Raw genomic sequence first — 113,301 nt, 5'->3', positions numbered from 1 at the left:
ATAAAGTCAGATCTCAATCGCTTGCTGCGTGAAGACGGTTTCTCAAACATCAGTGACGCTGTTGGAAAAGACTGTTAAGTCAGCAAATATCACGCCTTTAGCGCTCGTGATGCCTTAATATCTCAATCAGGCGGCTATCGGCGGCGCGGACCAAACCCATCACCCTCGTGCGGTGGTGGCGGTCGCCGCCCGTCTGCACCGCGACCTCTGCGATGCGGCGGCTTAAACAAATCATCAGCGAGGGCACGGCGTGTTTCAGGGTCAAGCGTTGCCATAAAATCAAATAACTTACGCTGAAGCTTAGCACGACTTTCCGTTACAAGCGTTTCATGTTCGGCAATGAGGTCTTGTAACTTTTTCTGGTTTATTTCTTCTGCACGAAATACAGCGCGTATTTCTTCCTCATTTTGACGCAAACGCCTCATACTGCGTCCTATTTCACGGCGTTCGCCGTCAAGGAGGTCACGCATCGCTGTGCGCTCGTCATCACTGAGGTATCGCCCAAGTGCGCGCGCATTTAGCCCTTCAGCATGCGGCGGGCGTCCATTTTGCTTCCCTCCAATGAGGTTTTTGCCGAGCGACAGGCCCACCATGAATATATTGACCGCAATAGACAGAGCTAGCGCAATGGCAACCCATTTCGTCTGCTTACTCATTACACTCCACCTCCTACTAAGGCGACATGATAAAATATAATCAAAAAGCTAACCATCGATTGAAAACTCCGTACTGCTTACCTCAAAGAGACCAGCGCTGATGTCGTAATCATTAAACGTGTCGGGACCTTGCCCGGCACCAACAAGTACGCCGATGCCCATAAGCAGTGCCACGGCCAGTCCCTGTGTAGCAAGCCCGGCCGGAGACCATAAACGAGCAGGATCGAATGCATCATCAATAAAGGACTCGATCTTTTGCAAAAAAGTCTGTGCCTCAACGCGTACAGGTGAAAGGTCTTGCGGATATTGATCAGGAATTGCCTGCAGACGTGCCAAAAAATTAGTGGCATCTGTTTGTAGTATCATTTCACTTTCCCCTTCGTCAGGCCGCAAGGCGGTTAACATACGATCAAAAGCCGCAATATTCTGTCCCTTTGGTGTGTTCAGGAACACAAGTGCACGCGCGCGGTCTGCAGCGGGCCATAATGCAATATCAACACCGTGCACTGCGGCGCATGCATCATAATCTGCTTCAGTCATAGGCGTATGTTGCTTACTCATCCCTGTCTCCTATCCAAACACCGAAAGCAGGTTATCTTTTTCCGCTTTCAGCATATCTCTCATTTTGGCACGCGCTCTCACCAACAGGCTTTCAAATGCTTTCACATTTAGCGCCATGATATCAGCAGCATCATTGTTTGAGTAACCATCAAGGTAACTCAGTGTTAGTGCTGTTTTCTGTCGATCCGACAAATTTTCCATAGCAGCCGCAAGCCTTGCCATATGTTCACTTTGTTCAACCGTGCGGTCTGCTTGCGGCCGCGTATCTGCCGCCTCATAACCTTCAGGCAACGACACTGGCTTTTTCTGGCGCTTTACATCAAGAGCACGGTTCACCACAACGCGGTGAAACCATGTGGTAAACTTTGCGCGTCCCGCGTCGTATGCGTCTGCCTTCACCCAAAGCTTAACAAAAGCGTCCTGGACAACTTCTTCAGATTGCGTAACATCCCCCAGCACCCGATTTGCAATACTACGAAACCGCAGCGCATGCCGTGTGACTAAAATAGAAAACGCCTGACGATCGCCAGACTGTACACGCACAACCAGCGCTTCATCGGCAATGCCGCCTTCTGTCTCCGGCGATGTTTGCGTCTGTGTTTGTGCCACGTGACACACCTTATCTTTGTGCCTCTATTCAGCCACAAGTGATGGGCAATTATCTGTTTTACGAGTCAACTAACAGACGCCCTTCGGTTTATTCTAATATAAAGCAAACTATTTGCTCTAAAATTATAGTTCAGTTGGCTTACTATCTGCGGTATCACATCTTGGTAACAGAAATAGACTATGTCGCAGAACAGACAATTAGTTAAACCGATTAGGAATAGTACGGTATGAAAATCGCAGTTATTGGTACAGGCTATGTAGGTCTTGTTTCAGGAACATGTTTTTCTGAGTTTGGCCATCAGGTTGTATGCGTCGACAAAGATGCAGCTAAGATTGAAGCATTAAAAAACGGAATTATTCCTATTTATGAGCCAGGCCTTGAACAAATGGTGGCGCGCAACCACGCAGGCGGCCAACTAGATTTCACGACCGATCTTAAAACAGCGGTTGATGGTGCCGAAGCGGTCTTTATCGCTGTTGGCACACCTAGTCGTCGTGGCGATGGTCACGCAGACCTACAATATGTTTATGCCGCAGTTGATGAACTAGCCAACTACATCAAATCTTTCACAGTGGTCGTCACCAAATCTACTGTGCCAGTTGGTACTGGTGCAGAGATAAAAAAACGCTTGACGGCAAAGCTGGACAATAGCTTGTTCAGCGTTGCGTCCAATCCAGAATTTTTGCGTGAAGGTGCGGCCATTGAAGACTTTATGCGACCGGACCGCGTAGTTGTTGGTGTCGAAAACGAAGAGGCAAAGGCCGTGATGCATGAGCTTTACCGGCCACTATATATCAATGAAACACCAATTTTATTCACCAAACGTGAAACAGCAGAAGTTATCAAATATGCTGCCAATGCTTTCCTCGCTACCAAAATCAGCTTCATCAATGAAATGGCCGACCTTTGTGAGGTAGTAGGTGCTGACGTACAGGAAGTATCAAAAGGCATCGGCCTCGATAAACGCATTGGCTCCAAGTTCCTGCATGCCGGGCCCGGTTTTGGCGGCAGCTGTTTTCCCAAAGACACACGGGCGCTCGTTCATTCCGCCGACAGTCATGGTGTTGAGTTACAAATCGTGCGCTCGGTCGTTGATGTGAATGAACGCCGCAAACCTGCCATGGCCGACAAAGTGGTAAAAGCATGTGGTGGTAATGTTAGCGGCAAACGCATTGCGGTGCTGGGCCTCACATTTAAGCCAAACACTGACGACATGCGCGAAAGCCCTTCACTTGACATTATTCCCGCGCTGCAAAAAGCAGGGGCAGATATTCATGCCTATGATCCAAAAGGCATGGCAGAAGCAAAGCACATGCTAGAGTGCGTATCATTTCACGAGGAAGTATATGCTCCTATGGAGGAGGCCGACGCTTTAGTTATTGTGACAGAATGGAACCAGTTTCGTGCCCTTGATATGGCGAAGGTTAAGTCACTCCTTAAAACACCCACAATTGTTGACTTGCGCAACATATACGCCAAAGCGAATCTGGGCAGCAACGGCTTTACTTACGTTGGAATTGGACTTTGCACATAAGCGGGGGCGCTGGCAAAGCATCCATTCATCAGCCTAATCGCCAAATATGGGCGATTGCAGGGCCGGCTATCATTGCCAACTCTTCAACACCTATAGTCGGGCTGGTTGACACATGGGCAATTGGCCACTTGCCTGGCGCGGTTCACTTAGCTGCGGTTGGAGTGGGAGCAACTGTTTTTTCGTATGTTTTTTGGGCTTTTGGCTTTCTACGTATGGGAACAACCGGGTTGGTTGCGCAAGCAAATGGCCGTAAAGACATAGACAGCATTATTCGCATAGTGGCGCGGTCGCTTGTTTTTGGCAGTTTCGTGGCGGTATGCCTTATTGCGCTTCAGGCTTTATTGTTCCGCGCAAGTATCGCAGCCCTTGCGCCACCTGACACAACCGTCACATTATATGCAACTTACTTTGATATTCGCATATGGTCCGCTCCGGCAATCTTGATCATATACGGTATTACCGGATACCTGATCGGCGTTGCGCGCGCAAAAGCAGCCCTTGTTTTACAACTTATTCTCAACACGGCGAACGTCGGGCTTAACTTACTGTTTGTGCTCGGCCTTAATATGGGTGTTGAAGGCATCGCCCTTGGGTCTTTGCTGGCTGAATGGCTTGCCGCTATCTCTGGCCTGACAATCATTGCCCGTCATTTCGGCGCTCGACGACTTGCCACAGAGTTTTGTACATCTGCATTTTGGCGACTACGAGGATTTTTTGAGCTCGCCCAAACCAATGGCTATATTTTTGTGCGCACATTATTATTGATGACCGCCTTATCACTTGTTACGCGCGAAGCAGGCTTAATCAGCGAACAGGCACTAGCCGCCAGCCACGTCCTGAACATTTTTATGCTTTTGATAAGTTTGGGCCTCGACGGTTTTGCATATGCCGTTGAAGCATTAGCGGGCGCCGCTTACGGCAAGGGTGCAAAGCGAGAGTTTGCTTTCTGGGTTAGCGCAACCAGCAAATGGGCCCTGTTTGCCGCACTTTTATACACCATCATATTCTATGTTATGGGCGACACCATTATAGCATTATTGACTAACAACGCAGATGTCCGCGCCGCAGCAGAAAGCGCATTAATCGCTATTATCTGGCTACCTTTCGCATCTGTGTGGTGCTATCAGCTGGACGGCATCTTCATTGGTGCCACAGCAACGCGCGCCATGATGATGACCATGGCAATATCTTTCATTGTCTTCATAAGCATAGCAGGTGTCCTTTCAGTCAACTGGGGACTGAAAGGTTTGTGGACTGCTGTGGTTATCTTTAGTGCTTGCCGCGGAATAACACAGATCATTTATTATCCTTACATTCTGCGCAAACTAAACCCCAAGGCTTAAAGAATTTCAAGAACGCTTTCCGGCGGACGACCCAGAGCCGCCTTCTCGCCGTTGATAACAACGGGGCGCTCAATCAACTTCGGCGTATTAGCCATTGCTTCGATTAGGGCATGGCCTGACTTTTCTGCCAAACCTTGCTCTTTGTATTCAGCCTCACCTTTGCGCATTAATGCACGGGGGTCATCAAGACCTAGCATCATCAGCGCCGCTTTAATCTCATCAGCCGTTGGTGCGTTTTCCTGGTAAAGGCGGATATCCGGCGACAATCCTTTTTCTTCTATAAGTGCCAGTGTTTGACGTGATTTACTGCAACGTGGGTTGTGCCAAATAACTAAAGACATCGGAGACCTCTTGATGTTTACGATACGACAAATGGAGCGGGTGAAGGGAATTGAACCCTCGACACCGAGCTTGGGAAGCTCGTGCTCTACCACTGAGCTACACCCGCATTTGTCTTTGTTTTACAGGCGATACACGGTTCTGGCAAAAGGATAATTTAAATGCTCATCAATTGCTACATGGCCATGCTTTAGCTATTAAAACTCGGGCTTACATAAGCGATGATTGCTCTAATAAATCACAACCTAAACACAAGGCAGGGGTTGACGCGGCTTCCCTCTATGGTCAACGTGGCGCAGATAAAGTCAGGCGCGGTGTTTTGCGCCCTAAGTTGGAGACGTAACCATGAAAGACCGCACAGGCAAAGACCGCAACATAACCAGCAATTGGGCAAAGCAAACCCAAATGGTGCGCGCAGGCTCTATGCGATCCAACTTTGACGAAATGTCGGAAGCACTGTTTTTAACATCTGGGTTTGCATACGAAACCGCTGAAGAGGCAGAAGCCCGCTTTGATGGCAGGGCCGAAGGGTTTACTTATTCTCGCCAAACAAACCCAACCGTTGCCATGTTTGAAGAGCGTATGGCGCTGCTGGAAGGAGCGGAAGTTGGCCGCGCCACAGCAACCGGTATGGCCGCGATGACGGCTTCGCTGCTTTCATGCTTGCGCGCGGGTGATCATGTTGTGGGTGCGCGGGCATTATTTGGGTCATGCCGCTGGTTGATGGATGAGCTACTTCCTCGCTATGGGATAGAAACCACAGTTATTGATGGCCGTAGCCTCGATGCATGGCGATCAGCCGTAAGGCCAAATACAAAAGTATTTTTTTTAGAGACACCGGCAAACCCGACACTGGAAATAGTTGATTTACGTGCTGTCGCAGACATTGCGCATGAAAACGACGCCAAACTTGTTGTGGACAATGTTTTTGCAACTCCCGTTTTGCAGCGCCCGCTCGAGTTAGGGGCAGATGTTGTTTGCTATTCAACAACCAAGCATATCGACGGGCAAGGGCGATGCTTAGGTGGTATTGTTCTGTGCGATAAAAAATTTGATGAAGATTATCTTTATCCATTCTACCGCCATACGGGATGTGCGATGTCCCCCTTCAATGCATGGGTGATGCTAAAAGGCATGGAAACACTGGGTTTGCGCGTTCATGCCATGTGTGATGGTGCAGAGATTGTTGCTGCTGCAATGGCAAAGCGAGTGAAAGATGTGCGCCACCCTGAGCTTGCTACGTTTAAACAGCGAGACCTTGCCATGTCGCAAATGGACCGCGGCGGTACAATGGTTGTTTGTGAGCTGTCTGGTGGACGGGAACAAGCCTTTGCGTTCCTGAACGCACTCGAACTTATTGATATATCAAACAATTTAGGGGACTCGCGTTCAATTGCGACACACCCCTGGAGCACAACACACAAGGCACTTGCTGAAGAAAAACGTCTGGAGCTTGGCATTACACCTGGCTTGCTGCGCATTTCCATTGGCCTGGAAGACCCTGCGGATCTTGTAGACGATATATCAAACGCCCTTGATATTGCGGGGTTATAAAGTGGAAGACCTGTTATCAGATGTCATGACCTTTGAGGCTGTAACCGATGGCATTCGTGTTGCCGTTCAATCCTACTTTTTAGATGACCAGTCTGAACCGTCAGAAAACCAATATGTGTGGGCTTATCGGATCAAAATTATGAACGAAAGCGAAAAGTCTGTTCAGCTAATGGCGCGGCAATGGGTGATTATTAATGGTGAAGGGTTAACGAAAGAGGTAAGCGGTGAAGGTGTTATTGGTGAACAGCCTATTATTCTTCCCGGACAACATTACGTATATACAAGTGGTACACCTCTCACTACAGCTACTGGCTTTATGCGCGGCCAATATGAGATGCAAGATGAAAACGGCGATCATTTTTTTATTGAGATACCAAACTTCTCACTAGATAGTCCATACTATGCGCTAAACGTCAACTGACGCTTTTAAACATGAGGCACATGGATGCTTGATCTGCGCCCCGTACTGTTTGCTCTTGGTTCGCTTGTTTGCATGTTGGCAGGCGGCATGGCTGTACCTGTCTTGTTTGATGTATTAGCCGGCAATCATGATTGGGAAATCTTTGTTTTATCAGGGTTTCTGACCATAACTGTTGGCGGCATGTTTATGCTGGCCAACCGCGGAACCGGTGATGCCCTTAATCTGAGGCAAGCCTTTCTGTTAACATTCCTTGCATGGGCTGTGTTGCCTGCATTTGCAGCATTACCGCTTGCGTTTTCTGAACTTAGCCTCAGCTATACAGATGCTTACTTTGAAGCCATGAGCGGCCTCACCACAACAGGGTCCACTGTCATTTCAGGTCTGGATAATGCACCACCCGGCATTCTTATCTGGCGCGCGCTATTGCAATGGTTTGGCGGCATTGGAATTGTTGTAATGGCTGTCGCCGTTCTGCCTATGTTGCAAGTTGGTGGTATGCAGGTTTTTAAAGCTGAAAGTTTTGATACTGTTGAGAAAATATTGCCACGTGCTGGCCAAATTTCTGCTGTTATTAGCGGGGCTTACGTCTCATTAACCGCCATATGCATGCTAGCCTACCTTCTGGCAGGTATGGGGGCATTTGATGCCCTTGCGCATGCAATGACAACCATTGCAACAGGCGGGTTTTCAACATCTGATGCATCAATTGGTAAATTCGACAGCTTTTCAATCGATATGCTCGCGACATTCTTTATGATCGTTGGATCCATACCCTTTATCCTTTATTTACAAGTATTACGGGGCCGGCCCATGGCTTTGTGGCGCGATGAACAAGTACGCGGCTTCTTAAAACTAATATTTTTCTTATGCTTCTCTGTTGTTAGCTGGCTTATTATCTGGAAGGGTTTTTCGCTCTACGAGGCAGTACGATATGGCCTTTTTAATATCATCTCCATATTAACCGGCACAGGTTATGCCACCACCGACTACAGTCAGTGGGGTAGCTTTTCAGCAACACTGTTCTTTATGGTCATGTTTATTGGCGGGTGTGCAGGGTCTACAAGCTGCGGGATCAAGATATTCCGCTTTCAGGTTCTGCTTAAGTCGATGAAAAGTTGGATCGACCATATCCTTCAACCAAACGGTGTTTTTGTTGCCCGGTATAATGGTCGGCCTATTCCTCTGGATGTGCGCAACTCCGTTATGAGTTTTATGACTTTATTTTTGGCAACCTTTCTCGTGCTGACCCTTGCCATCTCAAGCACAGGCACAGACTGGATCACGGCGCTGTCCAGTGCAGGAACAGCGCTTGCCAATGTCGGGCCCGGCCTCGGTGAAGACGTTGGACCAGCCGGTTCCTTTGGGGGGCTTACGGACACCGCCAAATGGCTAATGTCAGTTGGTATGCTGGTCGGACGCCTCGAGCTGTTTTCTGTCTTGGTGCTTTTGTCACCACGGTTTTGGCGTGCCTGAATATTATCTTCTTTGCGTCTGTTATGCTGACGTTCATGTTGCGGTGTGTAAAAAGCCAAAATGAAATTATGGATCGTTATTTTTCTTTATGCTGCTTCTTCACATGTAAACGCATCTGAAGACTCCGCTGCACATGCATTGAATATTGGTGATTTTGAGCGCGCGCGCGCATTGGGCCGCGCCGCAGAAACCGCACATGGCTTCACAGTTGCTTGTCGTGCCGGCATGTTAATTGGCGGATATCAGGAAAGTGGCAGTGCGGCTGTCCGCAGTCTACATGATGCCATAAGTGATTGCCGGCATGCCGTTACCCTTGATCCACAAAATATAGATGCCCGCATTACGCTTGCCATTGGCGTTGGCTTCGAAGGCAAACGTTTCAAAAAACCAAGCTTGGCTAAAAAGTCCCGCAAATTATTGGAACAAATATACAAGGACTTTCCGAATCAGCCTGCCGCACACGCAGCAATAGGAGGGTGGCACTCTGAAGTATCTGCCGCGGGTTTTCTCGCGCGTGTATATCTGGGTGCTAGCCGATCAAAGGCAAAACAATATTTTGCAGAAGCTGTTATGATGGGAGAAACAGGTCTGCCCTTTATGTTGGAATACCTGAAGCTACTAGCTCGCGGCGGCACCAAAGACCGCCAGCAAGGGGCTGCTCTGGTCGAGCAACATATGCGGAAACCCGCAATAACTGCTATTAACCGCCTAATTCAGGATAAAACAAAGCCTATCATTAAGGCGTTAAAATCAAAGGATAAAAAGGCCATAAAAAAAGCAATTGCCGCAGCAACTGCTTTCAATGGAATTGAAGCTTGGCGCGATATAGCCCCGCTTAACCTGGATTCTATTGAGCCCTGAGCCGCGGTAGTATCACCATTTTAAGCAACAGATTTTTGACGCGCAGCAATACCGCGCTCAATCGCAGCTGCCGTTAATCTATCCACATTCAGGAAGTGTCTAATCATCTCAAGAAGACGCAACTCTTCCTGCGTCAAATTACCATCGGATGCCGCCACTTCACAGGCCAGCGCATAAACAAGGTCATGATGCGTGTCAGGAACGGCTTCATCAACAAGACCCAGCACAGCGTCCAAGCCCTCTTCACTTTGCAAAAGTGCAATACATGTATCTGTATCCGTACGCAAACGCTCCACGTTATAGTTACGGAACGCTGGCAAGTATCCGACGATACCTGTCATCCGAGTCAACTCGCTATCTGACATTTCATCATCAGATGCAGAAACCGTCACCATCGTATAAACAAGCGCCGTTTCAGGGCTAATTGTTGACATAAGTTTTCTCCTTTTCAGGCACGCTAATTGGTCAAGGTGACAACCTCAAGTGAAATACTGCCGCACCTTAAAACAAAATGAAGCGCTTTCGTTTTGATGGCTTTTCAATAGTTTGAAAGTATGCGGCTTCAGCGCGAGTTTTAATCAAACCAAATCGCAACCACATATCAGCAATATCGCTCATGTTGTTGCTCAAGCCAACTTCATAAATGCGACGATGCACACCTGTACAGCAGATGTTTGTGTCTCCAAGAGCATCGATCAGCATCCTGACGCGTTCATTTGACTCTGCGGCTTGCCCAAAAAGAGCAACTGTGTAGCGCTCACATTCGTCATATGTCGTTTCAATCAATCCTTGCCGCGACAACATGTATGCATAGTAAAAATAAAACTCATTCCATTCTGTATTTTCAATAAAGACATCAAAAAATGATTTTTCCTCGCGCTCTTCAACATTTGTCAACAAACCTTTTGTTATCGCCGTTGCCATCATAAACGGTGTGGTTGTTGGGTGTGCTTCTTCTATCTTGTCGCCGTGCTCAACACCAAAGTAATGGCAGGTCGCAATACAATGTTTACGAAACAATTCATTTATCGGGACAGAGTGCACGCGTAGCTTCCCTGACGGCGTTATAAATGTGGCTTTATCTATTGGTCGAATAAAGTGGTTCTTGCTATCCAAAATCAGAAATTGAGGCGTACTGACAATATTCACTGCCAAAAGCTTTAATGCCTGTTGACTTCGCCAGCCCGTTTTACGGATGCGCTTTCCGGCTAATTTTTTATAATCAACAACCTTGACCTGTTCTTTAAAGCAGCCAAGTTCGGGTAGCACTTCATATTTTATGTAACGCTTGAAAACACCGAAAGACTGGTCATTACATACATAGAAGATACGATTGAATGTACCGGGCTTGGCATAAAGCCTTATAGAGCGAGCCTGTAGCTTCAGAGCGCGCAGTTCTCCCGTGAAACCAACAACAACCAAATCAATCATGGGGCTTGTTATATCCGTTTCACTTATTTGCAAAAAAGGCCCCCACTTGATCAACTGCATCAGCAAGGCCAATGCGCTGCACGTCAACACCTTCCGGAAAAGCATCGAGCAAGCGCGTAGGCGTTTGACCATCCAGCATTACAAATATACCCCGATCATCAGCTCGGCGCACCAGGCGGCCAAAAGCCTGTGCAAGCTTAAGGCGCGTTAGCATCTCATCATAAACACGCCCGCCAAACGCAGCACGGCGCGCGCGGTGCAACAATGTTGGCCGCGGCCAGGGAACACGGTCAAACACAATCATGCGCAAACTATCACCAGGCACATCAACACCGTCACGCACGGCATCTGTACCAAGAAGGCACGCGTTTGCCTCGTCACGGAAGATATCAACAAGCGTTGCGGTATCAACGGGGTCAACATGCTGCGCATATAGCGGCATGCTCTCCGCCTCCAGATGCGCCGCTATATGATGATATGTCGCCCGCAGGCGGCTAATTGCCGTAAAAAGACCAAGCGCCCCACCATCCGATGCCATAAATAAAGCGCGGTACGCTGCGGCTACCTGCTGTTGGTCAGCCTTGTTTACATCGCCGACTATAAGCACCTTTGTGTGCGCGGGATAATCAAACGGCGATGAAACACTGAGACGGCGCGCAGGCACCGTCAAATGCTGTGCTCCTGTTCGCATATCCGCACTTTGCCAGTTATCAGCATCACCTGATTTATCCCGCAATGTTGCAGACGTAATGATCGCACCGTGTGTGTTTGCAAGAACGATATCCGCAAATGGCTTGGTGGGGTCAATAAAGTGGCGGCAATAGGCGACACCTCTCTCGCGGGCGTCAAAACGTTCTAGCTCAAGCCAATCAACAAATGTTTCTGGTGCGGGGCCACCAAATGCTTCAGCCATTCCAGCCCACACACCAACCGTGTCAGCGCGCAGCTTTAGTGATCGCGCCGATGCCTCAAGCCTGCCGCGAGAAGTGCTATCAAGCGTATCAGCTTCTTCATCCAGCTTGCGTGCCAAGGCCAGCGCTAGCGCCTTCATTGGTTTAGCAAGGGCAAAAAATGCCTCGGATAGTGCATGTGCTGCATCTGGCAAACCGTCAATTGGGTCATTAACGCTTGCCTCTAAGCCATGCGGTCCAGACGCATCGGAACGCGCCAGAACCTGCGCGCGCACTAACATTAAAAAGGTTTCAAACCGTGTCATGGCCGCGGCACCCGTTACACGGCCAAGCCAATTATCAGCCGGTAAAATACGTGCCGCTTCCAAAACATCTTCGAGAAGCCGGCGTGCGTCAGCATCGTCTGCAACCAGCTCATCAAGCCGTGACTTCAAGCCGCGTGCACGTGTGCTACCACCACTTTCCTTGCCTCTGATCCAGCGCCTCAGTTCAGCCCCTTCAAGCCCGGAAAGCCTTATCGAGAAAGCACTATCTGCTGCTTCGAAAACATGATGGCCCTCATCAAACACCAAGCGCCTTGGCAAGTCAGGGTCATCCCCGCGCGTTGCTGCCTGCGTAACAACAAGTGCATGATTAGCCACCACAAGGTCTGCATGCTTGGCCTTGCGCGCCGTTTTCTCAATAAAACATTTCCGGAAATGGGCGCACGCCGAATAAAGACACTCGCCGCGACGATCCGTTAGGCCTGCAATACGACCAGCGCCAAAATGCGCACCAAGCCAGCTAGGAAAATCGCCACCAATCATATCACCATCACGAGTAAACCGTGCCCAGCGCACAACAAGACCAATAAGCACACGATCTCTGTCTACCCCACCGCCAGCGGGCATGCCGCTTGCCGCTTTGTTCATGCCGGCCCGCATCATAACCGCGCGCAATGTCTCTTCAATATTGAGCAAACATGCATAATTTTCGCGGCCTTTACGAATAACCGCGCGTTTGGCTTTAATTTTGGGGTCCGGATATAGTTTGCTTAATTCCTGATCCAGCTGCCGCTGTAAGTTTTTTGTGTAAGTTGATAGCCATACAGGCCCGTCATTCTTCTCGGCCCACAGGCTCGCAGGCGCAATATAACCCAATGTTTTTCCCGTACCTGTACCAGCTTCCAGCAATTGAAGGTTAGGCGCATCAACCATCTCGCGCGGGCGAAACGCGTGCGTTGCTGCTGCTGCGTAGCGTCTTTGGCCAGCCCGCTCTTCTGCACCTTCGCCGAGTAAAGCCTTAAGTCGTTGCTCGCTATCATCCGGATCAATAGCTTCATCTCCGGGCGGCGGCGGCGGCGCACCGTCTTCCCAATCTGTAAGTGCAGACCAAACAGATAAACCATCTTCACGGCTGTGGTCTGCATATGTTTCGGTTGCAGCCATTACAAGTGGACCCCAAGGCCAGCCCGCCCGCGCCATCATCGTTGCCACTTTTGCGGCACCTGCCCGGTAGCGATAGGTTTGGGCCGCTGGATCACCAAGCAAGCGTTCGCCAATTTCCTGCAAGGCAAGGCAGTCATCTTCAGGGTTGCCTACCGCGCAGCCAAGCGTCAATACATCTTTCAGGCCGCGCACCGTTGGCAGGCAGTAACGTGCAGGCCTGATAAATGCAAAAAGCTCAAGAAGGTCATACGCCAGCAAAAAACCAAGACCTAATCGCCGCGCAGAAAGCACACGATTCACAAGCAGGTGCGGTACCTGACTTAGTGCTTCGGCACCTTCATCCAGCGACAAATTTTCAAAGGCACCATCCGGTGTTAAAACCGTAACACCGCGCACACCAACGACAGCCACAGGCACCGCATCAAGGCGCGCGGCCACTTTTTCAGCCGCTATAATCATGTCTTCGGTGCGCATATCTTCCATAGTGCGGAGCATAACGAGACTGCTCTAAAAAGACAGATAGAAAAACTGCGTTTCTCAAGTTTGTCGCACAGTGTTTCTGTTTTGCGATCACGCGTGTTTTCCTTGACGGAAGCCCGCGGCTTGCATAGTGTCCGCCGCCTCGAACACCCTTTAAACCTTTATGATATGGTGACACCGATGACAGGAAACGTTGATCTAGCACTTGCATCCAAAGCATGGCCTTTTCAAGAAGCCGAAAAGCTGGTCAAACGTTTTAAGAAAAACGGCGTACCGGAAAAAGGCTATGTTCTATTTGAAACGGGTTACGGCCCTTCTGGGTTGCCGCATCTTGGCACATTCGGTGAGGTTGCTCGCACAACCATGGTAATGCGGGCTTTTCAGGAAATTTCAGATCTGCCAACCAAGCTTATCTGTTTTTCAGATGATATGGACGGCCTGCGCAAAGTACCAACAAATGTACCCAATCAGGACCTTTTAACTGGCGCGCTTGGTAAACCATTAACGCAAGTACCAGACCCGTTTGGAACGCACGATAGTTTCGGCGCGCATAACAATGCACGCCTGCAGGCGTTCTTGGACCAATATGGGTTTGATTATGAGTTTTATTCTTCGACCGAATGCTACAAAGCAGGCATGTTTGATGCGACACTGATTAAAATTTGTCAGCGTTACGAGAAAATCATCAATGTGATCTTGCCAACCCTCGGTGAAGAGCGCCGCCAGACATATAGCCCGTTTTTGCCGCTTTGCCCTGAAACGGATGAAGTTCTGCAGGTACCGATTACGATTGAGGATGCAGACAAAGGCATCATCTCGTTTGAAAGCGCATCCGGCACACGCCACACTGTTTCAGTTACTGGTGGCAATGTGAAATGTCAGTGGAAAGTAGACTGGGCCATGCGCTGGGATGCGCTGGACGTTGATTATGAGATGGCCGGTAAAGATCTGGATGAAAGCGTTAAGCTCTCCTCAATCATCCGCCGCATTCTGGGCGGACAGCCGCCGGAAGCCTTAAGCTATGAAATGTTTTTGGACCAACAAGGCCAAAAAATATCCAAGTCAAAAGGCAATGGTATTTCGATTGAAGAGTGGCTCGCCTATGCAAGCCCGGAAAGTCTTTCATTGTATATGTTCCAAAGCCCCCGCAAGGCAAAACGCCTGTATTTTGATGTGATTCCAAAGGCGGTTGACGAGTATTATACTTTCGTCACCAAATTCCACGATCAAGAGCTTGCGGATCAGTACAAAAATCCAGCATGGCATATCCACGGCGGCACTGTACCTGCAGCGAGCATACCGGTTTCGTTCGCCCTGCTGCTGAATTTGGTTTCTGTAGCAAACACGGAAGACAAAGAAACCCTGTGGGGCTTTGTTGCCCGCTATGTTGACGGCGCAAGCGCAGAAACATACCCAGACCTTGATCGTCTGATGGGATACGCAATTCGTTATTATGCGGATTTCGTAAAACCGACCAAGTCTTTCCGGGTACCGTCGGCGCAGGAGCTAACGGCTTTTGAAAGCCTGAAAACACGCCTGAAGGCACTGGATGCAAACGAGACAGATGCCGAGTTGATTATGACCGAGGTTTATTCTGCCGGTAAAGATGCTGAATTTGAAAACCTTCGTGATTGGTTTAGGGCTTGCTACGAAGTGTTGCTAGGTCAAAGCCAAGGTCCGCGTATGGGCGGTTTCATTGCGTTATATGGCATCAATGAAACCTTGGCACTAATTGATGAAGCCCTTGCAGGTAAACTCGTAATCTAACCTGATCTAATCAGGTATATACAGCGTAAACGGCGGTTTTTTGTAACCAGATCACTCAAAAACAAGTGATAATCTGGCCGCAAATTGCCGCCGTAATGGGTTCTATCAATCAATCACGAGGATAGAACAATGAATTCAATTACACGTAATATCGGTATCGCCCTTACAGCAGCCACTTTCATATTTTCGACGCCGACACTGGCAGATCATCACGGCAACAAAGCTGATATCGTTGATACCGCGGTAAACGCTGGCAGCTTTAATACACTTGTGGCAGCTGTGAAAGCTGCAGGGCTGGTAAGCGTCCTTAAAGGAGATGGGCCCTTTACCGTGTTCGCCCCGACAGATGCAGCATTTGCAAAACTGCCAGCTGGTACCGTGGAAACACTGCTTAAGCCTGAAAACAAGGCGAAGCTTACGGCTGTGCTGACGTATCACGTTGTGCTAGGCAAAGTAATGTCAGCAGATTTAGCTGGTAAAAAGCTGGAAGCTGCAACCGTACAGGGTCAGAAAATATCAATTGATGCAACTGGCGGTGGCGTAACAGTTGATGGTGCAAATGTTGTCTCGGCCGATATTAAAACAAGCAACGGCGTAATCCATGTGATCGACAACGTTATACTACCAAAAGAGTAAAAACGCTTCCCAGATCAGCAAAACATTAGACCAGTCCCTTTTATGGGCTGGTCTTTATGTGTGTTTATGGCTTGAAAATATCTTCAATCTGTAGGCCAAAAACCTTCGCAATATCAAACGCTAGCGGCAAACTTGGGTCATATTTTTCACGTTCAATCGCATTAACGGTTTGACGTGAAACATCCAACCTGTCGCCAAGCTGTTGTTGGCTCCAACCGCGCTCTGCCCTCAGGGCTTTAAGGTGGTTATTCATGCGTAGCGCCTAGCGATTATAAATTGTGCCAACCCTTGAACAGCAATGAGCAGTGGCATAATCCATATTGTTTGCAGCACAGGAAAACCAACCCCTTCGAGAAAACCATATGAAAATGTACCAAGCCCAACAACAAACAGTGCAACGACCGTTGCTTCAAATGCAATTTGTTTCTGCAATTCGTCCCACGTTCGGCTGAAGATAATAATAGCGCGCGCAAAATACAGGATTGGCAGCATCGGAAGGAATGCCAAAGCAACAGGCAACCACCCATCTGCATCATATGCATAAAGGTAGGTGTTAACGGCAAACAGTATCAATCCATATAACGAGAATGAGACAATAGTATCACGCATATATCGTTTTGCACTCAGCTTCATAACAGCTCCTTTATCAATTCCGTTTGTCAAGCTTCCTTTACATATTGCTTTGTTGCCCATGTGTCAAGTAAGCTTTACATTTTAACTTGCTGGCCAGTTATGGTATCAATTAATGCTGTTAAGTATCTATCAATAGGTATATTTTTAACTGTTGTTATTCAGTTGCTTACACTTCTTGCTGCCTTTTTTGTATTAAATGAACCGCGGTTCCACCAAGGAAACCAAAAACTGTGTGCACAGCAACAGCAAACGGCAGTGTTGCAATTGGTTGCCCGAGTGTTGCAAGTGTCATCGCCGTGTTGGCGCCCAAAACCGCCCCAAGCAATGTACCGCGCAACATCATGCTTTGAGGCTTTGCGAGCAAGCCCATTAAAATCGCAAAGATAATCCACCGCACCGCATATTCAGCAGCAAAGCCAGGCAAAAATCCGCCGGTGTTCATATAAACAAAGCCAGTATGAGCCAGAATTGGTATTAGAGCAGCACCGATATATTGATTGATCGTCAAAATACCCTCCTCCATCAAGCGGCAAAATCACCGCTGGAGGAGAATAAGTCTAACAATCAACAAAACATATTGTGCTGCGGTAGGCTGGTTGGAAACCGAGATATTATGCTTCGGTATCAACCGCTTTTTTTTCACCTTTTGCCACACCAACCATTGCTGGTCGCAACAAGCGGTCCTTAATCACATAACCCGGCGCAACAACTTGCATGACAGTACCAGGGGCCTGTTCTTCAGTTGGTACCTCAAACATGGCCTGATGGAATTTATGGTCAAATTTCTCACCAACTTCAGGCTCAACCTTTTTAATGCCATAGCGCTCCATAGTATTCAGAAGCTCACGACCTGTCATCTCTACGCCTTCAACGAAGGTTTTTGTATCATCAGCTACGTCTTCAGGAATAGAATCGAGGGCGCGCTGCAAGTTATCACTAACTGTCAGCATATCGCGCGCAAAGCCTGTAACCGCATACGCACTGGCATCCTGACGATCACGATCAGCGCGACGACGCACATTCTCCGTTTCAGCACGTGCACGTAAAATCTGGTCTTTTAGTGCTGCAATTTCAGATTGCTGGTTAGTTATTACTTCTTCTGGCGATGGTTCATCATCAGACACATTTTCTGCGCCTTCCTGATCGTCAACATTTTCACCAAACCGGTTTTCGTCTTCAGGGTTCAAATCTTCTAGGTTTTGTTTGTTTTCTTCGTCGCTCATTTCGCGCTCGTCCCTTATCAACTCTATAAAATACGGCTTACCACTTGCGCGGTATAATCCACCATTGGCACAATACGGGCATAATTAATCCGTGTAGGGCCAATTACACCGATTACGCCAACTATTTTGTTTGCACCGTTCATATAGGGAGAAACGACGAGAGATGAACCCGACAATGAAAATAAATTATTCTCTGCCCCGATGAACAAACGCACACCGCGCCCGTCTTTGGCGAGTTCCATCAATTTGATCAAGTCTTTTTTGCGTTCCAACTCATCAAATAGTTGCTTCAATCGTTCCAGATCTTCCGTTGCCTGCACATTTTCCAGTAAATTGCTGTGACCTGAGACAATCAAGGTACCCGCCGCATTATCCCCGCCGCCCCAAACAGCAAGCCCGCTCTCGACAACCTTGGAAGAAAGCGCATCCAGTTCACTCTCGCGGAGTTTTAATTCTTGCTGAACGTTACTCATCGCTTCTTCAAGTGGCCGACCCGCGAGGCGCGTGTTAAGGAAGTTTGTTGCCTGCACCAACGCAGAAGGCGGAAGCCCTGCTGGTACTTCAATCAAGCGATTTTCAACGCTGCCGTCCTCGGCAACCATCACAACCAGCGCCCGCGCATCTGACACGGGCACAAACTCGATATGGCGCACAGCCATTTCCTGCCGTGGCACCATCACAAGCGATGCACAGCGAGAAAGCCCGGACAGCGCGCGCGTTGCGTCAGACAGCACATCTTCCATCTGTCTACCCGACGTTAGGCACTTGCCTTTTATTGCCTCGCGCTCGGCTTGTGTCAGATTGCCAACTTCCATCATGCCGTCAACAAACAGACGCAGCCCAAGGTCCGTTGGCACACGCCCAGCAGATGTATGAGGCGCTAGCAACAAGCCAGCCTCCTCAAGATCAGCCATAACATTGCGCACAGTTGCAGGTGATACACCGATGCTGTCAGCGCGGCTTATTGTGCGCGAACCAACAGGATCACCTGTATCCAGGTATGTCTGGACGATTTGGCGGAAGATATCCCGCGATCGTTCGCTTAGACCAAGAACCGACATATGCACGCTTATCCCTATAATACGCAGACATCTATGTAATGCTTACGGCAGATTAATAAAGAGGTAGCCGTATGGTCAATCTGATAAACATAGAGATGCATGCACCATACCTGTTTGACCTGAACGACAGCCCAGAGTAGAAGGTTCTGCAGATTAAGTAAGCTAAGATTATTCAGCATACAAAAAGACGCCTCTATATAGGCGAACGATAAAGGACAAAGATATGCGACCCAGTGGACGCGCCAACGATGAAATGCGTACAATTGAAATGATCCCGGGCTTTGCCAAACACGCTGAAGGCAGCTGCTTGGTTAAGTTTGGTGATACCCACGTACTAGTGACGGCAACATATGAAGAACGGACACCGCCCTGGCTTCGTGACACTGGAAAAGGCTGGATCACCGCTGAATATGGTATGCTGCCGCGCTCCACCCATGGCCGTATGAACCGTGAAGCCGCAAAAGGCAAGCAATCTGGCCGCACACAGGAAATTCAACGCCTTATCGGCCGCGCCATGCGTGCAGTAGTTGATCTGGAATTAATGGGTGAAAAGCAAATACGCCTCGACTGTGATGTTATTCAAGCTGACGGCGGTACGCGCACAGCCTCAATTTCCGGTGCCTATGTAGCATTGCAACAATGTTTCAATTGGCTCATAGAGCGCGGTGACTTGGCTGTATCCCCGATGACAGACAGCGTTGCGGCTATTTCCTGCGGCATCTATAATGGTACGCCCGTTTTAGATCTTGACTACCCGGAAGACAGTAACGCAGCAACAGACGCTAATTTTGTCATCACAGGCAATGGCGGCATAGTTGAAATTCAATCCACAGCAGAAGAAGAGCCCTTCTCGGAAGAGGAGTTTCTCAGATTGCTCCGCTTGGCACGCATAGGCTGTGATGACATTAAAAAAGCGCAAGAAGCGGCGCTTGCCTGAAACTAGCGCCGGTAAGGTATCATAAACATGGCACGTCACTTTAACGGCGATAAGTTGATCATTGCGAGCCACAACAAGGGCAAGGTTCGTGAAATTGGTGAATTGTTAGCGCCCTTTGGCGTGCAAACTATTTCTGCGGGCGACCTTGATTTGCCAGAACCAGTTGAAGACGGTGATAGCTTTATTGCAAATGCAGAGATTAAAGCGCTTGCAGCAGCTACTGCTGCGGGTATTCCGGCATTATCTGATGATAGCGGCCTTGAGGTTGCGGCCCTTGACGGCGCGCCGGGCATATATAGTGCGCGCTGGGCCGGGCCAACCAAAGACTTCAATGTTGCAATGAAGGCAATAAATGAAAAAATTGCGGACCTCGCCGACAAAACAGCAAACTTTACCTGCGCTCTGACGCTCGCCTGGCCTGACGGCCACATGGAGAGTTTCGAAGGTAAGGTTTTTGGTGAAATAACCTGGCCTATGCGCGGTGAAAAAGGGTTTGGATATGATCCTGTTTTTATACCAAACGGGTATACAAAAACATTTGCTGAAATGGACCCCGCAGACAAGCACACAATGAGCCACCGCGCTGACGCCTTTAAGCAGTTGATCAATGCCTGCTTCAACAGCTGATTTGCTCAAAAAACCACCGCAACTATCAGGCTCAGACCTGCAGACAAAAGCCGCTATTTACGTTCACTGGCCATTTTGTGAGCGTAAATGCCCTTACTGTGACTTTAATAGCCACGTACGTGAACAGGTTGATCAAAAGGCATGGCGCACAGCCATGTTGATGGAAATTGATACCTTTGCCGCCAAATTTCCAAACCTAAGAGCAAAATCAATTTTCTTTGGTGGCGGTACACCCAGCTTGATGCCGCCCGAAACCACTGCCGCCATCATCGAACAGATAAAAAAACACTGGCATCCTGATTATAATATTGAGGTTACCTTAGAGGCAAACCCCTCCAGCATTGAAGCAGCAAGATTTAGAGATTACGCACAAGCTGGTGTTAACCGTGTTTCCGTTGGTGTTCAAAGCCTTAAGGATAGTTCTTTAAAGTTTCTTGGTAGATTACATTCCGCGAGTGAGGCGTTAGCTGCGCTTGATATTGCGCGGGACAACTTTGACCGCGTTAGCTTCGACATGATATACGCACTGCCTGATCAATCACTTGAAGAATGGCAAACAGAACTACAACAAGCGCTCAGCTTTTCCCCGTCTCACCTATCGCTTTATCAACTAACTATTGAAGAAGGTACGGCGTTTTACCACCAATACAAACGCGGTAAGTTTACACTACCTGATGAAGAATTAGCTGCGGCTATGTTCGACATAACACAGGATATAACAAAGGCTGCTGGCCTGCCTGCATACGAGATATCAAACCATGCTAAATGCGGCGAGGAAAGTCAGCACAACCTCGCTTACTGGCAAGGCGATCCATATGTTGGCATTGGACCCGGTGCACATGGCCGTTTGCCCAGCGCCGCAGGTAGTGGCGCAGTCGCTCACATGCAAACCAAACGCCCAGAAGACTGGTTAAATACTGTAAAAGCAAACGGTGTCGGCATTGAAACACTTGACCAAGTTGATGCCGACGAGCGCGCGGTTGAAACAATCATGATGAGCCTACGCCTAAAGGCAGGCATTGATACGCAAAGCTTTGCAGCTAAATTCAACAAACCACTCACAACATATATAGACCATGAAGCGCTTACAGAGCTTATCAATTCAGGTCATATGGAAGAAACAAAAGACCACTTGCGCACCACAGCAAAAGGTCGGCCTCTTCTTAATTTCTTGCTACAAAAGCTTGTTGCGTGAAGAGTTATATTCAATTCAATAAATAGCCAAACGCTGGAAAGCTTTTTGGCGCAGGATCAACCACAATGAATCCACTGCGGTTCACCTCAAGGACAGCAAGCGCTCGCTCAATAGTCCCATTGGGTAAAAAACGAAACAAACCGTCAACACCCGAAAAGCCCTCATTGATGGTGAGACGCTCTGCAGAAAAAATCGCACGGTTAAGCGACAGCGTGTCCTTTTTTTCATCATCACCACCCAAGCCCGCTAACGACGATTGTGCAGGATCCTGATCCAGCTGCTGTGTGGGTGTGCGCACAAGCTGCGCAACCAAACTCATGGCATCATAAGCTAGCGTCGCAATACGCGGTGCAGCAGTGCTATACGTCTGCTCATATCTGGCGAGGAATGCATCAGATTTCTCTGGCTCAGGTGCTGCAAACCATGCGCCTTGCATTGGCGGCTCCCCAAGCAAGCCAACATCATTCCACAACCCTGTCCCTATGAATTTAACCCTGTTTGGGTCCACCTCATAAAATGGCAACAAAGGTGCCAACGACCGCATAGTCGCACCACCTTCAGGCACCAGAACAGCGTCAAAATCAACCCCTTCCATGACTTCTGCGGCTTCAATTTTTTCAGCAATTTCATTCATCATAGAATCGCGAAGGCCGCGTAAAAACTGGGCTTCCCGTCGTGCGTCACGGCGGCGTTCATCGTAACGCGCCAAGCGCTTAACCGGTTCATCAAGCGCTTCAATAATACCTGGTGGATAGTTTTCAATTGCTGCTAAATTTACACCCGCATCAACAACAGCATCACCAAAGGCTGATTGCACACGCTGGCCGTATAAACCTTCCGGGATAAGCGCGGCAAAATTTCCTAACCCCTCAGCGACCGCATAATCCACAACACGCTTTACTTCTGTTTGTGGTAAAAAGCCCATAATAAAACGCCCGGGCGCAGCGGCGGTTATATCATTTGAAAACCCAATCATTGTTACATTCGCTGCCTGAAGTATGGGGCCAGCAGCAATAACACTGTCAGCAAGTAGCGGACCTAAAACAATCGAAGCCCCAACATCAACTGCGTCTTGTGCTCTTTCTGCCGCAACCAGGGCATCCGCTTGTGTATCCAGCGGGATAAGCTTTAAGCGAGGATCATAAGCGTCAAACAGAGCCATCGTAACCGCACGCAGCAATGCCTCGCCAGCTCCAGCTTCAGGGCCCGATAGCGGTAACATAACCCCAACAATAATTTGGGTATCAATATCTTGCGTTACTTGTTCGCCAGTTCCATCAGCAGGCTGCGTCTGTTCAGGAGAAATATTTTCGCCCGGCACATCAGGAACCGTTTGATTGACCTCAGGAACAGCCGCTCTTGTAGTTGGTGCTTGCTGGGGTGAACCACCACAACCAACTAAAACAACGGCAAAAGCAAAACAAAGCAACGTTTTAATGCTGTGGCTTATTTGGCTATAGTCTTTGATAAAGATGCTTGCGAACATGGAACCCTTGGTGTTTGCTGAAAGCCTGCAATATTAAACGTGCACATCACAATGCACATTATGATTTTAAAGTGCTTGTGTAAATTATCCTGTCTATAATGCAATGGGCTGGTTTTCATTAAGTTTAGGCAAAGATAATGGCAAAAATCCGATCATCAGCTAGTTCAATGAAAACAAAACCCACCACAGAGACACCACACAACGACAAAGAAGCCTCCCTTTCTGCCGGGCTATACGTTGTAGCGACCCCTATTGGTAATCTCGGTGATATTACATCCCGCGCGCTTGATACGCTGCGGCGTGTTGACATTGTTGCCTGCGAAGACACTAGAGTTACAGCAAAACTCATGAATGCTTTTTTGATAAAAAAACCACTAATTCCATACCACGAACACAATGGTCAAACGCAGCGCCCAAAGCTTATAAGCAAGATTAAAGATGGTAAAAGCATTGCTCTCGTTTCTGATGCGGGCACACCGCTTATATCAGACCCAGGGTATAAACTTGTCGCTGATGTAGCTGCCTCAGGCCTAAAAGTAACCACCCTTCCAGGGCCATCAGCAGTGGTTTCCGCACTCACGCTGGCAGGGCTACCTACTGATAGGTTTATCTTTATGGGTTTTTCACCCAACAAGACCAACGCACGCAGAAACTGGTTCGAAGCCGAGAAAGATAATTCGGCAACTCTCGTGTATTATGAGAGCGCACGGCGGCTACTCAATAGCCTTAAAGATGCCCGTTATGCACTAAAGGAGCGCAGTGTTGTTGTATGCCGCGAAATCAGTAAAAAGTTTGAAGAAGTAGTTCGTGGTAATCTGGACGAACTGGTAGATTATTATGAAACCAACGGAGAGCCTAAGGGCGAAGTTGTTGTCGTAATAGCACCGCCAAGCAAACAAAACAGCCAGAAGCAAAACACAAACATCGAAACAGATAAACTGCTATCAACAGCCCTAAAGTATATGTCCGTTAAAACAGCTGCTGCCTTTGTTGCAGAAGTAAGCGGAGAAAAGAAGAATCCATTATACAAAAAAGCCCTTGAGCTTTCTGCGGAAACATCTCGCTAAAACAATGGCATCAAGGACCAAACATAAAGATGCTGAAAAACGCGGCAGAAAGGCAGAGATGCTCGCCGCCATGCTGTTGCGAGCAAAAGGTTACAAAATTCGTGAGCAACGCTTTCGCTCAACAGCAGGTGAAATCGACATCATTGCCCAGAAAGGCAATTATATTGTTTTTGTTGAAGTAAAGGCTCGCAAAACAACTGAGCTTGCCCTCGAAAGTATTACAAGCAAGCAACAACAGCGAATTGAAAACGCAGCGTGTTTGTGGCTACAGCAACAAACATCACAAAATTTTGCGGTTCGCTTTGATGTAATAACGGTTGCACCCGGACAATTGCCGTCCCATATGTTGGATGCATGGCGACCTGGGTGGTAAACTCGTCAGATCCAATGTAATCAACAAGCCAGAAGATAATACAGGATAAACAATATGATAGACCGCAGCCTTCAAGTCGCCTTTCAAATGGACCCACTTGAAGATGTTAATATAGACGGCGACAGCACATTCGTTTTGATGCTCGAAGCTCAAGCGCGCGGGCATGTTTTATGGCATTATCTAGCTGAAGACCTTTCATACAAAGATGGTACAGTGTTTACGTCTGCACGAAAGGTGTCCGTAAAGCGCGAACGCGGGAACCACTTTGCATACCTTGGCGCGCCAGAGACGATTGATCTGGCCGATCTGGATGTTGTCTGGATGCGGCAGGACCCACCGTTTGATATGTCCTATATTACCGCCACACACCTGCTGGAGCTGGTTCATCCTCAAACACTGGTTGTCAACAACCCGGCCGAGGTACGCAATGCGCCAGAAAAGCTATTTGTTACACACTTCGAAGGGCTCATGCCGCCCACACTGATTACACGGCGCGAAGACGAAGTGGACAGCTTCAGGGAAGAACACGGGGAAATCATCGTAAAACCATTATACGGCAATGGCGGCGCCGGAGTGTTTCACCTTAGGGCTGATGATTCCAACCTAGGAAGCTTAATGGAAATGTTTCTTGAAAGCTCGAGAGAGCCTGTGATGGTGCAAAAGTTTTTACCGGAGGTAAGAAACGGTGATAAGCGCATTATTCTGATTGATGGTGAGGCCGTTGGTGCCATCAACCGTGTACCCGCAGCTGGTCAAGTGCGCTCAAACCTTGTTGCAGGCGGCAAGGCTGTTCAGTCACAACTAACAGAACGGGAAAAAGAAATTTGTGCTGCAATTGGCCCTGACTTGAAAAAACGGGGCTTAACCTTTGTTGGCATTGATGTAATTGGCGATTGGCTTACTGAAATTAACGTAACATCACCTACAGGCCTTCAGGCCGTAAATGAATATGATAACGTTAATCTTCAAGCACAGATATGGGACGCAATTGAAGCAAAGCTTTAAATGCTAACCAAGCCCCTTAGCCTAAAACCCGCACACACCCAGTTTTGAGCATAAGGCATCAAGTTCCTCGAGGTCGGCATACGCTATTGTAACTTTGCCGCCCTCATCCTGATGATCAATACTAACCTTCATTGAAAGTGCTGCGGTCAGGTCTTTTTCAAGAGCAATGGTGTCAGCGTCTTTTCCTCCACCAAAACGTCCCCCTGGTTGTGGTTGACGTTTTGTTTTTTCACCGCCTTTATCGCCTTTAGCTGCTGCCTCTGTTTGGCGAACGCTTAAACCGTCAGCAACAATTTTAGCCGCGAGACCAACCGGGTCTTCCGCGGTTACCAAAGCGCGTGCATGGCCCATTGATATCTTGCCCATATCAACAAGGTCGCGGACTTTTTGCGGCAAATTAAGAAGACGCAGTAAGTTCGTGATATGACTGCGGCTTTTCCCCACTATTTTGGAAACAGCGTCTTGAGTATGACCAAACTCATCTATTAAACGCTGATAAGCCGTGGCTTCTTCTATTGCCGACAAATCCTGACGTTGAATGTTTTCAACGATGGCAACCTCAAGCGCCTCGGTGTCAGAAAGCTCAAGAACCATAACCGGCACTTCATGAATGCCTGCCTTTTGTGATGCACGCCAACGCCGCTCACCAGCAACGATTTGATATCTGTCAGTACCAACTTCGCGCACAAGAATGGGCTGTAAAAGCCCTTTTTCCTTTATTGAGGAAGCAAGCTCATCAATTGATGCTTCATCAAAATGGTATCGAGGCTGATCGCCGTTGCGCTCAAGGAACTCTATAGGTAGCCGTCGGCGGCGTGAGACACCATCAACACCAACAGCTGCCGCACCTGTATCGATAGGTGTATCAATAACGGGACGATCATCGCCCAATAGTGCAGAAAGTCCGCGCCCTAAACCTGTCCTTGTCGTTTTCGACATGTATCACCTGTAACTAATTGCTTTAATTATATATTTTATGCAGCGTGCTGAGCCGCATCACGCACCAATACTTCACGGGCCAAATCAATGTATGCTCGACTACCGGTACAGCGGTGATCATACAGTAGCGCTGGTTTACCAAAACTTGGCGCTTCCGAAATCCGTACATTACGCGGAATAACCGTATTAAACACCTTCTCGCCGAGATAAGCCCGCACATCAGATGCTACCTGTTCAGACAGGTTATTACGCTTGTCAAACATGGTAAGCACAACACCATTAATGGTAAGTGTTGGGTTAAGGCTAGTGCGCACCTGCTCAACGGTTTTTAGCAACAAACTCAAACCTTCAAGTGCAAAAAATTCACATTGCAAAGGAACCATGATCGAATCGGCCGCCACTAGCGCATTGATTGTCAGCAAGGAGAGTGAGGGCGGACAATCAATAAGGATATAATCATAACTTTCCCGGGATTGTGCCTTTTCCAATGCATATTTAAGTCTAAAGTTACGCTGGGGCAACTCTGCCAGCTCTAGGTCTGCACCGGATAGATCAACATTTGATGGTATTAACGCCAAACCAGGAACTTCTGTTTCAATTGTTGCATCACCCACCTGCGCTGCACCTAGAACAACATCATAAGACGTAATGTCACGACGAGACCGGTCTATTCCTAAACCAGTGCTCGCATTACCTTGTGGGTCAAGGTCTAAAACAAGCACCTTTTTACCAACGGCTGCAATTGCTGTGGCAAGGTTAATTGCGGTTGTTGTTTTACCAACCCCGCCTTTCTGATTGGCAACTGCAATTATTTGTGCACCGGTGGCGTGCTGCATACTCAAACCCTTAAACCTAAACAAAAACAGGTAATTATTTCTTTTCTATCTCATAAAGCCTTAAAATTGTACCCGATGAGCTGGACAAGCTTTCAAATCGTTCACTTTTCATCTTCCATGAAGCTTCAGCTTGGGTCAATTCATCTTCAACGCCTTCACCTTTTAAGAGCCACATTTCCGTAGAATTCTGTCGAAACGGGTGCGACCAATCCAACAATTGCTCAACTTTAGCACAAGCGCGCGACACAACAACATCATAGTCCGGCGCATCAAAAGCTTCGATTCGCACATTATGCACAAAAGCATCTGCTGCAGTTGTGCGCACAATTTGATTCATAAAGACACACTTACGGCCATTCGATTCTACCATATGGGCCGTACCCAACCCCATAATTGATAGGACTAATCCAGGAAAACCAGCCCCCGAACCAATATCAATCATTCGGATGGGCCTGTCTCCTAGCCGCTTTCGCATATGTGAAAACATTTGGGCTGAATCCAGAAAGTGCCTACGCCATCGGTCCTCAAGTGTTGAGTTTGCAACAAGGTTTTTAGCCTTTTGCCATTTTACCAACGCATCTGCATATTGAGTGAGCTTCTGCAATGTTTCACGTGAAACATTGGTGTCCTCAACAAAATCTTCCGGTCCATACATATTACACAACTCGCAAAAACGTCATTGAGCCTAAAACAAGTAAAACGGTCATTAGGCAGCGCTTTTACGTTTTTTTACATAACCCAGCAAGACAGTGAGAGCAGCAGGCGTTACACCAGCGATACGTGCAGCGGCGCCCAGTGTGGCTGGTCGTGCCGTCTTAAACTTCTCACGCATTTCGTTAGACAAGCCCTGAATCTGTTCAAAATCAAGACCACTGGGTATTTCCAATGCTTCATCTTTCCTGAATGCCGCGATATCTTGATCTTGTCGATCAAGATAACTGCGATACATGCCGTCAATCTCTACCTGCCGGGCGATAGGTGGCGATATATCAGCGAGCTCTTCAGGCCACACACCCTTGAGCGCATCGAAGCTGATATCAGTAAAACCAAGAAGAGTGACCGCAGAACGGCGCACACCATCCATGTTTATTTTAAAGCCAAATTTTGCAGCCTCATTCGGTGTTAAGGATAATTGTTCTAATACACCGCGCGCATGATCAAGGGTCTGTTTCTTTTTTCTATATCTCTGCAATCTCTCACCAGCGACAAGACCAACAGCAGCGCCCTTCTCGGTTAATCTTTGGTCTGCATTGTCTGCTCGTAAAGCAAGACGGTACTCTGCTCTGCTCGTAAACATACGGTATGGCTCACGCGTGCCTTGTGTTATCAGGTCATCAATCATCACGCCTATATATCCATCAGCGCGATCAAGAGTGAAAGGCTCATCAATGCCCTTTGCCTGTAAAGCCGCGTTAACACCAGCCATTAGGCCTTGCGCAGCAGCCTCTTCATACCCTGTCGTACCATTGATTTGACCTGCCAAATAAAGCCCATGGGCTTTATGTGTCTCAAGTGTTGGCTTTAGTTCTCTCGGGTCGATGAAATCATATTCAATAGCATAGCCATATTGAATGATTTTTGCATTTTCCAAACCCGGAATTGATGCAATCATCTCGTCTTGAACATCTTCAGGCAGGCTCGTTGATATACCATTAGGATATACCGTATGATCATCTAAGCCTTCAGGCTCCAGAAATATTTGATGACTAGATTTATCAGCGAAGCGAACAACTTTGTCTTCAATTGACGGACAGTAGCGCGGGCCATTGCTATCAATTTTACCTGAATACATTGGCGCTCTGTGCAGGTTATCGCTTATAAGCCTATGTGTTTGTTCTGTTGTGCGTGTCATATAACAACTGATTTGCGGCACTTCGATTTCTGATGTCATGAAAGAAAAAGGAACCGGCGGCGTATCTCCTGGTTGTTCGATACACTGCGACCAATCAATTGTACGACCATCAAGGCGTGCGGGTGTTCCTGTCTTTAGTCGTCCCAGCTCAAAACCTAACTGTTCCAACGTATCTGAAAGACCAAGCGATGGTGCTTCACCAATGCGCCCTGCTGGTGTTGTTTTCTCGCCGATATGGATAAGGCCGCGTAAAAAAGTGCCCGTTGTTAGGATAACTGCGTTAGCTGTAAGCCTCTCACCAGATGATGTGATAACACCTCGACAGACACTGCTTCCATCATTCTCTTCAAGGATAAGATCCTCAACAGCGCTTCCTTGAATAGTGAGGTTTGGGTAATTGTTCAGAATCTTCTGCATCGCTGTACGATACAACTTACGGTCAGATTGGCAGCGCGGGCCCTGGACCGCTGGGCCCTTGCGTTGGTTAAGTAACCTAAATTGAATGCCTGACGCATCAGCAACCACACCCATCACACCATCTAAAGCATCAATTTCACGAACTAAATGTCCCTTACCCAAGCCACCGATGGCAGGGTTACAAGACATTTCACCAATGGTTTCTGGCTTATGTGTAATCAACAGTGTGCTTGCGCCTGTCCGGGCAGAAGCAGCCGCAGCTTCGCACCCAGCATGGCCACCACCAATAACAATGACATCAAAGTCATGTATCACATTAACATCCTAACAAATTACTTTAACACGCGCCGCGTTATGCCAGCATCGTATATCGGCGTTTATCGTCTAAGTCAAAGCCAACGAACAAGGCATTATACTGCCTTAGTATTTTCTCGAAAATTCAGTTAAAGCTTTACTTCAACAGGCTCAATACACTGCTCTGTAGGCAACTTATTTTCCAATACAAAAGTCAGAGAACACAATATCAAGCATATCCTCGACACCAACGCGCCCAGTTATGCCGCCGATTGCCCGCACAGCCATGCGTACATCTTCAGCTGCAAGCACGGCGTCCATACCTGCATTTCCTTCAAATCGAACTAAATGATCAATGGCAACTTCAAGTGCTTGTTGGTGTCGTATTCGTGTAAGTGTCGGCATTTCTTGTGGTGCCATTTTGTCCTGAACTATGCGCTTAAGTCTTTCGAACAAACCATCAATGCCATCACCTGTTTTTGCAGAGACAAACACGGGGTCATGTTCATGTAAGCGCTCCGAATGTTCCACGTGAAACATTGCGTCATATTCAGCACGATCAACCTGTGTAACAATAATTATCGTATTTTCATCAACCCACCTGGACAGCCCTGAAGGTATGTGTGGCCATTCATCAACCGGAACAAGTAATAACCTCAACCCAGCATCCGCAGCCTTTTCTTCCGCTCTGCGAATACCCTCTTTCTCAACAGCGCTGTCTGTTGAGCGTAGACCAGCGGTATCGATAATACGAACCGGAAAGCCGCCCAAGTCTAATTGAATTTCAATTGCATCGCGTGTGGTGCCAGCCTCATCCGATACAATCGCTACATCTGTTCGTGCTATTGCATTAAGTAGTGTTGACTTACCTACATTGGGCTCACCGATAATCACGATGCGAAAACCATCATGCACCAAGCGACCTCGCTCACTATCTACAATATGTTGTGTTATATCAGACCTAAGGGACAATATTTGGGGAAGAACTAAACCAGCAACACCTTCCGGCAAATCCTCGTCCGGAAAGTCAATATCTGCCTCAAGGTGTGCAAGATGAGACAGAAGCCGAGACCGCCAATCCTCGTAAAGTGTACGCAAAGCACCGTCCATTTGCTTCAAAGCCAGGCTGCGTTGTGCTGCCGTTTGCGCATGGATAAGGTCGTTCAACCCTTCTGCTTCCGTGAGGTCTAGCTTACCGTTTTCAAAAGCACGCCGGGAGAACTCACCCGCCTCAGCTGGCCGCACACCATCCATCACAGCAAGTACTGACAAGACACCATCAACAACAGCACGGCCACCATGCAAATGAAGCTCAACCACATCCTCGCCTGTAAAACTTGCTGGCGCTGGAAAAACAACAACAAGCGCTTGGTCAAGCGTCTCTCCGCTCTTTGGGTCTTTAAGTTTTCGCAGTGAAGCATATCGTGCCGCAGGAACAGAACCTGAGCTCAGCTTTAATAACGCCTCAATAGACTGCGGGCCAGATAGGCGTACCACGGCAACACCAGATGTTCCTGCTCCACTCGATAATGCAAAAATTGTGTCTATTATTTCCACAAGATACCTATGCCTATTTTCCAATGAAATATTGTTTTCGCTTGCTCACGCTTTCGCCGCACAGTAGCAAAGAAGGATATAATATTCATAGCGGTTAATCACTCCACTAAGGCAGCACACGTAAAATGTATCAACTTTCCATGCATACGCCGGTGATCGACATAACCATCACCGAGCTAGAAGGCGCAATCATTGCCCTTGATTGGGGCTGGAGTCCTTTTCAGGAAACATCCCCTCTGCTGGAAGAAACAAAACGACAACTGGACGCATATTTCGACGGAGACTTGAACGACTTTGACTTGCCACTAAATCCAATGGGAAGCAAACATCAGGAAAAAGTGTGGGGTGCCATGCTTGATATACCCTACGGCCAAACTGTTACATACGGTGCCTTAGCCAAAAAAATAGGTTCCGCAGCCCAACCTGTTGGTACAGCGTGTGGACGCAATCCTATTCCTATCCTTATCCCTTGCCACCGGGTGATCGGTAGCAACGGCAACTTCGGTGGCTATTCAGGCGATGGTGGTTTGTATACGAAACGCGCTTTACTTGTTCTTGAAGGCGCTCTTTCTATTGCTGAAGGGTATGCGCTGGAACATGCTGGAAAGCTTGACGCATAATTCCCTCAACACCCTCTATAAAATAAGTGTGACGTGACGCTCCTTCCGTATCCATCTATGTTACCTTCGGGCATAGAAAAAGGGGTCAATATGCGTTTAGCAATCATACTATACACATTGGTTCTGGCGGTCGCATCAACGCCAGTATTTGCCGAAACAGGTATTACTGTTAGCAAAACATTCTCAGTTGGTTCTGCACCGCACGGTATGCGGCTGGACGGTGACACAGTGCTGATTGCCCTTTCGGGAGAAGATGCTGTTGTTCGTATTGACCTGCAAACAGGGAAAGAAGTATCACGCTGGCCTGTTAAAGGGGTACCACTTGACATTGTTCGCAGCAAAAATGGTTGGTTAGTAACAACCTTTCAAGGTGAGCATCTGATAGAACTGGATGCAACAACAGGAGAAGAAATTTCTCGCTGGAAAGTAGGCAAAAGCCCCAGTTTATTTAGTGAAAACCTGGCAGCCGGTCACACTTATGTTGTAAGTGAATTTGCTGATCGGTTTACTGTGTTTGATCCGACAAACAACACAGTAATCAAAACATATACAACCGGCAAAAGACCTTATCCCGGCGATGTAACGCACGACGGTGTATTAGCATTTGTTCCTAACCGCAGTGACAATACCGTATCCGTAATTGACCTTTTAAATGAAACAGAAGTTACACGTACACCTGTGTGTAGTTCGCCAGAAGGCGGCGCACTTGTAGAGGGTGAAAACACCTATATGGTTGCCTGTGGTGGCTCAGACGAAATTGCTTTAATCAACACCGCTTCATTTGAAGTTATTACCACAATAAAAGATGGCATTGGTAAACGCCCATTTGCTGTCACGGAAAGCAGTGATGGTCGCTTTGCATTTGTTAACAACGCTAGCGGCGATACCGTCTCGGTTATTGATGTCAAAGAGCGCGCTGTTATTGAGCAAATAACAGTTGGTACACAGCCAATTGTTATGCGCGCTTATGGTAATCAGCTTTTTGTCACCACGGAAGTGGACGGCACCTTGTCTATTCTTGAAATTCCGCCTGTTCCAGAGAAACCTAGAAGCACTGTAAAAAATGAAGTTGTCATGCTCGGTATGATACACGGCGGACATACAACAAGTGAAACATATGGCTTGCCGTATCTGACGCGCGTGTTTGAAGCAGTAAGTCCTGATTATGTGCTCGTGGAAATCCCGCCAAACCGCATGGAATCAACAATGAAAGGCTTTCGTGAAACAGGTGAAATTCAGGAACCACGCACAAAACGCTTCCCAGAATATGTTGGTGCCCTGTTCCCGCTTTCGCGGCGACTAAAGTTTGAGATGATCGGGACAGCAGGCTGGAATAGCCACATGAATGACTATCGCAGCAAAGCTTTGCGCCGTATTCAAAATGACCCTACCCGTGCGGCAGATTGGGCTGAATATCAGGCAGCAATTGATAAAGCAGCAGAAGCACGCAAAGGTTTGGAAGAAGACCCTTATTATATCAACAGTGACGCTTACGACGCTGTAACTGCATGGCAACTTGAGCCATATGACAGGTTATTTAATGACGAGATCGGCCCCGGCGGCTGGACTAAAATAAACCAGGCACACTACAGTCATATCGCCGACGCCCTTGATAAGTTAAGTGGCCAAGGTAAACGGGTTATGATCACATACGGCGCAGGACATAAAAACTGGTTTATGCGCGAACTTAGAAAGCGAGACGATATTATCTTGCTTGATCCACATCAGTTTCTTGATGCTGCAAAAGAATAATGCTGCATAAAAAAGGCCCGCAAGAAGCGGGCCTTTCCAAACTTGTTTACATTGAGATATTAATTGTTCATCTGATTGAAGAAGTCTTCGTTGTTTTGCGAATCCTTCAACTTGGTCAGCAAAAATTCCATCGCATCCACTGTACCCATCGGTGTAAGAATACGGCGAAGCACCCACATTTTAGACAACATGCCTGGGTCAACAAGCAACTCTTCTTTCCGTGTACCGGACTTCAGAATATCGATCGCCGGGAACACGCGTTTGTCTGCAACTTTACGATCCAGAATAATTTCACTGTTACCTGTACCTTTGAATTCCTCAAAGATAACCTCATCCATCCGACTACCTGTTTCAATCAACGCTGTTGCAATGATTGAAAGCGAACCACCTTCCTCAATGTTACGCGCAGCACCAAAGAAACGTTTAGGGCGTTGCAGTGCATTAGCATCAACACCACCGGTTAGAACCTTACCTGACGATGGCACAACAGTGTTGTACGCACGGGCAAGGCGCGTGATACTATCAAGCAAGATAACAACATCTTTGCCGTGCTCTACCAAGCGCTTCGCTTTTTCAATCACCATTTCTGAAACCTGAACGTGACGCGATGCTGGCTCATCAAAGGTGGAGGAAACAACCTCACCTTTCACGCTACGCTGCATATCGGTCACTTCTTCCGGTCGCTCATCAATCAACAGAACAATCACATAACATTCAGGATGGTTAGCCGTTATGCTTTTAGCAATATTTTGCAGCAATACCGTTTTACCAGTACGCGGCGGTGCTACGATAAGTGCCCGCTGACCTTTACCAATTGGTGCCACCAAATCAATAACACGCGGTGATTTGTCTTTAACTGTTGGGTTATCAGGATCTAACTTGAGACGGTCGTCAGGATAAAGCGGTGTCAGGTTATCAAAGTGAACTTTGTGTTTTACTTTTTCAGGCTCATCGAAATTAATCGAAGCAACCTTCAACAGCGCAAAATACCGCTCACCGTCTTTTGGTCCGCGGATTTGACCTTCAACCGTATCACCTGTTCTCAGCGCAAAGCGCCTTATCTGGCTTGGGCTAACATAAATATCATCTGGCCCCGGCAAATAGTTTGCCTCAGGGCTGCGTAGAAAACCAAATCCGTCAGACAGGATTTCAATAACCCCACCACCAGATATCTCTACGTCGTCTTCTGCAAGATGTTTAAGGATTGCGAACATCATGTCCTGCTTGCGCATACTGCTCGCGTTTTCAACGCCTACTTCTTCAGCTAGTGAAAGAAGGTCCGCTGGTGATTTCTCTTTGAGATCCTGTAAATGCATGGGATCGCCCAAAACTCTATATTATTAATGAAATTTGTTCAGAAAGATGGATTCATCGTGATTGGATTACGTGCAGCTATAATTCGAATGATTAGACTGTATCTATTGCTATGAAGTTGAACAATTATGAAACCATAATCATCCTGATAAGATTCCGCCGTTATTTATCAAACGATCATAGAAAACTGCGGGAGAAATTTGACACATCGATAGAACACATCGACAAGGCATATGCTACCATTTCGGGCTTATGTGTCAAGTGAATTAGATTTTAGCCATAAGTTTGAACAAACAGACAAAGCGGCGAAATAACCAAAAACTAAATCCAGACACAAACCTCTAGTTTGAACCATCTTGCTTTAGTGCTTCTTTATCCAGAATATTCTCGTAAATATCTGATTTAAAATTCACCGAATCGATAACTTTGGAAACAGCTGTGGAATTAGGCGTACCATCAGCACCAAAATGCCAAACCGCATGTTTGTGATATGGGCTGTTGTCAGGATCAATATACCACTCAATATAACCCCAGCTATGAACACTTTTGAATAAGTTGGCTGCTTGTTCCTTATTTTCAGCATCAATAAAGGATGCTGGACCTAAGGTTTGTATTTCAATGAAACTTTCTTCGCTTGAACCAATAGCTGGCAACTTGAAATGAGACCCTATGGGTATATCCATTGAAGCGAAAAGATAGGGAAGAATCATCAAACCATAGTGATCACTGTGTTCAAGTGGAAACGAGGTAAAAGAAGGATCTTGTTTATCCGAAACCAAAGATATGTTCGCAGTATTATCTCGGACATATAGTAGCTTGTTTTTTGTTTCCCAATTCTTGCCAGTTCTTACTTGCTCATTAATTGTACTTAGTGTTTTTGCATCAACGATAAGTTCGTCGGTGTGCGGGTGAGTGTTAGCTACCCATCGAACCCTAATGGCATCCTGCACATCATTTTGGGAATTGTAATAAACAGTCCGGTCTAATGTTATGGAAACCTGCGGGTTTATATATATACCGTCAGCAAACAGGCCATCTTTATAGCCACCGATGCCGTCTTTCGGATCATACAGCAATCGATGCGGGCGTAATTTTGAAGTATCTAACTTAAGGTCTTTTGCACCATAAACAGGAAGTTCATCATCGTTCTGCTGCGACAAAATCGCTGTCGATGTAAAAATCAACCAAATAACAGAAATAGTCTTTATTGCCATTGCTAGTAGACGGTACATCTAATCTCTCCAAATTAGATGTTATTATATATCATATGAACGAAAAATATAGTGTGTACTAAAAGCTCTTTTTAATATTGAAAAAGTGCGGGTTTAAAATGGCCTCACCACCGCGAGAATAACAATGATAATAATGAAGGCCGCCGGCACTTCATTTATTTTGCGATAAAACTTTTCCTCTCTGACATGCTCACCGGAAGCAAGTACCTTCATTTGCTTGCCCAGATAAATATGAAACCCGGTGAGAAATACCACAAGAAGAAGCTTTAAGTGCAGCCATCCACCAGCACCCATACCTATATTTAAAACCAGTAATATTCCAAGTGTCCATGCAATCATCATAGCTGGATTCATGATGATTTTTTTAAGGCGGGTTTCGCGCTCAATCCAATGTTTATCCTCATCTGAACCAACATCATATTGACAATGATAAGCGAAAAAACGCGGCATCATGAACAATGCCGCCATCCAGAAGATAACAAAAATAATATGAAACGCTTTTACCCATAAGTAAAATTCACCAAGAAAGCCTTCCATAAAATATCCTTTAATGCTCGCTAATTAGTTATATTTAGCCGCTAAATCATCGGCGATAATTTTTAACAAACGCCGATAACTGCGCAACATTCTCTGGCGGCGTTTCCGGCACAAAACCATGCCCGAGGTTAAAGACATGCGCACCACCGCTTAACGTCTCGAGAATATATTCAGCCTCGCATATCATTCGTTCTCCGCCAGCAACAACAAGATGTGGATCCAGGTTCCCTTGAACACAAACTTTCTGTTGAACAGTATCTGCAGCCCATGAAAGCGGTACACCTGTATCAAGTGAAACAGCATTAACACCTGTTGCATCAACAAAAGCAGGCAGCGCTGCACCCGATAAGCGCGGGAAACCTATAATGGGTGTTTCCGGATAAACGGCCTTCACTTTTTCAACAATTGCGCGAGTTGGTTTAATAACCCAATCTTCAAACGCACTGGCAGGCAAAGCTGCTGACCAGCTATCAAAAATTTGTACCGCATCAGCACCAGCTTCAATTTGACGAATAAGGTAGGCTGCCGTTGCATCTACCAACAGATCAAGCAGTTTATTAAACAATTCAGAATCACGGTACCCCAGTTGCCGTGCCGCTGCATGGTCCTTACTGCCAGCGCCTTCAATCATATATGTGGCAACAGTCCACGGTGCGCCAGCAAACCCAAGCAATGTTACATCGCTTGGCAGCATATGTTTTAGTTTCGCAATTGTTTGATATACAGCACCAACCTTGTCATGAAAGTTTTTAAATGACAGGTTGTCATAGGTTTCCTGATTATTCACAGGTGTGAGTTTTGGCCCGTGTCCCGTCTCAAACCAAACCTTCTGTCCAAGACCGTCTGGAACAACCAATATGTCCGCGAACAGAATAGCGCCATCCATACCATACCGCCGAATAGGCTGCAGCGTTACTTCAGCTGCTTTATCCGGGCTGTAACAAAACTCCATAAAGCTACTGGTTGTTGCTCTTACCTCACGGTATTCTGGTAGGTAACGCCCCGCCTGACGCATATACCAAAACGGTACGCGGTCACCTGGGTTGCCTTTTAATGTTTCAAGCAAAATTTTAGTCACTGGTTACTCACTTGGTTTTATGGAGACAGGAGATACTTTATATTTGAGCCATACTAAGCTGAACTACTAATAAATAATAATTATAAAGAAAGGATGTAGTAGTATTTGGTGCCTGTTAACAACGGGGAAAACATTTTATCCACAGACTTATACCCTGATAAAGTGATGCTTCATTGTGAATGTAAACCACCTGTCGATTTGTTAGTAAAATAAATTTTCCGACATTTAGATGGTGAAACTATTGAATTTTTTTCTGTTAATTAAACACAAAATATTATGTGAATAGTGGGGATAACATGCAAATCTGGTGATAAATTAGTATAATTGTCCCCAGTTCTATCTCCTGTGCATTAAAAATATAACCATATTAAAAACATCATTTCAAAATGAGGACAATCCTCCTACCTTGTTTGCTCAATGTGTTGTGCTAGGTGTTATCCACAGACTTATTCCTGAAGTTAATGCCGACTCGGCAAGATATTGATAGAGTTCCAGTAGTAGGCCAATAACAGGATAAACAATGAACTTTAATCAGCCACCAGCTACTAAAAACGATGAATATCATTTGCATCTAGTGTCTGATTCAACTGGTGAGACACTTGAGGCAATTGTATCTGCTGCCCTTGTTCAATTTGAAGGTGTTGAGGTTCACAAGCATTACTGGCCGCTTGTTCGTTCTGCTATGCAAATGGAGCGTTTGATGGATGATATCAAGGAGCACCCAGGTCTTATCATGTACACGCTGGTGAACCTTGAGATACGCGACGTTCTTGAGCAACAATGCCGCGCTGCGAACTTACCGGTTTTACCCATTCTGGATCCGGTTATTAAGTTGCTTGGCTCTTACCTCGGCGTGCAAGCCACACACAAACCAGGGCGGCAACATATTTTGGATGCTGATTACTTTGAGCGCATTGATGCTTTGCAATTTTCCATGGCTCATGATGATGGGCAGCTAGTTGAGGATTTACCGCAAGCAGATATTGTTTTGATAGGTGTATCACGTTCCTCAAAAACACCGACCAGCATTTATCTGGCAAACAAGGGTTACAAAACAATGAATGTACCCTTTGTGCCCTTTGTGCCAATGCCTCCTTTGCTAGATGTGTTGCGTGACAAATTTGTCATCGGTTTAACAACAAGCCCCGAGCGGCTATCGCAAATTCGGACCAACCGGTTAAGATCAATCAATGAAGAAGAAGAAGGTGATTACATCGACCTTCAGCATATTCAGGACGAGATAAAACAATGTCGGCGTTATTGTACAGACCGCGGATGGCAGACAATTGATGTAACGCGCCGGTCAATTGAGGAAACGGCTGCGGCAATCTTGAATAGATATTACCAATGGCAGGATGCACGCAGTGGTAATAAAGAAAAACTGGACAAAACCTGAGATGCAAGCTGGTTGCCTTATTCTTGCTTCGGGCAGTGAAACCCGCAAACGCATGTTAGAGAATGCAGGCGTTGTATTTGATACTGTGCCTGCGTTGATTGACGAAATCTCCCTCAAGGAAAGCTTAATTTCTTCTGGTACAACAGCGCGTAATATTGCTGATGCTCTCGCTGATGCTAAAGCGCGAAGCGTATCTATTATCAATCCCGATAAACTGGTTTTGGGTGCTGACCAAACGCTAGTATGTGGTGCTAATATCATCTCTAAAGCGCAAAACACTCAAAGCGCGAAAGAAACACTTAACCTACTGTCGGGTCGATCACATCAATTGCATTCTGCTGCGGTAATGTATGAAAATGGTCAACCCATATGGCGCGCCGTTGATACAGCAACGCTGCACATGAGGCCTCTTTCTGGATCGTTTATTGATGATTATTTACAGGCAATTGGCAGTGATGCTTTCTGGAGCGTGGGTGCATATCAGATTGAAGGTTTGGGGGCACAACTCTTTGATAAAATTGAAGGCAATCATTTTACTATACTTGGTCTGCCGCTAATAAATGTTCTGGTTTTCTTGCGGCAGTACGGAATGCTTGGCCAATGATGAATTTGGATGAAAATACCATTAAAAAAGCTGCCGTTATTGGGCACCCTGTTGCCCAGTCCTTGTCGCCGCTTATTCATAAGCACTGGTTTTCTGAAACCGGCATTAAGGGAGACTATATTGCTGTTGATGTGCTTGAGGGCGCTTTGGAGCAGCAGCTAGAGATTTTCAAAAATGAAGGATACACAGGCTTTAACCTAACGGTACCACATAAAACGGCGATTATCCCTTTTCTGGATAAACTTGCCCCCCTTGCCCGGCAAATGGGTGCGGTCAATACAGTGAAAATCAATCCAGACGGTACAACAACAGGGTTTAATACTGATGGTATTGGCCTCATGCAGCATCTGAAGTTATCAGCACCTGGCTGGCAACAGGATAGACCGGCTTTGGTTTTAGGCGCAGGTGGTGCTGCAAGAGCGGCATGCCTTGGTTTGCTGACCAGCAATGTACCAATGGTTATGATTGCAAACCGAACGAGAGAAAAAGCCGAAGCCATCGCTGATGAAATCGGGCGTGGCCGCATTGTGGTGGTTGACTGGGGTGACCGCGAAAATGCATTGGCAGGCGCCGGCCTCGTGGTGAACACAACAGTGCTGGGAATGACGGGCCAACTACCGCTTGATCTTGATCTTGTTCAAGTAGCAGTAGGCACAATTGTGTACGACATTGTGTACAAGCCCCTTCAAACAGAACTCTTGGCACAAGCAACGGACAGAGGTCTTGTTGCTGTTGATGGACTTGGTATGCTTGTGCACCAAGGTGCAGCTGCTTTCAAAATATGGTTTGGTGTTGATGTCGGATTAGATGAGCGCCTTCGCAACAAACTAGACGAGGCATTGTCATGATTGTTGTTGGCCTTACGGGCTCGATCGGTATGGGTAAGTCTGAAACGGCAAAGATGTTTGCGGAGCTGGATGTGCCGGTGTTTGATGCTGACGCAGTGGTGCATTCATTGCAGGCTAAAGGTGGCCCTGCTATTGCCCCTATTGCTGCTGCTTTTCCAGGTGTGGTCAAAGAGGGTGTTTTGGACCGGCAGAAGCTTGGTGCCATGGTCTTTGCAAAACCTGAATTAAAAGAGCAGCTTGAAGCCATTATCCACCCCATGGTTGGTGTGGTGCGTGCGGCGTTCTTTGAAAATGCTCAGAAAAAAGGCGTACCTTTTGTTGTGCTTGATGTGCCGCTGCTTTTTGAAACAGGCGGCAACAAAGCGTGTAACAAGGTTGTTGTCGTGTCTGCGCCAGTGGATGTGCAGCGCGCACGTGTGCTTGACCGCAAAGGCATGACGCCGGAAAAGTTTGATAATATTCTTGCCCGCCAGACACCAGATGCTGACAAACGTGCCGGCGCGGACTATGTTATTGAAACGGACAAAGGGCTTGATCATGCACGATCTGAAGTTGCCCGGATAACACAGGAACTCAGGGAGCAGGCAGTTTCATGCGAGAGTTAATTTTCGATACGGAGACGACAGGGTTTGATCCTATGATGGGTGACCGCCTTATCGAAATAGGCCTTGTTGAAATGGTCGATAAATCCCTCACGGGTGAAAACTATCATGTTTATGTTAATCCTGAACGTGAGGTACCAGACAGTGCTTTTAAAATTCACGGCCTTTCAACAGAGTTTCTTAAAGATAAACCTGTTTTTTCAGATGTGATGGATGGTTTCCTTGAGTTTATCGGTGACGATAGTGTGCTGGTTGCGCACAACGCCGAGTTTGATATGCGTTTTATCAATTGGGAACTCGAGAATGCTGGGCGACCGATTGTTCATCCAAAGAGGTTTGTTGATACGCTCGCAATTGCCCGTACCAAGTTTCCAGGTGCAGCCAACAGCCTTGATGCGCTTTGCAAGCGCTTCGATGTAAACAATAACCACCGTACATTGCACGGTGCATTGCTTGATGCCGAAATTTTAGCAGATGTATATATTGAGCTGATGGGAGGGCGTCAGGCGGGGATGGACCTGTCGGTAGATAAGTCGATAAAAATAGCACGAGGCCCTAAAAAGGTGAGAGAAAAGCGAGAGTTTGTCGTTAGCGAGACTGAACTTGACGCCCATAAAGGGTTTATACAGAAATTATCTAACCCTATGTGGTTACGCTAGGTTCAAATCCTGTATGTAGGGTAATTAAAAAAAGAAAAGTCTTCAGCATATAATTCGGTGGCGATTCTTATATCTTTGCTATTGTATGCGCTAGATGTGCTTTTGTGGCCATAGCTCTTATTGTTAATTGGTTGTTCTGGAACTTCGCTTGCGAGTGGCATTTTTAGCATTTTTGCAAGTATAGATAAATCTTCGTCAAATCGTTCAAGCTTGCCGATAAAATCAAACTTTATTCTTTCGTTAAAAATTTCGTGGTATTGTGGTGACCAATGTGGGTCAAGTTTATACTTATCTATAGTTTGTATTGTTTCAATGAATTCTGAAAAAGAGATATCCTGCTCCAGGTTTTCCGGATCTAGTTGACGTGCTTTAAGTATTTGAGCTTTCTCTGCCCTGTTGCCATGAATTTTATCCCGCCACGCCGAGTAAAGTCGATGATAAGGGTTTCTGGCAAAGGTAAATTTAACATACTCTGAGCTTTTTAGTATGTCACTAAGCTGCTCCCTCTGAAGTTGGTAGGGTTTAATAAAAGGAGAGTGCTCAGGTAGTGGATGGGGTTTTATCCACTTTCGTTTCAGCTCTCGCATTTCGATAGACTGAAAAACTTTTTTTAAAGTTGTAGAGCCTGTTTTGGGTACAGGTATAAAAACAAACTTATGCTTTATGGAAATATGAATGTTTTGGTTAACTTTTAATGAGCCATACTCTTTGTACATCTCATCAATTTGACGCATGTTCATTGGATATGACTCCGAATAATGGTGTTGTGATTAGTAAGTCAGGCTGAACCCATATGAAAACAAGTTGCCTTAGAGAACAATATTCTATTAGCGTTAGTTTTACTCTATACCATTGAAAAACCGGCCAAGAGGTACTGTGTTAAACAGGCAATAAACATCTTTGCCTTGATCACAATCATACAGGCTAAAGGTTGTTACTTGCGCTTGGCCAACAAAATAGGCTTCTGGCACATAGCCGATGTCGCCGAGGTTGCGGCTGTCTGATGATCCATCCCTGTTATCACCCATCATAAAATAATGACCCGGAGGAATAACATACGGCCCGGCATTGTCCCACCGACCACGGTCAGAACTTTCGTAGATACGGTGTACTACCCCGCCCGGTAGTGTTTCGTCATATTCTTTCACGCGGCGCTGTTCGCCCTGATAGGTGGTGTAATTTACTTCGCGAACCAATGTTCGCTCAACCATGTCGCCATTAATATAAAGGCGCCCTGCGCGCATTTGTATCCGGTCGCCGGGCAGACCAATTACCCGTTTGATAAAATCCTCGTACCCACGTTTTGGCAGTGTAAAAACAGCTACATCACCGCGTTGCGGTGCGTCACCAATCAGGCGGCTTTCAGGAATGAAGGCAGGATCAAAAGGTACAGAAAAGCGATTATACCCATAGGAAAACTTGGAGACAAAGATGCGGTCACCAACCTCAAGTGTTGGTTCCATACTGCCTGATGGAATATGAAAACTGGCCCAACCAAAAGTGCTGAATATCAGATAGAAAAAGGCAATAACACCAATATCCTTTAGGATTGTGGTCATGTCGCTTGCGGGTTTTTCAACCTTGTTTGTCTTTGATGAGTCGCTGCTTTGTTGCACGCTAGATGTGTTGTCCGCTGTCACTTTGAGGCCTTGTTATTATTTAATCACCACATTTACATGTACCACTATCTTTGTCCTATATAGGGATATTATAGCCGCTCGGCTACCCTTTGCGTACTGAGAAATTGCGAATTAACATTGTTTTTGTTTCCTGTATGCCGTCGTTATTATCCGGTTATGCATGTGGTTATCTCCTTTATTGAATGATGAATATTCAAAATATAATTTGCAACAACCCTTGCGAAGCGAAAAGACCGACCCTATATAGGCGCTGAAACCGGCGGACTTCGGGTTGTTTTCGGGTCTGCTACCTTGAGGAAAAAATCAAAGCCCCAAGAGGTTGCTATCGGTGCCAAATACGGGCTGTGGCAATCGGCTAAAAAGGGATGAGGTATAAAAATGGCTAAAGTAATCGGGATCGATTTGGGTACGACAAATTCATGCGTATCTATTATGGACGGGTCTAAACCAAAAGTTATTGAAAATTCTGAGGGTGCGCGTACTACACCTTCTATTGTTGGCTTCTCAGACGACGGTGAGCGTCTCGTTGGCATGGCCGCAAAGCGCCAAGCAGTAACAAATCCAACAGACACACTGTTTGCAATCAAGCGTCTTATCGGTCGTACATTCGATGACCCAACAACGCAAAAAGATTTGAACATGGTTCCCTACAACATCATCAAAGCTGATAATGGCGATGCGTGGGTGGAAGCCAAAGGTGAGAAATATTCACCAAGCCAGATATCTGCAATGATTTTGCAGAAAATGAAAGAAACAGCTGAAAGCTACCTTGGTGAAGGTGTTGATCAGGCTGTTATTACAGTACCAGCATACTTTAACGATGCGCAGCGTCAGGCAACGAAAGATGCCGGTAAGATCGCAGGCCTTGAAGTGCTTCGGATTATCAACGAGCCAACAGCCGCAGCGCTTGCGTACGGCCTTGATAAAGAAGACGGCCACACTATTGCAGTGTTTGACCTTGGTGGTGGCACGTTCGATGTATCGGTTCTTGAGATTGGTGACGGCGTCTTTGAGGTGAAATCTACGAATGGTGATACGTTCTTGGGTGGTGAAGACTTTGACATGCGTTTGGTTGATTATTTCGCTGACGAGTTCAAAAAAGAAAACACGATTGATCTGCGCCAAGACAAGATGGCGCTGCAGCGTCTGAAAGAAGCAGCAGAAAAAGCGAAGATTGAATTGTCTTCATCACAGCAAACAGAGGTGAACCTGCCGTTTATCACAGCAGATGCCTCTGGTCCTAAGCACCTACAGATCAAACTTACACGCTCTAAGCTCGAAAGTTTGGTTGAAGATTTGGTGAAGCGTACACTTGAGCCATGTAAAAAAGCGCTGAAAGATGCAGGCCTTGCGGCTGGAGAAATCGACGATGTTGTCCTCGTTGGTGGTCAGACCCGTATGCCTAAAATCCAGGAAATCGTAAAAGATTTCTTTGGCCGTGAACCACATAAGGGTGTTAATCCTGATGAAGTGGTTGCCATGGGCGCGGCTATTCAAGCTGGCGTTTTGCAGGGCGACGTTAAAGACGTTCTTCTTCTTGATGTAACGCCGCTTTCACTTGGTATTGAAACGCTGGGCGGTGTGTTTACACGCTTGATTGAGCGCAACACGACGATCCCGACGAAGAAGTCACAAGTGTTCTCTACTGCTGAAGACAACCAGGGCGCGGTAACTATTCGTGTGTTCCAGGGCGAACGTGAAATGGCGGCGGATAACAAATTGCTGGGGCAGTTTGATTTGGTCGGTATTCCGTCTGCACCGCGCGGCGTTCCGCAAATTGAGGTAACGTTTGATATTGATGCGAACGGTATCGTTAATGTGTCTGCTAAAGATAAAGGCACAGGTAAAGAACAACAGATCCGAATTCAGGCATCTGGTGGCCTATCCGATGATGATATCGAGCAAATGGTAAAAGACGCAGAAGCCAACGCAGACGCAGACAAACAGCGCAAAGAACTGGTTGAAGCGAAAAACCAAGCTGAAGCACTGATCCACTCATCAGAGAAAAACCTTGATGAGCACAAGGATAAAGTCACTGAGGAAGATAAAACTGCGATTGAAGCTGCAATCGCTGAGTTGCGTACGTCCCTTGAAGGTGAAGATGCGGATGCAATCAAGCAAAAAACAGAGGCACTTGCCCAAGCATCCATGAAGCTTGGTGAGCAAATCTACAAAGAAAGCCAGGAAGCTGGTCAGTCAGAGGCTCAACAAGCAGATGCCGCAGCAAAAGCTTCGGAAGCTGGTGAAGCCAAAGATGACGATGTTGTAGACGTTGACTTTGAAGAAGTTGACGAAGACGACAAGAAGTAATCCTGTGATAGCACAGCATTAAATAAATGCCGCTTCAGCGCATGCTTGGGGCGGCATTTTCATAAAGGCGCTGTGTTCACGCTAACGCTTCAGGAAAAAGCTAATGGCAAAAACAGATTATTATGAGCTTCTTGGTGTTGGTCGCGATGCGGATGAAGGTACTCTAAAAAAAGCCTTCCGCAAAAAAGCGATGGAATTTCACCCGGACCGCAACCCTGACAACCCGGAAGCCGAAAAGAAATTTAAAGAATTCGGCGAAGCATACGATGTGCTGAAAGACCCTGAAAAACGTGCTGCCTATGATCGATATGGTCATGCTGCGTTTGAGGGCGGCATGGGCGGCGGTGGCCGCGGCGGTGCCGGCGCTGGCGGATTTGATTTCTCGGATGTATTCGAGGAATTCTTTGGTGATTTCATGGGCGGCGGTGGCCGTCGCGGTGGTGGCCGCAGAGGCGGCCCTGCGCGTGGGTCAGACCTTCGCTTCAACATGGAAATCTCTCTTGAAGATGCCTACAATGGCAAATCCGATAAAATCACTATCCCTGCATCTGTTTCATGTGATCCGTGTAGTGGCTCTGGCGCTGAGCCTGGTTCAAGCCCTGAGGTTTGCGGAACATGTGGCGGTGCAGGTAAGGTGCGTGCCAACCAGGGTTTCTTCATGGTTGAGCGCACTTGCCCAACTTGTCAGGGTGCAGGTCAAACGATTACCAACCCATGTAAGGCTTGCCGCGGTGCCGGGAAGGTACAAAAAGAAAAGACGCTTCAGGTTAAAATCCCTAAAGGTGTCGAAGAAGGAACCCGTATTCGCCTGTCGGGCGAAGGTGAAGCAGGCGCACATGGCGCTCCGTCCGGTGACCTGTATATATTCCTTTCAATAAAGCCTCATGCCCTGTTTAAACGTGACGCTGATATGCTGTTTTGCAGTGTGCCAATCCCGATGGCTACTGCAACGCTTGGTGGTCAGATTGAGGTGCCGACAATTGAAGGCAAGCGCGCCCGTATTCGTGTGCCGGAAGGAACGCAGTCTGGCAGACAGTTCCGTCTCAAAGGCAAGGGTATGCCAGAGTTAAATGGTGGCTTTGTTGGCGATATGATTATCGAAACAGTTGTTGAAACACCTGTTAACCTGACCAAGCGGCAAAAAGAGTTGATGCAGGACTTCGCTGACGAGAGCGGCGAAAGTGTGTCGCCTCAGTCTGAAGGTTTCTTCACTAAAGTTAAGGAACTGTGGGACGACCTGACCGATTAGGAAACCATAACATTGTTTGGTATGTGATAAAGGCCGCCGTATCTGGCGGCCTTTACTGCTTGTGGGCATAAAACAGACTAACGAAGTTTGCTTATTCCTGATAATTGGTACGCATAATGTCGCTTACGATACTTACGATGTCAGTTCGAGCTATACGGTTTTTAGCAACGCTATAGTGGCGAGTTTCTGAAAGAGCATTCTCTATGAGGCGAGTATTTCCAGCCCCGTCTAATTGAACGAGATCCAGAGGTTTTTCACTGCTTATGCAGTAAAGGGTGTTGTGATCAAGCCTCAGCGTAAGGTCTTGAAGCCGTATAGGTGAAGCGCATTGGTTTTTGAGGATTTCCATGCCTTGTTCATATATCTGATAATTTTGATCAATACGGATTTGACGGTTAGCTCCATTCAGCAAGAATGCCCAACGACTGTCTTCTTCAATGGTTTGTCCGGTTGCTAGATTATAGCGGAACAAATGCCAGCGACCATCAGTGTTAAAGCTATATGTGATTTCACCCTCTACAGACCAGGTGGCACCGTAGGCTGTGTTTTCAAGTTCAAGCTGTTTTTCAAGCTGACTTGTTTGTGTGTTGACGATAATTAATCCAGAACTGGTCGTGACTAACAGCTTTTCGTTGTCGAATGACCAATCCATGGCACGTAGCTTCAGACCGCTGGTTTTGGCATTGATGCTATGCATGTTTCCCGTTTCCAGGTTTTGGATCCAGATCAGGCTCGTGCCTGTGCGCTTGGATATGAAAGCAAGGCGCCGACCATCTCTGGAAAGGGTGGCGAGATAGTCCATTACCGAACTATTAATTGATGCTTGATCCATATCTCTTAGAAAGACGTCCTGATTGTAGATATAGGATGTGAAGAGGTAATCCTTGCTGTTTTCAATGCGGGCTGGTTCTTTAATACGGCGTGAATCTGAAACCAAAATCCGTGCAGAGCCATCGTCAACTTGGGTTTCAAGCAATCGGTATGAAGGGTGTTCTCCTGGGTGAACAATCGTACCGGGAGCATGGCCCCAAATGGCATAATCAACCCCGTATGACCAATCGATCAACCTTTCGAAGCTGTTAGTGTCAACATCCAGTGCAAAAGCACTTGTTTTGCCAGGGTGTCGATCATGCAAAAGAAGAACTTTGCCTGATACAGGGTGTGTGTCCAGGTGGTGATTGCCTTTGTCGTTTGCTAGCGGCTGCGATAGCCGGCGTGTTGACCCTGTCTCTATATCTAGTTCAAATGCATGAAACGGTGCGTACGGAGTTTCCTGTTCCGTAAAATAAAGATGTGTTGTTTGATGGTTGAAAGCGAAGCTTGCTGTTTGAGACGGCCTACATTCATAGACGGCTTCATCACTTTTGGGCACGCCTTCAACGAAGCGAATTAGTCGAAAAGTACAATTGTTGTTGCTCATGTGGCGGTAAGCGAGATAGCGCCCGTTTGCTGACCATGTTGGTGTATCTACAAACTTACCGGTTAAGCCGACCTTAACAGCAGGAGCGTCTGCTTGAGCTGCCAGATATAATGAGGCTTCTTTATCTGTGCGCTGAACATATACGAGCTTGCCTGCTTGGGCTGTGTGTGTAGCTTCTGTTTGTGCCGATGTCAGGCGTACCATGGGCGTGATGTTGGCATTAGCTTGGGGTGGTGTGGGCGTAGACCATGCCCAGATTGCCAGAGCGATCAATAGAGGCAATATCATTAACAGATATCTTTGGCTTTGCTCGATGGAAGCGCTCTCAATTATCTCGGTTTGCATTTCTATGGCTTGATAAACGAACCTATACCCAACCTTCGGTACGGTAATGATCATATGTTTGATTTTAGATTCATCGCCAAGTTCGCGCCTTAGCCGTACCACGACCCTGTTGATGGCGCCGTCTGTTACGATGTGTCCGTTCCAGACAGACTGGATTAATTCATCCCTGCTTATGTCTCGGCCAGGGTTTTCGAGAAAATACCTTAGAAGCGCGGAGGCTTTGGGTTCCAGCAGCTTTTTTCCCGTTGGGCCTATAAGCACATTGGTTGGTGCTTCAAATTGATATTTACCAAGCTTCCACCGCATGTTCTTTTATGCCCTCGTAAACGATTAGAAATAAAGGCTTATCACAATTCCTCATAAAAAATCATCAAACAGACACGACACCAAACGAGGCTTTTGGTTTGTTGTCGGTTCTTGTTGCCCCTCAGGCCATTAGGGCGAAATACGGTTTAATGACAAAAGGAATAAAAAATGAAGCGTTTAATAAAAGCAATGGCAATCAGTGTAATGATGGCTTCAATGACCCAAGTGGTGACCGCGGACGATTTTGACGATGTAAGAGAAGTTGTTGGAAAATATTTTGTAGGAACCGAGGAAGGACGCCCCGATCTGCTTGAAGAGGCCTTTTTGCCTAGTCTGGAAATTCAGTATGTGATGTCTGATGGGTCACTTGGCCGAATTACGGCAGCTGACTATATCAGCAGGTTCAGGCCTGGCGTGAAAGCCAACCGTAAAGGCCGTGTTGTAAACATGGATGTGGTGGGCAATGCTGCAACTGTAAAGGCAGAGATTATAATGGGTGAACGTCTCTATACAGATTACCTTCTTCTGTTGAAACTATCTGATGGGTGGCGTGTCAGCAACAAGATTGCCACTTACCGCCAACGCTAGATTTAAAGGGTGTTTATGGAAGAGAGTCTCTTTGTAAGTGGCTCTTTTTACATTTGTTGATTAGCCCAGATAACAGGATAGTACGGTAGCTAGCTCATCAATCAGGGCTTGAGCTTTATCTTCGTCATCTTCTTCGATTGCCGCATCAATGAGAGCAGAAACAAGTGTTACTGTTGTTTGCAATACTGCGTCACGCCTGTTGCTTTGAAGTTCTATACCACCAACCTGGAGCGTATCTTTGATCAGCTCACCCAACCCGCTTTTAACCCCGGGCGTTACTTCTGCAAAACTGTACTCATGGTTTGCCCAACGTGTGAGTGCACGAAATGTAGGATGATTACGAGCCGTTTGCCAGAAACAGTGAAGTTGTTTGCGGTTAATAGCGTCAAACCCGATGGACGAGTCGATTGACTTCAGGCTTATGACTACTTGATTGCTCACCTCCATATACGCCGTCTCGTAAAGTTGACGCAGGATATCATTCCGGTCCTCGAAATATTGATAGATAGAACCAACAGGTACGTTTGCGGCACGAGCAATTGCTGTTGTTGATACGTCTTCGGGTTTACCATTTATGAGAAGGCTATGGGTTGCGTTCAGGATTGTTTCTACACGAGCCTTAGCTCGCGCCTGTTTTGGTCGTGTTTTGATTTTGTCCATAAATTTCGGCGCTTCCTGCTCAGTCACTCACAGCCGTTTGCCTGCGCATGTATAATAAAGCAACCATCCAAAAAGTGAAACTGTTTCATATTTATTGACATAAGTAGTACTGTACGGCAGTTTAATGCAGTTGGGATGCTTGATGTTTTCATACAAGGGGGAAGCCATGCACCACTTTTTAAAGCCGTTTATTGCGTTTTGTCTCACGGTAACTTCGACCACAATTGTTTTTGGGCAATCTGCTATTGATGTTTCTGCGGAGGGTAATTTTACAGAAAACCTTCAGGAAGCACTTATTCTTGCAGAGCCTGACAGCGTAATTCAATTACCTGCAGGCCGTTTTGAATTAGCGACAGCACTGTCTCTTGATGTGGATGGCATAACATTGCGCGGCGCTGGTATGAATGAAACAGTTTTATCATTTAAAGGCCAGGTTGCGGGCTCCGAAGGGCTTTTGGTGACATCTGACCGCGTGCGACTAGAGGCATTTGCGATTGAAGATACACCCGGCGATGGCATTAAGGCTAAAGGCGTTGATCAGATATCAATGGTGAATGTACGTGTGGAGTGGACAAACGGCCCTGTTGCAACAAATGGTGCCTATGGTCTGTATCCTGTGGAAAGTACGAATGTTTTAATCGACGGTGCGCTGGTAAAGGGAGCTTCAGACGCGGGTATTTATGTCGGCCAGAGCCAACATATAATTGTCCGCAATAGCCGCGCTGAATATAATGTGGCGGGTATTGAGATTGAAAATTGCTATTTTGCTGATGTGCATGACAATGTTGCAACGCACAACACTGGCGGCATCCTAATTTTTGATCTGCCCAATCTACCCCAAATGGGCGGCCACACCGTACGTGTGTTTGATAATCAGTCGTTCGCGAATGATACCGTTAATTTTGCCCCGGAAGGGAACATTGTAGCAACTGTGCCGCGTGGTACAGGTTTGCTTGTTATGGCCAACAATAACATTGAAGTATTTGGTAACGAGTTTAGTGAAAATGCTTCAGCGAATGTTTTGCTGGCCGCTTATCCGCGTGAATATAATGACCCCTCCTATAACCCATTGCCGCGCGGCGTTTATGTGCATGACAACACATATGGTCGTGCTGGGTTTGATCCCGATATGCAGGTTGCTGAATTGATTGCGCCGCTAACCGGTGTGCCCATACCAGACATTGTTTGGGATGGTGCCGTTGATGGCATATGGTCTGCGTTTTTCGGACCTGACGAGGAAGACCGCATTGTTATTAGGGAAGCTGAAGGTGTCACGTTTGCTGATCTGCAATTTGTTAAAGGAATGATCTTGCCGTGGGATGTATCACCTAACTTTAATATTTCAGAGTATGCCGGTACGCGCGCACCCATTATGCCAGTGAAGCTGGCGCAAGAAGCAGAATAGGAAATGCTGCTACGGTCAGCATGCTTTTGCGCAGTATTGTTTGCTGTGATTGTGAGCTTTACTACGCGTGCCGATGTTGACGATGCAGCGCTGATGTCTGCCAGGCCAGCGCGCCAGCTGTCAGCATATGGTTTGTTTGAAAATGCACCTAAGCAAACACCAACTGCAGGCGTTGTACCATATGACTTGCAAGTGCCACTTTTTACCGATTATGCGGAAAAGTATCGTTTTGTGTATGTGCCAAACGGCACGGCAGCAACGTATGATGATACAGAGGTGTTCGCGTTTCCCGTTGGCAGTGTTTTGGTGAAAACCTTCGCGTATCCTGCAGATATGCGCGCTGCGGACGAAAATGTACGCTTGATAGAAACGCGGTTGCTCATTCATCAGGAAAAAGGCTGGAATGCTTGGGCGTATGTCTGGAATGAAGATCAAACGGATGCAACACTGAAAGTGGCAGGTACCATGACCAGTGTTGATTTTGTTGATGACGACGGAATACCACAATCAATCAACTATATTGTACCGAATAAAAACCAATGCAAAGGCTGTCATAGCCTGAACGGTAAGCTTTCACCCATTGGCCCTAAGGCTCGAAATCTAAACAAAGACTTTGGTTATGACGGTAGCAACTGGAATCAACTCCAATGGTGGCAAGATAAAGGTATATTAAAGGGCTTGCCAGCTTACGACTCCATTCCAGTATTGCCGAGAATAAACGATGAAGCGGCTCCCCTTGATCACCGTGCACGCGCATATCTTGACATAAATTGCGCGCATTGCCACAGAGTTGAGGGGCCTGGGTCAACTTCGGGGCTTTTTCTTACCTACGGAGAACAAAACCCGACGACATGGGGCTACGAAAAACGGCCCGTTGCAGCAGGTCGTGGTTCTGGAGGGTTTTCGTATGACATTGCACCCGGTGATGCCGACAGTTCAATCATCGTTCATCGTATGAAATCCATAGATCCGGGCGTGATGATGCCAGAGGTCGGGCGTACAACCGTTCATGCAGAAGGTCTCGCGCTTATTCGTGCATGGATCAATGACATGAAGTAATGTTCATTCTCGCGTGAACACCAGCCTATCCAGTCTTTTCTTTTTCATATGTGCCATGTTAGGGGTTATGAACAATGACACTCTAAGAAAGGCGCGCGATGACAAAGGTTGGGATTCTTGGTTGTATGGGACGCATGGGGCAAGCACTAACGTTTGCGGTACAGGCATGCCAAGACCTTCAGTTGGTTGTGGGCTCCGAAAGAAGTGGCCACGACGCTATCGGCGGAGTAATACCGGGAACAGATGCCACTATTGTTGGTAGCGCTGAAGAAGTCTTTGCTGTGGCAGACATGGTGATTGATTTTACGCCACCAGGTTCTACTGCTGCGCACGCTCTGCTTGCCGCTAATACACGAACCAAGTTGATTGTTGGTACCACAGGGCTGAGCACAGATGATATGGCTGCGCTTGACGCCGCAGCATCATCAACAGCGGTTATGCAGGCGGGCAATTATTCATTGGGTGTTAATATGCTGATGGCTTTGACACAGCAAGCTGCCGCCAAACTTGGTGTTGATTGGGACATTGAAATTGTTGAGATGCATCACCGCCATAAAGTCGATGCACCGTCAGGTACAGCCTTAATGCTTGGTGAAGCTGCCGCTGAAGGGCGCGGCGTTGTACTTGATGATGTGCGTACGCCAGCGCGTGAAGGCATCACAGGTGAACGCAGGGAAGGCACAATTGGTTTTACAGCTTTGCGCGGAGGCAGCGTTATTGGCGAGCATTCTGTTGTTTTAGCAAGCGAAAGTGAGCGAATAACCTTGTCTCACCGCGCCGAAAACCGCACTTTGTTTGCTGACGGTGCGGTGCGTGCTGCCGTTTGGTTGAAAAGCAAAGACACCGGGCGATACTCCATGCAAGATGTACTTGGCCTTTAAAGTAACATTGAGGATATAACGATGAATGAAGCACTTTTGGCGCTGTGGAACGGATTGCCGGTATTTCTAATTCATTCGGCTGTTAGCCTTCTCATTCTAGGTTGCGGCGTTGCTATCTATATGGCGATAACAAAACATGATGAACTGGGTTTAATCCGCAGCGGAAATACAGCCGCAGCCCTCTCTTTGGGGGGCGCTATTATTGGGTTTGCTATACCGCTTGCGTCATCTTTGGCAGCTTCAGTATCATTGTGGGATTTGCTTTTCTGGGGTGTCATTGCTTTGTTGTTGCAGCTTGTGGCATTTCGTCTGGCCGACCTCTTTCTAAAAGATATATCCACGCGCATTGAAGCCGGTGAAGTAGGCGCGGCCACCTTTCTGGTCAGTGTTAAGCTCGCAACAGCACTCATTAATGCCGCGGCAATTTCGGGCTAAGGTGTAGCCCATGCGCCGCACCATTGAATTTGGTTTTTATGTATTGTTTATCCTGTTTTTCTTGGTGCGCTACACCAATGTGAATGAGGGTACGCCGCGTCGTCCTGTTCCTGGCGTGCCGCCTGCCAGTCAACGTGCTGTTTTGTTGCCGGAAGGTGCCCCGCTCCCGGATGATGTCAGCAGTGCTGTTGTCGTGGACGTTGATTACAAAAGTCAAAACAGTGTTGGTACAGCCTTTGCTGTTGATCGGCGCGGCACATTTGTAACGGCACGCCATGTTATTGATGGGTGCAATGAGGTATCCTTGGTGCGTGGTAACCGTCTTTTCCGCACATCGGTTGTTGGTGCTGCGTCAAACCGAGACTTTGCCGTATTGCGTGCCCAAGGTATCAATGTGGAACCCTTTAGCCTGCAAGACACAGCACCCGCCCGCGGTGATAATGGTTTTATGATGGGTTATCCGCAAGGTGAACCGGCAGATGTGTATGCAACAGTCATTGGTACAACGACAATGCGCTCACGGGGGCGCTATACTATAAACGAACGTGTTGTTGCGTGGGTAGAACGGGAACGCAAACCTACATTTGGAGGTTCGCTGGGGGGTATTTCTGGTGGCCCTGTATTTGGTGAAAACGGTAAAATTGTTGGAACTGTTGTTGCAGGTGCCCCGCGCCGTGGTCGTGTTTATACGACAAACCCTCGTGTGTTTCGGGAAGCTGGCTTTGTGACACAAGCTGATGAGGCAAGTGCCTTACGCCCGTTATCACGCAGTACCTATGCAGATGAAGGCGCGCGGTATAGGCGCAGCATGCAGATTGCGCAAGTTTATTGCCAAGCACATTGAGCGCAGCGTGGTTCTTCTTTAGCGATAAACCGCTTATCGCTGTTGGCTTGTATGGCTGCACGGCCTTTGCTAGCAGTTAACATGATACGACATAGGGAATAAAGAAACAGGGGACGTTCATGAAAATCAAACTGGTGACACTATGTGCCGCAGCTGCATTGTCTGGGGCTGCGATTGCCGAAACTACACCGGAAGATGTTGTTAATACGTTGTTTGACGGCATGCGTGCTGGTGATGGCAGTGTTATTCGAGCGCTTGTTGTGCCGGATGCTCGCCTTGATCGCTTGAACGGCGATGGCAGTATTCGCGGCGGTAATTTTGAGCGCTGGATAAGCTGGGTTGATACGCAAAATGATGGTGATGCCAATGAGCAAATTTTTGGCGTACAGACCATGTCTCGCACAGATGAGCTGGCAACTGTCTGGGCGCCGTTTACCTTGGTATACAAAGGCGAAATGGTTGGTTGCGGTGTAAACCAGTTTACACTGGCTAAATCTTCAGATGGTTGGCGCGTTGTTTATGGTATCGACAAACACGAGCCTAAAGGCACTGATTGTAACGCTTTCAGGGCCGGTTTCGAGTAACCGGTATTTTTATGGTTTATCCGCAGCCTTTAAAAGCTGCGGGTTTTCCAGCGCTTCAAGGCGTCTTCTATCTTTCGTGCAATATTGCAACGTTCTGCGGGCGGTAAAAACATGCCTAAGGTCACGGTTTTATCGTGCAGGCTTATTGATAGGCTATTGTCTTCCCCGCCAATGGTTTCCAGTGACACTTTTGCCCAATAGGGCTCAAAGTGCCATGTTGCGGTTTCGCCGTTGGGGTTGCTGCGTGCAATAATCAGATCAGTTTCTGATAATTGCACAGTCTCGAACGCCTGACCGCGACGGTAATTAATAGTGAATGCCAACCAAATAGCAAAAATATCAAATAGTAGAAAAAGTACTACAGGCCATGCACCTATAATCCAGAAGCGAATGCTTGCAAGACCACATACAACAACAAGAAACAGGCATAGCTTTTCGAAATGGTGACGTTTTAATGAGCGGTGCGGGGTTAGCCTCAAGTCTAGTAGCAAAGGGGCGCCGGCTAACTGCCTGCCCGTCATGATACCGACTCACCTCTCAGCAACTTTGGTAGTTCGCCAACAGTTCCGCGTGCGTGTGACATGAAAAAATTCTTAAGGGGTGGTATTTCATTAACAACCGCAAGCCCCATATCTCGTGCCCGGCGAATGGGTAAAATATCATTGGAAAATAAACGGTTTAGTATGTCAGTGACGCCAATAAGGGCAGCATTGTCAGCGTGTCGCCATTGGCTGTATGTGCCAAGAACCTGATCTGATCCAATATCAAGGCCAACCTTTGCGTTATCAGTAAGTACTTCAATTAGCGCAGCTACATCACGCAAGCCTAAATTTAAACCTTGGCCAGCTATCGGGTGAATGCCGTGTGCTGCGTCGCCAATAATTGCCATGCGGGTATCAGTATATGTGTCTGCATATTGTAGTGTAAGTGGGTAAGCCCAGCGGCCACCAACAGGTTTCACATTTCCCAGAAAGTCACCAACACGGCGTTTGATCTCGGCAGCAAAGGCACGCTCAGGCAAGCCCATAATTGTATCAACCAGATGGCTTTTTTCGGTCCAAACCAAAGAAGAACGGTTGCCGGTTAGTGGTAATATCGCAAATGGTCCAGCAGGTAAGAACCGTTCATGAGCGATACCTTCATGGGCAAGTTCATGTTCAATCGAGCAAACAATACCGTGTTGCTTGTATGCGAAGTTTGATGTTGGAATACTCGCGTCGCGGCGTACCAAACTACCACGGCCATCCGCGCCGATCAGCAATGATGAGTGCACAAGCTTGCCGCTTTCAAGTGTGACGGTAGCTTGCCCCTGTTCACGGTCAATGCTTGCCACATTTTCATTCATCAACATGGTGAGGTTATCTATTTCATCAATGCGTTTAAACAGGGCAAGGCGTGTATGCCGGTTTTCAACCATGTTTCCGAGTGGACCGTCACCGAGCGCTCGGTGATCAAAGTGCAGATGCATCAATGATGGACCGTCTGACACACGAATTTCATTTATTGGCTGCGCGTAAGGTTCCATATGCTGCCAAATGCCTAGCGCTTGGAGCATGCGGCAAGTCGCAAAAGCCAGCGCACTAGCGCGGCCGTCATATGTTGCGGCTGTCAGGTCGCCTTTTTGAGCGCGGTCAATCACAGCAACATTAAAACCCTGATCTGCAAGGCCAATAGCAGCGGTTAATCCAACCATGCCGCCACCAACAATTGTAACGTCACACCGGATTTCTTGATTGCTTTTAATTGGCTTGCCCATCATGTCTCTCCATACATTATCTCTATTGAATGCCGGTGCCGGTGTCCAGTGGCATGCTGTCGCAGACACAGAAACCACGATCATTTTGATGCCTTAAACCCAAGAAAATGCATGTCATGAAATTGCCGCTCTTGTCCTTGAGGCTCATCCCGCACTAAAGTGTATGTGAATACAGAGAAAATATTTCGTTTGAAGATTAAATAATGTTCTATTGAGGTGCGGGAAGCCCTATGGCAACGGCAAAAAAACAAGCAGCGAAACCACGAAAACCAGCAAACAAGAAAGCACGGGCACCATTGTTGCCTGAAGCAGTAACTGTGTTTTTTAAAAATACAGGATGGCGGTTGGTCGGTGGTTTATTTTGTGGCTTTGCGGTTGCAATGGCTTTGTCTGTTGCAAGCTATAATCCTCAAGACCCTGCACTTAACACACAAAACTATGCACCAGTTACCAATCTCCTTGGGGAATACGGTGCGATTGTTGCTGATGTTTTGATGCAAACTTTAGCGCTTGCCTCGTATCTGCTTGTTTTACCCTTGTTTCTTTGGGGTGTGAAAGTGATGCGCTTGAAATGGTTGCCGCTTTTCTGGCTTAACCTCGCTGCCCTTCCTGTTGGGGTAATTCTGCTTTCTGTTACTTTCAGTGTTATACCGCCCGACCCTGAATTTGTGGTGCAAACCGGTTACGGCGGCGTCATTGGCCAACGCCTGTATTCTATGGTGGTTGGTCTTATGTCAGGGATTATAATACCCTGGTGGGGCTACGGACTAATATTTGCTTTACTTGGCTTGCCTGCTTATTTGTTTTCGTTTGCGCTCAGTAGTGCTGAATGGCGCGTATTTCTAGCCAAGGTGGGTGCGTTTGTTAGTTGGGTATACCGCTTAATAGTACGCGGCCTTATGCTTGTGTGGACAGGGCTGCAAGCTGTGTTCGGAGCTTTGTTCCGGAAGGCTTCCAGCGAGGGAGCAAGCCTGGAAGAACGTATTGAGCCAACGGTGAAGCCGCGTAAGGCATCTTCTCAACCGGCAGCCAAACCTGTAGCGCCAGTTGTTGCAGCCAAGCGTGTTAAGACACCGCCTAAAACCCGCCGGGGTCGAAGAGAAACACAGGAAGCGCAGGCGACATTGGACCTTGGTGACGGGTCTGCCTATGTATTGCCGCCACTTGATTTACTTGCGCCGCCACCACCGCCTGAAAAAATTGGCCGTATAAGTGCTGAAGCGCTTGAGCAGAATGCGCGTATGCTTGAGGGTGTTTTAGATGATTTTGGGGTGCAGGGCGATGTTAATGATGTGCGGCCTGGGCCTGTTGTCACCCTTTATGAGCTTGAGCCTGCGCGCGGCGTGAAGTCTGCCCGTGTAATTGGTCTTGCCGATGATATTGCACGCTCAATGAGCGCTATATCAGCGCGGGTTGCTGTTGTGCCTGGGCGTAATGCTATTGGTATCGAATTACCAAATTCAGATAGGCAAACAGTTTTCTTGCGTGAGCTGCTGGCCTCGCGCGATTTTGAATCGTCCAAGGCGCGCCTGCCGATTATTCTGGGTAAGGATATTGGCGGTGAGCCAGTGGTGGCTGATTTGGCATCCATGCCGCACTTGCTTGTGGCCGGCACAACAGGCTCAGGTAAGTCAGTTGGTGTTAACACCATGATTATGTCGTTGTTGTACCGGCATAGTCCTGAAACGCTGCGGTTTATCATGGTTGACCCCAAGATGCTGGAGCTGTCGGTTTACGATGATATTCCGCATTTGTTGACGCCCGTCGTGACTGAGCCCAAGAAAGCTGTTGTTGCCTTGAAGTGGGCTGTGCGTGAAATGGAAGAGCGTTACCGCAACATGTCCAAACTTGGTGTGCGCAATCTGGCGGCGTTCAACAAGCGCGTTCAGGAAGCTAACGCCAGCGGCGAACGTTTGGCGCGTCAGGTGCAAACGGGTTTTGATAAAGAAACCGGGCAGCCGATTATTGAAGAGCAGGTGTTTGATTTCACGCCGCTGCCGTTTATTGTCATTGTCATTGATGAAATGGCAGATTTGATGCTGGTTGCAGGCAAGGATGTTGAAGCAACAATCCAGCGTCTGGCTCAAATGGCACGTGCGGCGGGTATCCATTTGATCACTGCGACACAGCGTCCGAGCGTGGATGTAATTACCGGCACAATTAAAGCGAATTTCCCGACGCGCATCAGTTTTCAGGTTACCAGTAAAATTGATAGCCGCACCATTCTCGGTGAACAAGGGGCCGAGCAGCTGTTAGGCATGGGGGATATGCTCTTTATGGCTGGTGGTGGCCGCATCACGCGGGTGCATGGCGCCTTCGTTGCGGATGATGAAGTGGAAGATGTTGTGACCCACCTGAAACAGCAGGCGGCGCCAGATTATCTCTCTAGTGTTACAGAGGAACCTGAAGAAGGGTTTGATAGTCCGTTCATCCCTGGTCCATCTGGAGATGATAAAGAAAAGAGCTTGTACGATAAGGCTGTTGATATTGTTTTGCGGGACAGGCGCGCGTCCACCAGCTACATTCAGCGCCGCCTGAAAATTGGTTATAACAAAGCGGCAACGCTTATTGAAGATATGGAAGCACAAGGCGTGATAAGTGGCCCTAACCACAAAGGACAACGTGAGATTTTAGTGCCGGAACGCGAAGAAGAGTTTTAACGAAAAAGCACAAAATGTGCGTAAAAACGACAGTTAAAAGAGAGATACCTTGAAAAAAATGATCAAAATCGCCGCTGTTTTGTGGATGGCATCTGGTTTTGCTGCTTACGGTCAGGATGCGCTGGTCGTTCTTCAAGAGCCAGCATTGCCGCCACTTGAAGAACAGACCATTGCTGAAGACACCAGCCTGAAAGCACTTGGTATGGTGCAAACCTATATGGATTCAGTGAAAAGCCTTGAGGCGCAGTTTGTGCAGCGCGCTCCGGATGGTGGATTGACGCGCGGTAAATTATCTTTGGCGCGGCCGGGGCGAGTAAGGTTTGATTATACTGAAGATGTTCCGTTTCTTGTGGTTGCAGACGGTAAAACACTTAATTTCATAGACTATGAAATTGGTCAGGTAACCCGGTGGCCTGTTAAAGACACGCCGCTGCGCGCATTGCTTGGTGGCTCGACAGACCTTTCAAGTGTAGGGGCTAACATAGAGCAGGCGCCGGGTGGTCTCGAGGGATTGGTGGCCTTACACGCGAATGATCCCGACAAACCCGAACTTGGTCACATCACGGTATATTTTGAAGAAACAGCAGAAGGAGCAGCAGTGCCTTTGCGTTTGCTAAGCTGGGCGGTAACGGATGCCCAGGGACAAATCACAACCGTTGAATTGTCTGATGGTCAGCCAAATGTGGACCTGGATGATAGTTTGTGGGAGTTTGATGACCCACGCGGCCTTGCCAAGCGCCGTCGCCCACGGTAACTATTCCCTTCAGCGGTACACACTCCAATACCTGGATGAAGCTTAATGAATTTAGACGCGGACATCGATGATGTGCTCGAAGAACACCCTACCCTGAAAAGCGTGGCACCGTTTGTTATGCTGGCAAGTGATGTGCGCTGGTTCCGGTCATTAGGTGAACGGCCTGACAGTGAAGCACGCAAACTGGCTGCAGACTATACCGCTGCTCTTGGTTTCCCAGAAGCAGAGCCAGTGTTCCTGCCTGAATGGGAAGACGCTGCCGCCGCTGCAGAAAACACAGACTACAATAGCCCTGCGTGGGAGGCTGAAGAACAATTGCGTGCGGCTCTCACGGACGAGGTATTGCTCGCATTGGATGCCGATACGCTTGAAATGGTGATGACCCATGTGGCGCAATCAATAACAGTTGCCATTGATGAAGCCGCCAAGGAAGCTGCAGAGTTTCTACGTATTGATGATGAAAGCTTTGTGCTTGCGACATCTGGTGCTGCTGCGCAAGCAACATACCAGGCTGCCCTTGTTGGTATGGCGGGAGAGGAAGAAGACCACCCTTTTGTTGTGCGTTTTCAACTTTTCGAAAAAGGGCACTGGCCTATAGGTATTATTGGCAATAGCTTTTTGATTTTTTGACCTTGTTGATCAAGGGCTGCATAGTGCTGCCGGAAACTCAGATATAAAGGGGAGCGCGATGCGCCTGATTACATGGAATATTAATTCAGTACGCGCGCGTGAAGCAATTGTACGCCAACTGGTTGAGACATATGCGCCCGATGTGCTGTGTTTGCAGGAAACCAAAGTACAGGATCCGATGTTTCCTGTCGGGGCGTTTGAGGACATTGGTCTGCCGCATCTGGCAATACACGGCCAAAAAAGCCACCACGGTGTTGCTATTGCCGCGAAACAAGCATTTGCCGATAGCTTTAAAATTGATTGGTGTACCAAAGGCGATGCGCGGCATATCGCGATCAAGCTTGAGGGTGGGCCTACTGTCCATAATTTTTATGTGCCCGCTGGTGGTGATGAGCCAAACCCTGATATAAACGACAAGTTTGCTCATAAACTGCAATTCATCGAGGAAATGACGAGCTGGTCTGAAAAGCTTGATGAACCAAGTATTCTTGTCGGTGATTTGAATATAGCCCCTCACCCTGACGATGTATGGGATCACAAAAAGCTTCTGAAGGTTGTTTCACATACACCGATTGAAACAGAAGGCATGATGAAAATGATGGCGGCACATGGCTGGCATGATGTTATGCGTGAGCACACGCCTTTGCCGGAAAAACTGTTTAGCTGGTGGTCCTACCGTGCGCGTGATTGGTCAGCCGCAGACAAAGGCCGCAGACTTGACCATGTGTGGACAAGCCCGTCATTGAAAGGCACAGCAGTGAAGATGGAAGTCTTAAGAGAGGCGCGCGGCTGGGAAAAACCATCCGACCACGCACCAGTTCTTGTTGATTTTGAGTTTTAACGGAAAATTAGCCGCCTAAACCTTGCAAGCTATAGCCGCCAGGTTCTGTAACCAAAATGCGCGCGGCACCGGGTTCCACCTCAATTTTCTGGCGTAGGCGGTATACATGTGTTTCAAGCGTGTGTGTTGTGACACCTGAATTATAACCCCAAACCTCAGCCAGTAGTTCTTCACGACCAACAGCCTTGCCGCTTGCGCGGTAAAGGTATTTGAGAATGTTGGTTTCTTTTTCTGTCAGACGAATTTTCTGTCCGGATGTACGGTTTTCCAGAATTTTCGCTGATGGTTGAAACGTGTAAGGGCCAATATCAAACGTGGCGTCTTCGCTTTGTTCATACTGACGGAAGTGCGCGCGAATGCGCGCAAGCAACACGTTAAAGCTGAAAGGCTTGGTAACATAATCATTGGCACCGGAATCAAGGCCGAGAACAGCATCAGCTTCGGTTACGTTTCCTGTTAGCATCAAGATTGGAACTGTCACGCCGTTTTTACGAATGCGTTTGCAGAGCTCACGGCCATCCATATCAGGCAAGCCGACATCGAGGATAATCATATCCACCTGATTAGTTGACAGAAACTCAAGCGCATCGCTAGCGGTGCCGCGCTCTTCTGTCGAAAACTCTTCATACAAGGCTAACTGATCAGCTAGGCCTTCGCGTAGGTCTACATCGTCGTCCACCAGAAGTAATTTTCGTCCAGCCATCTAACAGCTCCTTAAAAACAGCGCCTAAATCATACTTATAATATTTATGAAATAATGCGTACTTATTTGCAATATTTCAGTTTATGACATTCCGGCCTATATAGTGTTCATTGAGAATATATCTTCTCACGGCTAGTCACAATTGTTTGATCATTAGTTGTGTCTATGAGAAAACAAACACGAAATTATAATGAGATTGATACATAAAGTGTTTCTGCGAATTATCGCCATGAAGGCTATATAATGACAAAAAGCAACACATCATTAAGATCAATTGAACGCGCTGCATCGGATATGCGCCGCGGTGTGCCGATCATTGTCCGCAGCGCGGACAGGGCACTGCTGGTGTTGGCGATGGAGCAAGCAAACGCTGCCACGGTTGCAGCCTTCGATGCGCTTGCCCACAACAGCTTCATGTTGATTACGAACCGCCGCGCTGCCGCACTGAAGGTTGCAGGCAAGGGCTGGAGTGTTGTGCGTACTATCCGCCCTGATTGGTTTGAGCCGTCAGACTTTTTGGCTGTTGCTGATCCATCTCTTGATTTGGCAACACCTCTTAAAGGGCCATTTGAACGCATAGATCATAGTGAAGAACAGGTTGATAAAGCAGCAGTAAAGCTAGCTAAAGTGGCACAGTTGTTACCTGCAGTAATCGCGGCTGAAGTGGGCGAGGCCAGCGCATTTGCAGACCACCACGATTTATTATGCGTTGACGCAGATACCTTGCTTGCAAATGATGAACTGCAAGCCCAAGCGCTAACGCAAGTTGCTGCCGCCAAAGTGCCATTGGGCGGTGCAGAAGATACGCGCCTTATCGCCTTCAGGCCCAAAGATGGCAGTCTCGAACATGTTGCTATCTTAATTGGGGCTCCTTCACGGCAAGACCCTGTTTTGATGCGCATTCATAGCGAATGTTTTACGGGTGACCTTCTTGGCTCTCTCAAGTGTGATTGCGGCGAACAACTGCGCGGCGCTATTGCGGCAATCGCAGAAGCTGGCGGTGGGGTATTGCTCTATCTAGCACAAGAGGGCCGCGGCATTGGGTTGATATCCAAACTGAAGGCATACGCTCTGCAAGATCAAGGCTACGACACTGTGGATGCCAATACCAAGCTTGGCTTTGAAGTGGATGAACGTGTCTTTGCGCCTGCTGCGGAAATGTTAAAAAAGCTTGGTTTCAAGACTGTCCGCTTAATGACAAATAACCCTGACAAGGTTGAGGGTTTGCAAGAGTGTGGGATTGATGTGGTGGAGCGTGTTTCACATGCCTTCGAGCCAAATCCGCACAATATACAATATTTAGCGACCAAAAAGACCCGTACCGGGCATATGCTATAATATGCAAAGGTGGTGCGTCACAGTAAGCGAAAGTGATGTGCGGCACGGCAGTCTTGCTGGCCCTTTGATTGAGGCCCCTTGCGCACTTGGGCGGGCTGGTTACATAGGCAATTTGGAAAAACGTGAAGGTGACGGGAAAACGCCGCTTGGATTGTACCCGTTAAGGCGTGTTTTTTACCGCCCTGACCGTGTGCAAATGCCTGTATGTGTCTTGCCTGTTACACCGCTTACACCGATGATGGGATGGTGTGATCAACCAGATCATCCACAGTATAACCAGCTTGTATCATTACCCTTCGGCGATTCGCATGAGAAAATGTGGCGGGACGATTCGCTCTATGACGTGGTGTTGGTGATTGGACACAATGATGACCCGGTTGTGTCAGGGTTGGGTAGTGCAATTTTTGTTCATGTTGCAAAGTCTGACTATGCGCCAACAGAGGGCTGTGTTGCCCTTGAAAAAGCAACTCTTCTTCGGCTCTTGCAGCAGGTGCGTTCTGGCGATGCTATACAGATTAGCAGAGCCTAACCTTACGCTTTAACGCGTTCGCCGAATATGGCAGTTCCAACACGGATATCCGTTGCCCCCATCGCTGCCGCTAACGCAAAATCACTACTCATACCCATAGAAATTTTTGAAAGGTTTTCCTTCTTCGCCAGTTTTTTGAGCAGCGCGAAATGCAGCGAAGGGTCGTCATCGCTGGGCGGGATACACATAAGGCCGACAACCTTTAGGCCCAGCGCAATACACGCCTCATGAAGGGTGTTTAATTCTTCCACCATAACACCCCCTTTTTGTGGTTCAGCGCCTGTGTTCACCTGTAAATAGATAGGAAGGTGTTTATCCTGTAGTGCCATTTCCTTCGCTAATGCTTTAGCAAGTTTGATGCGATCTACTGATTGAATTTCATCAAACAGGGCGATCGCTTTGTTCGCTTTGTTGGTTTGCAGGCTACCAATCAAGTGCAACGTTACATCAGGATATGTGTTCTTCAGTGTGCCCCAGCGCTCTTCAGCTTCCTGCACGCGGTTTTCGCCGAAATCACGCTGCCCTGCTTCCAGCGCAGCAATGATACGATCCTGCGGTTGTACTTTAGATACAGCGATTAATCTGGGCTTGGCTTGCGGCACATCGGCATGACTACACATGGTTTCTATGTCTTTGCCGATTTGTGCAATGTTATTTGCTATTGTTTGTTTCAAGGTATGTCTCGCGATTGCTGATTGCATATCCTGCTCAATGGGTGCATGAGACCTATGTGATAGGAAATGCTTATGGTCAAGGCTGATCAGGTTAAAAGTGCTCAAAAGTGTGTGCTTGGCGTTGCCGCCCGTGTTGGGGTGCGGCAACTGGTTTTTATGACTGATGCCAAGAATATAGCACAAACAGTAAGGTCCCTGGAACTTTTGCCGTGTGGTTCAGTTGTCATATTCAGGGCTTATAATAATCCGGATAGAAAAGACTGTGCTCGCTTTGTCTTGCAGCATGCACATGCTTGTGGGCATCTATTTTTGATCGCAAGGGATGTCAGACTTGCTCGTATATTAAGGGCTGACGGTGTGCATTTGCCGGAATATATGCTGCGCGGTACTCGCCCTAATTTTTTTGGTTTTAATTTTGTCACTGCTGCATGCCATAATCTGGCGGCACTCCAGCGTGCGGCGCGGTTTAGTGTTGACCTTGCCCTTGTTTCGCCGGCCTTTCAAACACAGAGCCATACAGATCAACAAGGACTGGGTGTGCACCGTTTTGCCAGATTAGTGAAGAATGCACCGCTGCCTGTGGCGGCACTCGGCGGTGTTAACGTAAAAACGGCCGGAAAATTACGCGGCCTTGGTCTTATGGCTGTGGCTGGTATATCTGGGATTATCTGAACCGCGCTACAGCGCTGCGGTTAGAAGCGCAAGCGGCCACCGAGGAAAATCATCTGCGATGTGTCGCCGTTTTTCGATTGAATAGCGAAAGCGTCACCGTAATCATAGTAACGGAGTCCGCCGCGCAAGCCAACGCGCTCTGTCAAGCGATAGCTTGCACCAAGCTCAAAGGAGATAATGTTGCGTGCTTCGTTTTCGATACCGTAAAGGTCGGTACCTTCGGTGTATTCACTCATGGCTATGCGTGCAGACCAGCTATTTGCCTGATAAGAAAAACCAGCTTCATAACCAGCAAGGTCAGTTGCAAACAAGCTAGATTGGCGGAGCACCGACGCGTCGATACCAAAGCCGGAGTATCCGACAGACAAGCCTGCCTTATATTGTGTTTCTGCTAGCCCAAGGTCAGCAAACCCTGTTGCGGCAGAAAGTCCCTGCAGCGACCGTCGGTATTGGCTTTGTAGGGCGATTTCTAAACCTTGCGTGCGGTTTTCGCCGTTTTCAGCATTGCCAAAAGTTAGTCCAAGGCGTGATGTGCCACCTTCTATATCATGACCGTATTCGCCGCGTACACCGCCTGTTGGCGCTAATAGCGAAGAGAAATCAGGCCGCGTTTCAAGGCCGGGCGTTGTCGTTTTAACAACAGGGCGTGAATCATTCAGTGATAAGAAAGTAGAATTTTGGTCAAGGTTATGGCCAGTAAGGCTTAAATCAAGGCCTTTAAGCTTGGCGTCTTTATTTTTATCTTCGGCGAGGCGTTGCTTTGCAATGAGAAGATCAAGGCTTTTCAAAAAGCCAGATGATTCGAAGCGCGTTTTATCATCTGCAGCAGAAGCTACAGACACACATGCAAGCGCAAGTGCTGATAAACCGTATTTCAAATGTCGTTTCAAGGGTCTCGCCACCTATTTAACGTGCATCTAGATCTACTAATGACAAAGTTAATCTAACACTAACGTATGGACAATTTGTTAAAGTTCGCAACCCTTGATGGCAAATTTGCGATCAGTTGTGGCCCTGTTGCCACTATTTGATCACTTTTCGGGCTGGTCAGCGCCTTCTGTGGCCGTTATAAACCGCAGATGAGAAAAAACACAGACTGATATTTTAAAATCAGTGTGAAAAATTTTATTTATGAGAGCAGGACATAGGCATGATTCGATTTGCCAAAACAGCAATGATTTTATCTTTGAGTATGATGCTGACGGCATGTGGCATTTTTGGTGGCGGTGATGACGGCAAGAGCCTTCGCCCTGTGACGACAGCGCTTGGTGTGAATGGGTATCTGTGGCAAGCCACGCTGGATACACTGGCTTTCCTGCCTATCGATAATGCCTATCCAAGTTCTGGGGCGATTATTTCAGATTGGTATTCAACGGCAGATGCGCCGGATGAACGCGTGAAAGTGGCTGTGTATTTCCGGTCTGAACAACTTCGCTCTGATGGTATTAAGGTTAATGTTGTGCGTCAGGAACGCAGGGATGGTGCGTGGTTGACAGTGCCGGTGCAAGCGGCAACGGTGCTGCAAATTGAGGAAGCAATTCTTCAGCAAGCGCGTACACTACGTATCGAAGCTGACGGTGCGTAAGACTTAGTTTTAAGGAAATTTCAAACGGCGCAGCTAGGCTGTTGGCATGGTGTCTACTATGCTCAAGGCGGATTAGCTGCGTGTTGGATAAGAGTGTGAGAAACTGTAATGTCACGTTACAACGCCAAGGCAACGGAAGCGAAATGGCAGAAAATCTGGGCAGAAGGCAAAACCTTCAAGACAGATAGCGCATCCGAAAAACCTAAATATTATGTTCTGGAAATGTTTCCTTATCCGTCCGGGCGTATTCATGTTGGGCATGTGCGCAATTATACCATGGGTGATGTGGTGGCCCGGTACCGTAAGGCACAAGGCTATGAAGTATTGCACCCTATGGGGTGGGATGCTTTTGGCATGCCTGCAGAAAATGCGGCAATGGAGCGGAAGGTACACCCTGCAGATTGGACCTATGACAATATTGCCAATATGCGTAACCAGCTAAAACATGTTGGCCTTTCTGTTGACTGGGACCGTGAGTTTGCAACATGTGATGCGGATTATTACGGTAAAGAACAGCAGATTTTTATCGACTTTTTCAAAAACGATCTCGTGTACCGCAAAGAAAGCTGGGTTAACTGGGACCCTGTTGACAATACGGTGCTTGCAAACGAGCAGGTTATTGACGGCAAAGGCTGGCGCTCTGGCGCTGAAGTTGAGCGCCGCAAGCTTTCGCAGTGGTTTCTGAAAATTACAGATTTTGCCGATGAGCTACTTGAAGGACTAAATGGCCTTGATCGCTGGCCTGAAAAAGTACGCTTGATGCAGGAAAACTGGATTGGACGTTCTGAAGGATTGCGCTTCGACTTTGAAGTGACAAACCCATCTGGTGACATTCCTGCCAAGATACCTGTGTATACAACGCGGCCCGATACTATTTTTGGTGCTAGTTTTTGCGCTATTTCTGCTGACCACCCGATTGCAGCTTCGCTTGCGAAAGACAATGCCGATATAGCAGCTTTCGTTGAGGAATGTCGAGCAGGTGGCACCACAGAGGAGGCTATCGAAAAGGCCGAAAAGAAAGGTTTTGACACAGGAATTACTGTTGCGCACCCTTTTGATAAAAGCTGGAAATTGCCTGTCTACATCGCAAACTTTGTGTTGATGGAATACGGTACAGGTGCAATTTTTGCTTGCCCTGCGGGCGATCAACGCGATCTTGATTTTGCGCGTAAGTATGATTTGCCGGTGCTCCCTATTGTGCTGCCTGAGGGCGAAGACCCTGCTGCATATACAATAGAAAATGAAGCCTATACGGGCCCGGGCATAATGTTTAACTCCCGCTTTCTTGATGGTATGGACTATGTTGCGGCCAAAGCTGCCGTGATTGACCGTGCCGAAGCCGAGGGCTGGGGCGAGCGCACGGTAAATTACCGCTTGCGCGACTGGGGCGTTTCCCGTCAACGCTATTGGGGTACGCCAATTCCGTTTGTGCACTGCGATAATTGCGGCGTTGTGCCGGTAAAAAGCGAAGACCTGCCAGTGAAGCTGCCGGATGATGTGTCGTTTGATAAACCAGGTAACCCGCTTGAACATCATCCCACATGGAAACACACGACATGTCCGTCTTGCAGCAAACCTGCTCTGCGCGAAACTGACACAATGGACACATTTGTCGATAGCAGTTGGTATTTCTTGCGGTTTTGTACGCCAGATTCTGATGCGCCGTTTGATAAAGATACGACAGATTCGTGGATGCCTGTTAACCAGTATATTGGTGGTGTAGAGCACGCTATTTTGCACCTGCTGTATGCGCGGTTCTTTACGCGTGCATTGAAAAAGGTTGGGCGCACCAACATTGAAGAGCCATTTGAAGGTCTGTTTACGCAGGGCATGGTTAATCATGTTACCTACAAAGACAGTGAAGGCGAATGGGTGTTCCCTGAGCAGGTGCGTCGCCGTGATGATGGTACGCTTTTCCGGTCCGATAATGGACACGCCGTGACCGAAGGCCGGATCGAGAAGATGTCCAAGTCCAAGCGCAATGTCGTGGATCCTGACGATATCATTGATCAGTATGGCTCAGATACGGCTCGCTGGTTTGTCTTGTCCGATAGCCCGCCTGAGCGTGATTTGCTATGGACAGAGGCGGGCATTGAGGGTGCGTGGCGTTTTGTACAGCGTATCTACCGAATGGTTGAAGAGCCAACAACACCGCTTGCGGCCAACGGTGCAATCATGCCGGATGGCATGTCTGAGACCGCGCAGGCGCTTCGCAAAGCCACGCATAAAACTATCATGGGCGTAACCGCAGATATTGAAAACCTGCATTTCAATAAATCAGTTGCACGCCTCTATGAGTTTGCAAATGCCATTACTGCAAAACTTGAAGGTGACGGCGCAGCAGAAGCGATGCGGGAAGCTGTTGAAACAATGGTGTTGCTTGTTGGTCCAATGATGCCGCATTTATCGGAAGAGCTTTGGAGGCGTTTGGGGTATAAGACATTGGTTGCCAATACGCCTTGGCCAAAAGCACTTGAAGAGCTGACAATTGATAACACGGTAAAAATGGCGGTTCAGGTTAACGGCAAAGTGCGTGACACTATTGAAATAGCTAAGGATATGGCAAAAGAAGATGTTGAAGCGTTTGCGCTTGCGCGCCCTAACGTGACAAAATTTACCGATGGTGCAACAATCCGAAAGGTTATTGTTGTGCCTGGTCGGATCGTTAATATCGTGGCGAATTGATGAGATATTTAATCTTTATAATAGCCTTTGCCTTATCGGCTTGTGGTTTTCAGCCGCTTTACGAGGCTGGTGGGTCTTCGGCACTGATGCAGGAACAGCTTGCAAGCGTTGATGTTGGCCCTATACCTGATCGTCTGGGGCAGGTGATGCGCAACCGGCTTGTTTCCCGTTTGAACGCCGCAGGAAACCCTGCTTACCGTCTGGATGTTAAGCTCAACCAAACCAGCGAAAACTTTGGTGTTCGACCTGATACCGCCACCACGCAGGAACAGATTACACTGGTGGCTGGAATTACAATGATCAGCGAAGAAACGGGAGAACCTGTTCTAGAGGACAGTTTCCGCGCACGCACATCCTTTGATTTGGTGCTCTCGGATTTCGCGACAGTTACACAGCGCGAAGATGCTGCACGCCGACTAGCACTAGAACTGGCTGAGCGTATTCATCGCCGATTGGCATTGCACTTTGCCAATGCCGCTGACAAAGCGGCTGGCCTGAGCAACTAAGTGTTAAAACAGGACCAGATCATTTGAAAGCCAAACCACGCGATATACCCGCATTACTTAAAGCCGTTCCTGCGGGCACGCGTGCTGTATTGGTTTTTGGTCGTGATGAAGGCTTGGTGCGCGAGCGCGCTGAAATAATCGGTAAGCAAATTGCGCCGGACCTGAATGACCCTTTTCAAGTAGTCCGCCTTGGCCCAGAGGCAGTAAAGGCCAGCCCGTCAATTCTGCTTGATGAAGTTGCTGCCATATCCATGATGGGTGGTCGGCGTCTGGTGCGGCTTGAAGGGGCCGGTAACGAGTCGACGGAAGCTGTCAAGCTGGTGCTGGCTAGCGACCAGGGCGATGGTTTGCTTGTTATAACAGGCGGAGACCTCAAGCCAACATCGAGCCTTAGAAAAGCTGTTGAGGCAGCAAAGAATGCACAGGCGATTGTTTGTTATGAAGACAGCGCGCAAGATTTGTTTGGCTTGGTACAGTCAACGTTGTCTTCTGCAGGTTTGACCGCCACACAGGATGCGGTTGCTTATCTGGTTGATAATCTTGGTGGCGACAGGATGGTGTCGCGCGGTGAGCTTGAAAAATTAGTGCTCTATAAAGGCGCTGACCACAAGCAAGTGACCCTCAATGATGCTAAGGCATGCGTGGGGGATACGGCAGCGCTTGGGCTTAATCAGATTGCAGAAGCAGTAACAGCGGGCAACCTGAAAGACTTGGAGAAGTTCCTGGAGCGTGCATGGTCGTCTAGCGAAAGTGCGATAGCTATACTGCGTACATTGCAAGGCCGCCTGATGCGTTTACACACGGCGCGCGCGCATGTTGATAAAGGCATGAGTCCAACGGAAGCGTGCGGTAAATTGCGCCCACCTGTTTTTTACGCTGAAAAAGATAAATTTGCCCGCGAGGTTAGTGCGTGGTCATCAAAAAAGCTTGAGCAAGCGCTGGATATTCTTATTGGCGCAGAGCTGGATTGTAAAACAACAGGTAATCCTGTTGATGTTATTTGCGCACGGGCCCTGCTTCGCCTCGCCAAAGCTGCGCGCTGAAGAGGCATATATGACCATTGGTTTCTTTGGTGATGGGTTTGTTGCAGGTGAGGGCGATCCTGAAGGCGCTGGATGGGTTGGCCAACTGGCTGAGGCGACGCAGTTTTCTTTCGCCAATTTCGGTGCAGAGGGCGCAACAAGTGCTGACGTGCTAAAACGCTGGAACAGTGAAGCACAGCATCACTCATTTTCTGGTTTGGTCTTCTCTTTCGGTGCGGAAGATTGCTTGTTCGGCGCTCATAAACGACCACAGGTTGGACAACTGGAGCGCTTGAAAAACACCAAGGCACTAATGATGGCTGCACGTGCACATGCACCAACAGTTTTTGTCAGCCCTTTCCCTGTTGTTGGCCGAGAACAGGCTGCACCCTGCATAGCAAATACGGCACGACAAATGACAACAATTGCCCGCGCGAACAAGGTTTTCTATGTCAATATATATGAGGCTGTTGCTGATAATGCAGTATGGCAAAAGGAAGCCGGGGAAAGAGATGATGGCAAATACCCACGAGCCGCAGGGTATCAGGCAGCCACAGATTTGATTGTGCAGGACGATATGTGGCGTACTTGGCTTGCAAAAATAACGACCTGAGACCGTTTTAACTAATCTGCTTTATTGCTTTGCCCGCAGGTTAAGTAACCATAAGCAAAATCAGCGATTTCTTCTGCGAATTCATCATCTGAAAGAACGAGACCAAAGTCTGGCGTGTAGCCAGCATAGATAATGCGCGTTATCAGGATATTATTGAAGTAATAAGCAAGCATACGAGCGGCTGTGTCGATGTCTTTTCGGTGAATATCTGCCTGAAAATGAGCAAGGATACCCTGCATCGAATGCAGCGTCATTTCCACATACTGTTCGGTATATTCTTCGATAAGCCCTGCGCGCCTTAGGCCGTGCAGCATAATTGCGCGTAATATGTGCGCCTGACTTTTGATTTGTGTAATCCCGACTTTTGCCAGCGCAACCAAAACCGTGCGCAAGTCCAGCCCTTCAATGTCGAGCTGTGCCCCATCAGATTGAGTAACATCGCTCAGGCGTGCCAAATACAGTTCAAAAAGAACAGGGATGAAGCCGTCTTTGCTATCAAAGCGGCGATAGATAGACGCTGGAGACACGCCCGCTTCTTTTGCGATGTCTGATACGCCGATATCGCCAAAATCATGTTTATGCAAAAGATTCTCAAGCGCGTTCAATAGTTTATCTCTCGTCTTGCGAGACCTGAACTGATGGGCTGGCTTTGCTGCTTGACTCATCGACATATTTTCCTATATGTAAAAGTAAATTACATTTACAAAATAAACATAACGATCTGGATTTGCAAGTGTTTTATGAGGAGAATAGCGGTGGATATAGAGAATTTAACAAGGTATGAAATAGGGCTTACAGTGATGATTGCACTGGCTATGCCGGTGATTTCATACCTATTTCACCTTCGGGACAAACGTGAGCGGGAACAGGGTATCCCGTTTGACAGGATAAGCTCATACGGGCAGACGCTGGCGTTCCTATGGATTCCTGCACTGATCTTGCTGGGATATTGGTTCTTAGCCGGGCGGGACTTCGACTTGCTTGGTATGATTGAAGGCGGCGGCGTAGCAACCGTTAGCGCATGGGGCGCTGTGGCGGTCATTGGCATACTGCTTGGTGTACAGGTATGGGCGGCACACGCCAAACCATCCTTTGCTCAAAAAACCGTCGAACAACTTTCGGACCATGAGTCTACTAGCCGAATACTGCCTCAGAACAAGCGGGAATTGATGTTGTTTTTTTTGCTTTCCATAAGCGCGGGTATAACGGAAGAGGTGATGTTTCGTGGGTTCCTGATATGGATATTTGAACACTGGATGCCTCTATGGGCGGCAGCGTTTGTTGCGCTATTATCTTTTACCGCCGCACATTTGTACCAGGAAAGTGCATCGCTTATCGCGCGCGTGTTCTTGGCTGGCCTCGTTTTTACAGTTGTCTATCTTTGGGCAGGCTCACTATGGCCCGCAATTGTGTTGCATGCGCTTGTTGATATCGCTGCTGGTGCAACAATCTATCTGGCACGCCAAACAGTTGAGCGAGAAAACAATCAACGCGAACTCCATAATACGTCGCTAACGCGCGCATAAAAAACCCAGATCACGACAGCAAAAAAAGAAAGGCTGGCACCAATAAATGGGCCAGCCTTTTCTGTATCAGTACGTAGTTTATCTTAGTTCAGGTTAATCGGCGCAGGCGCACCTTCTTCCTGTGGCTGTTCTTGAGCAGCTGCGCCGCCTTCTTGTGCTTGTTGCTGACGGTATAACGCTTCAAAGTTGATTGGCTCCAGTAACAACGGCGGGAAACCACCGTCACGTGTTGCATCAGCAATAATGCGACGTGCAAACGGGAACATAAGCATGGGCGCTTGTATCAGCAAAAATGGGCGTAGCGCCTCTTCTGCAACATTGCGCACACCAAACAATGTGCCGTATGCAAGCTCAACAACAAATGCGACTTGTTTTTCACCATTTTCGCCGGTGTTTTCGGCTTTGGCTGAAATTTTGAGATCAACTTCGTACATCTCATCATTCATTTTGCGCACACCAACATTAACGCTTACGTCGATTGCCGGCTGAGCACCACCGCCGTTTTGCAGGCTTCCTGGTGCGTTAGGGTTTTCAAATGAAAGGTCTTTGATGTACTGAGCAAGAACACCTGCTTGAGGTGCTTCGCCGCCTGCTGGCGCGCCGCCTACAGGTATTTGATTGTTTGTATCGTTTTCAGCCATTTTTCTACTCTTTAAGTCTATTGTGATGCTGCTGCACATAAGGGTTAAGTACATCGCAACAAATTTGGTGCGAGGGCTAGCATGGTTTTGGTGATCAAACAACCATCAAAACGGCAGTAACTCGCGGTGTGGGTGTTTAATCTTCAGTTTTGTTTGATCTCGTATTCGAATTTGCTGGTTCAGGGTCTTTTGGTGATTGATCAATCACTTTTGAGGTTTGCGGTTCTGCTTCCCAGAATTCACCATCAACAATGATTGTTGATTTTGTTTCTGCCTCTTGATGTGAGCTTCTATAAAAGCCGGTTGTGCCTTTTGCTGCTGCATGGGCCAAGCCTGCTTTTCCGAGCATTAAGCGGATCGGTGGGATCAGCAAAAGTGCGCCGAGTGTGTCGGTTACAAAGCCAGGGAAAAATAAGAGCATACCAGCAACAAGTAAAAAGAAACCATGGACAAGATGTTCAACCAACGGTGTGCCCGAGCTACTGGCTTGTTGCATGTCCGAGATCACTTTTAGGCCTTGCATACGTATCAGTGATAAGCCGATACCTGCCGTTAACAGGCAGAGGGCAATGGTTGGCAAAGCCCCTATTCCGTCACCTATCTCAATGAGCACAGACAATTCCATGAGCGGTATACCCACAAATATAAGTAAGATCAGCCAGCCCATTTTAATCCTTCAGGTCTTTTCGGGTGTGTTTCCGTATATCAGAAATGTCTCTCAGCGACACAATGTATATTTTTACGAGGCTTCATTGCTTGTTCTTTGCGGTTAAACCTCTTATCTATAAAAGCATGAATAAGCCTTTCTTCAATGGTGTCATGTTAAAATAGTTAAGTGCGTTTATGTTCATGACCTTATGACTTCGTTGAATAAGTGTTTGAAAATGATGTTCAGGCAGCTTTGAGAAGGCGTATAAACAAACGTGAAATAAGCGAGCGAATAACGACATGTTAGAGATTATCCTGATAGCTATGGTAGCTGCGTTTATTGCCTTGAGGTTGCGCTCTGAACTCGGCAAAAAAACTGGCGACGAACCTTTGCCGCCTGCAGCCGGGCGTAACGGTTTTGCAAGGACAACAGGTCAAACGATTGACGGTGAAGCTGTAGAAGTGGACCAGTCGAGCGGTGTTGTTGATTTGATTGAAAACCCTGCTGTCAGAAATGGCTTGGCCGATATTCGCCGCGCAGACAGAAACTTTGATGTGTCAGAGTTTTTGAACGGTGCTCAAAATGCATACGGCATGATCCTTGAGGCGTTCTGGCAAGGCGATAAAGATACCCTTAAAAATTTCCTTGATGATACAGTTTACGGTCAGTTTACGTCGGCTATTGAGCAGCGCGAAGCAGATGGGCTGACGTTGAAGAATAAACTACTGGATATCACCAAAACTGATATCGTTGATGCGCATCTAACTGGTAAGAACGCTGAAATTACAGTTCATTACGCTGCAGAAGTGATCGCTGTAACAGTAGACGCTGATGGTGCTGTGGTTGAAGGGGATGTGTCTGATGCCACAGAGCTGAACGACAAATGGACCTTTGCCCGTAACACATCATCGCGTGATCCTGCATGGACCCTTGTCGCGACACTTGCTGGATAAAATAATGAAGCGCAGCCTTACAATGGGTGCGGTGTTGTTGGCGCTGCTGATTGTGCCGGTTGTTGTTGCCATTCTTTTGCTTGCCGGCCCTCAGCCGGGCTTACGCTACGAAGAAATCAATTTTGCCGACTTGCCCGGGTGGCATACAGCGGACATTATGGCTGCGAAGCCCGCGCTCCTGAAATCCTGTGAAAAAATGGCAAACCTCCCATCAAACCGACGGTTGCCGGGTGCTGCGATTGGCGGCGTCGGGCACGACTGGACAGAGGGCTGTAATGCGCTGGTAGGTGCCGGTTCACGTAATGCGCTGCAGCAGGCGTTGCTGGACCATTTTGAACCGCTTGCTGTCTCGTTAGACGGTGAAAGCGAAGGCCTTTTCACTGGTTATTATGAAGCGTTGCTGCAAGGAAGCCGCGAACGCAGTGCGCGCTATAATGTGCCGCTTTACATGCGCCCGCCAGAACTTGTGATGGTTGATCTTGGCGCGTTTCGAAGTGACTTGCGTGGTCGTAGAATAGCAGGCTCAGTGCGTAACGGACGCTTGATGCCTTACCCTGATAGGGCCGCAATAAACGATGGTGCGCTGGATGATCGCGATCTTGAGGTTTTGTGGGTTGATAGCGCCGTAGACGCTTACTTTTTACATGTACAGGGGTCAGGGCGTGTTCAAATGCCAGACGGCAGTTTGCTTGGCATTGGTTATGCAGCACAAAATGGCCATGCGAATCGTTTAATTGGCCGCTACCTTATCGAAACAGGTGCCATTGAGCGTGCCAATATTTCGGGTCAGTCTATTCGTGCGTGGCTTGAAGCAAACCCTGATCAGATCGAACATGTATTAAACACGGATCCGTCGTTTGTGTTTTTCCGTGAACTTAACGGCGGTGATGGTCCTTTCGGTTCGGCGAATGTGTCACTGACACCCGGGCACTCGCTTGCTGTTGATCGCAAGCATTTGCCATTACATGCACCGATTTGGTTGTCGGCGTCTTATCCAAACCCCACCGCATCTGATTCGCCTGATTTACCCCTTAACCGCCTCATGGTGGCGCAGGACACAGGCGGCGCTATTCAGGGTGAAATTCGCGGCGATGTTTTTTGGGGCTTTGGCGACGATGCTGAAGAAATTGCGGGCCGTATGGCAAACCGCGGGCGCTACTGGCTTATATTACCCAAAATGCTTGCGGCAAAGGCGCTGAGGCAAAACCGGTGAGTAATAAAAAGGGCTTAGGTGATCGGGACCGTGCTGTTTGGGAGGCGGTAACAAAAAGCGTAACGCCTCTTGGTGATAGACCTGCCCCCAAACCGTTACCTAAAACACCAGGCAAAGTTACTTTTACCGAGCGCCCATTACCACTGGATTGGTTTGTTGGTGATACGCCGACCCCTACGCCAAAGGTTGACCGCAAAACACGGCGTAAAATAACGACAGGCAGGCAGGAGTTTGACAGGTCGGTGGATTTGCACGGCATGACACAGGATCATGCCTTTCGTGTTTTACAGCGTGTGATAGAAGGTTGCGTTCGCCGCGGCGATAAAACATTGCTTGTTGTTACAGGCAAAGGCGGTAAACGATTTGTTCAAACTGCAGCTGACACACCGGTTGCTTACCGCACACGCGATAGTTTCGAACAACACACAGGTGTGCTGCGCCGTATGGTACCAATGTGGTTGTCAGAGGCGTCTTTAAAACCCTTTATTCATTCGTTTGGACCAGCGGCACAGGAGCACGGCGGTGATGGTGCGCTTTATGTGATATTGCGGCGTAAAATGCCCAACGTTCATCGAGGAGGGGCTGGTTCATGACGCCGTTTGGCGAAAAGGTCCGCGCGCTCCGCACCAACAAAGGTGTTAATCAAGCGCAGATGGCGACAGCACTGGATGTGTCTGCGGCATATCTTTCTGCTCTTGAACACGGTCGGCGCGGCATGCCTTCATGGGCGATGATACAGAAGATTATACAGTATTTTGGTTTGATTTGGGATGAAGCGGAAGAATTGCACGCGCTGGCCCAGCAATCTAAACCCAAAGTAACCATTGATACGACCGGACTTGATCCACGTGCAACTCAAGTTGCAAACCGCCTCGCGCTCCGTATTGCGCGGTTGCAAGGCACGGAGCTTGATTTGCTGTTGGATATTTTGGAACAAAACTAGGTTGGTGCAAGCACACCTTAACGTCCAAGCACACGCTGTCGCAGCCCTTTGGCCGACCATGTTTTTTGTCCGCCGGTTTCGGCGTCTTTCACCAAATCAACAATGGCTTTGCTGTACGGCGCAGAAATGCCGTGAGTATCAGCGAGAGCAACAACCTCGCCGTTTAGATAATCAATCTCTGTTGTACGACCGGCGTCAAAGTCCTCTGCCATTGAAGACCGGGCCCGCTCATCAATCTTCTGTATGCGTAAGAAGATATGATTAAATAAAAAGTTGGGTGCTTTAAGTATTTTGGCGAGTTTTTGGGGTGGCATTGGCCCAATTTGAGCAGGTGTAATATTCGCGGCCTTTAAAACGTCTAGTGCTTCCGTAATTGTGGCCGAAAACACCCGCCTGAAATCGCGCTGTGAAAGTTCTTTGAGTAGCGGTTCACCAGACAAAGCGTTGATTGCGTTGTTGAGGTTTATCAGTAATTTCCCCCACGCAATAGCTGGCATATTATTCTTCAGTTTAAGAGCGGCTGGCCCGCGACTTGAGGCATCAGCGATACATTCCAGCGCAGGGTTGATTTCAGCCATAACAGTACCTTGTGTGCCTTTGTGCCAATGACCATCACCGAGATTTGCAACATTGTATGGCACCATGCCGGCCAAAACGGTTTGGTTTGGAAGCAGGCGTTTTAATATATCCACGTTGCTGATGCCATTTTGCAGGCTAACGACAATGGCATCTGCTTTTGCATTTGCAGCAATCTCATGCGCGGCAGCTTCAGTGCCTGTGGACTTAACGGCAAGAATGATGATGTCGGCATCGTTCATGGCTGCCGGTGTTTCTGAAAAAGCAATATCGCTACTGGAAAGCTTAACCTTAAAGCCGCTATAGTCAGTAAGCGTCATGCCATTTTTATTAATGGTTTCATGAATATAGTCCCGGCCAATAAGTGTGACATCAAGCCCTGTGCTGGCCCAAGTGCCGCCGATAAAACATCCGATAGAACCAGCGCCGTGAATTACAATTTTGGTCATGCTGTCCTCAAAATTTTGCTGAATAGCTTTGTTTTTATAATCTAACGGGGTTTGAGGGCATATCAAGGTCGCGTACCGTGTTCTTGATATGTTCTGTTTTTATGTTAAGGTTGAAGCTGTTTGATTCTATGCAGGAGCAATTAGAACGATGGTAGCAACCATTGAAACAGTCGCCTTTGAAGGAATTGAAGCTTGCCGCGTAGAGGTGCAGGTGATGATGTCTAACGGCTTGCCGTCCTTCACAATTGTGGGCCTGCCAGATAAAGCGGTTAGTGAAGCACGAGAACGTGTGCGCGCAGCCTTGTCTGCCATTGGGTTGTCGCTTCCACCAAAGCGAATAACTGTTAGCCTTTCACCTGCAAATCGGCCAAAAGCTGGGTCGCATTACGACCTTCCCATTGCCGTGGCGGTTTTGGTTGCTATGGGTGTTATTGCGTCTGATGCCCTTGAGGGCGTAGTCGTGATGGGCGAGCTTGGGCTGGATGCCAGCATACGTTCTGTCGCAGGCGTTTTACCTGCTGCCATGTACGCCAATGCATGTGATATGGGGTTTGTTTGCCCAGCAGAAACAGGCTCCGAAGCTTCGTGGGCCGGCGGTAACGGTGTTTTGGCACCGGCAAGCCTTCTGGCGCTTATGAATCACCTTAAAGGGGTGCAGGTTTTATCGGCGCCGTCCGCTAAGCCATTGTTGGCTCAAGGCTCTGGTTATGTGGATTTTGCTGATATTAAAGGTCAGGAAACAGCTAAACGTGCGCTTGAGGTTGCTGCAGCAGGTGGCCACACCATGCTAATGATGGGGCCGCCGGGTTCGGGTAAATCTATGCTGGCGTCTGCAATGCCTTCTATATTGCCTCCTTTAACACCAGAGGAAGCCTTGGAAGTCAGCATGGTTGCTTCTGTGGCTGGTACGTTGGAAAATGGCGCCATTACCCGTGGCCGTCCTTTTCGATCACCACACCATTCTGCTAGTCAGCCAGCCCTTATTGGTGGCGGCGCGTATGCTAACCCTGGTGAAGTATCACTGGCGCATAATGGAGTGCTTTTCCTTGATGAGATGCCAGAGTTTTCTCGTAGTGCGTTAGAGGCGCTGCGCCAGCCTTTGGAGACAGGCACTGCTGTTATCGCGAGAGCGCAAGCGCATGTGACATATCCAGCCAGGTTCCAGTTGCTTGCGGCAATGAACCCGTGTCGTTGTGGATATTTGGCAGATGCTGCACGGGCCTGTAGCCGTGCGCCTCTATGTGGTGCTGATTATCAGGCAAAAATATCTGGTCCGCTTTATGATCGTATCGATCTGTTTGTTGATGTGCCTGCTTTAACCGCCGCAGAATTGTCCGCGCCAGCAATTGGCGAGCCATCCAGTGTTGTTGCGGCGCGTGTGGCTGCTGCGCGTGAGCGGCAAACACAGCGTTTTGTTGAACAGAGAGATGCGCAGAAGGTGAAGATCAATGCCCAAATGAGCGGTAAGCTACTGGAAAAAGTGCTGCAGCTTGATGGCAGCGCTCACGCACTAATGGAAAAAGCGGCTGAAACATATCAACTCTCTGCGCGCGGGTATCACCGAGTGCTAAAGGTTGCTCGCACTATTGCAGATCTTGCAGTTAGTGAAACGGTGTCTACACCGCATATTGCCGAGGCACTGAATTACCGGCGCATTGACGCACGAACATCACTGCGTCGCACCGGTTAATCTCTGGATCTGATACATGGTTATTGTGCGTTTATATAGCTGAAACCCTTATGCGCTAGTGTGTCTCGACAGAACTGAACAACAGTCGGGACAGAATAGCTTTCGATCTCGACACGCTTTTCTTTGTAAGATGGTTCTATAATAGCCATTCCTGAAACCCTTGTTAATGCAAAGAATGACCTGTGATGGAAACCAACAATAAATCGAATAAAAAGTCTGACGTGATCGAGATCAGACTTCCGTATGATGATAAGCAAGCATTTATGGATACGTGTAAGCATGAAAATGTAACAGCGAGTGCTGTTTTGCGTGATGCGATTACGGTTTATCTGGAGCGAGGTCATTTTGAAGCAAACCTATTCAATAAAAGGAGTTTCATGATGGTTGTTTCAGGAATGATAATTGGGGCCATAGCGTCTGCAGGCTTTTTAGTAAGTGATGAAGATGTGAAAGGCTTTGATAGCCCTTTGACCCTTCCTTATTTTAAGGTTTTAGATAAAGATAGTAATGAACGCTTATCAGAAGCTGAGTTTCTGTTTTATGTGTCCGGTGTTTATGCTGCGAAAAAGTATCCGGTACCCTATTCTTTTAATGAAATCTGGTTCCATATAGATGGTGACCTAAGGAAAGGCTGGTCTAAGGACTTACAAACTGGTCAGGCAATGCGTATGCGTTTGCAAGGTTGTGATGCTGCACTTACCCAGATTGCCCGTGCACATATTAAAACTAAATTTTTGGCTATGGACACAAATACATCAGGTGATTTGTCTTTGGCTGAATTTAGCAAACTTCAGTTATTACCAACTCAATATGAGCTTCAAAGAGAGTTTGTCATTTTGGATGGCAATGGTGATGGCGGTATTAGCCTTAAGGAGATGCGCCAAAAGCTTAAAGCGCTTAAGCAAGACCTCCATAACCATGCTGTGACAGATTATACTCAAAAATTTCCAGTGCCCCAAACATGTACTTCAAAGGGTGTAACTTCTGATGAGGAATTGAGTATGGAAATGACAGTTGGTAAATGGGCTTTTACTCATCAACGGTATTATTGGAAGAGTATTAGCGATGAATACTATCAAGGCTGGGACGCGAATACGGACGGAAAGCTGAGTTTTGATGAGTTTATCGAATGGTATCTATAAGCCTTTATTAGTCAGATCAGCTTTTTGAAGCAGAGTTATATAACTCAAGCCTGAGGCAAGAGAGTGAAAAGGGCTATCTGTCATGAGTGGTTAGCTGTTTGCTCTCTTGGGTTATATTAGAAAGGCTGATGTGGGGTGTGCCATTCTCAACCATGCGGCTAGTTCAGCGAACGCTTTTCCAGCTAACACCACCAACCCTGTATGACCAATCCCAATATTCACCGTTTTAATAGCTATGATTAGTAAAGGTTATGTTATTATATAATACATAAATATGATATAGAGGAATATGATGGAGGTTTATTATGCGTACTCAGGTATCAATTCTTTCTACTCTGTTGTTAATATTTCTAAGTAACGATCTGGTTGCAGGCCAACCAGCGAAATCAGCCAACGCTACCTATACAAATGATATTGTTTTATCAAACCTGCTCAAAAGAATTAACACTGATGCGGGAGAGTCCTGGATTTCGATACACCCAAACGGTCACGTTGCGCTTTTTGGGCGGCACAATAATGGTTTCTCAGAACACCGGATATTCATAACGTTTCGATCCGATAATGATTGGACAACCCCTGAACCAGTCCCTTTTGTAACTGATGAAGGAAGCCGTGCAGCAAGGTTTTCACCTGATGGCGGTTTTGTTGTTTTCAGTTCGGACCGGGCTGTACCTGGTGAGCAAAAGGGCGAGTCAGACTGGAATTTATGGCAAGTAATATATAAAGGTGACAATAATTGGGGTGAGCCTGAGCCTTTATTGGGTGTTTTTAAATCTGTCAAAAATGATTTTCATGCGTCTGTCGCCAGCAATACTAATATCTACTTTGGTTCGCGTCGTGATGGTGGGAAAGGAAACTCGGATATGTATGTCGCCGAGAAGTCTGGTTTTGACTGGAGCGTCAGTAGCTTAAACCTACTGAATACCACGCATTCTGAACCGGATCCTTTTATTGATCCTGCAGGAAGGTATATAATTTTTGCACGAACAGATGCAGAGGATGGTTTTGGCGGTGATGACCTATATATATCATATCGTGATGGTGTGCACTGGTCAGTACCCAGGAATTTAGGCGCACAAGTTAATAGTGCTGAATACGAGTATGGTGCTTTTGTAAGTCATGACGAAAAAATACTCTTCTATACGACTTACCGTGATGGTCATGCCGATATTACGTACGTTCTGATGGATAAAATTCTGGCAGAGTAATCTATGGATACTGGTTGTGCTCAGTGCGGCGCACCTTCTTCGAACCATGCAGCCAGTTCAGCCAGTGCTTTTTCCCAGCCGCCAACCACAGTTTTGTGTGACCAATTCCAGTGTTCGCCGTATTGATATCCGTGGTGTAAAACGGTTAACCGCGTGCCATCACCATCAGCCAGCGCAATAATTTCCAGCTGCATTGGGCCGAAAAGTGGCCGTTCTGGTTCAATCATAACTAAATCAGAAATAACAAGGCGGTGGCTGCTGCTTTCGCTCACCACACCGCTCCAGACATGATGTGTTTTGTCTTGTCCGTAATTTTCCCAAACAATGGACCAAAGGTTTCCCTTTTGGGAACTGGTTAGTGAGCGAGAGACCAACCACCACGCGGCCAAGTCATCTGTGGCATAAAACGCTTTCAGAACGCGGTCCGGAGTTGCCGCGATGTGTGTGGATGTTTCAATGGTACGCAGGTTGGTTTCATCTGCTTTGGCTGAAAGACAAAACAACAGTGATGCCATAACTAACAGAAGCTTTTGATAGAACGCCATGTCTAACCTCTTTTGATAATCATTGAATATGAAACCACCATAGCTTATTTAAATATTATATTCAACCAAGTGGTTTAATATAAACAGTAAGCCGCTTATTCTAAAATGCCAAAGCACATGGTATGACCTTTGTCAGTCACATAGGATAATCATTATGTTACCAGAATCTCTCATTCCTGAAGCTTTGTCTGTGTTTAGCTTTTGGATGTTGGTTGGTGTTAGCTTCTTTGGCTCCTTTCTATCCACTGCAGCAGGTATTGGCGGCGGGGTTACGCTTTTGGCGGTTATGGCGCAGGTTATGCCGCCTCTTGCGCTTATTCCGTGTCACGGTGTTGTGCAAGCTGGCTCCAATATGAGCCGCATGGCGCTGTTTTTTAAGCATATTGACTGGAAGTTTATGCGCTGGTTTGTGCTTGGCAGCCTTATTGGTGTTGCTGTTGCTTCGCAGCTTGTCATTGCGTTGCCTGTTGCGTTGTTACAAATAATGCTAGGTATTTTTATCCTATATTCTGTTTGGGGACCCAAGCCCGGAAGTGTTGCTGTTTCATCAAAAGGAATTGTTGTTGGTGGTGCCTTGACCACTTTTGGCAGTATGTTTGTGGGTGCAACCGGGCCGTTTGTGATGGCATTTGTGGCGCCTTTTAAATATGACCGCCTCACAAAAGTTGGCACTTTTTCAAGTGTGATGGTAACGCAGCATACGCTTAAAATTATTATGTTCAGTTTTTTGGGTTTTGCTTTTGTAGCCTATGTGCCTTTGCTTGCGCTGATGGTTGGTGCTGGTTTTCTGGGTACATTGGTTGGCAAGCGAGTTTTGATGAAGCAAAGCGAAGCCCACTTTAGCTATATCCTGAATATTATTCTAACGTTGCTGGCATTGCGGTTGTTATGGCAAGCTTTTGAAAGTTATTTGTAAACGGGTAAGCAGGTGGTCTTCGAGCTTTCTTTAGCCAGTATTTTTGCACTTGTTAGCAGTTCTGTTGGCGGAACATTAGCTGCATTATTGTGGGCGAGCCCAAAGTCTAATGCCAGATGGCTTGCCGCCTTTGTTGCGGTGATCTCTTTCGCGCTGCTATCAGGCGTTATTCATTCTCTTGGTCAGCTTCACAAAGTCCTCAATGGGTTGGTTTTTATTAACTTTCTAGCTGTACCCTGCCTGTTTCGATATGTTGCGCCGGCTGTTGGTATAAGCGTGCTTCGTTTCTGGCTTCACCTTCTGCCTTCGGCGTTAGTTGCCATCGTTCCTGTGATGTTTACCGGTTTTCCGCATACATACATTTATTATCTTCTAACTAGTCAGGTCATGATCTACTTGCCTGTTTTGATTTATCTGGTTCGCCGTTACCGGCATAACCTCAAGCAAAGCTTTTCGTCCCTGTCAGGAATTGATCTTCTGTGGCTTGAGCAGGTGTGCTGGGGGTTGCTGGTTCTGGTTACGTTTGATCTTATGGTTTTTCCATTGATGGCTCTTGGGGATAACAATCTGTTTGATGCTCAGGCTGTTTTTAACTTCCTCGGAACGGTCTATATCTTTTGGCTTACACGTAGTGCGCAGCAACAATATTTTGTAGCGACTGAGCCTATTGTCACTGCAGCCTATGACAAGTCTGGACTTGATGCGGACAGTGCTGATGCGATCGCACGTGATATTATCGAAACAATTGACTGCCAGCGCCTATATCTGAAGCCAGCACTGACGCTGAGAGAGCTAGCACAAGCGGCCGGTGTGACACCGCATGTTGCCTCCGAAGTATTAAACACTGCAATTGGTCAGAGTTTTTATGACTTCATCAACAGCCGACGTATCAACGAAGCAAAAAAGCTGTTGCGGGAAACCGATATAACTGTTCTCGAAATCGCTTTTGCCGTGGGGTTCAACAACAAAGTGTCTTTTAACAATGCTTTCAAAAGATACGCAAAGACTACCCCTAGCCACTTTCGCCGCTTACATATTGTTGATTGATTAAGTAAACTTGGTTCGGTGTTAACGACGACAGAAGCTGAGCTGTATATTTTCGTTATAGTTTTCATAACGGAGATAAAAATGAAAAAGTTTATTATAACGACAGCTACAATCCTATGGGCAGCAACCGCTGCATTTGCAGAAAATAATATCGAAAAAGCACAACATTTTTTAGCGGCCCTGGAGGCAAATGATACTAGAGCGGCATCAGCTTATGTACATGAAGATATTATTTTTGAAGATCCAACCTGGGGCGCGAAACATGAAGGCCGCGAACACGTGCTAAAAGTGTATGAAGGATACACGGGCTCTATTAAGGACCTGCACAGTTATGTTGTTCGATCTTACGAAAGCAACAATACAGTTGTCCTCAATCTTGTGATGTATGGAAAGGTTGATGTGTTGGGGGATGGAAACCCAGAAGCGTATGCTCCGATCATGAGTGAGGTTACACGTATTATTGAATTTAAAGATGACAAGATTGTTCGGCATATAGACTTGGCAGACTACAATAGCTTGCGATCTTTAATGGCAGCAGCTGCTAAAGAAAGAGCAAGATGAGCGTGTTACCTTTGGCGCTCTCTTGATCAATCTGTGGATCGAGTAACGTTTACGGTGCTCGACCTGCTATCCAGAACTTTCCCGTCACGTACAAGTTTGACTTCACCGGACCAAACGCCCGGCATGAAATCTTTGGCGGGCTTTTTGATGCCAGCGTAAGCTTGAATAAGCTGACGGTTTCTCGCCTGGACTATGGTTTTTAACGTTCGGGTCTTGCCGTCTGGCATAATAAGGGAAAAGCGCCACTCATCTCCCTTGCGGGTATGAAACCCGCGAGCCTGTATGATCAACGCTTCAGCAGTTGTTGCATCAATGGACTTTTGTGCTTGCCACATAGTACGGCGATTGGTTCTCGTGGTTGTGATCAGTGGTGGCAACATAACTGTTTCAGAATATTTAGGCAGCGCCTGCCAGAGGCTGTCATTCTGAATACCCCCAGAAGGTGGTGTTTCAAAAACACCGCCGTCAAACGGATCAATATCCAAAGAGGATTGCGACGTGCGCATTTGGCGCACCATGAAGTGTAAATGAGGAAACTCGGTCAGGCCGGATAACCCCACTTGTGCCAATGGGCTGCCAGCATTGACACTATCACCAATCTTTACTGTGATGCTGCCTTGCTTCAGGTGGCAATATTGTGTTTGCCATCCCCCCATATGTTCAACAATGAGAGCGTTGCCGCATTCTTTGCCTTCAATTTCTTTCTTGTTTACGCCGTTCACGGCTGTGTCCGGCATATTGTCTCGTTTCCTGAGTATTATGCCGTCTGCTGCCGCTAATGCGTTTATGCCGCGCTCCATTGCGCCCATGTCTTGAACAGCAAAATCTGTCCCTTTGTGTTTGTCTTGAGTTTGTGGTCCGGCTCTGTAATCAGCTTTATTCTTACCGGATGCTCGGTCCATATACCGCGCTATCCAGCATGTTTCGCCCAACGTACAATCAATTGGTAACATTAGCTCAAGTGGTTGACTTGAAACAGTATTCGTAAGGCCAATCCCAAGGCCGAAAGCAATTAATATAGTTCTATCAAATATAGGGATGGCTCTCTCCCACATTAACCATTAACTACGGTTTGCTTTCTCGGTAAGGCCGGATGTGCCTTCACGCTTGGCTAATTCCGCGGCAACGTCATTAAGCGATAGCCCTCGTGCTTCAAGCAAAACCATCAAGTGGAACAGTAAGTCTGCAGACTCAGTAATGATCTCTTCATTGTTATCAGCCGCGACAGCCATTGCTGTTTCAACCGCTTCTTCACCGACCTTCTGTGCAATCTTTTTTGCGCCTTTGTTATAAAGGCTTGCCACATAGCTCTCACCAGTACCGGCCTGCTTGCGTGCATGCAGTGTTGCGGCCAGCGTGGTTAAGGTTTCAACTGTTTTGGTATCCATTATGTGGTTTCCCGTACATTGATGCCTGCATTTTTCATGTGGGCTTTGGCTTGCGCAATAGAATAATCACCAAAATGGAAAATAGAAGCCGCTAATACGGCAGAAGCATGACCTTCTTTGACGCCTTCTACCAAATGGTCAAGCGTGCCAACACCGCCAGATGCAATGACGGGGACAGAAACACTGTCAGCAATGGTGCGGGTTAATGTTAGGTCAAAACCAGCGCGCGTGCCGTCACGGTCCATGCTGGTTAGCAGAATTTCACCAGCGCCGAGGCGGGCCGCTTCTTTTGCATATTCAATGGCATCAAGGCCGGTGGCTGTCCGACCGCCATGTGTAAACACTTCCCACTTCCCTGCGCTGACTTGTTTTGCGTCAATAGCAACGACAATGCACTGCGCGCCAAATTTGTTGGACAGCTCACCAATGATTGCGGGATTGTTCACAGCCGCAGTCATCAAGGACACTTTATCCGCCCCGGCAAGTAAAAGTTTGCGCACATCATCAGCGCCGCGCACGCCGCCGCCAACGGTCAGCGGCATAAAGCACTGCTCGGCGGTACGTTGCACCACATCTAGCAGAATGTCTCGTTTGTCAGAGCTAGCGGTGATATCCAGAAAGGTCAGTTCGTCTGCGCCTGCTGCATCATAAACGCGGGCTTGCTCCACGGGGTCGCCAGCATCGATAAGGTCGACAAAGTTAACGCCTTTAACGACGCGCCCATCCTTCACATCAAGGCAGGGGATAATGCGAGATTTCAGCACACCTAAGCTCCTGCTGCTATTTTGAGCGCGGCTTGCAGATCCATGCCGCCATCATATATAGCGCGGCCTGTTATAACACCTTCCAGATTGCCAGTATCTGCGACACGCTGAATATCGCTCAGGTCTTTAACGCCGCCCGACGCGATTACAGGGATTGAGATTGCAGAGGCAAGCTCGGAAGAGGCGTCAGCGTTAACGCCGGCCAGCGTGCCATCTCTGTCTATATCCGTGTGAATAATAGCTGCAACTCCGGCATCCTCAAATTTTTGTGCTAGCTCAACAACACCAAGTGTGCTGGCTTCAGCCCAACCCTCAACGGCAACTTTGCCGCCAAGAGCGTCAATACCAACAGCGATTTTACCGGGAAACAATGCACAAGCCTCTTTGACAAGAACAGGGTTTTTCACCGCGAGTGTTCCAAGAATAAGGCGCGACAAGCCTTTGTCCAGCCAGCGTTCCATAGTTGCAATATCGCGAATGCCGCCGCCTAGCTGTACCGGTACATCAACGTTTGCCAGAATCCCTTCTACAGCTGCAGCGTTCACGGGTTCGCCTGCGAAAGCACCGTTTAGGTCTACAATATGTAACCATTTGCAACCGGCATCAGTGAAGGCCTTTGCTTGTGCTGCCGGATTGTCGCTAAAAACCGTTGCTTCGTTCATGTCGCCTTTGAAAAGGCGGACACAGTTGCCGTCTTTAAGGTCAATTGCGGGGTACAGGGTAATCATGGCTGCCACTCCAGAAAGGCGGTGATAAGTTTGAGGCCTACAGCCTGACTTTTTTCAGGATGAAATTGTGTGCCGACCATATTGTTGCGCCCAACAACAGCCGTGATCGGGCCGCCGTAGTCTGCTGTGGCAAGCAAAGTACTTTTGTCGAATAGTTCCATATGAAAACTATGGACAAAATAGGTATGATCATCAGGTTCCAGAACACATAAAACAGGATGATTTTTGCCAGCTTCTGTCAGGGACAGCGTGTTCCAGCCCATGTGAGGAATTTTAAGCGAAGGCTCGTTTGGTGCCATTGGTTTCACGTCGCCCTCGATCCAGCCAAAGCCCTTGTGTGTGCCGTGTTCCAGACCGTGTGTGGCCATTAGCTGCATGCCAACACAAATACCCAAAAATGGATGTGCTTTATTAATGACAGTGTCGGTTAATGCTTCGTACATACCATCAATGGCAAGCAGCCCGGCTCTGCAATCAGCAAAGGCCCCAACGCCCGGCAGCACAACCCGGTCTGCGTTTTTTACAATGTCAGGTGATGAGGTAACAATGATCTTTGTGTTGAGGCTGGCCTCACTAGCAGCGCGTGCAAACGCTTTTTCAGCAGACCTTAAGTTGCCTGAACCATAATCAACAATCGCGAGAGTTTCGCTCATGTTATGCTCCTGAACGATAAAGTAATAGTCTAGAGGCTGCCGCCAAGCGTGCCTTTTGTGGATGGAATAGCATCTGCCTTGCGCGGGTCAATTGTTGTGGCGTCGCGCAAGGCGCGTGCTGTCGCCTTGAAGCAGCTTTCAATAATATGATGGCTGTTTACACCGTATAGGTTTTCTACATGTAGAGTCATACCAGTGGCAAAGGCAAATGCGCGGAAAAATTCTTCGAACAGTTCCGTATCCATGTCACCAATTTTTTCGCGTGGAAACTTTACGTTCCACACAAGAAATGGGCGCCCGGAAATATCCATTGCTGCGCGGGAAAGCGTTTCATCCATTGGAATATAGGCATTTGCATAACGCGTAATGCCTTTCATTTCGCCCAGCGCCTTTTTTACCGCGAGACCAATTACAATACCGCAATCTTCTGTTGTGTGGTGCCCGTCAATGTGTAGGTCTCCGACTGCCCTGACTTTCAGGTCCATCAAAGAGTGGCGTGATAGCTGCTCAAGCATATGGTCTAGAAAACCAATGCCAGTTTCGACATCATAAACACCGTTTCCATCAAGACTTAACTCAACAGAAATTTGTGTTTCTTTGGTTTTTCTCTCTATGCTGGCCGTACGCATATCGGTCACTCCTTTGTAGGACACTATCACTGTCGATATGCCCTGTATCAGCGGTTGCCCATGCTCATACGCAAGTTTTTCACCCTTCGCGAGCAAATTTTTGCACTATGTCGGTTAAATTTACGTGATTTCGATGCTTTTTAACACAGTTGCTTGCAACAAGCAGGGGGCGCCCATATATGCAAGCATCGAAACATAACGAGACAGTAAAGAGGAAAAGCATCTTATGACTACGATCTGTAGTGTACGCAAAGGTGACAAGGTTGTTATCGCAGGTGATGGTCAGGTTTCCGCGGGTGATACCGTAATGAAATCAAATGCACGTAAAATCCGTAAGCTAGGCGGTGGCAAAGTCATTGCCGGGTTTGCAGGCGCGACAGCAGATGCCTTTACGCTTTTCGAACGACTGGAAGCCAAGCTAGAGCGATACCCTGGCCAGTTGGCGCGCGCATGTGTCGAACTGGCGAAGGATTGGCGAACTGACAAATATCTGCGCCAATTGCAGGCTATGCTAATTGTGGTTGATAGTGAAACCAGTCTTGTTGTGACCGGAAATGGTGATGTGATCGAGCCGGAACACGGTGTTGTTGCTATAGGCTCAGGTGGTAATTTTGCGTTAGCCGCTGCGCGTGCGCTGTATGATCAAAGCATTCCGGCAGAAGAAATTGCCGAGAAGGCAATGAAGATTGCCAGTGATATATGTGTTTACACCAACGATAATATTGTTTTCGAAAGCCTTGATGCGCGTGAAATCAATGCTGAAGTCAAAGCTTAGTTTAGAGTCAGCCAGGAGTATCTTATGACCAGTTTTTCACCGCGTGAAATCGTATCGGAACTTGATCGTTATATCATTGGACAGTCAGATGCCAAGCGCGCCGTTGCGGTTGCTTTGCGCAACCGGTGGCGCCGCCAGCAGCTCGAAGGCGATTTGCGCGATGAGGTGTTGCCGAAGAATATTTTAATGGTTGGTCCAACGGGTGTTGGTAAAACCGAGATATCACGCCGGCTTGCCAAGCTTGCCCAAGCGCCGTTTATTAAAGTTGAAGCAACTAAATTCACGGAAGTTGGTTATGTGGGCCGCGATGTGGAACAGATTGTTCGTGATCTGATTGAAACCGCGATCCTGATGGTTAAAGAAAAGAAGCGCAAGGAGGTAACCGCGAAGGCTGAACTGCATGCGGAAGACCGCGTTATTGATGCGCTTGTAGGCGAAGGTGCTGCTGATGCAACACGCCAAAAGTTCCGCAAAATGCTGCGCGAGGGGGAGCTTTCCGACAAAGAGATCGAGCTTGATGTCGCTGAAACCCCTGCCGGTATGCCTCAGTTCGATATTCCAGGTATGCCGGGTGCCAGCATGGGGATGATTAATTTAGGCGATATGTTCGGCAAGGCCATGGGTAACAAAATGGTCAAAAAGAAGCTGTCGGTTTCAGAAGCGTATGAAATCCTGATGGCTGAAGAAGCTGACAAACTGGTTGATGATGAAGCATCTACGCGTGAGGCCATCGCGCTTGTTGAACAGGATGGTATTGTTTTTCTTGATGAAGTTGACAAAATTTGTGCCCGCCAAGATGCGCGCGGCGGTGATGTGAGCCGCGAAGGTGTGCAGCGCGATTTGCTACCCCTTATTGAAGGTACTACGGTATCCACTAAATATGGTGCAATTAAAACTGACCATATTCTCTTCATTGCTTCCGGCGCTTTCCATTTGGCGAAACCGTCTGATTTGTTGCCGGAATTGCAAGGTCGGTTACCTATTCGGGTTGAGTTACGTGACCTGACAGAAGAAGATTTTCGCCGTATTTTAACGGAACCTGACTATAGCCTCATTCGGCAATATGTAGCGTTGATGAAAACCGAGGATGTGACACTTGATTTCACGGAAGACGGGATCAATGAAATTGCAAAAGTCTCGGCACAGTTTAATGAAACTGTTGAAAACATTGGTGCTCGCCGCTTGCATACGGTGCTTGAAAAAGTGCTGGAGGAAATTTCTTTCACTGCAAGCGACAAAGCAGGTACGACAGTTGCTGTTGACGCTGAATTTGTGCAGGAACACATCGGTGAGCTCACGAAGAACAATGATTTATCGAAATTCATACTCTAATAATCTAGTGCTGACGTGAGAATATTTTCGCTATGAAAAGGTGACGCATGACTTACGACCCGAACAATATATTTGCCAAAATTTTACGCGGGGAAATACCGTGCAACAAGGTTTATGAGGACGAATACGCCCTCGCCTTTCATGATATCAACCCGCAAGCGCCTGTTCATGTGCTTGTGATCCCGAAAGGTGAGTATGTGTCGATGGCGGATTTCACTGCGGATGCGCCAGATGAATTGATTACTGGCTTTTTTCGCGCGGTAGGTACTGTTGCGAAAGAATTGGGTCTGGTGGAGCCTGGCTATCGCACCTTGGCGAATGCGGGCGCTCATGCGCACCAAGAAGTGCCGCACCTGCATATTCATATCTTTGGTGGTGTACCGCTTGGACCAATGCTGGATCGTCAGTTTTCAAACAACTAACACGCTTAATCTTCGAGGCTTCGCGCCTCATCTTCAAGCAAGATAGGAATACCGTCGCGGATAGGAAACGCGAGCCCGGCCTTTTCGCTGATTAACTCCTGTGCGTCGGCATCATAAGACAACGTTCCCCGTGTAACGGGGCATACAAGTATCTCAAGTAGCTTTGGGTCGGTGCGGTTTAATGGGTGTTGGGACATATTGTTTCTCGGCGCAGGTTAATGCAGGTTTGTTGGTGTGTCGCTGGTTACATCGATTAAGGCCATGGCAAGCAGGGTTTGCAGTGTTTGTGCGCGTCCGGCAATGCTGCGTGCTTCAAGCAGGGCTTGTTTTTCAGGTGCGTCAAAGGGAACAACCATTGATAATGTGTTGACCAGTACATCGTCCGGCGCTTCGGCAATGGCTTCAAAGTCAGCGTCGAGGCCGCGAAAATCAAGATAGTCTGACAGTGTTGCCAGCAGTTCTCGCCGAGGTAAAATGGCCTCTTCAGGTGCTGCATTCATATCAGAAAATAAATGCCAATCAGCAGCGACCTGCCTGTATGGTGTCGTTGCGCTTAGCTCTTCAATAACACTAAAACGCGCAAGCCCACGCAACCGGATTGAAAAACGATTTTCGTCTACCTCGGTGAAATCTTCAATTTTACCAACCGCTCCCACATCATATAAGTCAGGGGTTGGGTCGTCGCTTTTTGGCTGAATCATGCCAATAAGATTGTTTGATGTGGCGGCGTCCCGCACCATTTGCAGGTATCGTGGCTCAAAAATGTTTAGCGGTAAGTTGCTTCCCGGAATGAGAATGACACCGTTAAGCGGAAAAACCGGGATGACCGGTGGTAGCGTTATGGTTTCTGACTTTTTTTCCACCATCGTGCAGACTAACTAAATAAAACAGACGATAGGCGTCGGCGGTATTTTAATGTGAACGGATCTGTTGGTCCTGCTGCTTCAAACAGTTTAACCAACTGCGCGCGCGCCGCTTCGTCATTCCAACTGCGGTCACGTATAATGCTTGCGAGTAGCGACTCGGCTGCGGCAGGCAGGTCTCCTGCGGCTTGATGCGCCAACGCAAGGTCAAAACGCGCCTGATGGTCTAGCGGGTCGGCTTCAATCGCAGCAATAAGAGGTGCTGTATCGCCCGCGTTTGCCGCTTGCTCTGCAAGTTCAAGGTTGGTTTTAATCTTGGTGAAGCGTGCCTGTACCGCTTCCTCAAGGTTAGCCCCCTCTGGCAGCATGGCCAGGATTTCGCCAACCTTATCAAGATCATCCAGCTTTAATGCAGCATCAGCCATGCCGACGATAGCACCCGTATGGTCAGGTATGTGACCGAGTACTTGCTGATAAATTTGTGCAGCTTGTCCCGTGTCGCCTGCTTCAAACAGTGCGTCTGCTTGTTCCATTGCCGCCACTACAGGGTCGTCCCCTGCACCGCTGCCAGCTTGTGCAACAAGTTTATCAATGAAAGCCTGTATTTGTGATGGTGGTACCGCGCCTTGAAAACCATCAACAGGCTGTCCTTGCCAAAAAGCGAGAACGGTTGGCAGGCTTTGCACTTGCATCTGGCCACAAAGCGCCTGATTTTCATCTGCGTTTACCTTTGCCAGCGCCACAGCACCACCAGCTGACTTAACGGCGGCTTCGAGGGCGGGCATCAACTGTTTGCAGGGGCCACACCATTCTGCCCAAAAGTCAACAATGACAGGGCGTTTCATGGACGCCTCGATGACATCGGCTGAAAACGTTTGCAGGTTTGTATCTGTTATGAGGCTATCGCCAGACTGCGGTGTGGTTTCAGGTCCACCGGACAGTGTTTCGTTCATGAGGTCTCATCCATTGTAGCGCTGATGCGCCAGTTAATTTATCTACCGGGTAACATAATGAGTTGACCAGCTTTCGGCTAGCGTCGTTTTGAAAGATTTTTCACGCTTCCCTTTATTCCGTGACTATCATTAGAAAATAACAGGCTCGTAACCACATGCTTTGACAAAAACGATCAGGTCTGCAGGTGTTATGGCTGTTGAGGCGCTGTTGTGGAGGGGGTGAAAGTAAATAATGTCATGTGCCATTAGATTCTGATCTAATGCTACAGTAATTGTTGGATGATCGTCTTTTGCAAATTTATGGGCGTTGAGTAAAGCAAACGGTGTAACGGAGCCGGGTGTAATACCAAGATATGCCTGTAGGCGCTCAGCACTGGCAAATGAAGGGCGTTTCACATTGATGGTTTCACCCAGTGCTTTCAGGTCAATCTTGAGGTTTTCGTCTGCAACAACAAGTGCGTAGTTTTTCTTCTTGTCACGGATAAACAGGTTCTTGCTATGGCCGCCTGCGGGCATGTTTGGATGTTGTTTTTGTGCTTCTTCAACGGTGAAAACGGGCTTGTGACGATAGGTTTTGTGGGCAATGCCGTGGCTATCTAAAAAATCAAAAAGCATGTCTTCGGTTGCAGGTGATTCCATTTTTTATGCTCGCTGTGTTTCCTGGGCTGTTCAGATATTTTCTATAAAGTCTTTTGTTTTCATACTATTACGCCATTTTTTATGAAATGTAAAAATAACTGTTGCAAAGGAAACGCGGGTGGCTATTATCCCGCCTCGCAAGCGGCATAGTCGCTGGCCCCTGCGAGCATTTATAATGCTTGAACGTGTTGAGCGGGCGTAGCTCAGGGGTAGAGCATAACCTTGCCAAGGTTAGGGTCGTGAGTTCGAATCTCATCGCCCGCTCCATTTTCTCACTGATAAATCAATGAGATACAAAAAGCCTTCCTTTGGGAGGCTTTTTTGTTTTACGCGCCATTCGTGTAAATTATAGTTGGAATTGCACTGAACGTGCTTGCAATCTGAGCACTCATTGAATTTAGCTGGGGTAAAACCTCATATTGTGGAGAGTGCACGCTGATGTCTAAAATGCATGAAATGATGAAAAACAATGCGCAGAGTGGCATTATCGAATGGATAGGTGTGCGCCCTGCCAAGAAGGTTGAGATGATGCAGCTCCAAAAAGCGCACATCAAGCTTAACGGGCTTGATCAGGATTATCGTGTTAACCCGGGCAAGCGGTCGGTTACATTGGTTCAATGGGAACACTTGCCAGTGATTGCTTCAATTATGGGCTGTAAGCATGTGGGCCCAGAATTGCTGCGCCGCAACATTGCTGTTTCTGGCATCAACTTATTAGGCTTGAGAAAGCACACTATTAAAATTGGCGATGCTGTTTTGAAAATAAGCGGTCTGTGTGCGCCGTGTAGCTTTATGGAAAAAACGCTTGGTCATGGCGGTTTCAATGCTGTGCGCGGGCATGGCGGTGTAACTGCAGAAGTTGTGAAAGAAGGCATAATAGAGATAGGGTCTGCGGTTCAGCTTCTTGAGTTCAATGACTAGCGTGTGTGTTTTGAGTGCCTTTATACTTTTATGCTTCACCAGCTTGGTTCCTATATAAACTTTGTTCGCTTGAGTCGCTACAACGTGCACGCTAAGAGAGTATACGCAATGCTGGCGAATTGGGCTGATTGGTTGGCAAATTGAAGCACTTGGGGAGGGTGGTCACAATGATACGCTACGGCTTGATGGGGTGTGCGCTTGTTTTGGCAGCATGCACAGAAAACACAGAAACTGAAGTGCGCGAAACTAATGTAGTATTGGTTGAACCGGGTGTGTCGCTTGAGCTGGCAGAGCACCGTAAGGCCGCGATTTCAGCTATTAATTATGATCTTACTTTCCGCATACCAACTGATGTGGCTGCGTCTATTGGTGCCAGTGAGACCATAACCTTCAGACATGCGGCCATAACCGAAGACCTTCAACTTGACTTTCGCGTGACAGAAGGCGCCGTGAATAGTGTGGTGGTTAACGGTGCATCTGCCCCGATAGATCACCGTTTTGAGCACCTTGTCATCCCAGCAAGCTATCTGCGACCCGGCGAAAACGTAGTTACTATTGAATTTACTGCAGGAGATACATCGCTCAACCGTTCTGCTAATTTTTTATATACGCTTTTTGTGCCTGACCGCGCCCGCACGGCCTTTCCAGTATTTGATCAGCCAAACTTGAAAGCAACTTACGACCTGACCCTTGATTTACCCGCTGGTTGGCAGGCGCTTGGCAATGGGCCGGTAAAGTCTATGTTGGATGCAGGTGACCGCCGTATCCATTCGTTTGAAAAATCTGACCTTCTGAGCAGCTATCTGTTTTCATTTGTTGCAGGTGAATTTGAGGCGGTAACGCGCACTGTTGGCGGCCGTGAGATGACGCTGTTGCACCGTGAAACCGATGATGCGAAAATTGACCGCAATCTTGATGCGATTTTCCAGTTGCATGCTGATGCGCTGCGATGGCTAGAAGACTACACAGGCATTGATTATCCGTTTAAGAAATTTGACTTTGCGGCCATTCCGGCTTTTCAGTACGGCGGCATGGAGCATGTTGGTGCAATCCAGTATCGTTCTTCCAGCTTGTTTCATGATGAAGACCCGTCAGAAGCGCAGTTGCTAGGCCGTGCCAGCCTGATTGCGCACGAAACAGCGCATATGTGGTTTGGCGATCTGGTAACAATGGATTGGTTCAATGATGTGTGGACCAAAGAAGTTTTTGCAAACTTTATGGCCTCCAAAATTGTGAATCCCAATTTTCCCAACATAGACCATGATCTTAATTTCCTGCTGAGCCGGTACCCTGCTGCCTATTCCGTTGACCGCACCGAAGGGGCAAACCCTATTCGCCAAAACTTGCCGAACCTGAACGAGGCCGGCACTATGTACGGTGCAATAATATACAACAAAGCCCCCATCATGATGCGGCAGCTTGAAACACTATTGGGCGCAGACATCTTCCGGTCCGGCATGAGAGAGTATCTGGCAAAATTTGCTGGTGCCAATGCGACATGGCCTGACCTTATCGATATATTGGACGCCAAATCACCGCATGACCTGAGGGCGTGGAGTGAGGTGTGGGTAAACACACCGGGGCGACCAACGTTTAGATTTGTAGATGAAGGTGGTGAGCAGTTATTGCTCCGTCAGCATGACGGTGCGGGCTTGAACAGGCACTGGCCGCAGCAGTTTAGTATTACACAGGCAACACAGCTTGATATGTCAATTGATGCTAACTTTACAGAAGGTGATTATACGATAAGCGGCACCGGTTCAGGTGTAGAGCGCTCGGAATTGTTCATCAATGCCGATGGTATGGGGTATGGATTGTTTCCTTCTTCCATTGGTTTTGTGCGCGACAATTGGGACCGCCTGAGTGATCTGCAAAAAGGATCGCTGTTTATTAATTTGTTTGAACAGATGCAGGAAGGCGATGATGACGTCAGTCCAGCAGATTACGCAACCTTGCTGGTGTGGGCCGCGGCGCGTGAAGACAATGAATTATTACTTGGGACACTGCTGGGTCAGTTGGAGACGGTATATTGGTCATTTTTGGGTGCTGATACGCGCGCATCAATGGTGGAAAGTGTTGAGGGTCTGCTCTGGCTTGGTGCAAACGATCAAGCGAAGCCGGCCAGTACGCGGAAGGTGTTTCTCAATCGATTCCGTAATATGGCACTGTCTAATGACAGCATTGCGCGGCTGCGCGGGGTTTGGTCAGGTGAGCTGACCATCGACGGCATAAGCCTTTCCGAACGTGAAATGATTGCTCTTGCTGCGGTGATTGCAATCAAAGCACCTGATACTGCAGATGCGGTTCTTACGGAACAATTATCACAAACCCAAAACCCTGATGCGCGTAGACGGTTAGAATTTTTAATGCCAGCATTGTCACCAGACATGGCTATACGTGATGCGTTTTTTGCCAGCTTGGCTGATGAGAAAAACCGAGCGGTAGAAAGTTGGGTTTTGGCAGCACTTGGTTATCTGCATCATCCACTGCGGGTTGAGGTTTCCGAGAAATATATTCTGCCAAGCCTTGAGTTACTCGAAGAGGTTCAGCGTACGGGGGATATTTTCTTCCCGATTGGCTGGACAGGTCAAACGCTGGCAAATCATCGCAGTACATCCGCGGTTGAAACCGTGCGTAATTTCCTGGCTGAACGTCCTAACTATAATCATCAATTACGGTTAAAGGTCTTGCAGGCGGCAGATCGTTTATTCAGGGCTAATCGCATTACGTGACAGCAGTAATGGGACTATGGCGCTGGCGCGTTCAATACATGATGTTGATCGCTGCCTTATCTGAACTATTGTTAACTCTCGGGCCTTAACCAAGCGGAGAAAATGGTTGTCTTGTATAAAAATGGCGCTGATTTCATGCTTTTTCATGCTTGCCGGATGTGGTTGGCTTGCTGATACACCGGCAGATGAGGCAACATACGCTGATGGTGATAAGTGGTTGTGCTTGCCAAGCCGGGCTGATGCTTGCGCTGGCGACTTTTCAGCAACAATTATCAGTGCTGATGGTACCGCAACCTTGGAAGCTTTCACGCCTAATTCTGATGCGCCGTTCGATTGCTTTTATGTATACCCTACTGTGTCCACAGACCTGTCCGGCAACAGTGACTGGGATATAGACATTCAGGAAACTGGTGTTGCGGAAATTCAGGCTGCCCGCTTCAACAGTGTGTGCAAGGTGTATGCCCCCATATACAGACAGGTAACCCTCACGGCTTTGGCTGCCCGATCGGCGGGCATCTCAATCGACTCTTATGTGCCCCTTGCCGACGGTGATGTTGCCGCGGCATGGAACTATTATCTGGAGCATTACAATAAGGGTCGTGGTGTTGTGTTGATTGGTCACTCGCAAGGGTCTTACCGCTTGGGTACCATCATACAACGCCAGATTGAGGGCAAGCCTGTCGCGGACCGGATTATTGCGGCCCACCTTATTGGTGCCAATGTTTATGTGCCTGAGGGCAAACTGGTTGGTGAAACATTCAAGCATATGCCACTTTGCAGTAGACAAGATGAAACGGGTTGTTTGGTCGCTTTCAGTTCGTTCCGAGATACAGCGCCGCCTGTTGGTGCTGGCGGGTACGGCTGGAGTGAAAACCCGGCCCTTCAGGTTGCCTGTGTAAACCCGGCGTCACCAGGTGGTGGCATTACATCGCTGGATGGCTATTTCCCTAGCAAAAAGCTACTTGCTGGGCGGAAGGCCAGTAGCGAAGGCGGTATTGAATGGAGTGTGCAGCACCCCACTGTTAATACGGCGTTTGCCAAAGTTCCCGGGTTGCTTGAAGGCGGCTGCATTAAAGATGGTCAGGCGTCGTATTTTACTGTGAAGATAAATGCGGACTCTTCGGACCCACGTACAGATGAAATAGCGGGCGACCTTATCGTAAACGGCGAATTATATGTCAGTTGGGGGCTGCACTTAATCGATATGAGCCTGGTGCTTGGTGACATGGTTGCGATGGTTGAGCGGCAAGGAGCGGCATATCTAGCGTCGCAGTAATAAACATATGGCGGCTGAAAAAGCTGGCTTGAACTATATGGGGTGAGGTAGCATGGTCTTGGTTCGATTTGGGGAGAGCGAATAATGCAGTGGTCATCGGCATTCACACATAAAATCAGTATTTTAACATTCAGTACGTTTCTTGTGGCTTGCAGCGAGATGCCTGCTGAAGAATATAGCGACAGTGTTACAGATAACTTTAATGCAGCATTGATGGAGGTTGCTGACAATTATCTGCGCGGCGTGCAGTCCCGTAGTCCGACACTAAGCTATTATGTTAATTATCCACTTGAGCGCCACGATGGCCTAATCGACAATTCACCGGATGCTCTTGTACAATGGCAAGCCGCTGAGGATGATTATTTGAGTGCTTTGATGGCGCTTGATTATGCGCCATTGAAAGGAACCCGTGCAGGCGTTCTTTATGCGCAGATGCAGGAAAAACTGGAAGCTGATATCGGCGTGCGTATCTGCAAGCAGGAACTATGGGATATTAACCATATGAGTGCAGGCATGCACTCCAGGCTTGGTGATATTGCAAAAAACCAACCAGTTGGCACACCAGAATTGAGAGATCAGGCAATTGCGCGCTGGGTGAAAATTGCAGGATATTTCCATCAGGAAATCGCAAACCTAAAGCAAGGGTTGAGTGAGGGTTACAGCGCGCCTAAGCCTGTTGTTGCTCGTGTGCTTGCTCAGGTTAACGGCTTAATCGAATTGTCAGAAGATCAATCGCCGCTGTATGATGTGGTGCGCCGCGATGATGATGCAGCATTTCATGCTTTGTTCAAAGGCGTTATCGAAGGCGAAGTTGTGCCTGCGCTGCGGACGTACAGCAAATTTTTGAGCAAAGAGTATATGCCTGCAGCACGCACCCGTCGCGCGCTCTCCGAAAATCCGAACGGTGCTGCATGTTTTGAAGCACTTTACCGTCAGTACACTACCATTAAGCGTAGTGCGCAGGGTGTGCATGACTTGGGGCGTGAAACAGTTGACCGTTATGCTGCGCAGGTTGTTGAGTTGGGTCAAGAAGTGTACGGCCTCGATGACATGGCTGCGATTTTGAAACGCAATGTTGATCATCCAGACAATCGGTTTGAAACACTGGAGGAAATGCATAGCTACTATGAGGCGGTGGTTTTGCGCGTTGAAGCAGGCTCAGTTGCTGCTTTTGAGGCAATGCCAAAAGGCAAAATTGAAGTGAAGCCGTACCCTGACTATCTGGCTGGCACAGGTGTCAGCGCGCGTTATGAGCGAGGCGGTACAGACAGGAGCGCGGTGTTTCGTTACGATCCGACGGGCCTTTCCAGCCAAAGCAAGGGTGGTGCAGAAATTGTATCCGTTCATGAAGGATATCCGGGACACCATATGCAAATTGCCTTGGTACAAGACCAAGCTGAATTACACCCTATTCAACGCCTAACACGTCATTCAGCCTTTATTGAGGGCTGGGCTCGCTATGCGGAGGCGTTAACAGAGGAGCTGGGCCTTTACGAGACTGACTTTGCTAAAATAACCCGCAGAGCATGGCCTGCGCGCGGCATGGTCGTAGATTCTGGTATTCATGTGCTTGGCTGGAGCGAAGAACAGGCTCTTGCCTTCTTGCGTGAAAGCGGTCGGTTTGAAGGTGAAGGCGGCATTCGTATGATTGACCGTGTTGCAGCAATTCCTGCACAGTTAACCAGCTACGATTCCGGGGCTATAGAAATTTTTGCTCTGCGTTCTGAGGCACAGCGTGCGCTTGGTGCCAAGTTTGACCTTAAGGCGTTTCATACCATTATCTTAAAAAATGGCGTGGTGCCTATGTGGTTACTACGGGAACAGGTAGAAGACTGGATTGCCAGGTCAGCGAGCAATCTCTAGATACTAAATATCAAACACAGCGCTGCTTTACACAGGCGCTGTGCCTGCCTAAGATAAAATCAGTTGGGCATTGGTTTTAGGGGTTGGTTATGAAGTATCTCTCGGTTGTTTTCGTTTTGTTACTAGCGGCTTGTTCGCAATCGGATACAGAAAGTGCAAATACGGGTGGCGGCGACCTTGCGCGCTGGCAGGCGCAAGCGGAGAATGTCACCATTACACGCGATAAATGGGGTATTCCTCATGTATACGGCAAAACAGACGCTGACGCTGTTTTTGGCATGCTCTATGCCCAAGCCGAAGATGATTTCAACCGTATTGAAGTGAATTACCTGAATGCGATGGGCCGCTTGGCGGAAGCAGAAGGTGAAAGTGCATTATACCGCGACTTACGCATGAAGTTGTTCATCGACCCGGGTGTGATGAAAGCACACTATGCTGCCAGCCCGGAATGGCTGCAGAAGCTGATGAACGCATATGCAGACGGCCTCAACTATTATCTGCATACGCATCCCGAAGTTAAGCCACGTGTTATCAAGCGTTTTGAGCCATGGATGGCCCTTACGTTCAGCGAAGGCAGTATTGGCGGTGACATTGAACGGGTTAACCTGAGAGACCTAGAGGGCTTCTACGGCGATGAACCAGTGGCAGCACTGGCAGAAACCAGGTTTGTTATCAAAGAGCCTACTGGCTCGAACGGTTTTGCAATTGCGCCCTCTAATAGTGCAACGGGCAATGCCCTGTTTCTGATTAATCCACATACGTCATTTTACTTCCGTGCTGAAATGCAGGTTACAAGTGATGAAGGTTTAAATGCATACGGCGCTGTGACATGGGGTCAGTTTTTCATCTACCAGGGGTTCAATGAAAACGCCGGATGGATGCACACATCAAGCGGTGCAGATGCCATTGATTGGTATGAAGAAAGCATTACCCGCCGGGAAGATGGTGTTTATTACCGCTACGGTGACGATGAACGCAAAATGAAAGCAACTGAAATTACGTTGCCGTATAAAACCGAAGAAGGTGGTTCAGCGTCCAAGACAGTAACGGCATATCATAGCCATCATGGCCCCATCATTGCTGGTGAAGGTGATAAATGGATTAGTATTAAGCTCATGAATGAACCCGTAAAGGCTTTGTCGCAATCATATCTCCGCACCAAGGCAGCTGGATATGATGATTTTCTGGAGACTATGCGCTTTCATACCAATTCATCAAACAACACTGTGTATGCTGATAAAGGCGGTAACATTGCTTATTTCCACGGTAATTTCATTCCGCGCCGCGACACAGGTTTTGATTGGAATAAAACTGTTGATGGCAGCAACCCTGCAACTGAATGGCAAGGTCTGCATACTGTTGAGGAAACAGTGGGCGTTTTAAATCCGGAAAATGGCTGGCTGCAAAATACAAATAATACGCCTTATTCGGTTATTGGTGACGCCAGTCCCAAGGCAGAAGACTTCCCGCCCTATATGGCGACCTTTCCTGAAAACTACCGCGGCATCAATGCTGTGCGTGTGCTCAAGGATAAGAAAGACTTTACCATAGATAGCTTGATTGCAGCGGCATATGACCCGCATCTTGCAGCATTTGATGTTCTACTACCGAAACTATTTGAAGATTATGACGCGCTTTCTGCTGATGATCCGCGCCGTGCTGAATATGCAGAACAGATAACATTTCTCAAGGCATGGGACCGTGGAGCTCGCGTTGATAGTGTAGCGACATCGCTGGCAATTTTCTGGGCAACGGATGTTGTTGATGTGGCGCGCGCTGATGTTACGGGTTTCAGTGACCGCTATAATCGGGATGCTTTCATTGCTTCGGTTGCAGATGATGTGAGCCTTGAGGCATTGGGTCGTGCTATCAAAAAACTGGAAGCTGATTTCGGCTCATGGCAAGTGCCGTGGGGCCAGATTAACCGCTTCCAGCGCATTACCGGTGATATTGTTCAGCCACACAGCGATGCGGCAGATAGTATTCCTGTTGGGTTTGCCTCCGCATTTTGGGGGTCTCTTGCATCATTTGGTGTGCGCGAAACTGATACCAAGCGTATGTATGGTAGCTACGGCAACAGCTTTGTTGCTGCCGTTGAATTTGGTGAAAAAGTACGTGCAAAAGCAGTCACGGCAGGCGGCCAAAGCGGTGATCCTGCATCACCGCACTTTAAAGACCAAGCTGGCAATTATGCGCGCGGGGAGCTGCGTCCGGTGTATTTCTATCCTGAGGATATTGCAGCTGTTGCGGAGCGTACTTACAAGCCCGGTGAATAAGTATGTTTAAGTTTGGCGATAACCATGTTGACTCGTTTCTTCTTTGAGGGTGGCATGGTTTGAGCCAGCCGCTTCTCCAGAGTTTTAATTAAAGCCAAGGCATCCTTTAGTGATAGCGCCAAAGCTGTCGCCTTTTCGGCGTACATTGGCAGCTGGTTGACAGCACATTTTGCGATCCGGTTGAGGAGCATAGTGATGCTTTTATCCTGATACTGCTCATGAGATGATAGAGATATTAGGATGTTGATCATCTGATCTTTCGCAATAACAGAGGCGTTGTCTGCCACTTTTTCGAGTGTGTTAATGCGCTCAAATATAACATCTGCGCACAAGCCTGTTAATGTGTTGATGGCCGTGAACGCTCCCCACACCAGGCGATTATTTTTATTCTCTGTTAACAAGAAAAAAGTGTCGATATGCGGTGCGATCATCATCGGGTTTTGGTAGCCGATTTCATACAAAACTTTGATGCAATCACTGCGTGCCGCAATTCTCCCTGAACGAATAACGTTGACGAGTGCCGTTATTGCCGCTGTGTCTTTCGTTGCGGCAATCTTGTTTGCAAGGAGAATGTTCGGCTGCTCATCTTTAACACCAAGACTGCTTGATAATTGTTCTTCAATGGCGTGTTTGGCTTGTGTCATCGCTATTCCAGCGCGCTAGTTTTGGGATACCGCGTGTAAATAGCCAACCCATAAACGTTGGCATCCCACGGTTCTTTAATTGCTCTATGCAGTGCTCTTGCATCTCAGTGACGTTGAAGTGTGGGTGTAAAAACTGCCCTTTGCTATAGCAAAGCGAACAATAAGTACTGTTGCGCGAACCATCGGCATTGCTGCCACCGCCTTCCGGGTCTTTGTCCAGTGGCATTCCGCAGCTTTGGCAGACATTGGTCATTATACCCCTCCTGATGGTTGTAGATTGTATAGAGATACGGCCTGTACTTTTATAAACATACTATTGATTTAATACAGCGATATGTTAACAATGGACCATTGTCAATGGTTCTGAAGAAAGCGATATTCGTGCGAATAGGTGAAGTTGTCAAGAAGGCAGGCGTTGGTCCTGACACTATTCGTTTTTACGAACGGCAAGGCCTTATCCAGTCATTGCCAAGTAAGGACAAAACGAATACGTACAGAAATTACCCAGAAGAAACATTGCAACGCATCGCGATGATTAAGCAGGCGCAGCATGCAGGGTTTTCAATTGCTGAATTTTCAGCCTTGATCGAGACAATAGAAAATCCATCCGCAGATTTTTTTGATGCTGATATTTTCTTGCAAAAGAAAATTGATGAAATTGAAGAGCGGATGCGCCATGCGCGTAAGTTTCTGAAGACACTAAGGGCTACTAAAAATGCACTTTCATTGACCCGAAGTTAACCGATCATATGCCTGATCGATGGCTAGGTTTTTGGAAACCTAGCCCCAAAAGACTCGCTTTCTAGTTCTGTAGTGTTCGCAATAAAACTAACTGTATGATATGCGCCGCAAAGGGCCAGTATTTCCAATTGTTGTTCTTTGCTAAAGCTGGTGCAAACCCGTTCATATGTTGCCGGTAATATGCGGTGATGAGAGCAAATGTCATCAACGGCCTGTAATAGGATTTGCTCTTGGTCTTCCCAACAGTCAGTGTTTGCAGCCTTGGTTTTGGTTGCTGCAATCTGATCGGTTGTCAGTTTAACATGCGATGAAAATACAGCAACATGTACACCCCATTCATATTCGCAGTTTAAATTTGCAGTCACCCGCAAGATAACGATCTCACGCTGCTTCATGGATAAGGGGCTCTCTTTATCCAGCAGGTTGGGCATTCCTTTAAGTAAAAACCGCGTACTGTTGGCGAATAGCCGAAACAGTTTAAGGATGTATCCGTTCTGTTGAGGATACTTACTCAGTATTCCTGCAACTTCTTTTGAATAAGGTTCTTCAATAGGGTGTAGTTTGTTAGGCATACAGTGTCTCCCTGCGCTCATGCATAAAGACAAAATAGAGCTCTATCTTCATTAGTCGAATGACATACGAGTCTTTGGTTTAAAGCCTGTGGTGTAAAATAACATGCTCGCGGCGTGCATATTCAGTTTGAGGATTATAAGCAGCCATTGGGTACGGATACATGCACGGTGAGTATGTATTATCAAGCTCGGATATTTATTTCTGCGTGCTGCCATGTAGGGTATTTATGTTTTCAAGGACGGCATCATAACGCTGTATCAGATACTGTTCTTGTGAAACCAGATTAGTGTAATTGAACAAAAACCGTTTTTGCATATAAGGAGCAGCAGCTGGTTCAAACGCTTCTTTTTCACTAAATAATGCAATCGTATTATTCCACGTACTTTTAGGGCCTGTATCGGCAAGATTATACACGCTTGCAATTTGTTGGACCAAACTAAAATCTACAGCAACTAACGAGTCGCGCGCCGAAGCAGTTTTCCACGCTTCGTCCTGCACAAAAAGATCACCAACTCCCTGAGAGGCGACCGTACCAAGAAATGTTTCTATCATTGGCGCGTCTGGTATGTTTTCTTCAAGTGCGACTAATTTTTGTAGTACCTGCTTGTGATAAGGCAAGATCTGTTGAACCGATAGGCGATTGTCTTCCAGTTCCTCAACAATGCGCGCAAGAGCTGCTTGACCTTGTGTTTTCTTTTGAAGGTCTTCTCGCCATTCATTGACCCAAAAACCAAGCACAATCCCGATTAGAATAAGTAAACTTTCAAATACGGCGTGCCTAAGCCACATATTGTTATCATTGGACGGTTGGCCATTTTTCTTGGACACCACTTGCCTCCAGAAAGTTTGAGAAAAGTTATTGATACACGTTAAAAATTCAATAATTCAGTAACGAATTGTCTGATTGTGGTGTGTGATCTGTCAATGCCTAATATAACAGTTTTAGTGAGGTGGTGCGTTACATCAGGTTGCAAAATAGTATAACAAGATGTCATCAAGAAGAGGTTTCCAGTTTCGCCAATTATGACCGTATGGGACTTCTTTATACATCATCTCATACCCTTTTTCTTTCAGCACAGTTCTAAAGCGGCGAGAAGCGCCAGCGTTATCGTTTTTGGTGCCTGTACTGAAAAAGATTTTAATCGGGCGGGTATCCTCAGATTGATAGACATCAAACAGTTTTGGAACAGGGTGTGTTGCTGGTGATTGCATGGCAATGCCGCCAAAGGTGGGGTGTGCCATCAAACCAAAACAAGCTGCATTCAAGCCGCCAAATGACAAGCCGAGAATAACGCGGTCATCGCGGGCCTGGCTTGTGGGATAATTGTCTGTGACTGTTGGCACCAATTCATTAGTGAAAAATTTAACATAATCAGGATTGCAAAAGAACTGTTGGTTCCGCCTGTTGTTGCGTAAATTATCAGGATCCCGGTTATCTACAAACACGGCAATTGTCGGTTTAATTGCTCCTTTAGCAATCAGCCTATCCAGCTCTTTAACCATTTTACCGCTTTTGATGTACCACTGCCCGTCCGTCATATAAATAGTTGGTATATTTTCAAGTGTTTCAATACCTTCAGGTGTGTATACGCGGTACTGGAGGGCATACCCAAGCTGTGCGCTTTCAATGCGCTGATTGTCGGACAATTTCCCTGCAGCATAAGCAGTGTGACTTGCGGTAAATACCGAGAATATAAGCGCTAGAATAATATTGTACCGGAGCATAATTATACCTCCTGACCAGATTGAATTTTATGCTGTCACATAAGATAGTTTATGCTGTCTGCTGACAAGTGCTCTGAGATCAATCGCCTTTGCCGTGAGGTTAATCTGGAGATATTTTATGTATACTGTCGCGTAAAATATATGAAAATATGGCAAGAAATAAACTTGAGGCTTGCTTTTCATGCGCTAACGGGGCGGGATAAGCTTGAGTAATGACATATGTGGGGAGGTAACGATGGCAAGACTAATAGCGACGTTGACGGGTGCATTATTTGTACTGGTTGTTTTCTCAGCAGGTGCCTTGTATGCGCAGCCTCCCGGTTTCAGTCGAGGGCCCTTGATCACTGAATATGGCCCTGTAACAAAAATAGAAAACGCTGCCCCTATCTCTGCTGATGTGACCTTTAATGTTGCCTTTGATGTAACAGAACGGGGTGAAATAGGCAGTATCAATCGCCGTTTTGAATCTGCAGCGCGCTTTCTTAACATGCATGCGCTTGCTGGTGTTGAGGCAAATCGTATGAATTTGGCTGTTGTTGTTCACGGCGCTGCTGTGAAGGACCTAACGCACGATGTTGCTTATGGCGGTGAGAACGCCAACGCAGATTTAATCAAGGTGCTGCAGGCACATGGTGTGAAGGTTTATGTATGTGGCCAGTCGGCAGCATTCCAGGGTGTAGTTGCAAGTGAACTTTTGCCGGATGTTGAAATGGCTGTTTCTGCCATGACAGCGCATGCGTTACTGCAACAGGCAGGTTATACGCTAAACCCTTTCTGATTTTAGTATTTTAACTAAAGGCCAATAATCTATGCGTAAGAACGCTGTAAAAATTATTTTGTCAGTTCTGGTTGTTGCATTGCTCGGTGTGGGCGTGTGGCTCTGGAACCCATTGCCAGACAACTCTGATGCAAAAACGCTTTCTGCACCAGCGCTTGCCTATGATGCTGAGATTGTTCGCGACCAATGGGGTGTGCCGCATATTTTTGGTCGTACAGATGCGGATACAAGTTTTGGTCTTGCATATGCTCATGCAGAAGATGATTTTGAAACAATACAGGAAGTGGTTGCTGCAACACGCGGCAGGCTTGCCCGTTACCGCGGCGCAGGTGCTGCCCCGACAGATTATATCGTATCTTTGTTTGACGTATGGGAAACGCTGGATGCTAACTATGCTGATGGTATTCCAGCCGAGGTAAAGAAAATTGCAGATGCATATGCTGCTGGCGTAAACTTATATGCGGCTGAAAACCCAGATGCCACATGGGCTGGTTTGGCACCGTTTACAGGCAAGGATGTTCTTGCCGGTTTTATCTTTAAAACACCGTTTTTTTATGGCCTTGATAAAACACTTTTGGCGTTATTTGAGGGCACTGAAGAACGTGAATTGGCGCTTGACCCTTCTACAAATGAAAGTGCTTGGTTTATTCGTTCAAAAACGAATGCTGAATTAGGGTCAAATGGCTTTGCCGTTTCATCCGACCGTGCTGATGACAATATCACACGGCTCGTTATTAATTCGCACCAACCCTTAACTGGTCCGGTGGCCTGGTATGAAGCACATATGGTTTCTGAGGAAGGGCTTGATATCACGGGCGGCCTGTTCCCGGGAACGCCGGTCATTCTCCACGGCTTTAACCGCGCACTTGGTTGGGCAAATACGGTTAATCACATTGATCTGTCGGATGTGTACCAATTGACACGCAACCCGGATAACAGTTTGCAATATTTGCTAGACGGTGAATGGCAGGATTTTGAGGTCAGTGAAGTTACAATCCCCGTTAAGCTTTGGGGCCCGTTTGCATTTCCTGCCAAACAGCGTGTTCTGCGCAGCAAGCATGGGCCTGTGATTGAGCGCGATGGTAAGGCCTTCGCGCTCCGGTACGCTGGTATGGGCGAATACAGGCAGCTTGAGCAGTATTACAGGCTTAATAAGGCGCGCAATTTATCGGATTTTATGGCTGCTATGGAAATGAATGCCTTGCCTAGTATCAACTATGTTTATGCCGACAAAGATGACAATATTGCGTTTGTGCATAATGCACAGTATCCGAACCGCAATGATGCATGGAATTGGCAGGCAGACATGCCCGGGGACAGGTCTGATTTGATATGGCAGGGTTACCGGCCCTACGGCGACGTGCCAAAGCTTATCAACCCCCAGTCTGGCTTCATATTTAATTCTAACAACACGCCATACAGCGCAACTGACGGCCCTGACAATTTGCAGGCAGAAAACTTCCCGCAATCGATGGGGCTTGCAACCAATCAAACCAACAGGTCCATGCGCACCATGCAATTGATGCAGGGAAAAGCACCGATACCGCGCGAGCGTTTGCTCGCGCTCAAGTTTGATGTTTCATATGCTCCGCAATCGGAACCTGCCAAGCGTGTACAAAAGATCGTAGCTGCTGGTGCTGCGAGCGACGAGCCGCTGGCAAAAGCGATTGAGCATATAAGTGCCTGGAATATGAGTGCTGATGCAGAAAACCGTCATGCCGCTTTAGTGATGACGGCCCTTCGTCGTCATAATAAAATGTCGCCCAATGATGACAGCCCTGAGGCTCTGCGTGCTGCTGTGCAGTGGGCCGCGGATTATCTTATAGAACACCACGGACGTATTGATCCCAAGTGGGGGGAAGTTAGTCGCTTGGTGCGCGGCGATGTTAGTTTGCCGATAGACGGCGGGCCTGACACACTGCGCGCTGTCTATGCGGTTGAAACCAAAGATGATGGAACCGCACCTGTTACACACGGCGATACGTGGATAGCACTTGTGGAATGGACAGAAGACGGCAACGTTAGCGCCGATGTTATCCATCAGTTTGGTAGTGCAACACTTGATCAAGCTTCGCCGCATTACCGCGACCAGGCTCCTTTATTTGCACAGAAGAAATGGCGGCGCGCTCTCATCGAACGTGATGAAATTTTGGCGAACGCAACGCGTCGCTACCGACCAGGCAAAAATAATTAAATCTATAATGTTTGGGCCGTAGTGCTAAGTTGTTATGAGCGGTATGGCGACATACCTTACAATTTTTGGGGATAAGCCATGAAAAAAATGTACCGGATTATTCTATGCACGCTGGTTGCTTTGGGCTCTGTTGCTTTACCTGTTAACGCCCGCGACGAAGCCGCGCCTGTTCAGGTTGAACTTACGACAGACTTGGGCGCTATCCTTATTGAAGTGTACCCTTCCAAAGCGCCAATTTCTGCAGAGAACTTCCTGAAGTTTGTTGATGGTGGCCTATATGAAAACGCTGGTTTTTATCGGACTGTGCGACATGATAACGACAATGGCACGCCGAAGATCGAAGTCATTCAGGGAGGGTTGCTTGACACCAGTGATCTAACCGGAGGTGTTGCTCACGAGACAACCGAACAAACAGGGTTGAAGCATACGGATGCTGCTGTTTCTTTGGCGCGTGCTGCAGTGGGCACAGGGTCAGCTGCAGCATTTTTTATCTGTATTGGAGACCAGCCTGCGCTTGATTACGGTGCAGCACGCAATGCTGACAAACAAGGCTTTGCTGTTTTCGGCAAGGTTATAGAGGGCATGGATGTTGTGCGTAAAATTCATCAGGTGCGCGATGATGCAGCGACAGATAACGTGTATCTAAAAGGTCAAATCCTCGCAAACCCTGTAATGTTTAGAAGTATTAAGCGGGTTACTGCAAAATAACCGCCATGAATACTGCTGGTTATATATTTGGTAGCATTCTGTCTGCCCTTTTTGCCTCAGTGCTGTTTTTCTCGTCGACAATTGCGGCGGCAAGCGAAACAGTAGAGATTGCTGAAAGCTGTGAAAATTATCTGAGTACCGCCGGTGTGGGTGACTACCGCGTATGTTACACATATACAGGTGAGAATTGGCCGCATGCGGATGTGGCTGCAGTACGCATAAACACAGAAAAACCAATTGCTATCATTCCAGTGCAGTACACCGTTGGTAAAGCGCAGCCCGGTGCCAGCGTAAACGGTCGCTCTATTGGGTTTATATGGAATACGATCACGCAAGAAGAGCTTGCCAAGCGTCTTAGAACCGCAGGGTTTTATGTATTGGTGCCGACCATACAAATGTACGGTGAAAACTGGGACGGGTTTCAGGGGCTGGAGCATTTCATTGCCGGCGTACATAAAGGCAACGAAAACGTACAAACAATTTTACTAACAGCAGACGCAGCAACGGCGAATGCAGAAAACCCAAACCCGGGCGCACAGATGCTGGTGACAGGGCTGCATGAACGCAATTCCGCTTGGGAGCGTATTATACAGAAACATGTTGCGCCTTTTTATAAGCAAACAGGGCTTGGCAATATCGGTGCACGTGTGCGCGGCGGTTTGTCCGATAAAGAGGGGTCTTCTAAAGCGTGGCACCCATTAATTGAGCGAGCAGCAGAGTACGGAGCTACAGTGGCCATCATTGAGGCGGCACGTGCGATTGATATCGCAACGCAAGCAGGCTCGATTGAGGCAGGCCGTACATGGGCGGCACCTTTGTTTGA

118 protein-coding genes and 2 tRNA genes (2 of these 120 cut by a window edge) are annotated in these 113,301 nt (G+C 47.7%); 68 read left to right on the top strand and 52 right to left on the bottom strand.

Going from position 1 to position 113,301, the window contains the following annotated elements; genetic code table 11:
- A protein-coding gene (locus OEU88_RS02270) for a quinone-dependent dihydroorotate dehydrogenase (protein WP_262693478.1) crosses the window boundary here: on the top strand, positions 1–78 show its end. 993 nt of this gene lie to the left of the window's left edge; 78 of the gene's 1,071 nt are visible here — the last part of the coding sequence; its start codon lies beyond the left edge, outside the window; the stop codon is at positions 76–78.
- A gap of 56 nt (positions 79–134) precedes the next feature.
- Here OEU88_RS02270 and OEU88_RS02265 read toward each other — a convergent pair whose 3' ends face one another.
- The 3 genes from OEU88_RS02265 to OEU88_RS02255 are packed head-to-tail and all read right to left on the bottom strand — an operon-like array spanning position 135 to position 1,826.
- Positions 135–656, bottom strand: a complete 522-nt coding sequence (locus OEU88_RS02265) for a periplasmic heavy metal sensor (protein WP_262693477.1) — start codon at positions 654–656, stop codon at positions 135–137.
- A 48-nt stretch (positions 657–704) separates the two neighbouring features.
- The gene (locus OEU88_RS02260) at positions 705–1,217 is read right to left on the bottom strand and encodes a hypothetical protein (RefSeq protein ID WP_262693476.1); all 513 of its coding nucleotides are present in this window, start codon (positions 1,215–1,217) and stop codon (positions 705–707) included.
- A gap of 9 nt (positions 1,218–1,226) precedes the next feature.
- Complete coding sequence (locus OEU88_RS02255) at positions 1,227–1,826, bottom strand: sigma-70 family RNA polymerase sigma factor (protein ID WP_262693475.1); 600 nt, start codon at positions 1,824–1,826, stop codon at positions 1,227–1,229.
- A gap of 227 nt (positions 1,827–2,053) precedes the next feature.
- Here OEU88_RS02255 and OEU88_RS02250 point away from each other — a divergent pair, with 227 nt between their 5' ends.
- Positions 2,054–3,361, top strand: a complete 1,308-nt coding sequence (locus OEU88_RS02250) for a UDP-glucose dehydrogenase family protein (protein ID WP_262693474.1) — start codon at positions 2,054–2,056, stop codon at positions 3,359–3,361.
- Positions 3,352–4,704, top strand: coding sequence for an MATE family efflux transporter (locus tag OEU88_RS02245; RefSeq protein ID WP_262693473.1), 1,353 nt, complete (start codon positions 3,352–3,354; stop codon positions 4,702–4,704). The genes OEU88_RS02250 and OEU88_RS02245 overlap by 10 nt, the downstream gene beginning before the upstream one ends.
- Here the strand turns inward: OEU88_RS02245 and arsC are convergent.
- Together arsC and OEU88_RS02235 are read right to left on the bottom strand one after the other, a co-directional pair.
- Positions 4,701–5,045 (bottom strand): arsenate reductase (glutaredoxin), encoded by a 345-nt coding sequence (gene arsC, locus OEU88_RS02240; RefSeq protein WP_262693472.1) that lies wholly within the window; start codon positions 5,043–5,045, stop codon positions 4,701–4,703. The two genes, OEU88_RS02245 and arsC, sit on opposite strands and share 4 nt — an antisense overlap.
- A gap of 32 nt (positions 5,046–5,077) precedes the next feature.
- Positions 5,078–5,152 (bottom strand) — tRNA-Gly (locus tag OEU88_RS02235).
- 236 nt (positions 5,153–5,388) lie between these two features.
- Here OEU88_RS02235 and metZ point away from each other — a divergent pair.
- The 4 genes from metZ to OEU88_RS02215 are packed head-to-tail and all read left to right on the top strand — an operon-like array spanning position 5,389 to position 9,352.
- Positions 5,389–6,597 carry an O-succinylhomoserine sulfhydrylase gene (metZ, locus tag OEU88_RS02230; protein ID WP_262693471.1) on the top strand — a complete coding sequence of 403 codons (1,209 nt, stop codon included), beginning with the start codon at positions 5,389–5,391 and terminating at the stop codon, positions 6,595–6,597.
- Between the two features lies 1 nt (position 6,598).
- Entirely contained in the window at positions 6,599–7,018 is a 420-nt protein-coding gene (gene apaG / locus OEU88_RS02225) for a Co2+/Mg2+ efflux protein ApaG (protein WP_262693470.1), read from the top strand.
- Positions 7,019–7,042: 24 nt separating this feature from the next.
- The gene (locus OEU88_RS02220; RefSeq protein ID WP_262693469.1) at positions 7,043–8,491 is read left to right on the top strand and encodes a TrkH family potassium uptake protein; all 1,449 of its coding nucleotides are present in this window, start codon (positions 7,043–7,045) and stop codon (positions 8,489–8,491) included.
- Between the two features lie 60 nt (positions 8,492–8,551).
- Positions 8,552–9,352 carry a hypothetical protein gene (locus OEU88_RS02215; RefSeq protein WP_262693468.1) on the top strand — a complete coding sequence of 267 codons (801 nt, stop codon included), beginning with the start codon at positions 8,552–8,554 and terminating at the stop codon, positions 9,350–9,352.
- Positions 9,353–9,372: 20 nt separating this feature from the next.
- On the opposite strand, the gene OEU88_RS02210 is transcribed toward OEU88_RS02215, so the two are convergent.
- The 3 genes from OEU88_RS02210 to OEU88_RS02200 all read right to left on the bottom strand — a co-directional run bounded on the left by OEU88_RS02210 (position 9,373) and on the right by OEU88_RS02200 (position 13,616).
- Positions 9,373–9,786: a tellurite resistance TerB family protein gene (locus OEU88_RS02210; RefSeq protein ID WP_262693467.1), complete on the bottom strand. Its 414-nt coding sequence runs from the start codon at positions 9,784–9,786 to the stop codon at positions 9,373–9,375.
- Positions 9,787–9,853: 67 nt separating this feature from the next.
- Positions 9,854–10,816: a DUF6492 family protein gene (locus OEU88_RS02205; RefSeq protein ID WP_262693466.1), complete on the bottom strand. Its 963-nt coding sequence runs from the start codon at positions 10,814–10,816 to the stop codon at positions 9,854–9,856.
- Positions 10,803–13,616, bottom strand: a complete 2,814-nt coding sequence (locus tag OEU88_RS02200; RefSeq protein WP_262693465.1) for an ATP-dependent DNA helicase — start codon at positions 13,614–13,616, stop codon at positions 10,803–10,805. Before OEU88_RS02200 ends, OEU88_RS02205 begins: the two co-directional genes overlap by 14 nt.
- 165 nt (positions 13,617–13,781) lie before the next feature.
- On the opposite strand from OEU88_RS02200, the gene OEU88_RS02195 reads away from it, so the two are divergent.
- Together OEU88_RS02195 and OEU88_RS02190 are read left to right on the top strand one after the other, a co-directional pair.
- Complete coding sequence (locus OEU88_RS02195; RefSeq protein WP_262693464.1) at positions 13,782–15,368, top strand: lysine--tRNA ligase; 1,587 nt, start codon at positions 13,782–13,784, stop codon at positions 15,366–15,368.
- A gap of 129 nt (positions 15,369–15,497) precedes the next feature.
- Positions 15,498–16,004: a fasciclin domain-containing protein gene (locus tag OEU88_RS02190; protein WP_262693463.1), complete on the top strand. Its 507-nt coding sequence runs from the start codon at positions 15,498–15,500 to the stop codon at positions 16,002–16,004.
- Between the two features lie 64 nt (positions 16,005–16,068).
- Here the strand turns inward: OEU88_RS02190 and OEU88_RS02185 are convergent, their stop codons facing one another.
- The 5 genes from OEU88_RS02185 to hrcA form a co-directional block, all read right to left on the bottom strand.
- Complete coding sequence (locus OEU88_RS02185; RefSeq protein ID WP_262693462.1) at positions 16,069–16,257, bottom strand: helix-turn-helix transcriptional regulator; 189 nt, start codon at positions 16,255–16,257, stop codon at positions 16,069–16,071.
- Positions 16,254–16,637 carry a hypothetical protein gene (locus OEU88_RS02180; protein WP_262693461.1) on the bottom strand — a complete coding sequence of 128 codons (384 nt, stop codon included), beginning with the start codon at positions 16,635–16,637 and terminating at the stop codon, positions 16,254–16,256. Before OEU88_RS02180 ends, OEU88_RS02185 begins: the two co-directional genes overlap by 4 nt.
- Before the next feature lie 166 nt (positions 16,638–16,803).
- Complete coding sequence (locus OEU88_RS02175) at positions 16,804–17,145, bottom strand: hypothetical protein (RefSeq protein ID WP_262693460.1); 342 nt, start codon at positions 17,143–17,145, stop codon at positions 16,804–16,806.
- 103 nt (positions 17,146–17,248) lie between these two features.
- Positions 17,249–17,860: a nucleotide exchange factor GrpE gene (grpE, locus tag OEU88_RS02170; RefSeq protein ID WP_262693459.1), complete on the bottom strand. Its 612-nt coding sequence runs from the start codon at positions 17,858–17,860 to the stop codon at positions 17,249–17,251.
- Between the two features lie 23 nt (positions 17,861–17,883).
- Positions 17,884–18,921 (bottom strand): heat-inducible transcriptional repressor HrcA, encoded by a 1,038-nt coding sequence (gene hrcA, locus OEU88_RS02165; RefSeq protein WP_262693458.1) that lies wholly within the window; start codon positions 18,919–18,921, stop codon positions 17,884–17,886.
- Positions 18,922–19,144: 223 nt separating this feature from the next.
- On the opposite strand from hrcA, the gene rph reads away from it, so the two are divergent.
- Genes rph through hemW form a run of 3 tightly spaced genes read left to right on the top strand, consistent with a single transcriptional unit; the run spans position 19,145 to position 21,680 of the window.
- Entirely contained in the window at positions 19,145–19,858 is a 714-nt protein-coding gene (rph, locus tag OEU88_RS02160) for a ribonuclease PH (protein ID WP_262693457.1), read from the top strand.
- Between the two features lie 27 nt (positions 19,859–19,885).
- Complete coding sequence (rdgB, locus tag OEU88_RS02155) at positions 19,886–20,485, top strand: RdgB/HAM1 family non-canonical purine NTP pyrophosphatase (RefSeq protein ID WP_394805204.1); 600 nt, start codon at positions 19,886–19,888, stop codon at positions 20,483–20,485.
- On the top strand, positions 20,466–21,680 hold the full coding sequence (gene hemW / locus OEU88_RS02150) for a radical SAM family heme chaperone HemW (protein WP_262693456.1): 1,215 nt from the start codon (positions 20,466–20,468) through the stop codon (positions 21,678–21,680). The genes rdgB and hemW overlap by 20 nt, the downstream gene beginning before the upstream one ends.
- Positions 21,681–21,690: 10 nt before the next feature.
- On the opposite strand, the gene OEU88_RS02145 is transcribed toward hemW, so the two are convergent.
- Complete coding sequence (locus OEU88_RS02145; protein WP_262693455.1) at positions 21,691–23,166, bottom strand: penicillin-binding protein activator; 1,476 nt, start codon at positions 23,164–23,166, stop codon at positions 21,691–21,693.
- Positions 23,167–23,303: 137 nt separating this feature from the next.
- Between OEU88_RS02145 and rsmI the strand changes: the two genes are divergently transcribed.
- Genes rsmI through gshB form a run of 3 tightly spaced genes read left to right on the top strand, consistent with a single transcriptional unit; the run spans position 23,304 to position 25,611 of the window.
- Positions 23,304–24,233: a 16S rRNA (cytidine(1402)-2'-O)-methyltransferase gene (rsmI, locus tag OEU88_RS02140; RefSeq protein ID WP_262693454.1), complete on the top strand. Its 930-nt coding sequence runs from the start codon at positions 23,304–23,306 to the stop codon at positions 24,231–24,233.
- A gap of 4 nt (positions 24,234–24,237) precedes the next feature.
- Entirely contained in the window at positions 24,238–24,606 is a 369-nt protein-coding gene (locus tag OEU88_RS02135) for a YraN family protein (protein ID WP_262693453.1), read from the top strand.
- Between the two features lie 54 nt (positions 24,607–24,660).
- Entirely contained in the window at positions 24,661–25,611 is a 951-nt protein-coding gene (gene gshB, locus OEU88_RS02130) for a glutathione synthase (RefSeq protein WP_262693452.1), read from the top strand.
- A gap of 21 nt (positions 25,612–25,632) precedes the next feature.
- Here gshB and OEU88_RS02125 read toward each other — a convergent pair whose 3' ends face one another.
- The 5 genes from OEU88_RS02125 to mnmE all read right to left on the bottom strand — a co-directional run bounded on the left by OEU88_RS02125 (position 25,633) and on the right by mnmE (position 31,506).
- Positions 25,633–26,550, bottom strand: a complete 918-nt coding sequence (locus tag OEU88_RS02125) for a ParB/RepB/Spo0J family partition protein (RefSeq protein WP_262693451.1) — start codon at positions 26,548–26,550, stop codon at positions 25,633–25,635.
- Between the two features lie 35 nt (positions 26,551–26,585).
- On the bottom strand, positions 26,586–27,386 hold the full coding sequence (locus OEU88_RS02120) for a ParA family protein (RefSeq protein ID WP_262693450.1): 801 nt from the start codon (positions 27,384–27,386) through the stop codon (positions 26,586–26,588).
- Positions 27,387–27,420: 34 nt separating this feature from the next.
- Positions 27,421–28,041 carry a 16S rRNA (guanine(527)-N(7))-methyltransferase RsmG gene (gene rsmG / locus OEU88_RS02115; RefSeq protein ID WP_262693449.1) on the bottom strand — a complete coding sequence of 207 codons (621 nt, stop codon included), beginning with the start codon at positions 28,039–28,041 and terminating at the stop codon, positions 27,421–27,423.
- Between the two features lie 51 nt (positions 28,042–28,092).
- Positions 28,093–29,967 carry a tRNA uridine-5-carboxymethylaminomethyl(34) synthesis enzyme MnmG gene (gene mnmG, locus OEU88_RS02110; protein ID WP_394805221.1) on the bottom strand — a complete coding sequence of 625 codons (1,875 nt, stop codon included), beginning with the start codon at positions 29,965–29,967 and terminating at the stop codon, positions 28,093–28,095.
- Between the two features lie 177 nt (positions 29,968–30,144).
- A complete protein-coding gene (gene mnmE, locus OEU88_RS02105; protein WP_262693447.1) occupies positions 30,145–31,506 on the bottom strand; it encodes a tRNA uridine-5-carboxymethylaminomethyl(34) synthesis GTPase MnmE in 1,362 nt (453 codons plus the stop codon).
- Positions 31,507–31,631: 125 nt separating this feature from the next.
- Between mnmE and OEU88_RS02100 the strand changes: the two genes are divergently transcribed.
- Both OEU88_RS02100 and OEU88_RS02095 read left to right on the top strand, forming a co-directional pair.
- On the top strand, positions 31,632–32,126 hold the full coding sequence (locus OEU88_RS02100) for a methylated-DNA--[protein]-cysteine S-methyltransferase (protein WP_262693446.1): 495 nt from the start codon (positions 31,632–31,634) through the stop codon (positions 32,124–32,126).
- Positions 32,127–32,216: 90 nt separating this feature from the next.
- Complete coding sequence (locus OEU88_RS02095) at positions 32,217–33,878, top strand: YncE family protein (protein ID WP_262693445.1); 1,662 nt, start codon at positions 32,217–32,219, stop codon at positions 33,876–33,878.
- Between the two features lie 59 nt (positions 33,879–33,937).
- Here the strand turns inward: OEU88_RS02095 and rho are convergent, their stop codons facing one another.
- The 4 genes from rho to hemE form a co-directional block, all read right to left on the bottom strand.
- Positions 33,938–35,194: a transcription termination factor Rho gene (rho, locus tag OEU88_RS02090; protein WP_262693444.1), complete on the bottom strand. Its 1,257-nt coding sequence runs from the start codon at positions 35,192–35,194 to the stop codon at positions 33,938–33,940.
- A gap of 339 nt (positions 35,195–35,533) precedes the next feature.
- Positions 35,534–36,424, bottom strand: coding sequence for a hypothetical protein (locus tag OEU88_RS02085; protein WP_262693443.1), 891 nt, complete (start codon positions 36,422–36,424; stop codon positions 35,534–35,536).
- Between the two features lie 93 nt (positions 36,425–36,517).
- A complete protein-coding gene (locus OEU88_RS02080; RefSeq protein WP_262693442.1) occupies positions 36,518–36,961 on the bottom strand; it encodes a CopD family protein in 444 nt (147 codons plus the stop codon).
- A 46-nt stretch (positions 36,962–37,007) separates the two neighbouring features.
- Positions 37,008–38,039 (bottom strand): uroporphyrinogen decarboxylase, encoded by a 1,032-nt coding sequence (gene hemE / locus OEU88_RS02075; protein ID WP_262693441.1) that lies wholly within the window; start codon positions 38,037–38,039, stop codon positions 37,008–37,010.
- 520 nt (positions 38,040–38,559) lie between these two features.
- Here hemE and OEU88_RS02070 point away from each other — a divergent pair.
- The 5 genes from OEU88_RS02070 to dnaQ are packed head-to-tail and all read left to right on the top strand — an operon-like array spanning position 38,560 to position 42,148.
- The gene (locus OEU88_RS02070; protein ID WP_262693440.1) at positions 38,560–39,435 is read left to right on the top strand and encodes a pyruvate, water dikinase regulatory protein; all 876 of its coding nucleotides are present in this window, start codon (positions 38,560–38,562) and stop codon (positions 39,433–39,435) included.
- Positions 39,404–40,039, top strand: a complete 636-nt coding sequence (locus OEU88_RS02065) for a Maf family protein (protein WP_262693439.1) — start codon at positions 39,404–39,406, stop codon at positions 40,037–40,039. Before OEU88_RS02070 ends, OEU88_RS02065 begins: the two co-directional genes overlap by 32 nt.
- On the top strand, positions 40,036–40,887 hold the full coding sequence (locus tag OEU88_RS02060) for a shikimate dehydrogenase (protein WP_262693438.1): 852 nt from the start codon (positions 40,036–40,038) through the stop codon (positions 40,885–40,887). Before OEU88_RS02065 ends, OEU88_RS02060 begins: the two co-directional genes overlap by 4 nt.
- Positions 40,884–41,492, top strand: a complete 609-nt coding sequence (gene coaE, locus OEU88_RS02055) for a dephospho-CoA kinase (RefSeq protein ID WP_262693437.1) — start codon at positions 40,884–40,886, stop codon at positions 41,490–41,492. Before OEU88_RS02060 ends, coaE begins: the two co-directional genes overlap by 4 nt.
- Positions 41,480–42,148 carry a DNA polymerase III subunit epsilon gene (dnaQ, locus tag OEU88_RS02050; protein ID WP_262693436.1) on the top strand — a complete coding sequence of 223 codons (669 nt, stop codon included), beginning with the start codon at positions 41,480–41,482 and terminating at the stop codon, positions 42,146–42,148. The genes coaE and dnaQ overlap by 13 nt, the downstream gene beginning before the upstream one ends.
- Positions 42,149–42,150: 2 nt before the next feature.
- Here the strand turns inward: dnaQ and OEU88_RS02045 are convergent, their stop codons facing one another.
- Both OEU88_RS02045 and lepB read right to left on the bottom strand, forming a co-directional pair.
- Positions 42,151–42,888, bottom strand: a complete 738-nt coding sequence (locus tag OEU88_RS02045; protein WP_262693435.1) for a sulfotransferase family protein — start codon at positions 42,886–42,888, stop codon at positions 42,151–42,153.
- Positions 42,889–42,987: 99 nt separating this feature from the next.
- Positions 42,988–43,788: a signal peptidase I gene (gene lepB / locus OEU88_RS02040; RefSeq protein WP_262693434.1), complete on the bottom strand. Its 801-nt coding sequence runs from the start codon at positions 43,786–43,788 to the stop codon at positions 42,988–42,990.
- 378 nt (positions 43,789–44,166) lie between these two features.
- Between lepB and dnaK the strand changes: the two genes are divergently transcribed.
- Entirely contained in the window at positions 44,167–46,098 is a 1,932-nt protein-coding gene (gene dnaK, locus OEU88_RS02035) for a molecular chaperone DnaK (RefSeq protein WP_262693433.1), read from the top strand.
- A 103-nt stretch (positions 46,099–46,201) separates the two neighbouring features.
- On the top strand, positions 46,202–47,347 hold the full coding sequence (dnaJ, locus tag OEU88_RS02030; RefSeq protein ID WP_262693432.1) for a molecular chaperone DnaJ: 1,146 nt from the start codon (positions 46,202–46,204) through the stop codon (positions 47,345–47,347).
- Between the two features lie 91 nt (positions 47,348–47,438).
- On the opposite strand, the gene OEU88_RS02025 is transcribed toward dnaJ, so the two are convergent.
- Positions 47,439–49,418 (bottom strand): winged helix-turn-helix domain-containing protein, encoded by a 1,980-nt coding sequence (locus OEU88_RS02025; protein ID WP_262693431.1) that lies wholly within the window; start codon positions 49,416–49,418, stop codon positions 47,439–47,441.
- A 168-nt stretch (positions 49,419–49,586) separates the two neighbouring features.
- Here OEU88_RS02025 and OEU88_RS02020 point away from each other — a divergent pair, with 168 nt between their 5' ends.
- Positions 49,587–50,006, top strand: coding sequence for a nuclear transport factor 2 family protein (locus OEU88_RS02020; protein ID WP_262693430.1), 420 nt, complete (start codon positions 49,587–49,589; stop codon positions 50,004–50,006).
- Positions 50,007–50,066: 60 nt separating this feature from the next.
- Here OEU88_RS02020 and OEU88_RS02015 read toward each other — a convergent pair whose 3' ends face one another.
- Positions 50,067–50,666 carry a TetR/AcrR family transcriptional regulator gene (locus OEU88_RS02015; RefSeq protein WP_262693429.1) on the bottom strand — a complete coding sequence of 200 codons (600 nt, stop codon included), beginning with the start codon at positions 50,664–50,666 and terminating at the stop codon, positions 50,067–50,069.
- Positions 50,667–50,832: 166 nt separating this feature from the next.
- On the opposite strand from OEU88_RS02015, the gene OEU88_RS02010 reads away from it, so the two are divergent.
- From OEU88_RS02010 to OEU88_RS01985, 6 genes are all read left to right on the top strand, one after another.
- Positions 50,833–52,071: a parallel beta-helix domain-containing protein gene (locus tag OEU88_RS02010; RefSeq protein WP_262693428.1), complete on the top strand. Its 1,239-nt coding sequence runs from the start codon at positions 50,833–50,835 to the stop codon at positions 52,069–52,071.
- A gap of 3 nt (positions 52,072–52,074) precedes the next feature.
- Complete coding sequence (locus OEU88_RS02005; protein WP_262693427.1) at positions 52,075–53,130, top strand: SO2930 family diheme c-type cytochrome; 1,056 nt, start codon at positions 52,075–52,077, stop codon at positions 53,128–53,130.
- Positions 53,131–53,228: 98 nt separating this feature from the next.
- Positions 53,229–54,011 carry a 4-hydroxy-tetrahydrodipicolinate reductase gene (dapB, locus tag OEU88_RS02000; RefSeq protein ID WP_262693426.1) on the top strand — a complete coding sequence of 261 codons (783 nt, stop codon included), beginning with the start codon at positions 53,229–53,231 and terminating at the stop codon, positions 54,009–54,011.
- A 21-nt stretch (positions 54,012–54,032) separates the two neighbouring features.
- The gene (locus OEU88_RS01995; RefSeq protein WP_262693425.1) at positions 54,033–54,446 is read left to right on the top strand and encodes a DUF350 domain-containing protein; all 414 of its coding nucleotides are present in this window, start codon (positions 54,033–54,035) and stop codon (positions 54,444–54,446) included.
- 10 nt (positions 54,447–54,456) lie between these two features.
- Positions 54,457–55,290: a S1 family peptidase gene (locus tag OEU88_RS01990; RefSeq protein ID WP_262693424.1), complete on the top strand. Its 834-nt coding sequence runs from the start codon at positions 54,457–54,459 to the stop codon at positions 55,288–55,290.
- A gap of 119 nt (positions 55,291–55,409) precedes the next feature.
- The gene (locus OEU88_RS01985; protein ID WP_262693423.1) at positions 55,410–55,874 is read left to right on the top strand and encodes a nuclear transport factor 2 family protein; all 465 of its coding nucleotides are present in this window, start codon (positions 55,410–55,412) and stop codon (positions 55,872–55,874) included.
- Positions 55,875–55,903: 29 nt separating this feature from the next.
- Here OEU88_RS01985 and OEU88_RS01980 read toward each other — a convergent pair whose 3' ends face one another.
- Both OEU88_RS01980 and OEU88_RS01975 read right to left on the bottom strand, forming a co-directional pair.
- On the bottom strand, positions 55,904–56,395 hold the full coding sequence (locus OEU88_RS01980; protein WP_262693422.1) for a DUF2244 domain-containing protein: 492 nt from the start codon (positions 56,393–56,395) through the stop codon (positions 55,904–55,906).
- A complete protein-coding gene (locus OEU88_RS01975; protein WP_262693421.1) occupies positions 56,392–57,714 on the bottom strand; it encodes a UbiH/UbiF/VisC/COQ6 family ubiquinone biosynthesis hydroxylase in 1,323 nt (440 codons plus the stop codon). Before OEU88_RS01975 ends, OEU88_RS01980 begins: the two co-directional genes overlap by 4 nt.
- 146 nt (positions 57,715–57,860) lie before the next feature.
- Here OEU88_RS01975 and OEU88_RS01970 point away from each other — a divergent pair, with 146 nt between their 5' ends.
- Genes OEU88_RS01970 through xth form a run of 4 tightly spaced genes read left to right on the top strand, consistent with a single transcriptional unit; the run spans position 57,861 to position 62,515 of the window.
- Positions 57,861–60,290, top strand: coding sequence for a DNA translocase FtsK (locus OEU88_RS01970; RefSeq protein ID WP_262693420.1), 2,430 nt, complete (start codon positions 57,861–57,863; stop codon positions 60,288–60,290).
- Positions 60,291–60,348: 58 nt separating this feature from the next.
- The gene (locus OEU88_RS01965) at positions 60,349–61,044 is read left to right on the top strand and encodes a LolA family protein (protein ID WP_262694175.1); all 696 of its coding nucleotides are present in this window, start codon (positions 60,349–60,351) and stop codon (positions 61,042–61,044) included.
- 45 nt (positions 61,045–61,089) lie between these two features.
- Positions 61,090–61,674, top strand: a complete 585-nt coding sequence (locus OEU88_RS01960; protein WP_262693419.1) for a hypothetical protein — start codon at positions 61,090–61,092, stop codon at positions 61,672–61,674.
- 58 nt (positions 61,675–61,732) lie between these two features.
- On the top strand, positions 61,733–62,515 hold the full coding sequence (xth, locus tag OEU88_RS01955) for an exodeoxyribonuclease III (RefSeq protein ID WP_262693418.1): 783 nt from the start codon (positions 61,733–61,735) through the stop codon (positions 62,513–62,515).
- A 7-nt stretch (positions 62,516–62,522) separates the two neighbouring features.
- Here the strand turns inward: xth and OEU88_RS01950 are convergent, their stop codons facing one another.
- Positions 62,523–63,218 (bottom strand): response regulator transcription factor, encoded by a 696-nt coding sequence (locus tag OEU88_RS01950; RefSeq protein WP_262693417.1) that lies wholly within the window; start codon positions 63,216–63,218, stop codon positions 62,523–62,525.
- A gap of 243 nt (positions 63,219–63,461) precedes the next feature.
- Between OEU88_RS01950 and ribA the strand changes: the two genes are divergently transcribed.
- Positions 63,462–64,556, top strand: a complete 1,095-nt coding sequence (ribA, locus tag OEU88_RS01945; protein ID WP_262693416.1) for a GTP cyclohydrolase II — start codon at positions 63,462–63,464, stop codon at positions 64,554–64,556.
- A 37-nt stretch (positions 64,557–64,593) separates the two neighbouring features.
- Positions 64,594–65,085, top strand: coding sequence for a L,D-transpeptidase family protein (locus OEU88_RS01940; RefSeq protein WP_262693415.1), 492 nt, complete (start codon positions 64,594–64,596; stop codon positions 65,083–65,085).
- A 2-nt stretch (positions 65,086–65,087) separates the two neighbouring features.
- Here the strand turns inward: OEU88_RS01940 and OEU88_RS01935 are convergent, their stop codons facing one another.
- Positions 65,088–65,786, bottom strand: coding sequence for a YggS family pyridoxal phosphate-dependent enzyme (locus OEU88_RS01935; protein ID WP_262693414.1), 699 nt, complete (start codon positions 65,784–65,786; stop codon positions 65,088–65,090).
- 45 nt (positions 65,787–65,831) lie between these two features.
- On the opposite strand from OEU88_RS01935, the gene OEU88_RS01930 reads away from it, so the two are divergent.
- Positions 65,832–66,431 (top strand): thiamine phosphate synthase, encoded by a 600-nt coding sequence (locus tag OEU88_RS01930; protein WP_262693413.1) that lies wholly within the window; start codon positions 65,832–65,834, stop codon positions 66,429–66,431.
- A gap of 20 nt (positions 66,432–66,451) precedes the next feature.
- On the opposite strand, the gene OEU88_RS01925 is transcribed toward OEU88_RS01930, so the two are convergent.
- Complete coding sequence (locus tag OEU88_RS01925; RefSeq protein ID WP_262693412.1) at positions 66,452–67,321, bottom strand: porin family protein; 870 nt, start codon at positions 67,319–67,321, stop codon at positions 66,452–66,454.
- A gap of 260 nt (positions 67,322–67,581) precedes the next feature.
- Between OEU88_RS01925 and OEU88_RS01920 the strand changes: the two genes are divergently transcribed.
- The 5 genes from OEU88_RS01920 to OEU88_RS01900 all read left to right on the top strand — a co-directional run bounded on the left by OEU88_RS01920 (position 67,582) and on the right by OEU88_RS01900 (position 72,842).
- Positions 67,582–68,016, top strand: a complete 435-nt coding sequence (locus OEU88_RS01920; RefSeq protein WP_262693411.1) for a DUF3576 domain-containing protein — start codon at positions 67,582–67,584, stop codon at positions 68,014–68,016.
- 108 nt (positions 68,017–68,124) lie between these two features.
- On the top strand, positions 68,125–70,701 hold the full coding sequence (gene leuS, locus OEU88_RS01915; RefSeq protein ID WP_262693410.1) for a leucine--tRNA ligase: 2,577 nt from the start codon (positions 68,125–68,127) through the stop codon (positions 70,699–70,701).
- Positions 70,701–71,207, top strand: a complete 507-nt coding sequence (gene lptE, locus OEU88_RS01910) for an LPS assembly lipoprotein LptE (protein WP_262693409.1) — start codon at positions 70,701–70,703, stop codon at positions 71,205–71,207. Before leuS ends, lptE begins: the two co-directional genes overlap by 1 nt.
- Before the next feature lie 23 nt (positions 71,208–71,230).
- Complete coding sequence (gene holA / locus OEU88_RS01905; RefSeq protein ID WP_262693408.1) at positions 71,231–72,250, top strand: DNA polymerase III subunit delta; 1,020 nt, start codon at positions 71,231–71,233, stop codon at positions 72,248–72,250.
- Positions 72,251–72,260: 10 nt separating this feature from the next.
- Positions 72,261–72,842, top strand: a complete 582-nt coding sequence (locus OEU88_RS01900) for a GDSL-type esterase/lipase family protein (RefSeq protein WP_262693407.1) — start codon at positions 72,261–72,263, stop codon at positions 72,840–72,842.
- An 11-nt stretch (positions 72,843–72,853) separates the two neighbouring features.
- Here OEU88_RS01900 and OEU88_RS01895 read toward each other — a convergent pair whose 3' ends face one another.
- Positions 72,854–73,507, bottom strand: coding sequence for a TetR/AcrR family transcriptional regulator (locus tag OEU88_RS01895; protein WP_262693406.1), 654 nt, complete (start codon positions 73,505–73,507; stop codon positions 72,854–72,856).
- A 90-nt stretch (positions 73,508–73,597) separates the two neighbouring features.
- Here OEU88_RS01895 and OEU88_RS01890 point away from each other — a divergent pair, with 90 nt between their 5' ends.
- Positions 73,598–74,368, top strand: a complete 771-nt coding sequence (locus OEU88_RS01890) for a CPBP family intramembrane glutamic endopeptidase (RefSeq protein WP_262693405.1) — start codon at positions 73,598–73,600, stop codon at positions 74,366–74,368.
- A gap of 83 nt (positions 74,369–74,451) precedes the next feature.
- Here OEU88_RS01890 and secB read toward each other — a convergent pair whose 3' ends face one another.
- Together secB and OEU88_RS01880 are read right to left on the bottom strand one after the other, a co-directional pair.
- Positions 74,452–75,009 carry a protein-export chaperone SecB gene (secB, locus tag OEU88_RS01885; RefSeq protein WP_262693404.1) on the bottom strand — a complete coding sequence of 186 codons (558 nt, stop codon included), beginning with the start codon at positions 75,007–75,009 and terminating at the stop codon, positions 74,452–74,454.
- Between the two features lie 136 nt (positions 75,010–75,145).
- Complete coding sequence (locus tag OEU88_RS01880) at positions 75,146–75,634, bottom strand: FxsA family protein (RefSeq protein ID WP_394805203.1); 489 nt, start codon at positions 75,632–75,634, stop codon at positions 75,146–75,148.
- Between the two features lie 323 nt (positions 75,635–75,957).
- On the opposite strand from OEU88_RS01880, the gene OEU88_RS01875 reads away from it, so the two are divergent.
- The 4 genes from OEU88_RS01875 to OEU88_RS01860 are packed head-to-tail and all read left to right on the top strand — an operon-like array spanning position 75,958 to position 78,767.
- Entirely contained in the window at positions 75,958–76,611 is a 654-nt protein-coding gene (locus OEU88_RS01875; RefSeq protein WP_262693402.1) for a Tim44/TimA family putative adaptor protein, read from the top strand.
- Positions 76,612–76,615: 4 nt separating this feature from the next.
- Entirely contained in the window at positions 76,616–77,824 is a 1,209-nt protein-coding gene (mltA, locus tag OEU88_RS01870; RefSeq protein ID WP_262693401.1) for a murein transglycosylase A, read from the top strand.
- Positions 77,821–78,417, top strand: a complete 597-nt coding sequence (locus OEU88_RS01865) for a Smr/MutS family protein (protein ID WP_262693400.1) — start codon at positions 77,821–77,823, stop codon at positions 78,415–78,417. The genes mltA and OEU88_RS01865 overlap by 4 nt, the downstream gene beginning before the upstream one ends.
- Positions 78,414–78,767 carry a helix-turn-helix domain-containing protein gene (locus tag OEU88_RS01860; protein WP_262693399.1) on the top strand — a complete coding sequence of 118 codons (354 nt, stop codon included), beginning with the start codon at positions 78,414–78,416 and terminating at the stop codon, positions 78,765–78,767. The genes OEU88_RS01865 and OEU88_RS01860 overlap by 4 nt, the downstream gene beginning before the upstream one ends.
- Positions 78,768–78,784: 17 nt before the next feature.
- On the opposite strand, the gene OEU88_RS01855 is transcribed toward OEU88_RS01860, so the two are convergent.
- On the bottom strand, positions 78,785–79,792 hold the full coding sequence (locus tag OEU88_RS01855) for a 2-dehydropantoate 2-reductase (protein ID WP_262693398.1): 1,008 nt from the start codon (positions 79,790–79,792) through the stop codon (positions 78,785–78,787).
- A gap of 148 nt (positions 79,793–79,940) precedes the next feature.
- Here OEU88_RS01855 and OEU88_RS01850 point away from each other — a divergent pair, with 148 nt between their 5' ends.
- The 3 genes from OEU88_RS01850 to OEU88_RS01840 all read left to right on the top strand — a co-directional run bounded on the left by OEU88_RS01850 (position 79,941) and on the right by OEU88_RS01840 (position 83,832).
- Complete coding sequence (locus tag OEU88_RS01850) at positions 79,941–81,482, top strand: YifB family Mg chelatase-like AAA ATPase (RefSeq protein WP_262693397.1); 1,542 nt, start codon at positions 79,941–79,943, stop codon at positions 81,480–81,482.
- 185 nt (positions 81,483–81,667) lie between these two features.
- A complete protein-coding gene (locus OEU88_RS01845; protein WP_394805220.1) occupies positions 81,668–82,624 on the top strand; it encodes an EF-hand domain-containing protein in 957 nt (318 codons plus the stop codon).
- 305 nt (positions 82,625–82,929) lie between these two features.
- Positions 82,930–83,832 (top strand): TolB family protein, encoded by a 903-nt coding sequence (locus tag OEU88_RS01840; protein WP_262693395.1) that lies wholly within the window; start codon positions 82,930–82,932, stop codon positions 83,830–83,832.
- Positions 83,833–83,852: 20 nt separating this feature from the next.
- On the opposite strand, the gene OEU88_RS01835 is transcribed toward OEU88_RS01840, so the two are convergent.
- Complete coding sequence (locus tag OEU88_RS01835) at positions 83,853–84,377, bottom strand: SRPBCC family protein (protein WP_262693394.1); 525 nt, start codon at positions 84,375–84,377, stop codon at positions 83,853–83,855.
- A gap of 154 nt (positions 84,378–84,531) precedes the next feature.
- Between OEU88_RS01835 and OEU88_RS01830 the strand changes: the two genes are divergently transcribed.
- The 3 genes from OEU88_RS01830 (at position 84,532) to OEU88_RS01820 (ending at position 86,901) form a co-directional block, all read left to right on the top strand.
- On the top strand, positions 84,532–85,293 hold the full coding sequence (locus OEU88_RS01830; RefSeq protein WP_262693393.1) for a sulfite exporter TauE/SafE family protein: 762 nt from the start codon (positions 84,532–84,534) through the stop codon (positions 85,291–85,293).
- 12 nt (positions 85,294–85,305) lie between these two features.
- Complete coding sequence (locus OEU88_RS01825) at positions 85,306–86,340, top strand: helix-turn-helix domain-containing protein (RefSeq protein ID WP_262693392.1); 1,035 nt, start codon at positions 85,306–85,308, stop codon at positions 86,338–86,340.
- An 81-nt stretch (positions 86,341–86,421) separates the two neighbouring features.
- A complete protein-coding gene (locus OEU88_RS01820) occupies positions 86,422–86,901 on the top strand; it encodes a nuclear transport factor 2 family protein (protein ID WP_262693391.1) in 480 nt (159 codons plus the stop codon).
- A gap of 26 nt (positions 86,902–86,927) precedes the next feature.
- On the opposite strand, the gene OEU88_RS01815 is transcribed toward OEU88_RS01820, so the two are convergent.
- The 6 genes from OEU88_RS01815 to hisB form a co-directional block, all read right to left on the bottom strand.
- Complete coding sequence (locus OEU88_RS01815) at positions 86,928–87,803, bottom strand: M23 family metallopeptidase (protein WP_262693390.1); 876 nt, start codon at positions 87,801–87,803, stop codon at positions 86,928–86,930.
- Positions 87,804–87,962: 159 nt separating this feature from the next.
- The gene (locus OEU88_RS01810) at positions 87,963–88,289 is read right to left on the bottom strand and encodes a phosphoribosyl-ATP diphosphatase (RefSeq protein WP_262693389.1); all 327 of its coding nucleotides are present in this window, start codon (positions 88,287–88,289) and stop codon (positions 87,963–87,965) included.
- On the bottom strand, positions 88,289–89,053 hold the full coding sequence (gene hisF / locus OEU88_RS01805) for an imidazole glycerol phosphate synthase subunit HisF (protein WP_262693388.1): 765 nt from the start codon (positions 89,051–89,053) through the stop codon (positions 88,289–88,291). The genes OEU88_RS01810 and hisF overlap by 1 nt, the downstream gene beginning before the upstream one ends.
- Positions 89,054–89,055: 2 nt before the next feature.
- A complete protein-coding gene (gene hisA, locus OEU88_RS01800) occupies positions 89,056–89,778 on the bottom strand; it encodes a 1-(5-phosphoribosyl)-5-[(5-phosphoribosylamino)methylideneamino]imidazole-4-carboxamide isomerase (RefSeq protein WP_394805219.1) in 723 nt (240 codons plus the stop codon).
- The gene (hisH, locus tag OEU88_RS01795) at positions 89,778–90,434 is read right to left on the bottom strand and encodes an imidazole glycerol phosphate synthase subunit HisH (protein ID WP_262693386.1); all 657 of its coding nucleotides are present in this window, start codon (positions 90,432–90,434) and stop codon (positions 89,778–89,780) included. Before hisH ends, hisA begins: the two co-directional genes overlap by 1 nt.
- Before the next feature lie 29 nt (positions 90,435–90,463).
- A complete protein-coding gene (gene hisB / locus OEU88_RS01790) occupies positions 90,464–91,063 on the bottom strand; it encodes an imidazoleglycerol-phosphate dehydratase HisB (protein WP_262693385.1) in 600 nt (199 codons plus the stop codon).
- Positions 91,064–91,289: 226 nt separating this feature from the next.
- On the opposite strand from hisB, the gene hslV reads away from it, so the two are divergent.
- The 3 genes from hslV to OEU88_RS01775 are packed head-to-tail and all read left to right on the top strand — an operon-like array spanning position 91,290 to position 93,592.
- A complete protein-coding gene (gene hslV, locus OEU88_RS01785; protein WP_262693384.1) occupies positions 91,290–91,838 on the top strand; it encodes an ATP-dependent protease subunit HslV in 549 nt (182 codons plus the stop codon).
- A 24-nt stretch (positions 91,839–91,862) separates the two neighbouring features.
- Positions 91,863–93,170, top strand: coding sequence for an ATP-dependent protease ATPase subunit HslU (gene hslU, locus OEU88_RS01780; protein ID WP_262693383.1), 1,308 nt, complete (start codon positions 91,863–91,865; stop codon positions 93,168–93,170).
- Between the two features lie 47 nt (positions 93,171–93,217).
- Positions 93,218–93,592: a histidine triad nucleotide-binding protein gene (locus OEU88_RS01775; protein ID WP_262693382.1), complete on the top strand. Its 375-nt coding sequence runs from the start codon at positions 93,218–93,220 to the stop codon at positions 93,590–93,592.
- A 5-nt stretch (positions 93,593–93,597) separates the two neighbouring features.
- Here OEU88_RS01775 and OEU88_RS01770 read toward each other — a convergent pair whose 3' ends face one another.
- The 4 genes from OEU88_RS01770 to OEU88_RS01750 all read right to left on the bottom strand — a co-directional run bounded on the left by OEU88_RS01770 (position 93,598) and on the right by OEU88_RS01750 (position 96,047).
- Positions 93,598–93,789 carry a Trm112 family protein gene (locus tag OEU88_RS01770; RefSeq protein WP_262693381.1) on the bottom strand — a complete coding sequence of 64 codons (192 nt, stop codon included), beginning with the start codon at positions 93,787–93,789 and terminating at the stop codon, positions 93,598–93,600.
- Between the two features lie 18 nt (positions 93,790–93,807).
- The gene (locus OEU88_RS01765) at positions 93,808–94,458 is read right to left on the bottom strand and encodes an LON peptidase substrate-binding domain-containing protein (protein WP_262693380.1); all 651 of its coding nucleotides are present in this window, start codon (positions 94,456–94,458) and stop codon (positions 93,808–93,810) included.
- 8 nt (positions 94,459–94,466) lie between these two features.
- Positions 94,467–95,408 (bottom strand): tetratricopeptide repeat protein, encoded by a 942-nt coding sequence (locus OEU88_RS17655; protein WP_394805202.1) that lies wholly within the window; start codon positions 95,406–95,408, stop codon positions 94,467–94,469.
- Between the two features lie 129 nt (positions 95,409–95,537).
- Positions 95,538–96,047 (bottom strand): prolyl-tRNA synthetase associated domain-containing protein, encoded by a 510-nt coding sequence (locus OEU88_RS01750; protein WP_262693379.1) that lies wholly within the window; start codon positions 96,045–96,047, stop codon positions 95,538–95,540.
- Positions 96,048–96,239: 192 nt separating this feature from the next.
- Here OEU88_RS01750 and OEU88_RS01745 point away from each other — a divergent pair.
- The 6 genes from OEU88_RS01745 to OEU88_RS01720 all read left to right on the top strand — a co-directional run bounded on the left by OEU88_RS01745 (position 96,240) and on the right by OEU88_RS01720 (position 105,115).
- Positions 96,240–96,314: transfer RNA gene (locus OEU88_RS01745), tRNA-Gly, on the top strand.
- A gap of 171 nt (positions 96,315–96,485) precedes the next feature.
- On the top strand, positions 96,486–96,968 hold the full coding sequence (locus OEU88_RS01740; protein WP_262693378.1) for an MOSC domain-containing protein: 483 nt from the start codon (positions 96,486–96,488) through the stop codon (positions 96,966–96,968).
- Between the two features lie 167 nt (positions 96,969–97,135).
- Positions 97,136–99,700 carry a M1 family metallopeptidase gene (locus OEU88_RS01735; protein ID WP_262693377.1) on the top strand — a complete coding sequence of 855 codons (2,565 nt, stop codon included), beginning with the start codon at positions 97,136–97,138 and terminating at the stop codon, positions 99,698–99,700.
- Positions 99,701–99,806: 106 nt separating this feature from the next.
- Positions 99,807–100,976 carry a DUF3089 domain-containing protein gene (locus OEU88_RS01730; protein ID WP_262693376.1) on the top strand — a complete coding sequence of 390 codons (1,170 nt, stop codon included), beginning with the start codon at positions 99,807–99,809 and terminating at the stop codon, positions 100,974–100,976.
- An 84-nt stretch (positions 100,977–101,060) separates the two neighbouring features.
- On the top strand, positions 101,061–102,839 hold the full coding sequence (locus tag OEU88_RS01725) for a DUF885 domain-containing protein (RefSeq protein ID WP_262693375.1): 1,779 nt from the start codon (positions 101,061–101,063) through the stop codon (positions 102,837–102,839).
- Between the two features lie 89 nt (positions 102,840–102,928).
- The gene (locus OEU88_RS01720; protein ID WP_262693374.1) at positions 102,929–105,115 is read left to right on the top strand and encodes an acylase; all 2,187 of its coding nucleotides are present in this window, start codon (positions 102,929–102,931) and stop codon (positions 105,113–105,115) included.
- Here OEU88_RS01720 and OEU88_RS01715 read toward each other — a convergent pair.
- Together OEU88_RS01715 and OEU88_RS01710 are read right to left on the bottom strand one after the other, a co-directional pair.
- Positions 105,097–105,759, bottom strand: coding sequence for a hypothetical protein (locus tag OEU88_RS01715; protein ID WP_262693373.1), 663 nt, complete (start codon positions 105,757–105,759; stop codon positions 105,097–105,099). The genes OEU88_RS01720 and OEU88_RS01715 overlap by 19 nt on opposite strands.
- Positions 105,734–106,012 (bottom strand): zinc ribbon domain-containing protein, encoded by a 279-nt coding sequence (locus tag OEU88_RS01710; protein WP_262693372.1) that lies wholly within the window; start codon positions 106,010–106,012, stop codon positions 105,734–105,736. Before OEU88_RS01710 ends, OEU88_RS01715 begins: the two co-directional genes overlap by 26 nt.
- A 104-nt stretch (positions 106,013–106,116) precedes the next feature.
- On the opposite strand from OEU88_RS01710, the gene OEU88_RS01705 reads away from it, so the two are divergent.
- The gene (locus OEU88_RS01705; protein WP_262693371.1) at positions 106,117–106,500 is read left to right on the top strand and encodes a MerR family transcriptional regulator; all 384 of its coding nucleotides are present in this window, start codon (positions 106,117–106,119) and stop codon (positions 106,498–106,500) included.
- Positions 106,501–106,523: 23 nt separating this feature from the next.
- Here the strand turns inward: OEU88_RS01705 and OEU88_RS01700 are convergent, their stop codons facing one another.
- From OEU88_RS01700 to OEU88_RS01690, 3 genes are all read right to left on the bottom strand, one after another.
- Positions 106,524–107,072, bottom strand: a complete 549-nt coding sequence (locus tag OEU88_RS01700; protein ID WP_262693370.1) for a carboxymuconolactone decarboxylase family protein — start codon at positions 107,070–107,072, stop codon at positions 106,524–106,526.
- A gap of 196 nt (positions 107,073–107,268) precedes the next feature.
- Positions 107,269–107,901, bottom strand: a complete 633-nt coding sequence (locus OEU88_RS01695; protein WP_262693369.1) for a hypothetical protein — start codon at positions 107,899–107,901, stop codon at positions 107,269–107,271.
- Between the two features lie 135 nt (positions 107,902–108,036).
- On the bottom strand, positions 108,037–108,798 hold the full coding sequence (locus OEU88_RS01690) for an alpha/beta hydrolase (protein ID WP_262693368.1): 762 nt from the start codon (positions 108,796–108,798) through the stop codon (positions 108,037–108,039).
- A 235-nt stretch (positions 108,799–109,033) separates the two neighbouring features.
- Here OEU88_RS01690 and OEU88_RS01685 point away from each other — a divergent pair, with 235 nt between their 5' ends.
- The 4 genes from OEU88_RS01685 to OEU88_RS01670 form a co-directional block, all read left to right on the top strand.
- A complete protein-coding gene (locus OEU88_RS01685) occupies positions 109,034–109,576 on the top strand; it encodes a DsrE family protein (protein WP_262693367.1) in 543 nt (180 codons plus the stop codon).
- Between the two features lie 31 nt (positions 109,577–109,607).
- Positions 109,608–111,770, top strand: coding sequence for an acylase (locus tag OEU88_RS01680; RefSeq protein ID WP_262693366.1), 2,163 nt, complete (start codon positions 109,608–109,610; stop codon positions 111,768–111,770).
- 78 nt (positions 111,771–111,848) lie between these two features.
- Complete coding sequence (locus OEU88_RS01675; RefSeq protein ID WP_262693365.1) at positions 111,849–112,478, top strand: peptidylprolyl isomerase; 630 nt, start codon at positions 111,849–111,851, stop codon at positions 112,476–112,478.
- A 5-nt stretch (positions 112,479–112,483) separates the two neighbouring features.
- Positions 112,484–113,301 carry the 5' portion of a hypothetical protein gene (locus OEU88_RS01670; RefSeq protein WP_262693364.1) on the top strand. It continues 58 nt past the right edge of the window, so the window shows 818 of its 876 coding nt (coding positions 1–818); its start codon is at positions 112,484–112,486; its stop codon lies off the right edge, out of view.

Source organism: Kordiimonas aquimaris (assembly GCF_025574485.1).
In the GTDB taxonomy this organism is placed as follows: Bacteria; Pseudomonadota; Alphaproteobacteria; order Sphingomonadales; family Kordiimonadaceae; genus Kordiimonas; species Kordiimonas aquimaris.
Note: the sequence above shows the minus strand (reverse complement) of the source record. Positions and strands in the feature narration are given on the sequence as shown.

What these genes read in the sequence shown, in the direction of transcription:
- OEU88_RS02265 (WP_262693477.1), bottom strand. Translation starts at nt 656, where the DNA reads ATGAGTAAGCAGACGAAATGGGTTGCCATTGCGCTAGCTCTGTCTATT.
- OEU88_RS02260 (WP_262693476.1), bottom strand. Translation starts at nt 1,217, where the DNA reads ATGAGTAAGCAACATACGCCTATGACTGAAGCAGATTATGATGCATGC.
- OEU88_RS02250 (WP_262693474.1), top strand. Translation starts at nt 2,054, where the DNA reads ATGAAAATCGCAGTTATTGGTACAGGCTATGTAGGTCTTGTTTCAGGA.
- arsC (WP_262693472.1), bottom strand. Translation starts at nt 5,045, where the DNA reads ATGTCTTTAGTTATTTGGCACAACCCACGTTGCAGTAAATCACGTCAA.
- metZ (WP_262693471.1), top strand. Translation starts at nt 5,389, where the DNA reads ATGAAAGACCGCACAGGCAAAGACCGCAACATAACCAGCAATTGGGCA.
- OEU88_RS02220 (WP_262693469.1), top strand. Translation starts at nt 7,043, where the DNA reads ATGCTTGATCTGCGCCCCGTACTGTTTGCTCTTGGTTCGCTTGTTTGC.
- OEU88_RS02215 (WP_262693468.1), top strand. Translation starts at nt 8,552, where the DNA reads ATGAAATTATGGATCGTTATTTTTCTTTATGCTGCTTCTTCACATGTA.
- OEU88_RS02210 (WP_262693467.1), bottom strand. Translation starts at nt 9,786, where the DNA reads ATGTCAACAATTAGCCCTGAAACGGCGCTTGTTTATACGATGGTGACG.
- OEU88_RS02200 (WP_262693465.1), bottom strand. Translation starts at nt 13,616, where the DNA reads ATGCTCCGCACTATGGAAGATATGCGCACCGAAGACATGATTATAGCG.
- OEU88_RS02195 (WP_262693464.1), top strand. Translation starts at nt 13,782, where the DNA reads ATGACAGGAAACGTTGATCTAGCACTTGCATCCAAAGCATGGCCTTTT.
- OEU88_RS02190 (WP_262693463.1), top strand. Translation starts at nt 15,498, where the DNA reads ATGAATTCAATTACACGTAATATCGGTATCGCCCTTACAGCAGCCACT.
- OEU88_RS02185 (WP_262693462.1), bottom strand. Translation starts at nt 16,257, where the DNA reads ATGAATAACCACCTTAAAGCCCTGAGGGCAGAGCGCGGTTGGAGCCAA.
- OEU88_RS02180 (WP_262693461.1), bottom strand. Translation starts at nt 16,637, where the DNA reads ATGAAGCTGAGTGCAAAACGATATATGCGTGATACTATTGTCTCATTC.
- grpE (WP_262693459.1), bottom strand. Translation starts at nt 17,860, where the DNA reads ATGAGCGACGAAGAAAACAAACAAAACCTAGAAGATTTGAACCCTGAA.
- hrcA (WP_262693458.1), bottom strand. Translation starts at nt 18,921, where the DNA reads ATGTCGGTTCTTGGTCTAAGCGAACGATCGCGGGATATCTTCCGCCAA.
- rph (WP_262693457.1), top strand. Translation starts at nt 19,145, where the DNA reads ATGCGACCCAGTGGACGCGCCAACGATGAAATGCGTACAATTGAAATG.
- rdgB (WP_394805204.1), top strand. Translation starts at nt 19,886, where the DNA reads ATGGCACGTCACTTTAACGGCGATAAGTTGATCATTGCGAGCCACAAC.
- hemW (WP_262693456.1), top strand. Translation starts at nt 20,466, where the DNA reads ATGCCTGCTTCAACAGCTGATTTGCTCAAAAAACCACCGCAACTATCA.
- OEU88_RS02145 (WP_262693455.1), bottom strand. Translation starts at nt 23,166, where the DNA reads ATGTTCGCAAGCATCTTTATCAAAGACTATAGCCAAATAAGCCACAGC.
- rsmI (WP_262693454.1), top strand. Translation starts at nt 23,304, where the DNA reads ATGGCAAAAATCCGATCATCAGCTAGTTCAATGAAAACAAAACCCACC.
- OEU88_RS02135 (WP_262693453.1), top strand. Translation starts at nt 24,238, where the DNA reads ATGGCATCAAGGACCAAACATAAAGATGCTGAAAAACGCGGCAGAAAG.
- gshB (WP_262693452.1), top strand. Translation starts at nt 24,661, where the DNA reads ATGATAGACCGCAGCCTTCAAGTCGCCTTTCAAATGGACCCACTTGAA.
- OEU88_RS02125 (WP_262693451.1), bottom strand. Translation starts at nt 26,550, where the DNA reads ATGTCGAAAACGACAAGGACAGGTTTAGGGCGCGGACTTTCTGCACTA.
- OEU88_RS02120 (WP_262693450.1), bottom strand. Translation starts at nt 27,386, where the DNA reads ATGCAGCACGCCACCGGTGCACAAATAATTGCAGTTGCCAATCAGAAA.
- rsmG (WP_262693449.1), bottom strand. Translation starts at nt 28,041, where the DNA reads ATGTATGGACCGGAAGATTTTGTTGAGGACACCAATGTTTCACGTGAA.
- OEU88_RS02100 (WP_262693446.1), top strand. Translation starts at nt 31,632, where the DNA reads ATGTATCAACTTTCCATGCATACGCCGGTGATCGACATAACCATCACC.
- OEU88_RS02095 (WP_262693445.1), top strand. Translation starts at nt 32,217, where the DNA reads ATGCGTTTAGCAATCATACTATACACATTGGTTCTGGCGGTCGCATCA.
- rho (WP_262693444.1), bottom strand. Translation starts at nt 35,194, where the DNA reads ATGCATTTACAGGATCTCAAAGAGAAATCACCAGCGGACCTTCTTTCA.
- OEU88_RS02085 (WP_262693443.1), bottom strand. Translation starts at nt 36,424, where the DNA reads ATGTACCGTCTACTAGCAATGGCAATAAAGACTATTTCTGTTATTTGG.
- OEU88_RS02080 (WP_262693442.1), bottom strand. Translation starts at nt 36,961, where the DNA reads ATGGAAGGCTTTCTTGGTGAATTTTACTTATGGGTAAAAGCGTTTCAT.
- OEU88_RS02070 (WP_262693440.1), top strand. Translation starts at nt 38,560, where the DNA reads ATGAACTTTAATCAGCCACCAGCTACTAAAAACGATGAATATCATTTG.
- OEU88_RS02060 (WP_262693438.1), top strand. Translation starts at nt 40,036, where the DNA reads ATGATGAATTTGGATGAAAATACCATTAAAAAAGCTGCCGTTATTGGG.
- coaE (WP_262693437.1), top strand. Translation starts at nt 40,884, where the DNA reads ATGATTGTTGTTGGCCTTACGGGCTCGATCGGTATGGGTAAGTCTGAA.
- dnaQ (WP_262693436.1), top strand. Translation starts at nt 41,480, where the DNA reads ATGCGAGAGTTAATTTTCGATACGGAGACGACAGGGTTTGATCCTATG.
- OEU88_RS02045 (WP_262693435.1), bottom strand. Translation starts at nt 42,888, where the DNA reads ATGAACATGCGTCAAATTGATGAGATGTACAAAGAGTATGGCTCATTA.
- dnaK (WP_262693433.1), top strand. Translation starts at nt 44,167, where the DNA reads ATGGCTAAAGTAATCGGGATCGATTTGGGTACGACAAATTCATGCGTA.
- dnaJ (WP_262693432.1), top strand. Translation starts at nt 46,202, where the DNA reads ATGGCAAAAACAGATTATTATGAGCTTCTTGGTGTTGGTCGCGATGCG.
- OEU88_RS02025 (WP_262693431.1), bottom strand. Translation starts at nt 49,418, where the DNA reads ATGCGGTGGAAGCTTGGTAAATATCAATTTGAAGCACCAACCAATGTG.
- OEU88_RS02020 (WP_262693430.1), top strand. Translation starts at nt 49,587, where the DNA reads ATGAAGCGTTTAATAAAAGCAATGGCAATCAGTGTAATGATGGCTTCA.
- OEU88_RS02015 (WP_262693429.1), bottom strand. Translation starts at nt 50,666, where the DNA reads ATGGACAAAATCAAAACACGACCAAAACAGGCGCGAGCTAAGGCTCGT.
- OEU88_RS02010 (WP_262693428.1), top strand. Translation starts at nt 50,833, where the DNA reads ATGCACCACTTTTTAAAGCCGTTTATTGCGTTTTGTCTCACGGTAACT.
- OEU88_RS02005 (WP_262693427.1), top strand. Translation starts at nt 52,075, where the DNA reads ATGCTGCTACGGTCAGCATGCTTTTGCGCAGTATTGTTTGCTGTGATT.
- dapB (WP_262693426.1), top strand. Translation starts at nt 53,229, where the DNA reads ATGACAAAGGTTGGGATTCTTGGTTGTATGGGACGCATGGGGCAAGCA.
- OEU88_RS01995 (WP_262693425.1), top strand. Translation starts at nt 54,033, where the DNA reads ATGAATGAAGCACTTTTGGCGCTGTGGAACGGATTGCCGGTATTTCTA.
- OEU88_RS01990 (WP_262693424.1), top strand. Translation starts at nt 54,457, where the DNA reads ATGCGCCGCACCATTGAATTTGGTTTTTATGTATTGTTTATCCTGTTT.
- OEU88_RS01985 (WP_262693423.1), top strand. Translation starts at nt 55,410, where the DNA reads ATGAAAATCAAACTGGTGACACTATGTGCCGCAGCTGCATTGTCTGGG.
- OEU88_RS01980 (WP_262693422.1), bottom strand. Translation starts at nt 56,395, where the DNA reads ATGACGGGCAGGCAGTTAGCCGGCGCCCCTTTGCTACTAGACTTGAGG.
- OEU88_RS01975 (WP_262693421.1), bottom strand. Translation starts at nt 57,714, where the DNA reads ATGATCGTGGTTTCTGTGTCTGCGACAGCATGCCACTGGACACCGGCA.
- OEU88_RS01970 (WP_262693420.1), top strand. Translation starts at nt 57,861, where the DNA reads ATGGCAACGGCAAAAAAACAAGCAGCGAAACCACGAAAACCAGCAAAC.
- OEU88_RS01965 (WP_262694175.1), top strand. Translation starts at nt 60,349, where the DNA reads ATGATCAAAATCGCCGCTGTTTTGTGGATGGCATCTGGTTTTGCTGCT.
- OEU88_RS01960 (WP_262693419.1), top strand. Translation starts at nt 61,090, where the DNA reads ATGAATTTAGACGCGGACATCGATGATGTGCTCGAAGAACACCCTACC.
- xth (WP_262693418.1), top strand. Translation starts at nt 61,733, where the DNA reads ATGCGCCTGATTACATGGAATATTAATTCAGTACGCGCGCGTGAAGCA.
- OEU88_RS01950 (WP_262693417.1), bottom strand. Translation starts at nt 63,218, where the DNA reads ATGGCTGGACGAAAATTACTTCTGGTGGACGACGATGTAGACCTACGC.
- ribA (WP_262693416.1), top strand. Translation starts at nt 63,462, where the DNA reads ATGACAAAAAGCAACACATCATTAAGATCAATTGAACGCGCTGCATCG.
- OEU88_RS01935 (WP_262693414.1), bottom strand. Translation starts at nt 65,786, where the DNA reads ATGCAATCAGCAATCGCGAGACATACCTTGAAACAAACAATAGCAAAT.
- OEU88_RS01930 (WP_262693413.1), top strand. Translation starts at nt 65,832, where the DNA reads ATGGTCAAGGCTGATCAGGTTAAAAGTGCTCAAAAGTGTGTGCTTGGC.
- OEU88_RS01920 (WP_262693411.1), top strand. Translation starts at nt 67,582, where the DNA reads ATGATTCGATTTGCCAAAACAGCAATGATTTTATCTTTGAGTATGATG.
- leuS (WP_262693410.1), top strand. Translation starts at nt 68,125, where the DNA reads ATGTCACGTTACAACGCCAAGGCAACGGAAGCGAAATGGCAGAAAATC.
- lptE (WP_262693409.1), top strand. Translation starts at nt 70,701, where the DNA reads ATGAGATATTTAATCTTTATAATAGCCTTTGCCTTATCGGCTTGTGGT.
- OEU88_RS01900 (WP_262693407.1), top strand. Translation starts at nt 72,261, where the DNA reads ATGACCATTGGTTTCTTTGGTGATGGGTTTGTTGCAGGTGAGGGCGAT.
- OEU88_RS01895 (WP_262693406.1), bottom strand. Translation starts at nt 73,507, where the DNA reads ATGAGTCAAGCAGCAAAGCCAGCCCATCAGTTCAGGTCTCGCAAGACG.
- secB (WP_262693404.1), bottom strand. Translation starts at nt 75,009, where the DNA reads ATGGCTGAAAACGATACAAACAATCAAATACCTGTAGGCGGCGCGCCA.
- OEU88_RS01880 (WP_394805203.1), bottom strand. Translation starts at nt 75,634, where the DNA reads ATGGAATTGTCTGTGCTCATTGAGATAGGTGACGGAATAGGGGCTTTG.
- OEU88_RS01875 (WP_262693402.1), top strand. Translation starts at nt 75,958, where the DNA reads ATGTTAGAGATTATCCTGATAGCTATGGTAGCTGCGTTTATTGCCTTG.
- mltA (WP_262693401.1), top strand. Translation starts at nt 76,616, where the DNA reads ATGAAGCGCAGCCTTACAATGGGTGCGGTGTTGTTGGCGCTGCTGATT.
- OEU88_RS01860 (WP_262693399.1), top strand. Translation starts at nt 78,414, where the DNA reads ATGACGCCGTTTGGCGAAAAGGTCCGCGCGCTCCGCACCAACAAAGGT.
- OEU88_RS01855 (WP_262693398.1), bottom strand. Translation starts at nt 79,792, where the DNA reads ATGACCAAAATTGTAATTCACGGCGCTGGTTCTATCGGATGTTTTATC.
- OEU88_RS01850 (WP_262693397.1), top strand. Translation starts at nt 79,941, where the DNA reads ATGGTAGCAACCATTGAAACAGTCGCCTTTGAAGGAATTGAAGCTTGC.
- OEU88_RS01845 (WP_394805220.1), top strand. Translation starts at nt 81,668, where the DNA reads ATGGAAACCAACAATAAATCGAATAAAAAGTCTGACGTGATCGAGATC.
- OEU88_RS01840 (WP_262693395.1), top strand. Translation starts at nt 82,930, where the DNA reads ATGCGTACTCAGGTATCAATTCTTTCTACTCTGTTGTTAATATTTCTA.
- OEU88_RS01835 (WP_262693394.1), bottom strand. Translation starts at nt 84,377, where the DNA reads ATGGCGTTCTATCAAAAGCTTCTGTTAGTTATGGCATCACTGTTGTTT.
- OEU88_RS01830 (WP_262693393.1), top strand. Translation starts at nt 84,532, where the DNA reads ATGTTACCAGAATCTCTCATTCCTGAAGCTTTGTCTGTGTTTAGCTTT.
- OEU88_RS01820 (WP_262693391.1), top strand. Translation starts at nt 86,422, where the DNA reads ATGAAAAAGTTTATTATAACGACAGCTACAATCCTATGGGCAGCAACC.
- OEU88_RS01815 (WP_262693390.1), bottom strand. Translation starts at nt 87,803, where the DNA reads ATGGACCGAGCATCCGGTAAGAATAAAGCTGATTACAGAGCCGGACCA.
- OEU88_RS01810 (WP_262693389.1), bottom strand. Translation starts at nt 88,289, where the DNA reads ATGGATACCAAAACAGTTGAAACCTTAACCACGCTGGCCGCAACACTG.
- hisH (WP_262693386.1), bottom strand. Translation starts at nt 90,434, where the DNA reads ATGAGCGAAACTCTCGCGATTGTTGATTATGGTTCAGGCAACTTAAGG.
- hisB (WP_262693385.1), bottom strand. Translation starts at nt 91,063, where the DNA reads ATGCGTACGGCCAGCATAGAGAGAAAAACCAAAGAAACACAAATTTCT.
- hslV (WP_262693384.1), top strand. Translation starts at nt 91,290, where the DNA reads ATGACTACGATCTGTAGTGTACGCAAAGGTGACAAGGTTGTTATCGCA.
- hslU (WP_262693383.1), top strand. Translation starts at nt 91,863, where the DNA reads ATGACCAGTTTTTCACCGCGTGAAATCGTATCGGAACTTGATCGTTAT.
- OEU88_RS01775 (WP_262693382.1), top strand. Translation starts at nt 93,218, where the DNA reads ATGACTTACGACCCGAACAATATATTTGCCAAAATTTTACGCGGGGAA.
- OEU88_RS01770 (WP_262693381.1), bottom strand. Translation starts at nt 93,789, where the DNA reads ATGTCCCAACACCCATTAAACCGCACCGACCCAAAGCTACTTGAGATA.
- OEU88_RS01765 (WP_262693380.1), bottom strand. Translation starts at nt 94,458, where the DNA reads ATGGTGGAAAAAAAGTCAGAAACCATAACGCTACCACCGGTCATCCCG.
- OEU88_RS17655 (WP_394805202.1), bottom strand. Translation starts at nt 95,408, where the DNA reads ATGAACGAAACACTGTCCGGTGGACCTGAAACCACACCGCAGTCTGGC.
- OEU88_RS01750 (WP_262693379.1), bottom strand. Translation starts at nt 96,047, where the DNA reads ATGGAATCACCTGCAACCGAAGACATGCTTTTTGATTTTTTAGATAGC.
- OEU88_RS01740 (WP_262693378.1), top strand. Translation starts at nt 96,486, where the DNA reads ATGTCTAAAATGCATGAAATGATGAAAAACAATGCGCAGAGTGGCATT.
- OEU88_RS01735 (WP_262693377.1), top strand. Translation starts at nt 97,136, where the DNA reads ATGATACGCTACGGCTTGATGGGGTGTGCGCTTGTTTTGGCAGCATGC.
- OEU88_RS01725 (WP_262693375.1), top strand. Translation starts at nt 101,061, where the DNA reads ATGCAGTGGTCATCGGCATTCACACATAAAATCAGTATTTTAACATTC.
- OEU88_RS01720 (WP_262693374.1), top strand. Translation starts at nt 102,929, where the DNA reads ATGAAGTATCTCTCGGTTGTTTTCGTTTTGTTACTAGCGGCTTGTTCG.
- OEU88_RS01715 (WP_262693373.1), bottom strand. Translation starts at nt 105,759, where the DNA reads ATGACACAAGCCAAACACGCCATTGAAGAACAATTATCAAGCAGTCTT.
- OEU88_RS01710 (WP_262693372.1), bottom strand. Translation starts at nt 106,012, where the DNA reads ATGACCAATGTCTGCCAAAGCTGCGGAATGCCACTGGACAAAGACCCG.
- OEU88_RS01705 (WP_262693371.1), top strand. Translation starts at nt 106,117, where the DNA reads ATGGTTCTGAAGAAAGCGATATTCGTGCGAATAGGTGAAGTTGTCAAG.
- OEU88_RS01700 (WP_262693370.1), bottom strand. Translation starts at nt 107,072, where the DNA reads ATGCCTAACAAACTACACCCTATTGAAGAACCTTATTCAAAAGAAGTT.
- OEU88_RS01690 (WP_262693368.1), bottom strand. Translation starts at nt 108,798, where the DNA reads ATGCTCCGGTACAATATTATTCTAGCGCTTATATTCTCGGTATTTACC.
- OEU88_RS01685 (WP_262693367.1), top strand. Translation starts at nt 109,034, where the DNA reads ATGGCAAGACTAATAGCGACGTTGACGGGTGCATTATTTGTACTGGTT.
- OEU88_RS01680 (WP_262693366.1), top strand. Translation starts at nt 109,608, where the DNA reads ATGCGTAAGAACGCTGTAAAAATTATTTTGTCAGTTCTGGTTGTTGCA.
- OEU88_RS01675 (WP_262693365.1), top strand. Translation starts at nt 111,849, where the DNA reads ATGAAAAAAATGTACCGGATTATTCTATGCACGCTGGTTGCTTTGGGC.